Raw genomic sequence first — 115,343 nt, 5'->3', positions numbered from 1 at the left:
ATGGCCTTTCGTATTCGGAGGGCCTACGCGCCTCTCCCGTTTCGTCTGCGCATAAAAGCCAGAACACGGCGAGGTCTCGACTCGCAAGCCCCAGCGGTTGGATCATGGTGCTCTACTCCCATGTTCCGCTTGCGGAATGGGATTCTCAATGGCGCTGCGTGGGATTCTTCACCACCGAGATTGCCGCCCAGGAGCATGACTCGCTCACTGCGGACATGTTTCTGGACGATATGACCGCCCATCTCACCGAGGCGGAGCCGGACAGTGTGAGAGGCACCGTCACCTTGACTCAGAATCGGTCATTCGGCGCCATCGAGCAGGACAACGGCTGTGGTTGTGAGATACGGGTATCATGGACGCCTGCAGGGGTGACATCGCACGGTCTCGACGCAGGTCGACAAGTGCAGATGTGGGCCCGCTTCATCAGAGAGATGGCGTCCTAGACGCCGTACGGCAACGGATGGGCTGATGCCACTATGGCGATGCCCGTCCGAATGCAAGGAGTCAGACGTATTGCTGAGTGAGTATCAGGAGCCCCGACTATTGGCCGAACCTCGTTCCGGGGTTCCTGAGGTCATTGACACGCCTACGGCTTATCGGGAGATGTGTCTGCGGTTCTCACAGGCGCAGGGTTCCGTAGCCGCAGACGCCGAACGGGCTTCGGGCTTCCGTTACGGTCATGAGGACTGGCTCGTGCAGTTCAAACGAGAGGGTGCGGGCATCGCGCTGATTGACCCCGTGGCCTTGCAGGGCACAGGTGCATCCTGGGATATGTTCAACGATGCCGTAGGCTCCGCCACATGGATTATTCACGACTCGTTGCAGGATCTTCCCGGCTACGCGGATCTCGGCATGAAGCCGCAGGCCTTGTTCGACACTGAGCTGGCCGCCAGAATGCTGGGCGCACACCATTTCGGGTTGGCGGCGGTCACCGAGCACTACCTCGGCCTGGTGTTGGCCAAGGAACACTCGGCAGCAGACTGGTCCTACCGACCGTTGCCACGCGATTGGCGCAACTACGCGGCTCTGGATGTCGAACTGCTGATTGATCTGGAAACGTGTATGCGCGCCGAACTCAAGGCGCAGGGCAAGGATTCTTGGGCAGAGGAGGAATTCGCCTGGCTGCTCGAACGAGGTACGGCGCCGAAAGCCCCGAGGCAGGACCCTTGGCTCCGTGTGTCGCACATCACCGACCTGCACCATGACCGCCGTGGTCTGGCGGTGGTGAAGGAACTCTGGACCACACGTGATGCGTTGGCGCGTGAACACGACATATCTCCGAGCCTGCTGCTCTCCGACGCGGCCATCATGGAAGCCGCCAGGATCAAACCCCGCAATCTGCGCACCTTCCGATCCATACGTTCGCTCAATCAACGGGTCCGCGTGCATACCGGCAGCGAGCAGGATCACATGTTCGAGCGATACGCTCCGATTCAGCGCATGGTCAAGCCTTCGGTATGGAAGACGGCCATCGTCAAGGCTCTGAGCATTCCGGATGATGAGCTGCCGGTGCTTCCGGCACGCAAGAAGAGCAATGTGCATGGAGAGGACGGCAACGCGCCGCGTTCGATGAGACTGTGGCAGCAGCGTCATCCGGAGCGATTCGAGCGGCTTGCCAAGGTCCGCCAGGTGGTGAACCAAATCGCCCAGGATACCCGCACTCCGGCGGAGATCATCATCAAACCGCAATACTTGCGGAATCTGTGCTGGGTCGAGGACCCCGAGGGTCTTGACGTGGCAGGCTTCCTCAGCGAGCAGGGTGCCAGGAATTGGCAGATTGGGCTGCTTGCAGAGTCCGTAAGTCGAGCTATCATGTAACGGTTGCCTTGAGGCAGAATACAGAATGTGATGAATTGGAGCGCAGCGTGAAAATCAGCGTCAGGAATCTTGAGCCCACCAAGGTGAGGCTTACAATCACCGCCGATCAAGAGGAGCTCGATCCTTATCTGGATGCGGCCCGCAAGGAGATCGCGAAGCAGGTAAACATCCCGGGTTTCCGCAAGGGTCATGTCCCGGGAAAGATCATCGACCAGCGTGTCGGCTTCGGCTCCGTTATCGGCGAAGCAGTGAACAGCGGTGTTCCGGAGCTTTACTCCAAGGCGCTCGCCGAGAAGGAAATCCACCCGATGGCTCAGCCGAAGCTGGACGTCAAGGAAGTCCCGGAGACCGCCACCGACGACACCAAGCTGAAGTTCACGGCAGAGGTCGAGGTTCGTCCGAAGTTCGACCTGCCCGCAGTCGACAGCTTGGAGATTGAAGTAGCCAAGCCCGAGGTGAGCGATGAGGATGTCAACGCTCGTCTCGAAGCCCTCCGTCAGCGTTTCGGCACTTTGGTGAGTGTCGACCGTCCGGCCGCCAAGGGCGATTACGCCAACATCGATCTGGATGCCAAAATCGGTGACGAGTCCGTCGATTCTCAGGAAGGCGTCAGCTATCAGTTGGGTTCGGCCACCATGCTCGATGGTTTGGACGAGGCTCTCGATGGTCTCTCCGCCGGTGAGGAAACCACGTTTGAAGGCACTCTCGAGGCCGGTGAGCACGAGGGTGAAAAGGCTCAGGTCTCGGTCAAGGTGAATTCGGTCAAGTCCGAAGAACTGCCGGAGCTGGATGATGATTTCGCTCAGGAGGCTTCCGAGTTCGATACTCTTGATGAACTCAAGGCCGATGTGCGCAAGCAAAGCGAAGCCGATGCCGAAGGCCGTCAGGCCACCGTGGCGCGTGACGCATTCATCGCTCGTCTGCAGGAAGGCGTCGACATTCCCGTCCCGAAGGGTGTGAAGGAAGAGATGCTCGCTGACCGCGAGAAGAATGCGCAGAACAACCCGCAGGCTCCTGAAGAGGACAAGGCCGCGGCAGAGGAAGCCGTCGAGAAGGAATTGCGCGATCAGATCGTGCTCGACGCACTTTCCGAGCAGCTCAAGATCACCGTTACACAGGCCGACGTAACGAACTTCCTGGCCTCCATCGCCCAGCAGTACGGCATGGACCCCAGCAACTTCATCAACGCCATCGTCAACAACGGACAGCTCGGCTCCGCAGTGCAGGAAGTCGGACGTTCCAAGGGTCTGCTCGCAGGTATGCGTGCGGTGACCTTCAAGGATACCGAGGGCAACGTGCTCGACCTGAGCAAGTTCCTAGGAGACGAAGCCGAGGAAGAGGAGAAGGAAAGCGTCGAAGCTGCGTCAGCGGCAGCGGCGGTCGCCGATCAGCTCTCCGACAAGGACGAGGCTTCGGCGGAGTAGTAGTTTTCTCAGCGCAGAAACGCAGGCCCCGAAAACCCATGATTCCGTGGGTCTTTGGGGCCTTAGCATAGCCGAGAGCGCAAAGCCGCATGCAGCGTCGATTATGGGCTGTACGCTCGAAACATAACCACACATAGAAGGAGACACGGTGAGCAATTCTCTTGCAACTTCACCGGTTCTGGCTGAGGGTGAATCGTTCTCGCCGACCGATCCGATTTTCAACCGTCTGCTCAAGGACCGCATTATCTGGCTCGGTGATGAGGTCAAGGACTCCAATGCCAACGTCATATGCGCTCAGATGCTGATGCTTGCGGCCGAAGACCCCAGCAAAGACATCTGGCTGTATATCAATTCGCCCGGTGGTTCGATTACCGCCGGCATGGCCATCTACGACACCATGCAGCTTATCGAACCGGATGTGGCGACCGTTGCCGTGGGCATGGCCGCCTCCATGGGTCAGTTCCTGCTGTCCAGTGGCACCAAAGGCAAGCGTTTCATCACTTCGCACGCCCGTGTGCTGATGCATCAGCCTTCGGGCGGTGTCGGAGGAACCCAGACCGACGTCCGTATCAATGCGGAACTCATCATGGACATGAAAAGGACGCTGTCCCAGCTTACCGCTGAGCAGACCGGTCACACGGTCGAGGAAATATACCGAGACAACGAGTACGATCATTGGTTCACTGCCGAAGCCGCTCTGGAGTATGGTTTCGTGGACAAGATCGTGACCACGCCGGGCACGATGAACGCCCAGAAGGGAGAGTGACGAATGGCATCGCAAGAAGCACAGTTCGTCGCACGTGCCGAAAGGCTCGCCGGGGCACGCGGTGTATCCGGGATTCGCGCTGAGAGTCGTTACGTTCTTCCGCAGTTCGAAGAGAAGACGCCATACGGATTCAAACGTCAGGACCCATACACCAAGCTGTTCGACGACCGCATCATCTTCATGGGTGTGCAGGTCGACGATGCGTCGGCCGACGACATCATGGCGCAGCTGCTGGTTCTGGAAAGTCAGGACCCGAACCGGGACGTGATGATCTACATCAATTCTCCCGGCGGCTCGATGACCGCCATGACCGCCATCTATGACACCATGCAGTACATCAAGCCGGATGTGCAGACCGTATGCCTGGGGCAGGCCGCATCGGCTGCGGCGATACTGCTGGCTGCAGGAGCCGCAGGCAAACGCCTGATGCTGCCGAACGCCCGCGTGCTGATTCATCAGCCCGCAATGCAGCAGGACTTCGGCAAAGCCACGGAAATCGAGATTCAGGCGAAGGAAATGCTCCGCCTGCGTGAATGGCTGGAAAGCACGCTTGCCAAGCACACCGGACAGCCGGTCGAGAAGATTCGCAAGGACATCGAAACCGACACGATTCTCACCGCCGCGCAGGCCAAGGAGTACGGCATCGTCGACGAGGTGCTGGAAAGCAGGAAGTAAGACATCCTCCGAATGCAGATGATGCTCATCTGTTGGCGGAGGTACTGTGCAGACGCCCGGCGTCAATACGCAGATCACCCGTTACCCGGTGCACAATAGTGTGCAGGGTGACGGGTTTTTCATCGAATGGCTTCTGGAGGATACATGGGGCGTGTAGTCAGCTACAACGAGGATATTCCACGCTGCGAGTTCTGTGGAAAAACCGAACACCAGGTCCGCAAACTGGTCACCGGCCCGAATTCGGCGATCTGTGATGAATGCATCGAGCTGTGTGTGGACATTATTTCGGAAGAGCGCACCCATGACGTTGAAGTCAACGCCTTGAAGCTGCCGATTCCCAGTGAAATCTTCGCCTACCTCAACCGTTTCGTCATCGGTCAGCAGGATGCCAAGCGCACGCTTGCCGTGGCCGTGTACAACCATTACAAACGGGTCAACATGGAATTGCGCCAGTCCGCGCGACAGATTGACAAGGGCGGTGCGCACCCACAGCAGGATGATGACTTTGACGGCGCGGAAGTCGCCAAATCGAATATCCTCCTTCTCGGACCCACAGGTGTGGGAAAGACCTATCTGGCACAGACTTTGGCGAAGGTGATGAACGTACCGTTCGTGATTACCGATGCCACCACGCTCACCGAAGCCGGGTATGTCGGTGATGACGTCGAAACGGTGCTGCAACGTCTGCTTCAGGCTGCGGACGGCGATGTGGACAGAGCTCAGCATGGCATCATCTATATTGACGAAATCGACAAAATCGCCCGTAAATCAGGTGAGAACACGTCAATCACCCGTGATGTCAGCGGTGAAGGCGTCCAGCAGGCCCTGCTGAAAATCCTCGAAGGCACCATCGCCAGCGTCCCGCTCGAGGGGACGCGCAAACATCGCGACCAGGAAACCGCGCGGATAGACACCCGTGGCATCCTGTTCATCTGCGGGGGAGCTTTCGTTGGGCTGGACCAGATTGTGGAGCGGCGTCTGGGAAAACACGAAAGCGGTTTCGGCGCCTCGTGGCATACCGTTCAACGTGACCCGGAGACGATGCTGAACGAAGTCAGTGCAGACGACCTCTCCGAATTCGGATTGCTGCCGGAGTTCATCGGGCGTCTTCCTGTGGTGAGTGTATTGCATGAACTGAGCGAGCAAGAGCTCGAACACGTGCTCACCGACCCCGCAAACGCTCTGGTCAAGCAATACAAGAAGCTCTTCGCCAGTGACGGCGTGGAGTTGCGCTTCACTGACGATGCTGTCGAGCGTATTGCTCAAACCGCCATGGAACGAGGTGTGGGGGCCAGAGGCCTGCGGTCGATTATCGAGAAGACCTTGGAATCGACGATGTTCGAGCTTCCCGAATTGCAGGATGTCGAAGCGATTGTGGTCGATGGCGAGGCCATCGACGGCAAGACTGAGCCACAGCGTGTGGTGGCGGAGCGCCGGCATCGCAGAGCCGCCTAACCGAATACCGTCGCTTCCGCCCCGAACAGGAGCGGCAAAGCCGGGTGCTAGATGATGGCATCGAGGCCATGAGAGCTGACGGTGATGTTCGCGCCTTGCCCAAGCAGCCAGAGGTGGAAATCGCAGATGGGAACCGCGCCGAGCGTTCCGGCCGGCGCACTGACGGAGTGCAATGTGTCCCATGCTCTGGTGGCTTCCCTTTCGCACAGTGGGATGCTGCATCGTAGACGAGTGTTCAAGAAGACCCTCCTGTCGGATAACGCGACATAATGGTAAGAGTATTGCCCATGCACGTTACCTTTTCCTGAAGAGTTCCTGTGCTGTGCATTAATGTTCCAACCCTCGCAGCGTCATACGAGTGATGCATGTCATCGATGGGATATCCCCGATATTCCAACGCGATTGAGACTATGAGATCCGTTGCCTCTGCGCATTTTGAGATGTGTCAGAAACGCCGATCCGGAAATTTGCTATCCTGAACACTGACGTATCAGGGGAAGCATTCTTAGACATATCACCATCTGGAGTGCAGTGGTATATGGGGGTTCTGAAATGCTCATCTCATCCGAGGGGAATCGAAGCGAGCGAGGTTGTAAGGAAATCGCTGGCTGCGTACACGGGTCTGTTTACAGAACATAATGCTCTGTACCCAAACACACGAACCAAATCGGCGGTGACCTGCTAGGGAAAATCCCATTCACGATGAAGGTTCGTGTGCATCAACATGTGTTCTTGCGCTGAATCGACTATATTGAGCAGCGCCTTGCTGAATGGAAACAATCATGAACAATCAACGAAATACTGTTTTACGCCATCGAAGGCTGACGATGGGTCTGGGAGCCCTAATCGCAGCAGGTGCAACGGTAGGCGCATTGATTCCACAGATGTCCGCATCGGCAGATCAGGAGCATTTCCTGATGCAGGACTATATGCAGTGGAATGTCGTTACCTTAGGTGATGCGCATCTCTCCGCTGAGTCGGAAGGAGCGGTTGCTGTCGGAGGGACATTGAGCTTCCATAATTCAAACACAGCTACCCAGCAGAGCGCCAGGAGTGGCGGTTCCGGCGTTGGGTTGCTCGCCAACAACGTCGATTTTTCGAATTCCGCTGCACAATTGAAAGTGCTCAGCGGTTCCATACGAATAGGGGATGCTGCTCAGTCGGATGTGCTGAACAGAGACGGCAACAATGCTCAGATGCACACTCGTGTGGTCAGCAAGGGTGCCGGTCCGTCAGGCGACCCGAGCATTGTGGCCAACAACTCGATGGAGGGGAGCGAACAGGTAACCAGCCCTACGCTGTTCTCCAGCCTGTTTTCCAAGAGTTCTGCGGAACGGCTGGCGCAACAGATTGCCGTGTATCCACAGACGGATACGCATGGGGTACAGGCCTCGGTCAGCATATCCGGAACGAAGGCGGTAATTGCTCTTACCGAGGGGAAAACGAATTATTGGCCCGTCGATGCGGGCACGCTCGCCGGAATCACGGAACTCTCCTTCAGTGGCGCTTCGCCGAACGTGGATGCAGGAACCTTCCTCGTCGTCCCCATATCGGGCTCAGCAGTGACCTTCAATCTGACGCTGGCGGGTGCGCGAGATCCCGGCGCCATGCTGTGGGTGGCGCCGGAAGCGAACAGCATCGTGCAATCCGGAGATTCGCTGGATGGTTCCATACTGGCGCCGAAAGCCCATCTGGACAAGCGTGCGGCGAATATTCAGGGAACCATCGTAGTGAATAGCGGTACCTTCATGGGGTCCGAACAGCATTACTTCCCGTACAAAGGGAAGGTGCCGCCGGTCGTGCCAACCGATCCGGTGACACCAGTGATTACGACCACTCCCGCAACGCCAACCGAAACGCCGAGCACACCAACCGAAACGCCGAGCACGCCAACATCACCTGCGACCACGCCAACGGATAGCAATACACCGACACATTCAGAAACTACGACAACGACGACTCCCGCAACAGCTCTGACAACCACAACCACAACTCCGGCGGCCTCGGCAAGCAGCAACAAGAGCAAGGCCGGAACCTTGGCCCAAACAGGAGGCAGTGGGGCAGTGCTAGGTGCCGGTGCGGTCATGATGGTCTTCGTCGCATTGGGAATGGGCGTCATAGCTTTCAACCGTTCCCGTGGGCATAGCAGCGACAGGTAGCACCCGTGATGTGCCACGCCGCGGCATGCATTCAGGTCAAACGGACCACAAGGGGTTTGACCTGAATGCGGTGAATCGGTTGATTTGGATGGTTCACACAGTCCTGTTTCGCATCGGATTGCCGTGCGCCATCAATCTTCTCCGTGTAGGGCAATATCGCCTTCAGGCGGCATCTTCACCAATGTCGACCTTGGGCAATCCTGGAGATGTACCGTATCGTTCCGAAGTAGTCATCCCCTCTGAGTCCGTCGACGCTGGGGACATTGTCGTGCGTGACGCCGTCGATGCTTCCCTCGGCAACTAGTGCAGACAATACCTCGTGATGCCAGGAGTCTTCGAGCAGATGTTCGACCTGTTTGTGCCCCAGAACGCGAAGAGCACCCACCAGTGCATGGGCTGCCCAGTTCGAGGTGCCGCCTATGATGAGCTCGTCAGTGGAGACCGAGCAGCCTATTTCATCTCCGTACCGTACGAGTCGTTGCATGTCCTCGGCCAGAATTTTGCCCATCCCGATTTCGTTGCCGCCGTCGCCGATGCCGATGCTGTGCAATCCCAGACCCGCCAGACGAGACAGCGGTGCCGTCCACTCCTTGATGCATGCCGCTCTCATATTCCGCGGAAGTCCACCATATGAAGGACCCACTCGTTCGACGAAAATCACCGTGTCGATATGCTCGATGCGTATCAGTTCCATGATGTCCTGCAGCCAGGTTTCGAAGGTTTCGTCCACGGGGGCAATCAACACATGATTGTCGGGCAACACTGTCGTCGCAGAAGGTCTGAGGACTCCTTCACAGGGTGTGTCACTGACTAGCCATGCATCGCCGCCTATGGCGCGAAGAGCCGCGCACAATTCCAAAGCACCCACAGGACCGTCCGTCTCAGCGGCGGGCCGCACTGCGGAGGGCACATAGAATCCTGTGACCACGAAGGCTTTCGTCTGTGGATTGGATGCCAGAAACCGTGCGGCTGTGAAGAGTTCACCATAGGTCAGTACCGCCAACGATTCGCTTCCGCGGCCGACATCGTGGGCGGCCTCAGCCTCTATTCTCGATATGGCGCGTCGTTGGAGAGCGGTGTGGATACGAGAGGTCAACCACTGTTTGGGCGACAGGCGTTGTCTAGGGACCGGGCGCTGTGTTGAAGGCAAGCGCTGTGTTGAAGGCAAGCACGGTGTTGTGATGGAGCGCTGTGTTGAGGTCAAGCGCTGCGGCGAGGGCTTTGCCGAGGATGATGTGCGGTTATATTGCTGTGACATGGTCACCCTTCCTGCGCAAGGCGTAGCGCTTGCGATGTGCTTTCCGGCTGAGACGAGCGAGTGAAGGCGCTTGTCATGAGACGATTCGGCCTATTTCGTCGTCGAAGGAGATGCTGTCGCCGGGGTGTCGGGATTGTTGCAAAACGCCGGATTCCAAAGCCGTGATTTGTGTCTCCATTTTCATGGCTTCGACAACCGCCACCGGGTCTCCGGCTCTCAAGATGTCACCATCCTCAACAAGCCAGCGGACCAGAGTGCCGGTGATGGTGGAACGGATGCTGCCGGGGTCCGGTTCGACGGTTGCCGGCTGTGCATGCGCAGTGCCGGGTTGCTGAAGAAGCAGGGAATCGGGGAGCCCGATTCTGAGTTGTCTGCCGTCGATTTCAATCCAGCTTCGCAGAATATTCGGTGAGGCGGCACGGTCCGCAAATTCCTGTGGGTCGGCGTCTTTGAGAAACGATTCCTCTATCCATCGGGTATAGACCCCGAGATGATCGTTCGAGACGAAGTCGGCGCTTTCGAGAATTTTCCGGTCGAAACCGATAACCGTAGGAACCCCGCCTATCCGCAATTCACTCAAAGCCTTTCTGGCTCTCCTGATGCATTGCTCGCGATTCGGAGCGTAGACGATGAGTTTGGCAAGCATGGAATCGAACTGCGACGATACGGTGGAATGTCGGCGCGCTCCGGCGTCAAAACGCACTCCCGGACCACCTGGTACATCGAGTTCGGTGATGGTTCCGGGGAACGGTATGAACCCATGGGCAGGGTCTTCGGCGTTGATTCTGAATTCCATCGCGTGACCATGTTCTAAGACTTCGAGCCCTTCAATGGACTCGCCCTCGGCGATGCGGAACTGTTCGATGACCAGGTCGATGCCGCTGGTTGCCTCGGTCACGGGATGCTCCACCTGCAATCGGGTATTGACCTCCATGAATGAGGCCAGACCGTCAGCGGATAGCAGGAACTCAACGGTTCCGGCACTTACATATCCGGCCTGCCGACAAATCGCTATCGCCGACTGTTTCAGGTGATCGCTAATCTCCTGACTCAGAAAGGGGGCCGGGGCTTCTTCGACGAGCTTCTGATTGCGGCGCTGGAGCGAACAGTCGCGAGTCCCCACGGCGATGGTGTGACCAAGTGCATCTGCGAGTATCTGGACTTCGACGTGCCGTGGTTTATCGAGAAACCGTTCGACAAAACTCGAGCCGTTACCGAAAGCCAATTCAGCCTCGTGTGTGGCGGATGCGAAGGCTTCGTTGATGTCCTCGAGGCGGCGGACCACTTTCAGACCTCGCCCGCCGCCGCCATACACGGCTTTGATGGCCAGCGGCAGCCCGTGGGTTTTGGCGAAGTCCACCACCTCTTCCGCATCCGCTACGGGGGATGTGGTGCCCGGAGCCATCGGCGCCCCGACTTCCGCCGCGATACGACGGGCCTGAACCTTATCGCCCAGCAGTCGTATCACTTCCGGCGGCGGCCCTATCCAGACCAGACCGGCATCGATTACAGCCTGGGCGAAATCCGCGTTTTCCGACAGAAAACCGTACCCGGGATGGATGGCATCAGCATTGGCTCGCACCGCCAGTTGGATGATGTTGCCTATATGCAGATAACTGTCCTGCGGTGTGCGGCCTTCCAAGGGATAAGCCTCGTCGGCAAGCTGCACGAAAAGCGCGTCGACATCATCATCGGCATATACGGCTATGGAGGTGCGGCCGGTATCGGCGCAGGCGCGAATGATTCTTACGGCAATCTCGCCACGGTTGGCTATGAGCACTCTGTTCACTGCACGTTTCATTGCACTGTTCATTGTGTAGACTCCTTGGTGTTGTTGACCGAGTGATTCACGAATCGAATCAAGGCCCCCGCAGGCATCTGAGCGGCCGTGTCCACAGCTTCCGGGTCAAGAACCGCGATTACCGGGTACCCGCCGGTCACTGGGTGGTCGCGCATGAATATCACGGGCTGGCCGCTGCTGGGTACCTGAATCGCGCCGGGGACGGTGCCTTCGCTGGGCAGCTCGTCATCGGTGTTGCGTTCCAGAGTCTCGGCGCCTTGCAAACGCAGTCCTACGCGGTTGGATTGAGGGCTGACCTTCCATACCTGTCGGAACAGAGCGTCAAGACCGTGCCTGGTGAACCATTCGTCCCGAGGGCCCAAGCTCACGGCTAGTTCGGTAATCTGACCTGCGCGTGGCATCTTCGGCCATGGAAGACCGGGGGATACGGTGCCGAGACTCCGAGTGCCGATTTCGAGTCTTGCGCCATCGCGCAGAACCGCCGGGCCGAGTTGCGACATGGTGTCCGTCGAGGCGCTGCCCATCACCTGACTGACGGCGATGCCTCCTTGCACGGCCAGGTAGTTGCGTAGGCCCGAGCTTGGACTTGATACGGTCAATGTCTCACCGTCGCGCAGTACCACGGCCTCTTGCCGAAGGACGTCAACAATCGCTGTGTCGGGAGTATCGCCGGAATGTATGTTCACCCTCACCGGTGCGCCGGTGACGGCGACCACCAAGTCGCCTTCCGCGATGAAGATGAAGTTTCCGCCCGTGATTTCGATTACGGGCGTGGTTTCAGGATTACCCACCAACTCATTTGCCAGGTGGAATGAGAAACGGTCCATGGCACCCGATTCGGATACGCCCATATTCGCAGCGTTCCTGCCTTCATCCTGAACGGTGCTGAACAATCCGGCGTGAATCACCCGAAGGTGGCGGCGCTCGCGTTTCCTTCCATGCGGCATCGTCGTGGAGAGCTTTCCATCCTCGGTCGAAGGTGTCTGGTGGTCAGGGCCGGGCGTCTGCGAGACGGAAGTCGGCCGGAGTGGAGCCGCCTCTGTCGACACGAGGCGCTCGCGCGAAGGCACGAAGCATACGGTGTCTCCTGGTCGCAGCAAGGCTGGAGGGTCGCGTCTCTCGTCCCACAGATGTTGAGCGGTGGTGCCGATAAGTTGCCACCCACCGGAACTTGCTCTGGGATAGATGCCGCTGAAGGTTCCGGCGAGACCGACCGCTCCTGAAGGCACACTGACGCGGGGAGTGCTTTTCCTCGGAACATCGAATAGTGGGTCGCCGTCGGCAAGATAGCAGAATCCGGGTGCGAATCCGCTGAATGCCGCAGTCCATGGATGCCCCGCATGGCGTTGTATCAGTGAATCGCTTGATATTCCCATGATTGCGGCGACCTCTTGCAAGTCATCCCCGTCATATACGACCGGTATGACGACGGTTTTGCCCTTGGGAGGCACTGTATCGTCCATGGGAATATCCGAAAGTGCGGCCTTGAGTTCCGTCTCGTTGGTTATCGCAGGCTCGTAGGTGATTAGCAGCGTTTGTGCGGCTGGCAGGATTTGAACGATTCCGGGCAGGGCGGCGCTGGTCACGGCAGTGAAGGCGGATAGGGTGGATGCCAAATCGGGGAGTTCAAGCAGAAGCGCTGATGTGCCGACGGTGAGGAGTCGCATGATTCTTCACCGCTGCGTGAATGAGGCCAGGCGGATGCCATCTGCTGACAGTCGACGATGAATGGACTCCGCCATCGTCACGGCTCCGGGAGAGTCACCATGAACGCAGACGGAATCCGCCGAGACCCGTATCCTTGAGCCGTCGATTGCCTCGATATCGCCGGTGCTCACCAATCGTGACACTCTTTCGGCAACTCTATCCGGGTCGGTTATCACAGCATCGGCCTGTGTACGTGGAACAAGATGGCCTTCGGGCGTGTAGGCCCTGTCGGCGAAGGCCTCATGGAATACTTGCAAACCCGACCGGTCTGCCAGGGTGCCCACGATCGAATCGGGAAGCGTCAGCAGGGCGAGCTCAGGGTCTATGGCCAGAATGCCTTGGATGACGGCCGATGCCTGTTTCTCATCGTCGACGATGCGGTTGTATAGGGCACCGTGGGGTTTGACATAGCGGACCTCGACTCCCGTGGCCCGCGCCAGCCCCTGTATCGCCGCGATTTGGTACTCCACATCGGCTTGAAGAACATCCATGGGCACGTCGATGGAACGTCTGCCGAATCCGGCCAGATCACGATACGAGACATGAGCGCCAATGCTGACATGGTGCGCATGGGCCCCCTTCAATGTGTACAGCATCACCGAGGGGTCTCCTGCATGGAAGCCGCATGCGATGTTGGCACTGGAGATGAGACGAAGCATCGAATCGTCGTCGCCCAGCCGCCATCTGCCGAAGCTCTCACCCATGTCGCTGTTGATATCAATGCTTGTCATACGGTATCGGGCTCCTTTGTTCTGGATTGAGCTGTGCTGCGAGGATGAGAATGCTGGGATGCGGAATTGGTGGGTCTAGTGAAGGATATCGGGGATGCGGGTGGACCAGGGGAGTGCGAAGCTGCCGCGAAGAGGGTTGTCGTCTTTTGCCGGTCGTCTCCAGCGCGTCGTTTTCTACATGACCTCCTCTACACCATGTACCGCTGGTCTGGAACATCGGTGATGAACATATGACCGGGTGCATGGGTGATGGCGAAGGATGGTTTGGAGGCCATCACGGCCGCCTGCGGTGTGACGCCGCACGCCCAGAACACGGGGATATCTCCGTCTTCTAGAACAGGGGCATCGCCATACTGCGGTGATTGCAGATTCTCGATACCGATGCTTCTGGCATCGCCGACATGTACAGGGGAGCCGTGCACGCTGGGATAGTAACCCGAGATTCTGACGGCATCCGCGATGCGATTCGGTTGAATGCCACGCATGGAGACCACCATGGATGAGGAGAAGACCCCGGCACTGCTGCATGGAATCGAGGTGTCGTACATCGGCACATTGCGACCGGCATCGATATGATGCATCGCTATGCCTGCCTCCATCAAAGGAAATTCAAAGGTGAAGCTGCATCCAATCAGAAAGGTCACCAAATCGTCACGAGTCTGCCATATGTCGGATATGTCCGTGACCTCGTCAACAAGCTCTCCGTCTTGCCAAATACGGTATTTCGGTATGTCCGTGCGAATGTCGGCGTGCTCCGCGATGCGAGGTCGGGTCTCTCCTGTATCCAGCACTTCAAGAAGAGGGCACGGCTTGGGGTTGCGCTGTGCGAAGAGCAGAAAGTCGTAGGCATAGGCTTTGGGAAGCACAATCATATTGGCCTGCGCGAATCCTCGTGAGATGCCGGCGGTGGGTTGAACGTCACCTTCGCGGAATCTTGCTCTCGCCACGGCGGGGCTGCTCGTCTCGTTCAGTGTGCGCTGTTTATCGCCGCTCATGTTCCGCCTTCTCTCGCATCCCGTATCACCATCCACGAAGTAGGCTCCACACTAGAAGTGTCATGCTCATGAAACATTTCGGACTGACAACGGGGATGTTACCGAGCGCAGACAAGCGCTCCTGTGACGGCACTTCGTCGGCGAACTCGCGTTACATTGCCTGATGGCAACGTGGAAAACGCCAAGGGGTGGTCAAGGTCTTGTCAGAAGACACCGGGAACCCATCTGGCCAGGTATCACACCAGCTTCATGGGTGATTTACAGCGTGATGCGGGTGAAGTATTCCAGTTCGTCCTCATGGTCGATGCGGGCACCGTTCTTCAATTGGACGGCCAGGCTGGCACGATTTGTTTTGAGCACGCTCATATACACCTCGTTCTCGTCTATGAGCGTTTTCGCCTTCAGCAGGCACAGGTGCAGTCCTTTCGAAGCGTAGCCACGTCCTCGATATGCGCGCGCAATGCCATAGCCGATGTGGCCCGCACCACTTCGCAGGTGCGCATTCAGGCGATGTCTGAGGTTGAAGATGCCGACAGCGTTGTCGTCATCATCGAGGAGCACGAATTTCGTGGCAGGCACCCACCCTTTATGCAGCACTTTTCCATGTGCGATATCTTCCAGAGTGTGAAGATAGCGGGGGATGTCCTCTCGTTGCATATTCCATGCATCATTTTCAAAACCGTTCTCATCCTGCGGAAAGGATGACACCAGGTCAAATACCTTGTCGGCGTCAAGACGCCACATCTCTATCAGCTGCATACGATAGAGACTACAACGGCATGGCAGAGTCCTGGCCTCTATTGGCTACATTCACATGCTGCATGTATCAAGGTACGCCATGTGTGGTGGAGTGCTGCCAGTTTGTTGGCCTGCAGCGAACAAACTATACGACATGTATGATTAACGACATCATGTTTCTGGCATGTTCCCTCCGCGTGGGGTGCGCTGTGCTGTGTCACGGAAGTCCTGACATATAGCAACAACAATTTGGCGGTTTTGGCGGGGCGGTTTTCCGGTCGCGGGGGGGGGTGCTGTTTTTGACATCCCTAGGGTGGTGCTGAGTATGCGTTGGTTAGATTCTTGTGATGTTGCTGGTGGCTCACAGGTGAAGAACAGAATTTCCGTTCTTCTTTGTGTTCATCTTGTAGCGTTCATGTTCTTGGCTGGTGTGTTGGTGATGGTGCGGACGGAGCGAGCGGTGGGTGGGGAGGTGGAGCTGGGGCCTGATGGGTATTTCAGCACAATGTCAGCTGGTGAGATGCCGATGCGGTCAATTACTAGCGAGGCTAATGCTCGTAAAGTGCTGTTCGGCAGGTCGGGGTCGTTGGCGAATGCGGCGTACATCGCTGGTGTCAGCACCGAGACAGCGGCCCAGGTTGATGGCAAGTATCTGGTGTTGGGTAAAGGCCCCGCGGACCCTAAGAATCGTAATCCACAGCCGCCCACATATGCTAATTGGGCGACTTCGTCGACGACTCGATTGGCTGCGAATGAGGTGTTGTTGTGGGCTGATGATGTGATGACCAGTCCGTTCACGTTTGCCGGTGGTACGTCGTGCGCCTGGGGGCCGTGTAACACGTTTGATGCAGGTACTGCTAATGATGGCGTGGCGTCGTATGAGTCGTATGTGGCTAGGGTGTCTCGTCACTTGGGTTCGAATACGTATTATTCAGATGTCGAGTTGGAACAGGTGGGTGCTGCCTCGCCGTTGAATGCGGTGTGTACAAATGCTGTTGGTTGCACGGGTAGATACGACGCCGCGGGCCCTAACGGTCAGCAAACCTCAGTTGGGTTGTATCGTGCGTTTCCGTTGTCGACCGGTGATATGGCTGAGTATTTCAATGTCAGCGATGGCCTTGTTTCCGATGACAGAGCGAAGCGCCGGTGCTCTGCCGGTTCTTGTAACAATGGGGCATTGGGCTCTTGGTTGCGCTCTGCTCGGTGGGATATCACGAATATAGCGTTCCATGTGGATAGCACCGGTTCCGTGCCCCGTGACTATACGTACTGGGCTGATGACGGGTTGCGGCCCGCTCTTCGTCTGAATTTTGAAAACCTGTTGCTGTCGGCGCATAGTGGGGACCAGTCTCAGGTGTTGAATGCTCCGAATAGCGCTTCTCCTGATTCGTTGCGGTTGACGTTTGTGGATGCTGGGACGAGTGTGGTGTTGACGGGGAAGCCGACTATCGTGCAGGTGTCCGGTGGCAAGTGGGAGTTGAAGAATCTTGCAGGGGCGTCGGACTTGACGGATGCTGAGGGTATTAACGTGCAGTCTGGGTTGGGGTGGAAGCTGGTTGACCCTACTGATGATTCGGGCAAGGTGGTGGCTTCGGGTCGGACAAATCGTGATGCGGCGGCGAAGTCGGATGGCAATATGGTGGTGCCGTGCGAGACGTTGACGCCTGATAAGGCTTACATCTTGTCGGTGTGGGGTCAGGAGGATGGTTCGGATACGGTGGGTTGGTCGAATCGTGCGACCAAGCCGGTGACGGGGACCGTGACGGCGGATGGTGATGGTGTGTGCGCGTTGGATATCAGGAACCCGGTTTCCTATGGTATCGAGCTGACGGGCACCACGGCGGGCACGTTGACGGCGTACAGGATTGGTGATTACCAGGACGAGGTGTTTGACCAGACTGGTGCGTTGAAGAGTGTGCGTTTGGATACTTCTGAGGGTTTGGGCACGGTGTTGAAGGATGCCGCTGAGATTGCTGGTGGTTCGAATGTGGATGCGGATAATCCTATTGGTTGGGTGGCGGCGAAATGGCTTGGGTATCCGACTGACCCGTTGAGTGATGATGTGACTTCGGCGTTTAGTCCGTATGCGGGGAGTTTGCAGTTGTTTGCCCAACAGTTGGCTGGTAAGAGTGATGCGGAGCTGGGTGGGGTCAAGAGTATGCCGCTTGCTGGTGTTTCTGGCTCTGCAACGCTTAAGGTGTCTGGTCCGGGCTTGTATCTGATCGTGGATTCCACGCAGTCGTCTGGTGGTTCTTTGCCGATTATCGTGGGTACGAAGGTCTTCAACGAGGCTCTCGGTGATGAAGGTCGTTTCGTGGATTTCGTGGACGCCGGGGTTAAGGGCAAGCCTCGCCTTGGCCAGGCGGCGTTGAAGACCACGGTGACGGATATTGCGAAGCGGATAGTGAACGATGCGGGTATGGATGGCTTCGATGTGGGCTCCGAGGTGGAGTTTGAGATAGCGTTGCGGGTGCCTGACTTGAGTGGGTTCTCGTCGGTGTCGTATGACTCGTATGTGTTCGATGTGGCTGATGTGGCGGCGTCGGGGTTGACGTTGCCTGCTGATGGGTCGGGGGTTGAGGTGTTCGTGGATGCGCTCTCGCCCACCCAGCCGCAGACTTTGCCGCCCTCGTCGATTGTGGTGTCTGGTGATAAGTTGTCGGTGGACGGGTTGAAGGTCTTGTTCGCGGAGTCGGACGGCATTAGTGGTGTGCGGAATAAGAACACGGTGCCTGCGGGTTCGTTGATGCGACTCCGGTACAAGGCGGTGTTGAGTGCGTCGGCTGTGGTGTCGTCTCCTGTTGAGGGGGAGTCGTTGAAGCCGAATGTGAATACCGCGACCCTGACCCGCTCCCGTATCGGCGAGGTATCCAACGGTTGGACGGATGCGGGTGCTGGTTTGGAGTCGAAGGCCGCGACGGCGAACGCCTACACGTTCAAGCTGGACGTGGTGAAGCTGGACAAGGATGACCCGTCCAAGAGGCTTGGTGGCGTGGAGTTCGAGGTGTCCCGTGACGGGCAGCCGTTGAAGTTCGTGGGCTCTGATGGTGTGTATCGTCTGGCGGTCGATGGTGAGACGGGCAGTGCCACTACGGTGACCACCAAAGCTGACGGCACGCTGTCGTTGCTGGGCGTGGAGGCTCGTGAGCTCTCGTTCAAGGAGACCACGGCTCCTTCCGGTTATTTCGCGGTGTCGGATTTCGGGGTGGATATCCTTCCTGAGTGGGATGCGGATGCGACGCTGGTGACGAAGGTCACGTATGCCACGTCGGGCACGAACCTGGCCTACGTGTCCCAGGATGGTAAGCATGTCATGGTCCTTGACCCGGCGTGGAGTCTGGCGAACCTGCCCTACACGGGCGGTGTCGGCATTCTCGTCCTGCTCGTCGTCGGCGGCCTGATGCTCGCGTTCGCTATCCGCCCGTACTACCTGTCGAAGCGTGCCGAACGAGACGCGAATCTGGTCTGACTCTTTCCTCGGAACTGTGTGCATTAGCACGCGAAGCCAGTAAATTATCTGGCTTCGCGTGCCGATACACGCAGTCGCATTCCATGTTCCAGCTGTGTGGTGCTGCAGTGATTCGAGTGGGTTGCAGACGTGATACTGACGCTTGGGTGAGGGGTGCGTCAATTCACAAAAGGAAGTCGGAGAAAAGTAAAAGCCTTGGAATCTCAAGGATTCCAAGGCTTCTGGTGCGCCAGACAGGATTCGAACCTGCAACCTGCTGATCCGTAGTCAGCTGCTCTAATCCATTGGGCTACTGGCGCATGTTGTCCGCATGCCGAAGCTTTTAGGCAACTCGAATACAATAGCTCGGTCGACCGTGTTTTGCAAACCGGTGTGTCACGAATCTCCGTCAAGTGTGTGCGCAATACCGTTACCGAGTGTTCCGACCAGAGCTGTAGCATGAACCGAGTGTTGCAATACCGCCAGATGGCAGGAATACCTGAGCAATACGGGGCATAGCGTTGGAGAGGGATAGCATGTACGATTTTGACACCATCATCGACCATCATGGTTGGGCTTCCGAGAAGTGGGCCGAAGTGCGTGAGGTCATGGGGCCGGAAAGTGATGATGTGATTGCGCTTTCGGTTGCGGATATGGAGTTCAAAACTGCCCCGGAAATTCAGGAGGCCCTCCATCGGGCGGTGGATACCGGCATCTACGGTTACGAGTACTGCACCGATGCCTATTACGCGGCGGTGCAATCCTGGATGCTTCGGCACCATCATTGGGATATCAAGCGTGAGTGGATTTCCGTAAGCGACGGGGTAATGACCGGCGTATTTACGGCCTTAAGAGCCGTGACCCACCCGGGGGATGCCGTCATCATCCAAAGACCCGTGTATTACCCCTTCACCAATGCGGCGGTGCGCAACGGTCTGAGCATTCTCGACAACGAACTGGTGCTCGGCGACGATGGACGCTATGTGATGGATTATGCCGATTTGGAGTGCAAAGCCTCCGACCCCCGATGCACGGCGATGTTGCTGTGCAACCCCCACAATCCTGTGGGACGTGTATGGAGCCGAGACGAACTGTCTACGGTGGCACAGATATGTCTGCGTCACGATGTCACGATGCTGGTCGATGAGATTCACGCCGATTTCGCTTATGACGGGCATGAAGTGACCATGTTCTCCACCCTTGGCGGGGACGTGGCCGCCAACTGCATCGAGTTCACGGCACCTAGCAAGACCTTCAACCTCGCGGGATTGATAACCTCCAATGTCGTCATCTCCAATCCTGAGTTGAAACGGCGATTCGACATCGCCGCCGACAACGTCGCAGGTCTCAGCGTGAATCACTTCGGTCTTGTGGCGTGTCAGGCCGCGTATGAGCATGGAGAGGCATGGCTGAATGAGCTGCGCGGATATCTCGACGGCAACCTTGATGTGTTGAGAAGCTTCGCTGAGGCACAGGAGGGTGTGACGCTCGTGGAACCCGAGGGAACCTATCTCGCATGGCTCGATTGCCGGGGACTGGGTATGGGCAGCGACGAACTGCGCGACTTCATGCGCAATCGTGCGCGGGTGTTCTTCGACGAAGGAGCGCTGTTCGGCGACTCCGGCAAGGGTTTCGAGCGCGTGAATCTGGCATGCCCGAGAACGATGCTGGAACAGGCGTGTTCGGGAATCGCCCGTGCGCTTGGCGAACGAGGATAGACGAGGAGTGGCAGTCAATCGAATTCTTGCAGACTTCAAAGGTAAGCTCCTAAGGCTGGCGGAATCGGAACGGGGGAGCGGAATCCTGACGCTGCTGTGCGCCGTCATCGCTCTGGCTCTGGCCAATATGCCCTTCACCGCCGAAACCATGAGACGTGTTGCCGAGTATCCCATCGGCATACCCTTCAGCAATATCGACCTCACGGTGAGCCACTGGATTCAGGATGGCGTGCTCACAATCTTCTTCCTGGTGGTGGGATTGGAGCTGAAGCAGGAGCTGCGCAACGGGTCGCTGAGCAATCCGAAGCATGCGGCGGTGCCGATGATCTGTGCGGTCGGTGGAATGATTGTGCCACCGGTGCTCTTCATCTCGACGCTCTCGCTGTGGCCGCGCGGAGCGGACGGTCTGCTCGTTGGCAGCGCTTCGGGAGCCACTGGCACGTTCTCCGCCCTGGCGCAAGGCTGGGCCATACCCACCGCGACCGACATAGCCTTCTCTCTTGCGGTGCTGGCGATTTTTGCAAAAGCTCTGCCGCGAGCCATCAGAACATTTCTGATGACTTTGGCGACCGTCGACGATTTGCTCGCCATCATCATCATCGCCGTGTTCTTCTCACACGTGAATGCATGGTATTGGTTCGTGGGTATAGCCGTATGTGCGGCGCTATGGCGCTGGCTGATTCGTTTCAAGCGTGTGCCGTGGCTGCCAATTGCCCTAATCGGGGTACTGACATGGGTAATGATGTTCGAAGCCGGTATACACCCCACACTTGCAGGGGTGTTGGCCGGGCTGCTCACCCCGGCTAGAGCGGTGCATAGGGAAAAGCGCTCCAGGGCTGAACACTACGCGAAACGCATGCTGCCCTACTCGTCATTGATAGCGCTTCCGGCATTCGCCTTGTTCACCACGGGAGTGGAATTGGGTTCCGCGGGCTTCGGACAGCTGTTTTCACCGGTGGTGTGTGGTGTGGTGATTGCACTGTGCGTGGGCAAACCCTTGGGAATCATATGCACCGCATGGCTCTCGACAAGAGTGCTGAAGCTCTCGCTTCCACAACATCTGCGTGTGGTCGACCTTATCCCGATGGCGGTCGCCTGCGGTATCGGTTTCACCGTCTCGATGCTGCTGACATCCCTGTCATACCAGGATGCTCTGCTCATCACGGAAAGCAGGATAGGGGTGTTGCTGGCCTCGGTGATTGCGGCGGTCGTATCGGCATTCATGCTGCATGCCCAGGCTAAGCGATATGACGAGCTTGGTGCTGTGTCATAGATACAGCGGTATGAAAGGACGCCTGACCGATTCGCCCTTAGCCAGCAGCCATGTTGAGTGAGATAACTGCATCAACAGGACAGCATTGTGCTACGAATTCACGGAAATGCCGTCCTTTGATGCAGTTATCGTACCGGGCCTTACGAGCGCCGGATGAATTCCAGCTGAATTGTCTGTGTGGGTTGTCCACCCGAGCATCGCAACAGGCTGAACAAAAGGAATCATTGATACCCTAGTGGTGGGAAAATCTCAAGGGAGCGCGAATGGCGAAAAAGTCTCATAACAAGACCATGACTACGAAGAAAGCCGCTTCGGCGAAGAGCGGCAAGCACGGCAACAAACCCGCGAATGCAAAGAAGCATGGGGACAATGACATGAGTGACATCTCCGTTGAAGGAGAGATGTCACAGACGGACGCATCAGTGCAGCATCAGGCAGATGAAGGCTTGAACGACAACCAGCGCACGGATGCACCCGAGCAGCAGGAATCACAGTCACCACTTGGCGATACCTATCATCGGGGCCCGGTCATCATGCGCGGGCACATGATTCCGAAAGACAACACCACAGGGAACCTTCTCGCACCGGTCAGCAGCACGGACTGGCTGCACATGGACCCCTGGCGGGTGATGCGCATCCAATCGGAGTTCGTCGACGGATTCGGCGCCTTGGCTGAACTAGGACCGGCGGTGTCGATATTCGGCTCCGCACGGACGCCACGTATCGACCCGGTGTATAAGGCGGCACGGCATATGGGCAAGAAAGTCGCACAACGCGGCATCGCCGTCATCACCGGGGGAGGCCCCGGAGTGATGGAGGCTGCCAACCGAGGTGCCGCGCTCGCAGGCGGCAAGTCCGTCGGTCTCGGCATCGAACTCCCTCACGAGCAGGGTGTGAACAGCTGGGTGAATCTGGGCATTAGCTTCAGGTATTTCTTTGTGCGAAAGACCATGTTCGTCAAGTATTCCTCGGGCGTCATCATCTGCCCCGGAGGTTTCGGGACTCTGGACGAAATGTTCGAACTGCTGACGCTCGTCCAGACCAGCAAAGTGTCAAGCATCCCCGTGGTGTTGTATGACAAGCAATACTGGCAGGGGCTGTTCGACTGGTTGAACACCACGGTTATGGAAAGCGGCATGATTTCTGCGCTCGACCCGGAGCGGGTGCTTGTGACTGACGATGCGGACGAGGCTGTGGATGTGGCCACCAGCGGTATCGGAGAGCACTGAGTCCACACGCGATTTGGATCATCGGTTCGTAGGCTGATGAACGTTCCGGTCTGGGAACAGAACATCAGGCTGCGACCGCCAGGCATCACATCATTGAGAGTACATGACGGTCGATGGGTCAGTGATGCGTGGCGATGAGCATTCCTGTGCCGACCGGTATGAGGGTGCTGTCTGTGGTCTCGTCATCGTCGACCATGCTCAGCAGTTTGCGCAGCTCCAGGGTTTTCGCATCACGATCGACCGGGTTGAGCAGCCCTCCCTGTGAATCGGATGCCTGGAATCCCAACATATCGGTGAATACGGTCGCTCCGCCTTGTTTCAGCAGGCGTGATGACTGTTGATAGCTGGCAAGGTAATTCGAGGCGTCGCCGGTTACGATGATGAGGTCGTAATCCTCCGCGTTCAACCTAGGCAGGAACACTCCTGCAGAGGCGTTGACCGCGCGCATGCGTGTGTCGCTCTCATCGTCGAGGTCGTTGAAGATGGCCCGGATGACTGCTGCACCGTCAGAGCTGGAGTCGACGACCGTGAGTTGTCCGCCTCCTTGAAGGGCATCAATGATTTCAACGGTTTCCACAGCTGCAGCCGTGCCGACGAGAATAATCGACCGGGCCCCGGTGAGCCTTATCAGTGTATTGAGGAACGAGGCTTGTGCCGCGGAACCCTGTTCATGTCCCTGCGACTCGACCTTGCTGCGGATTTCCTGCAAATAGCTGCGCTGCTTGTCAACCGCACGCGACTCGATGAATTCCCAAGCCTTGGAGAGGTTGGTGTAAGAGGTTTTGTTCATAATGTCATACTCTAGTGGTGTTGGTGCTGGATGTCTTGTCGCGGCAGAGCCGGTTCTGTGAGCTTTGAATGAGATAACTGCACTAAAAGGACAGCTTTTCCGAGAAATCATTGCCCAAAAGCTGTCCTTTTAGTGCAGTTATCTCCCAGAGGGCCGGAGTTCGACCAGCTTCCACATCTCTTCTCCTACGTCTATGCCTTTCGGGCAGTGACGGGAGCATGCCCGCACGGATTGGCAGGCGGCGATGCCGTCAGCATCGCTGATATCGTCGAGGCGTTCCTTGGTGGCATCGTCACGAGAATCGTTGATGAACCGGGAGTTGATGACAAGGGCCGCCGGTCCGATGAATGCCTCTCCACCCGCATAAACCGGGCAGCTTCCCTCGCACACGCCACAGGCAATGCAATTGCTGAGCAGCTCGAATCGCTGCAGCTCCTCAGGACTCTGCAGATATTCGAACATGTTCACCGCGCCATCCTGCGTGGTGTGAAGCTGCCCGCTGGCCTGGAGGTAGGGTTTGAGCCTTTTGATCTGCTCCATCATCTGGTCGATATCGGCAATCAGGTCGCGCTGAACCGGAAACCCGGGGAGTGGAGCAAGGTCGACCGTCATGGCTTCGGCACCGTTATGTTGGGTGCCGTCTTGTTCGTTGCTCGTACCGAGACCGTCGAAGCCTGCGGACGGGGCTGTATGCTCTTGGATTTCGCACTGTTCGTCATTCTTTGCGCTCGGTCCTGCGGAAGTCTTCAAAGACACACCGGTCTGGCGGAATCCGCTCGAGTCGGTGGCGTGAAGAGGCGTATCCTTCTTCGCCCAAGCCGCCACGGTCGCCGTACACAGCAAAGTCGGTGTGCCGTTGATGCTTACGGCATCCGACCCGCACATCCCGTGACCACATGAATAGCGGAAGGCCAGGGTCGGGTCGATATCGCGCTTGACTGCCAGCAGACAATCCAGAATCGTGTCCTGCGGATATACGTTCAGCTGATATTCCTGAACCCACTGCTTACCCCGTTGCCGTTTGCGCTGTGCGAAAGGAGAAGAAGCGCTTTGAGCGGCGAAAGGATTGCGTTGCTTCCTTGCTCGTTCCTGGCGAGGGGTGAATCTCGTAACGCGAAGGGTCAGAGCGATAGAGCCGTTGGACCGCTGTGCTGGTGTTGTCGTCATCGTTCCCTTCCTCTCTGTATACGGTCATCGAGTGCCGGAGACATATCAGTACTCACGCCGGGCGGCCGGCACGTCGAGGATATGCACCGGCTGCCAACATAGCTTACCCTCCGTGTCGATCATCGAATGCGCCAGGAATCTCGTATCGTCACGTTCCGGGTAGTCGCGACGTTTCAACGAGCCTCGTGACTCCAAGCGAGCCGCCATCGCATTCAGGACGGCCTTGGCCAGGGTGAACAGGTGCTCGGCTTCGAAAATCGCAATGAGCTCCTGATTGTATGCGGCGGACTCGCTGTGCGCCTTCAACCGCCGGACCCTCGAGCTGAACTCCTGCTCCAGAAGGTGTCTGGCACTGTCGATGCTCTGTTGATCGCATGACACGGCGACGTGCTCTTCCATCAATGCGCCGAGGTCGGCCATCACGCGGTAGGCGTTGTCGGCATCGGCACCGGCAAAACCGTCGGCTTTGCTGTTGTGCGTGGATGCTCGCAGTCCCTTTTCCTGCTCATCCATCGCCGTTGCTTGGTCGTGGTTGCCGTCTGCGGCAGGATGCAGCAGCGTATCCAGACGTTCCTGCCATGCGGTGATGTCGGTTGGGGGAATCATACTGCTGTGACCGCTGTCTGGCCCATTCGAGTCGCCGTCAACGTCGTGGAGAAGGTCGCGGGCTATGCTCTCCCCGGCATGCGTGCCGAAGAGGCAGGCGTCGAGCAGGGAATTACCACCCAGACGGTTGGCGCCATGTACGCCGACGCATGAGCATTCACCGGCGGCGTAGAGGCCGCCGACGACATGCCGTTCTCCGTTCTCCCACGTATAGACGCGGCCACTGGTGTCAATCGGTATGCCGCCCATGGTGTAGTGGGCCGTCGGCTTGACGGGTATCAGGTCCTTGCTCGGGTCGAGACCGGCGACATCGCGGATGGTTTCGCACACCTGGGGGAGGGTCGCTTCCATATGGGCAGGGTCGAGGGCACGGAGATCGAGCCACACGCAGTCTTTCGGACCATTGGTCTGGCGCGGATCTGGAACGCCCCGTCCGGCGAGCACTTCCTCGCGAATCGCACGGCATACGACATCTCTGGCGGCGAGGTCGGCGTGTTCCGGTGCATATCGTGCCATGAAAGCCTCGCCATCGGCATTGCGCAGAACCCCGCCTTCCGCTCTGGCTGCTTCCGAGAGCAGAATACCGGTATGAGCCAGACCAGTGGGATGGAATTGGATGAATTCGGCATCCTCAATCTGCAGTCCGGCGTTCAAGGCAAGGGATAGGCCGTCACCGGTCAGGTCCCAGGAGTTGGAGGTGGTGGTGAACAGCCGGCCTGCACCGCCCGTTGCCAAGACCACATGAGTGCCGTTGATGCCACGCACCGTGCCTGTCCGAGTGTCGACGGCGATGACGCCATTGACACGATTGACGCGATTGACGTTTGCAGCGCCGTCCGTTTCGCTGACGTCACGTGTATCCAATGACAAATCGCATACATACCAATCCTCGGCGAAGTGCACGCCCAAGGCCACGCACTGCTGCCAGAGGCTGTGCAGTATCTGATGTCCGATTCGGTCTGCGGCGAATGCGGCACGTCGAACTGGGGTGCCGCCGAAATCGGATGTGTGGCCTCCGAAACGCCTTTGCGCGATATGGCCGTCCGGCGTTCGAGAGAAGGCGACCCCATCATGTTCCAGACGGATGACCGTCGAGGGCGCCTCCTCGGCCAGAAGACGAGCCGCATCCTGGTCGACCAGCCAATCGCCGCCCTTGATGGTGTCGAAATAATGCCAATGCCAGTCATCCTTGTCGACATTGCCCAGACTTGCGGCGATGCCGCCTTCCGCCGATCCGGTGTGCGCGCGCAACGCCTGAAGTTTGGAGATGACCAGGACTTTGGGAAGTGTGCCGGACGTCGAGGGTGAGCCCTGCCATGTGCGCAGCAATGCGAGGGTTGCGGACAATCCGGCGGCCCCCGAGCCTACGATGACGGCGTCATAATATTCTTCAAGCTCACTCGAATCCATGACACCGATTGTTGCACAACAGGCGGAGAGGGCATCAGCATTTCTTGTCAGCGTCCGGAGCGTCGCCCTGCCGAATGACTGTCGAGCACCTGTCGAGCGCCACGTTGAAGATGGTGCTATGGCAGAACTCAATTTTTCCCAACGTGTGTATGAGGTTGTGCGCAGGATTCCGGAAGGAACAGTAGCGACCTACGGACAGGTCGCGGCTTTGGCGGGGAATCCGCGTAATGCGAGAATCGTCGGATATGCTCTGCATGTGAATCCGGAACCCGGGGTGATTCCCTGTCATCGCGTGGTGTTTCGGGATGGTTCCCTGGCACCGGGTTTTGCCTTCGGAGGACCGGAGCGACAGCGCGAATTGCTTGAAGCCGAGCATGTGCGATTCATCCCTAAAGGGGGTGCGGAAGCGGCGGGTGCTCAAGGGTGGCGTGTGGACCTCGAGCGGTGCCAATGGGATGCCTGACGGTCTTCTGCTGCGCAGGGTGATGACGTATGCCGAATCTGCACGAATGAAGCGGCACTGAACAACGATGGCGTATGCGTCACAGTCATGGCGATTGCCGATTCCCGGGCGTGACCGTCTTGAGCAGGCCTCTGTTGTCGTAGGCGATGAATCCTGCGATTTCCAAGGTCCCGAGTGCCGTCAATACCTGCTCGATGGTCGGCGGCGTCTGTGGTGGTGAAGAGGTATTGCCGTACAGGTTCCCCTCGGTGTGGCGCCGATTGAACATGGTCAGTAATGTTTCGACTCGCAACGGCCGATTCGAGGATGCTGTGCGAATGATGGACAGCAGGCTGTGCTGAAGGGGCGTGAATGTCGTATCCGTACTGCCCGTTTCGCTGCCGTTGCCTGTATGGTTATCGGCTACCGGTGTTGATGTCGCCTGTTGAGGAAACAGACCTCCGATAGGCAAACTTGTGGTGCCCGCCCTCTTCTTTGATGAGCGTCGCATGGGTTCGTGCCGATGGGGGACGAGGTTCGCCACTTCTTCGGGTTTGAGTATGGATTCGGCCTTATGATCTCGAATCAGGGCATTGCAGCCCGCATTGTTCGGAGTGGTTATCATGCCCGGGACGGCATAGACCTCACGGCACAGCATATCCGCCCAATGAGCGGTATTCAACGCCCCCGAACGTACTCTGGCCTGTGTCACGACCACCGAGCCTGCCAAGGCGGCGATGATGCGGTTTCGGAAGAGAAATCTCGGTGCCGCAGGTATGGTGTCGGGGCTCAGCTCACTGAGCAGCGTGCCGCCGGATGAGAGTATGGCTTCGAAGAGTTCGAGATTTCGGGCAGGTCCCATGTGGTCGAGCCCTCCTGCGAAGACGGCGACGGTCATCCCCGATGAGTCAGCATCGTCCGGCCTTCTCTTTCTGGATGTTCCGCTGCGACAACTGATTGCAGCGTGATGCGCGCAGGCATCCGCACCGATGGCACCCCCGGAAATCACGACATGGCCTGCGTTGCCCACTGCGCAGGCTATGGCCTGTGTCACCTGCCGTCCGTAATCGTCCAGTTCGCGTGAACCGACAATCGCAACGGGTTGTTGACACAGCGCCAGCGTTGAGGACTGGCCTTGCCCCCATAGGCACAGAGGAACAGGCACATAGGCACGCAGGTGCAGATCATTCAGAAGCTTCGGCCAGTGCGGATGTTCCGGGGTAAGTATCCAATACTTTCCACCTGCGGTGATCCATGCATGGAGGTCCTCATCGCGAAGGTCGGGTATCTGGGCATATCGAACGAGCCAGCGGTCCATCCTCGTGGTGAATGACCTGCGCCCTGTGTCAATATGTGAGGGTTCGACTTCAGTCAGGTATTCCATGAAGGCATGTTGCAAACGTTGCGCATACCGTCCGGTTCCGGGAGTCTTGCAGGAGTATTCCCGCCTGAGGCAATCGAGGATGGCGGCAGGTCCTTCCATCTTGCCTTTCATGCTGGCCAGGACCAAGTTGTGCATGATGGGGTCAGGACCATCGGCGCAGTAGCTCAACAATGCCCTGGCAAGTGTGTCTTCCATGTCGGGAATCGCGTGGTCGTGCTGTTGCAGGGCAGGCTTCGCGGATTCACTTACTGTCGTGTCAGCTGTCGTAGCCGCTGTTGAGGTCATTGTCACGGCTATTGTCGAGGTCGAGCACGGTGAGTCGTGTTGCGATGCCTGGTGTGGATGTTCCTTGGCATCCGTCGCTTCTCGTGCCGTGTTCCCCTCGCGGGGGTCGTCATTCATGTCCTTGATTCCCTTTCGTGGTGAGGTGATAGTGCGGTGATGGTGGGTTATGTCGGGGTGATGGTGAGAAGGAGTGGTTGTCGTCCGGATGGGCGCTGGTGACCGGTCCATTCAGGACAGTCTGGTGCGCAGATGTATGCCCAGGTCAATGTCTTCAGTTTCGGGGCCGTCATGTCCATGCAGGTCGGCAAGAGTCCACGCCAAGCGCAATGCCCTGTCCGCGCCGCGCATGCTGAGCAGTGATGTACGAAGGGCCTGGTCTACTCGTGCCAGCACCGCCGGTGAGCTATGCTCGCGCAGCCATCCGCCTGTCGCCTCCGCATTGCATCGCCAGCCATGTTCCTGGTATCGGAGCCGTGCTTGTTCTCGCGCGGCAATGACTGTCGCTCGAATGCTCTCGCTGCTGTCCTTCTCGGAACCGGAGTCGGCAGGAAGGCATGGAACGTCAAGAACCTCCGTCTGAATATCTATGCGGTCGAGTATCGGTCCGGAGAGCCGATTCCAATATCGACGGCGTTCCCGCGACGCGCAGGTGCAACGTTCCCCTGTCCCGTACGCAAAGCCGCATGGGCATGGATTCGCAGCCATCAACAGTTGGAATCGTGCCGGATAGACGGTGGTTCCTTGCGATCTGGCAAGAGCGACGAGACCGGTTTCCAATGGTTCGCGTAAGGACTGCAACACCCTGGGTGAGAATTCAGGCGCTTCGTCCATGAACAGCACGCCGTGGTGGGCTCTGGTGATGGCTCCGGGTTGAGCCAGCCCTCCGCCACCACCGACAAGCGATGCATTCGAGGCGGTATGATGTGGAGCCTCGAAAGGCGGGATATCGGTGACCCCGTACTGCTGCAGAGTGCCACATAATGAGCGTATCGAAGCTACCTCAAGCTGTTCCACCTCGCCAAGCGGCGGCAGGATAGTCGGCAATCGTTCCGCCAGCATCGTTTTTCCTGAGCCCGGCGGTCCGGTCATAATCAGATGATGCCCGCCCGCTGCGGCTACGGTCAACGCCCACTTCGCCGATTCCTGACCGGAAACCTGACTCATGTCCACTCCGCCTGACCCTGGTCGATGCGCAGGGGATGTCGTTGCAGGGTCACGGTTTCCAAGAGTTGCGGGACCGGTGACCGAAACATTCGACAGGGGAGAAGACGAGGACTCGGCGTAGGTATTCGCGCTCGACGTCTTCAATTCGCAGGTGCCGCCTAATTGCAGAATCAGTTCAGTGAGATGGTGAAGACCGACGATGTCGATTCCCGGTATCAGTTCCGCCTCGTCCATATTGGCGGCCGGCACGAAAGCCTTCCGCACTCCACGCCGGGCGCCGTGCATAAGCATGGGGAGGATGCCGTTGATGGGCAGCACGCTGCCGTCGAGATTCAATTCTCCCAGAGCTATCATGCCGTCGAAATCTTTGGTCGGAATCATTCGTCCTGCGGCCAGCACACTGACCGCAATGGCCAGATCATGCGCTGCACCGCGCTTGGGCAGTGAGGCCGGTGACAGATTGACGGTAACGCGGGTTTCCGGCCATCGGAATCCCGACGCGGAACAGGCGGACCTGACCCGTTCCCGGGCTTCGTTGACCGAGGTATCCGGCAGGCCAATGATGGAGAAGTGGGGCAAGCCGGGGGATATGAAGGCCTGCATCTGCACGATGAAGCCCCGTAGCCCCACCATGCCGACGGACTGTGCGGTTCCGATGGCCATCAGAACGCCTTCATGATATGGCGTATCCGCAATGACGCACCGGACGCGTCCAAGGCGACGACATCGAAGCGTAGGCCATTGCGTCGGCAGCGGTGTTCGGGGGCCAGGAGCCACTGTGACGCAGCTGACCGCAGATTCATGCGTTTTCTGTAGGTAACGGCCTCTTGCCCGGTGCCCTGCCGGTTGCTTCTGCGCGTTTTGACTTCTACGAACACCAGTGTCCGCTCATCGTCGAAAGCCACGATATCGAGCTCCCCGTACCTGCTGCTCCAGTTGCGGTCGATAATGTCCCATCCTCTGGATTTCAACCAGGATGAGACGAACTCCTCGCCCAAACGACCGAGTGCCTGTGCATCGATGTTGGGATTCAGCAGTTCGCTGCCTAAGGTGTCGTGATTGCCGGAAGATTGTATCTGAGATGATTGTGCTGTCATGAGCACAGTCCATCATGCCGATGCGGAATCATCGAGGCCTGCACGGACGTGTGGTCGAATGTGCAGGCCTCGATGATGTATGTGGACCGTGTCCAATGCGTGGAGGCGGCTCTTGGTGTGCCGCCGCCTACCCGAGTCGCCACCCTGCGTGCCTTGCTGCATGTCTGTTTGCTGCAAAATTCGGTACGAGGCGAGAATGCCGAATAAGCTATGCGGCGACAAGGCCGGTGAGCTCTCCGAGATTGAGTTCGAAGCTTACCCCGCGCTGCTCGAAGTGCGGTTGCCTGCGGGTGCTGACCATGGCCGAACGAACGAATTCACCGGCGATTCTGGCGGATTCCGCCAGACCTTTTCCGGCGAGCACGGCACCGCACAGAGCCGAGGCGAAGGCGTCGCCTGTGCCGTGAATCATGTAGGGATGTTTGTCGTGCGTCAGTTCCACCGTGCCGGCGACGCCCGTCGATGCGGATGCGACGAAGTTGCGAATCTTGCCGTCCTGCCTGTCGATGCCTTTGAGCACGACGTTCTTCGCGCCGAGTCCAAGCAGCGTATCCATCCAGTCGTCGACCTCGTGGTCATCGAGATTTTGGCCGGGGTACTCTCTGTTCGCAAGAATGCTCGCCTCGGTGAGATTCGGCATCAGCACATCGGCGCCGTCGGCTAGCCTGCCCATCGCGTCGCAAAGTTCCTGGGTATACGTGGGATACATCTTCCCGCCGTCTCCCATCACGGGGTCCACCAGTCGAAGTGCACCCGGGTACTCGTTGTAAAGCCGCTGAATGATGTCGACCTGTGCGGCGCTCCCCAGGAAACCGCTGTATATGCCGTCTAGCTCGACGTCTTCCTTCTGCCAGGCGTCAAGATAGCCACCCAGCATATCGGTGGTGTCGTGGAAGGTGTAGTCCTTGTACATGGTGTGGGCGCTGAACAGTGCAGTGGGGACGGGGCAAACGTCGCAGCCCGCGGCCGAAAGGATGGGAATGGCCGCCGTCAGCGAGCACTTGCCGTATCCGCACATATCATGCACGGCGGCCACTCTGGGAATGTATTGCGGATCGCGCTCGTACAGCGTCACATCACTGGTCATGGAAACCCCTTATCTTCGCTTGGCAGACGGATGCATCAGGCAACGACTGTACCTTATGCGCCCATTTGCCTATGTTACCGACCATGTCAACGGTCTTTGCCCTTTTTCACAGGAGGGGCGGCGTGTTGAAACAGGCTTTTCGTCGTGCCCGAAATCGAAAGCCATTGCGAAATATGATGCCTGCAAAGCGTTATAAATACTTGCGATAACCGGAGGAGCTTCACAGCTTGTCAAAAGGAGCGTATCTGAACTACCTTCAAGACACAGGACAGTGACGGGATGTGGAAGTGCCACAGCCGTCACGCAGCAGTTCGCACATACGCCAACATCGTTAAGGAGTTACCGTGACCGAGAATCACTACAGGTTTGAAACCCAGCAGTTGCACGTCGGGCAGGAAGAAGCCGACCCGGCCACTGATGCCAGAGCCGTCCCCATCTACGCCACCACGAGCTATGTGTTCCATGACTTCGACCATGCAGAAGCACGATTCGGCTTGCAGGACCCGGGCAATATCTACGGCCGTCTGACCAACTCCACACAGGGTGTGTTCGAGAACCGCATCGCCGCGCTCGAAGGCGGCACCGCAGGCCTTGCCGTGGCATCAGGTGCCGCTGCGGTCGAATATGCCGTACGCAACATCACGCAAACCGGAGACCACATCGTCTCCGCGAAGAACATCTACGGTGGTACCTACAACCTGCTCCGCCACACGCTGCCCCGCGACGGCATCACCACGACCTTCATCGATCCGGAGGAGCCGCAGAACTTCGAGGATGCCATCCAGGACAACACCAAGCTCGTATTCTTCGAGACCTTCGGCAATCCCAACGCCGACCTCGTGGATTTTGAGGCGATTTCGCAGATTGCCCATAAGCATCATCTTCCGGTGATTGTCGACAACACCTTCGCCACCCCGTATCTCTTCCGTCCTTTGGAGCATGGAGCGGATGTGGTGGTCGAATCCGCCACCAAATTCATCGGAGGGCACGGCTCCACGCTTGGCGGCGTGGTGGTCGAAGGCGGCAACTTCGACTGGGCCGAGGTGCCGGGCAAGTTCCCGACACTCACCGAACCGGACCCGAGCTATCACGGCCTGAATTTCTTCGAGGCCCTGGGGCCGGCCGCCTTCGTTACACGCATTCGCGCGATTCTGCTGCGTGACACCGGTGCGACCCTGTCGCCCTTCGCCGCCTTCCTGCTGCTGCAGGGCACCGAGACACTGAGCCTGCGCGTCGAACGGCATGTGGAAAACGCCCTGAAGGTGGTCGATTACCTGCAGACCGTGCCCGAGGTCGAGCATGTCAGCCATCCCGCTGTTCCAGGCCGTCGCGACCACGAGCTGTATGAACGGTACTTCCCCAACGGCGCTGGTTCGATTTTCACCTTCGACATCAAGGGCGGCAAGGATGCGGCTCGCGTGTTCATCAACAACCTGCATCTGTTCTCGTTGCTTGCCAACGTGGCGGATGTGAAGTCTCTGGTGATTCACCCCGCATCGACCACCCATTCGCAGGAGACCCTTGAGGAACTTGAGGACCAGGGGATTCACCAGGGAACCATCCGACTCTCCATCGGCACCGAAAACATCGAGGATATCCTCGACGATCTCAAAGCTGGTTTTGCCGCAGTGAAAGCCTCCGGACTGGCCCAGTAACTCTAAACTCACAGAACGTGGCAACGCCCCATCGGCTCATTTCCCGATGGGGCGTTGCCGTATGCCGTTCAAAGGGCCACCTAATACGATAACTGCACTAAAAGTACAGCTTTTTCCGAGAAATTGTTGCTCAAAGCTATCCTTTTAGTGCAGTTATCTAATTCACCACGTCTGCAGTGAGCCAAGGCCGATATTTGATATGCACGCCTTGGGATTTATACCTGATATTTCTCAGACTTTTGGTCCAATGGACAATGCGTCGTCATGAGTGCGTCCGGTGTGGATGGCATCGTTCATTGCCGCCACGAATTCGGCGTCGACGGAGTAGTGGTTGCCATCCAACTCGCCTACGGGAATCACCCAACCACCGTGCGTCATGTAGAGGCTGTCCGCCTCGAGCAACTGCTCGAAGGGGAGTTTCCTGTATTCGAAGCTGCCGCCTTCTTGCTGCGCGAAGGCGAACAACTCACGTTGGCTGGTGCCGTGCAGAATACCGATGGAGGGGTCCGGAGTGACGTAATGGTTGCCGAAACCTGCGACTATCGAGGAATTCGGGCATTCCAACACGAATCCATCCTCGGTCGTCAGAATCGCGTCTCCGACGGAGTGCCGGTCGCATTCCCTGTGTATGGCCTGATTGACGGCATAGCTGAGGGTTTTCGCCCCGTTCAGCAGCCAGGGAGCTTTGGCTGTGATGTCGGACGAATACCCTCTGGTCAACGACATCATGGAAATGGGATCGGTTTCATGCAGATTGCCCATGGAGTCAATGAACATCCACACACTCGGCAGGCCATCGCTGCCCTTGCCGACGCCGGTAGCGTCATCCATGCCTCGCGAGATGAGTATTCGCAGCAAAGGACCGGGCTCGTCGCCGTCATAATGGGCTATGAGATCCTCCACCGCCTGCGTAAACGCCGCCATATTCGGCTCGGGCATATCCATGAGCCTGGCGGAATAGGCGAGTCTGAGCAGATGGTTCTCCAGCGATACCGGATACCCCTTCCATACGGTGGTCGCTTCGAAGATGCCGTCACCTCTGGTAACCGCCAGGTCGAATGGGGAGACAATCAGAGCCTCCGGTTCAACGAATTCCAGCAGCTTGCCGCTTCGTCCCGCGGATGGAGCCTTCGCAGAGAACAGGGCAGAGGCATTGCCTTTGCCAAGAACGATATTTGCCATACGTATTCCTTTCGACCTTTGTGCAGGAAGGGTTCCGTCCAGGAGGTGTGTACCGGCCCGGCAACGTGTTGTGCATATGGTTCAAGGCTATATGCGCCACGCGGTTGCGTACAGCATACGCATGGCAAGATTACGTTCAGGTATTCGACGTTAAGCGCCTATTCACGCTCAGTTGCAAGTTGTCGCCGCTTTCCTCATTCTCTGGGATGATTCGCGCGATTCCTCATGTTCCCGAAGTCACCCTCACGCACGATGACGGCCCGGACCACGCCCGGATAGTTTGGTGACAGTACATCGGAGAGTCTCCGGTTCGCTGTTCAGAGAGAGGAAGCCATGAGCCATACGAGTGAATCACCAACAGTGGAAAACGGCAATATATGGGACGACACCCGCAATCAGACCACGGCGGGCTCCGCAAACCCCGGCGGTACCGCGGAGGGGAGCGCAGCCGCAGCCATCAGCGGTGTGCATGCTTATGTGACCAAGCGTCCCGGAGTGGCGATCGAGGCAGTGGATCTGGTCAAGGACTATGGCGAGGACGAGAACGTCGTCCATGCGCTGCGTGGGGTGAACGTGAGTTTCGAGCAGGGCAGGTTCACTACCATTATGGGGCCGTCCGGTTCGGGCAAATCGACGTTGATGCATACACTGGCCGGTCTTGATACGCCGACCAGCGGCAACATCGTCTTTTCCGGTTCGGATATCACGACGATGAACGACAAGCAGCTGACCTTGATGAGAAGGAACAACGTCGGATTCATCTTCCAGAGCTTCAACCTACTGCCGATGTTCACGGCGGAACAGAACATCGTCATGCCGCTGACACTCGCCGGAGCGAAGCCTGACAAGCAGTGGATGCGCACTCTGGTCGAGACGCTCGGTCTCGAAGGTCGTCTCGACCATCGTCCTCATGAGCTTTCCGGCGGACAGCAGCAGCGCGTGGCCATTGCCCGAGCGCTGATCAGCAAGCCGTCCATCGTGTTCGCCGATGAGCCCACGGGCAATCTCGATTCGGTGTCGAGCGCCGAAGTGCTTGAATTCCTCAAGCGTTCCGTTCGTGAATTCGCACAGACCATCATCATGGTGACGCATGACGCTGTCGCCGCCTCCTATGCCGATCGGGCCATCGTCTTCGCGGATGGTCGGATCGTGGCGGATGTACAGCATCCCACGGCTGACCAGATGAACGCCCTGCTGTTGGAGGAACGGCGCAAGACCTCCGCAGCCGCGTTCAATGGTAGCCGCAGCAGGGATGCCGTCGATGCCGGAGCGAAGCTTCGGTGAATGCTCATACTCGGCGCTCATGGTGGTTGAACCGGTCGGGCGGCGGTGTGTTGGAAAGTCTGAGATAAGGAATTCACGTATATGTGGTCAATAACGTTCAAACTCATGAAACGCAGTATGCGAATGCTCGTTCCCGCGGGTATCGCCATCATCATCGGCACGATGTTCGTATCAAGTACCTTCCTGTTCGGGAATGCGCTCGATCATTCATTGAGGCAGCAGGTGTCCGCCAGTTTCGGAGACGCGCAGTATGCGGTGAGCAATACCGGCAGCTCTGATGCGGAAGACGGCAGAAGTACATCCGAAACCGTTGCGAGCATGAATCTGGATCGCATTCGCGAGATACAGGGTGTTTCCGGTGTGCGTCCCGACACGGTCAGCCAGATCGAGATTTCGGGAGGCAGCCGCAACGAACATTCCTCCACGGCCGTGATAGGCATGGCCAATTCGAGCGGCGTCATGCCTGTCAGCCTTGCATCAGGGCTGTGGCCTGCGCATTCGGGTGAAATCGCTGTTCCCGAGTCGATGGCGAATTTGCTGTCGCTGCATGTCGGCGACACGGTCAAAAGCACGGCCCCGTCAGGTGGTGACGAAGCAGGACAGAACGATTCCCGGACGATGACGGTCGTCGGTATCAGCAAGGACACGGCAGGCGCCTATGCGTATTACGGCGGTGCCGCAATCGTGGTGGAGCAGGATTTTGCCGGCTTGGCCGGTTTTGGCTCCACAACAAACTTTGAGAATCTGCCCATCTCCACGATGTTCATCGAACTCGCACCTGCGACGGCGGAACAGCAGACGCTGACCTTGCGTAAAATAGATGCGGCGCTTCCACACGGTTTCCAGGTCAAAGAGCGTAAAGCCCTTGAGGACAGCATGATGAAAAGCCTCGGAGGCGGACAGGTGAATATCACCACGACCTTCATTCTTGCATTCGGCGTGCTCGCGATGTTCGTCGCCGCCATAGTCATCGCGAACACCTTCCAGGTGATGATCGCGCAGCGACGCAGGACGTTGGCCCTGCTCAGAACGATAGGCGCTCGCAAATCCCAGCTCTACGCTTCGGTGCTCGTCGAGGCGAGCATCCTCGGACTCGTGTGCTCGGTGGTGGGTGTAGGGTGCGCCTTGCTGCTGATGACCTTGCTTGGCGTCAGTGGTGTCAATCTTGCCGGAGCGCAGTTCAGTGTGGTGCTGTCATGGCCCGTGTTCGTCGTGCCGATACTGTTCGGCATTGTCATCACCATCCTGGCATCATCCGGCTCCGCACGCGCAGCGACTGGGGTTACGCCACTTGAGGCCTTGCAACCAATGGAAGCCTCTGTGAAAAGGCGTCACGGGTGGCTTTCGACGATGACGAGTCTGCTCCTGATGGTTCTCGGAGTGGTGGCCGTCATACTGCCCATAGTGCTGACCAGAAGGTCGCTCACCGGTGAATCCGCTGCGTTGACCGCTGATCAGTCCACGCAGATACTGGGTGTGGGAATACTCGGCGTGATGATGTTCTTCGTCGGGGTGCTGTTGTGTTCGAGCCGATGGATGCCATGGCTGCTCAAGGGCGTAGGTGCACTGCTGTCGCACATCGGACCGGCCACGCGGATCGCTTCCGCCAACATCCAGAAGAATCCTAGGCGTGTGGCTTCGACGGGTGCCGCGCTGCTCATAGGAGTCACTCTGGTGTCATGCCTGGGAACGGGTGCGGCCAGTGCGAAGCAGACGATGAGCAATGCCTTGGATGCTCGATACAGTGTCGATATTCAGGTGACTGGAAATCATCTCACTGCCGCGGATGTGAACAAAGTCAAGAAGGTTGGCGGTGTGCATGCGGCAGGCTTGGTGCCGACCGTACCTGCCATGCTGTCAGTGGACGGACACCAGCAGGGGATGAGTGTGTACGAGCTTTCAGCGTCCGGTGTGAGCGAACTGATGCATGCATCGGTTTCCGCTGTTCAGGATGGTGACATCCTGGTGCCGAAGGCGCTGGCCACCGGCAAGAACGGTCTGGTACAGGGGAGCAAGGTGACCCTGGGGCTGAATGCATCGGGCTCTGATAACGGTCAGGACGGTACATCCTCCACTGGGACGGCACAGAACGGGGTGTCCAGGGAGTTCCGAGTCGTTGGCGCCAACTACAGGGGCGTCGAGAGCGACAACGAATTGTATGGCATCGTCAAACCGGGGACGCTCGGCGCGGCGGGCATCCGTGCCGAGGGCAACGAGATATGGATTAGTTCGGACGGGCAGCAGAATGCCGGAACGTTGGTCACCAACATCAAGGACACATTGAGCGATGTGGATGGCGTCAACGTCGGCGGATCCATAGCCGTCAGGTCGCAATGGGAACAGATCGTCAACGTGCTGCTGATGATACTGGTCGCCTTGCTGGCCGTCGCCGTGGTGATTGCGTTGATAGGCGTGGCGAATACGCTGAGTCTTTCGGTGATCGAACGCTTGCGGGAATCGGCGACTCTGCGAGCCATCGGTATGACCAGAGGACAACTGCGAGCCTCGCTGGCGATCGAAGCTCTGCTCATCTCCGGCTGCAGCGTTGTCGTGGGACTGGTTCTCGGCACCGTTTTCGGATGGATCGGGTCCTACCTGGTATTCGCACAATTCGGCGCGGTCGCCTATCCGCTTGATTGGGGGATGGATGCGGCCATCGTTGGGGTGGCGGTGGTCGCAGCGCTGCTTGCCAGCGTCCTTCCGGCCAAACATGCGGTGAGCACATCGCCCGTCGAGGCGCTCGCTGAAGCCTAAATGCGAGTGTGTGCATCGTTGTGGGAGCTCATCTGCAGATGTTGAGATGATAACTGCACTAAAAGGACAGCTTTTCCCGAGAAATTGTTGCGAAAAGCTGTCCTTTTAGTGCAGTTATCGTATTCGGTGGCCCTTTTGCACGCCAATATGCGACGGACGGTTTAGACGAGGTGATTCTCGTACGCGAATACCACCGCCTGCACCCGGTCCCGGGCGTTGATTTTTTGCAGGATATGGGCGACGTGCGTTTTGACGGTCGGCAGGCTGATGAACAGCAGGTCGGCGATTTCCTGATTGCTCAGACCGTGGGCTATCTCGATGAGCACCTCGCGTTCACGCTGGGTGAGCTCGGCCAATTCCGGGTCGATGTATTCCCCGGAATTCCTGTCGGTCTCATGCGACGGGCCGGATGGGCCGCTTTCCTGTGCGGTGTTGCGGTCGGCAGCCAGCTGCGCTTCCTCCTGAAGCATGTTTTCTATCAGTCGACGCGTGGCGGACGGAGCGATGATGGCGTTGCCCTGTTTGACTGTTCGTATGGATGCCAACAGCGTCTCGGGTTCGGTGTCCTTGAGCAGAAATCCCGAAGCTCCGGCATTGATGGCGGCCATCACGTATTCATCGAGGTCAAAAGTGGTCAGTATCACCACTCTGGTAATCTCCGGAGCGCCGTCTTGGGATGTGGCGGAACCCGACTCGGTGATGCGACGGGTCGCCTCGATGCCATCCATAAGCGGCATGCGGACATCCATCAGCACCACGTCGGGATGAAGACTTTCCGCCAAGGACAGAGCTTCCCGGCCGTCGGCAGCCTGTCCTACAACGCGCATATCGTGCTGCGAACCGATGACCAGGGAGAAACCCGCACGGACCAATTCCTGGTCATCGGCGATAACCACGGTGATGACCTGGTCTTCGTGCTCCATCATGTTCCCTCTTCTCCTGCTGCGCACGGTCGCCACCGTCAAGCTGATACCACCGTACGGTCATGTGCGAGCATGCTCATTCTACTGAATATTCGTCCTGGGAAATCATCGTTCTACGCAATCCGCGCGTACACGACACAGGATTACCTGGTGCCGGAATCCGATGAAGTCACTCGGGCAAGGTGTTTAAGCTGTTCTTCCAGAGTGGGTGCGGGTGCGAGATCCATGCCGTCCTGAGGAGTCCCGGAGGTTGTCTCGCCGCCGGCATCGCTTTTCGACTCCCGCAATATGCGCAGCAGACGGCGCATATGGGCCAGAGCGAGTCTGCCTTCCTTGCCAATTGCCGCGAAAGAGTCCTGCACGTTTTGCGCGACTTCCTTCTGACTCGTGTCGGTAATCGTATCGAGATTGTCGAGTCCGTCAATCGCCTTTCGTCTGACTGCCTGCAGCGTGCTGGTGACTTCGTGTTGGATGGCATTGCCGATGCGGTCCCGTTCTACGCTGGCCGCCAGACGGCGTTGCTGCTCCTCTTCGTCGCGGAGGGCCTCTTCGCGTTCTCTCAGTACCAGGGCGTTGTTGCCCTTGGTCCTCGTCCACAAGGCTGATGCGGTTGTGGCGCTGCACAGAGCCAAGGTGCCCAGACCGATGACCACGGACGCTGTGAGTGACGTGGAGAGGGAATCCGTGCTGGAGCTGTTCACCAGCGGAGATTTGAACATTGCCAGGAGCAGTGTCGGATAGCCCCAGAACTCGGCGACGAAGAGCTTTACCCCAAGAAGGACGCACATCGCGAAGGTCGTGATGATGGTCCAGCGGATACGTGAGGACGGACCCAGCAGAATCACCGCATGAAGGTACAGGAGGGCCAGAATGTTGACCAGGTAGACATCAGGAACGCACAGCAGTTGCAGGACGCACGCCACGACCACGATGCCTGCGGTCGTCTGGGGGAAACGGCGGCGAAAACACAGCGGCGCGACCAAGGCGAAGATGACGAAGGCCGCACCGACCGGAGCCGTCTTTTCGGTAATCGGCAATATATCCGAAAAGGTCACGAGTCCGCTCCATAACGCCTGGCTCCAAATGCCCAGAACGATGATGACCGCCATGATCAGGGTGTCTATCAGCGTGTAGTGGCGTTCGCTCCATTGCGACAGACGTTCTATCAGGTTGAAGCGCTTGCCTGATGCGGAGGATGCCTGCTCGAAGGGTTTGGAACGCAGATGATGAAAGAATTCGGTGATGCGTTCCTTCAGCCCTGGATTATGAGAGTCCTCCGCGCCGGATGTTTCCTGGTGACTGGCATGGCTCAGCGGCAGCTCGGCCTCCACGAGGAATCCGCCCTGCGGCATGGGTCCCGCCTGGACGCGGCCACCCAGGGCCTCCACACGTTCCTTCATTCCCAGCAGGCCGAAACCAGGTTGGTGCCCGTCCTGTGTGGAACCCATGCCCAGACCATTGTCCTGGATGCTGATGTGCAACCCGGAATTCGACCAGCGTTCCCGAAGGAGCACCTGAACATCGTCTCCGGCATATTTGTTGATGTTGCTGAATGATTCCTGGACCATGCGATATGCGGCCGTGGACGCTGCCGGACTCAAGGCATCGATTCGGGGAGTGCCGTCTATGCGATGAACAATCCTGTGGTTTCCGGGCAGTGAATCATGTTCGCGAATCAGCTCGTCAATCGTCTCGAAGCCCAGCTCGGCAGTCTCACCACTCTGAACCACGATGGCGGAAGCGGCGCTGCCGATGTGCTTGCGTGGCGTCGAATCGTCAGTACCCTGCGGGAATGCACCGCGATTCGACCTGAGCGGTGTCGCTTCGGGAAGTGGCGTCGTCGCATGCCCGCCGGTCATTCGCGGAATATCGGCCGGAGAATCCTCGAAGATGCCCAGCAGCTGGCGCATGTTCCGCAGGGCGGCATCGCTTTCACGGTCGATTGTCTGCATCGTCGAACGGGCTATGCCGAGGTCATGGGAACCCGCGTATCGCCCTGCATCGGATTGCACGATAATCGTGGATAAGGTGTGCGCCACGACATCGTGCATGTCTCTGGCAATGCGCCGTCGCTCCGCGAGGGCTGCAATGCGTGCCTCCTCGCGTTGTCTCGCTTCGAGAGAGGCGTTTCGTTCCTGCATCATCCGGATGGTGTACAGGCGTGCCCTCTGCCAGAAAGCCATGATGATGACCGCGACCAGGCATATGAGGAAGAGAAGCAATACGGCTGTCGCATTTGTGGAGACGTCCCTGATGCAGGGCCATGGCACAAGGTCGGGGCTGTTGCTCGGGCAGGAGTCATATCCCAGCCATCCGGTGGTGTTCGCGGCATCAGAGAACAACGGTCCGATGGTGTAGCTCGATGTGATGACGGCCGTGGCAATCAGCGACATCATGAAGGACAATGCGATGAAGGCCCGGGTGTTGCGGGGGTCGCCGTACACAATGACCGAATACAGCATCACCAGAGCAACCACGTCGGTGAGCATGATGGAAGGGCCGAATATCATGTGCAGCATGCACAGCCCCACGAAGGTCAGGGCGGCGATCTGCGGGTATCGACGTCTCATGGCGAGGGGAAGGATATATATCTGCGACCATATGACCTGACCGATGTCGGAAACGCTGAACAGCAGGCCTTGCGCGTTTTCGGTGCTGACGATCACCATTCCCGTCAGAACGCACAGCGGAAGAAACAGCAGCAGGTCCACGATGACGGTATGCCTGTCCATCCATCCCACGACGCGTTCCATAAGACCCATGATTCGAGGGTAACGCCTGCCGGTGGCGTGGCGCGTGCTTCCCAAGGATGATTCCGAGAATTCCTTGTGCATCGGCATACACTGGATTCGGATGATGAATGATGTTCGGCGCTGATTCGACTCGTTGGCAGTGGTATGCCGAATCGCCGTCGTGCGCAGACGCTGCGCAGAAAGGTTGATGGATGACGAAACTGGCCAGCTACTATATTCCCGGCATGTATGTCGAGGACCACTCGTGCAAGGTGCCGCTTGACTGGAACGGGAACACACCGGGACAAGGTTTCGAAGGCAAGGCCATCAGTCTGTTCTACAGAGTGCTGTGTGCGCCCGAGCGTGTGAACCAGGACCTTCCGGTCCTGCTGTTTCTTCAGGGCGGTCCCGGCGGTGCGGGGCCGAGGCCTTTGGATACGCATAGCGACGGTTGGATTGACGAAGCACTCAGGCACTTTCGCATTGTGCTTCCGGACCAGCGTGGCACGGGCCGCTCGGAGCATCTCGACGCGAGCACGATGACGGCTTTCGGCGACCCAAGGCAGGCCGCGGCATTTCTCAAGCATTTCCTGGCAGATTCGATTGTCAGAGACTTCGAGCATCTGCGCAGAACCTCATTCGGCAACCGCGCCTGGGTGACGCTCGGGCAGAGCTACGGCGGGTTCCTCACGATGAGTTACCTGTCGATGTTCCCCGAAGGCGTCGCCACGGCATTCACCACAGGCGGCATTCCTCATATCCCGGCAGATGCCGTTGAGGTGTATCGGCATACCTTCCCAAGGATGCAGGCCAAAACACGGCAATATTATGCGCGATACCCGCAGGACGTCGAACGGGTGTCAACGGTGGTCGAACTGCTGAACACGCAGAAAGTGTCATTGGAGAACGGCGATGCCCTAACCCCGGAGCGTCTGCAGACATTGGGAAGCGACTTCGGCATGAAGCCGAGTTTCGAGCGCATGCATTGGCTGTTCGACACCGCGTTCAGCAACGGGGATGGTTCGCTTTACGGAGCTTCAGACCCTGCTGCTTCACACCCTGCTGCTTCACACAGTGCTGTTTCGCACAGTGCCGCTTCACACAGTGGAAGCGGCATACGTCTGAGCGATGATTTTCTCAACGCCGTCATGACTCGCACGTCAACCAAGTCCCTCTACTGGCCGTTGCAGGAGTTTATCTATGCGGATGGCGACATCGAACCCCTGCGATGGGCCGCACAGCGCGTTCGTGACGAACTGCCCGAATTCGGCAGTGACCGTCGTCCTCTGCTCTTCACCGGAGAGGCCATCTTCCCGTGGATGTTCGAGCAGGAACGCCAGTTGCGGCCGTTCAAGGCGGCCGTCGACGTGCTGATGGAAGAGTCTCATTGGAACAGCATCTACGATGCAAAGCGTTTGGCAGCGAACGACGTGCCCTTGCAATCCGCGGTGTACTACGACGACATGTATGTGGATTCTGGCATGCAACTGGATACGCTGTCGCGCGTCGGCAATGCACATGCGTGGGTCACCAACAGCTACGAACACGATGGTGTGCACGGTGACGTGGTATTTCGGACGCTATTCGACCAGGCCAGGGACAGGGGAGACCTGGAGGCCGTATTCGCGCAGGCCAAAGGATAGTACGTGTACGCTGCGGGAGAACCCGGCGCACGGCCGGGTTGCGCATATATGCACAGTGTGGCTGGATAGAGTCAGCGGGGTCGGCGCGGTTCACGGGGTGTTGGCATGGCATTGCACCACCCTGCAAACGTGGCAAGATTGATGCGGATGAAAGGACATGATATGGAATTGAGCAGTCTGACAGTCGGATTTATCGGATACGGCAATATGGCGCAGGCCATCGCGCAAGGTCTGGTCGATGCCGGGGTGGTGAGAGGCAATCAGATAGTCGCATGTGCCGGCCATTTCGAGAAATTGCAGGAATCCACGAAGTCCATCGGCGCGAGAGCATTGCATTCCGCGGCCGAGGTGGCCGCCGCGGCCGATGTGGTGATCGTCGCCGTGAAACCCTATCTTGTCGAAAAACTCTGCAAGCCGATCGCAAGCGAACTTGCGAATGATTCCACTTTCGTCGTTTCCATCGCGGCAGGGTTCACGCTGGAACGATTCGCCGCCTTCCTGCCCGAACAGGCCCACGTGGTGTGCACCATCCCGAACACTCCGATTGCCGTCGGCCAGGGTGTGCTGGTCACCGAATCCTCGGACACTCTTACGGACGAGCAGCGTGAGCTCTTCCACGACTTGTTCCATGACATCGCGCTGATCGAAACCGTGGAATCCTCGCAGCTCTCTATCGGCGGCACCATAGCCGGATGCGGCCCTGCCTATGCGGCGATGTTCATCGAGGCGCTCGCCGATGCCGGTGTGAAGCATGGCTTGCCACGAGCCTCGGCCTACCGGCTTGCGGCGAAGATGGTCCAGGGGACCGGTGCTTTGAACATCGCAAGCGGCACGATTCCCGCCGCCATGAAGGATGCCGTCTGCTCGCCCGGCGGCACCACAATCAAAGGTGTCGCGGAGCTTGAGCGGCACGCTTTCAGAGGTGCCGTCATCGACGCCATCGACGCCGTGGAAGCATAATTCATGCATTTACGGAGATGACTGCATCACCAGGACAGCTTTCGAGCGTTTTTTCGCAACGTTGCTATTCTTTTGAAGCAGTTATCTTCCTTCGACAATAGACTGGACACCATGTCACTAACCATAGGAATCGTCGGTTTGCCCAATGTCGGCAAATCCACCATGTTCAACGCATTGACCCGAAACAATGTTCTTGCAGAGAACTACCCCTTCGCCACCATCGAACCGAATACGGGTATCGTGCCTTTGCCGGACAAGCGTCTGGCCCCGCTGGCCGAGCTGGTGCACACTCAGAAAATCATCCCGGCCACGGTGACCTTCGTCGACATCGCGGGCATCGTCAAGGGAGCTTCCGAGGGGGAGGGTCTGGGCAACAAGTTCCTTGCCAACATTCGCGAGGCGGATGCCATCTGCGAAGTGGTGAGGGCCTTCGAGGACGACGACATCGTGCACGTCAACGGCAAGGTCGATCCTTCGGACGACATCGACACCATCGACACCGAGCTGATTTTGGCGGACCTGCAGACCATCGAGACGGCTTTGCCCCGTCTGGAGAAGGATCTGCGCGGTCGGAAGATCACACCGGCGTATCTGGATGCGGTGAAGAAGGCCCAGGAGATTCTCGAGGCTGGGGAGACCATAGACCATGCCGCAAATGCCAAGAGGATTGACAAAGACGACATCTATGACCTGCATCTGCTGACCGCCAAGCCCTTCATCTATGTCTTCAACGTCGATGACGACGAGTTGCAGAACGACGAGCTGAAACAGCGCCTGTCCGCTTCTGTGGCGCCTGCGCCGTCGATTTTCCTCAACGCCCAGTTCGAAGCCGATCTGACCGAACTCGATGAGGACGATGCCAAGGAGATGCTCTCGGATGCAGGGCTGAAGGAATCCGGCCTCGACCAGCTGGCCCGCGTCGGATTCGACATCCTCGGGCTTCAGACCTTCCTCACGGCAGGAGAGAAGGAGGTCCGCGCCTGGCAGATTCATCAGGGTTGGACCGCACCGCAGGCCGCCGGCGTGATTCACACCGATTTCGAAAAAGGCTTCATCAAAGCCGAAATCGTCTCCTATGACGACCTCATCACCGCAGGTTCCTATGCCAAGGTCAAAGAAGAGGGCAAGCTTCGCCTTGAAGGCAAGGAATACGTCATGCAGGACGGCGACATCGTCGAGTTCCGTTTCAACGTATGAGTTTGTCAATGTGACGACCGGTTCAGCCTACGAAGGTAGGTCCAGGGCCGGTCGTCATTTTCAAACGGTGCTTGTGGACGAAGACGTCAAAGCATACCAAAGCCACGAGCGGCGGCCAGATCTCTTGGCCGGCTATAGGTTGGAAATTGACCATGAGGAGCCTACAGCCGAGGCTCCTCGCAAACCGGACCACTATCGGTTGAGTGGCTCCGGAAATATCAGGATGCTGCCGACGCTATTGAAAACGTATCCTTCTGTGCGAGCTGTCCCGATTTCACACATGGGGTCCCAGACGGTTTGCGGACAACCGGTCGATTGTGGTCCTTGAATACCTGTTTCCAGTTCGGTGGCTTCGATTGGCCCGGCTCGCCCTTCCTCGAAGTGGGCTCAACCGGGCCAATCTGCAGATAATATGCGAGTCGAATGGCCTGCCTCAGAACGCGTCGTCGATGTCGGGTTCGGCGATGACCTTGATGTTCACGAATTCGTGGATGCCGAGGTCGATGAGTTCATGACCATACCCGGAACGGTTCACGCCGCCGAAGGGGATGTCGGCTTTGACGCCGGTCGGATGGTTGATGAACACCATGCCTGTGTTGATGCGACCCGCGGCTTTCCAGGCGCGTGCCGAGTCGGAGCTGAACACCGAGCCCCCCAGTCCGAAGGGTGTGCCGTTGGCCACTTTCAGGGCCTCCTCCTCATCGGCCACACGGTACAACTGGGTCACAGGGCCGAACATCTCAGTCGTATACGCCGGATTGTCCACGGTGATGTCGGTGAGGATAGTCGGCTGATAGAACGCACCGTGTTCCGGAACCGCTTCGCCCAGGGTCTCCGCATGTGCACCGGCCTTGACGGCTTCATCGACCTGTGCGCGCAGAATGTTGACGGCAGACTTGCTCGACAGCGGAGCAAGGGTGGTTTCAGGGTCGGTGGGATCTCCGGCTTTGAGGGCGGCGACGCCCGAGCGGTATGCTTCGAGGAATTCGTCGTAGACCGCATCCACCACTATCAGACGCTTGGACGATACGCAGACCTGGCCGCCGTTCCAGTGGCGGCCGGTCACCGCCCACTGGGCTGCTTTCCTGACATCGGCGTCCTCAAGCACGATGAAGGGGTCCGAGCCGCCGAGTTCAAGCGTGCTTTTCTTGAGATACTTGCCCGCCAGCGAGGCCACGGCCGACCCGGCGCCTTCGCTGCCGGTGAGTGCGACGCCTTTGACCCGTGGATCGGAGAGAATCAGTTCGTTCTGGTCGTGCGAGGCGAAGAGATTGGTGAACACGCCTTCAGGCAGTCCGGCCTCCTTGAAGAGCTTCTCGAATGCCAAGGCGGATTGCGGCACATTCGAGGCGTGCTTGAGCAGCAGGGTGTTGCCTGCCATCAGCTGGGGAGCTCCGACACGGACGATTTGGTAATACGGGAAGTTCCAAGGTTCGACCAGGTACAGCACGCCGAGAGGTTCATAGACCAGTTTGGCATGCCCCTCCTCGTAGTCGGCGCTCGGCAGTGTTCGTGGTTGAAGCTGCTGTTCGGCATGTTCGACGTAGTAGTCGATGATCTGAGCGCTGAGTTCCACTTCGGCTTCGGCTTCGGTGAGCAGTTTGCCCATTTCCAGGGTGAGAATCTTGGCGAATTCGGTGTGTCGCTCCCGAAGAATCTCCGCAACCCTGGCGAGGATGCCTGCTCGTTGTTCGAAGCTGGTGTCCTTCCAGGAGGTGAATGCTTCATCGGCTTTGGCTATGGCCGCTCGGACGTCTTCATCGCTTGCGGTGGGGAAACTGGCGACGCGTTCCTCGGTGTATGGATTGGTGGTGGCATATGCCATGATCTGCCTCTTCCTTGAGTCTGAACGAAGGTTTGGGCATGGTCGTTCATGCAACCGTAGACAACACGAATCCCCGTAACCCAACTTGCATTCATTATCTATCGTCGTCGAGTCTGCGCAAGACTTGGCGACGTTATGGAAGGCGGAATTCGCGACAGGCGGATTTTCGAGATGGGCAGTGGTTGACGCCGAAGGCTTCGACATGTCCGATTGCACCGGTCGGTGTGAGGAGGTATTCAGGTTGCATGGTGAGGATAGGCTTGAAGTTGCTAAGTCGGAGTCGAAAGACATGGTCGATGTATCGGTGATACACGGATGCTTCGTGAAGGTATGGCACGCTTCGGCGCGGTTGGAAAGGGGACGGGAATGCAGAATTTGAATCCGCAGATGTTGGTCACCTTATGGAATATCGAGCGATACGGCTCGCTTTCCGCCGCTGCGCGGGCGACAGGATGGTCCCAGGCCGCCATCAGCCAACAGTTGAAACGTCTGGAACAGCAATGCGGTTGCATGTTGGTCGAACGCAACGCCCACGGTGTCAGCCTCACCGCTCCTGGACTGACATTGGCCCGTCATGGTGAGTTGATTGCCAACCGCGTGACGCAGGCCGAAGGCGACTTGGAGGAATACCGTCTGCATGGTTCTTCCCATCTGCGGATATTGGCTCCTCCTTCCATATGCTCGACCCTGCTGGCACGGACCTTGGTGAATCTCAGTCAGCAAACCGATATCGACGTCAGTCTGGTGCAGATGGAACCTCCCGAAGCCATACGGCTGATGGAACGCGGGCAGGCGGATGCGGCCATCATCTTCAGATACGGCAGCATCCCTAATTTCCTGCATATCGGCGAGGACCTGCGCGTGGAGTACTTCGGGGAGGACCCTCTGCGTCTGCTCGTCCCTAAATCCGGTGAAGTCGCGGAACGCTACGAGCAGGACGGCATGCCGGTTGACCTGGCATTGCTGCATGACGAATCATGGATCGCGGGTTGCGAAACATGCCAGGCGAATCTGGTGAGCATCGCTCATAAGGCGGATTTCGAACCGAATATCACTCATTCCACCGATGATTACGTGGTCACGCAAAACCTCGTGGAGATGGGTCTGGGTATTTCCATCGTGCCGGAACTTTCCACGCTGTCGTTCCTGCGTGATGACGTCATCGCCTGTCCCATCAAGGACGCACATGCCGTCAGAAGCGTGGGGATGCTGACCCGCGCCGGCGATACACGTGAATCCATCGGCGAGCTCAGCGATGCCATCAAGAAGGTCGCCGGGCGCTATCTGCGTCCCGTGCAGGATGCCTAGGCGTGTGCGCTCCCGTATTCCTCAGCGAGCGCCCCACCGTCATAAGCAAAACGACCAACGCTCTCACCAAACGGGGGAGCGTCGAGGGTGCACTCCGGGGAGTCATCGGAAACAATGAACGTATGCATGGATTACTGGACAGCACAGCGACTGAAACCGAAAGCACCCGCACACTGCAGGATGATGCATCCACGGAATGTCTCGGGAAACATCTTTTCGATGCCACCGCCATCGACGGTGAAACGCCGAACGACCTGGCGAAGATAGGCAGTGATAAATGGACCAGGTACCCGAATTGCATCGGAGCGTTCATCGCCGAAATGGATTTCGGCCTGGCGCCATGCATCCAGGAGGCCATGATCGGTGCGGTGCAGCGCTGTTCGCTCGGCTATATTCCGGACCCGTTGAAACGACAGGTGGCTGAGGCTTGCGCACATTGGCAGCAGCGGCGTTTCGGATGGAATGTCGACCCGGATTGCATCAGGCCGGTGCCCGATGTGATGGAGGCCTATGAGATTTTCCTCCGCGAATTCGTGGGAGCGGGAAACGCCATTATCGTTCCCACCCCCGCGTACATGCCTTTCCTGAGTGTTCCCCGGCTGTACGGAGTGGAGGTTATCGAAATTCCCATGCTGCAACGCAAGGGAGGCTGGGAATTCGATTTCACTGCCATCGAAGACGCATTCCGCCAGGGATGCAAGGCCTTCGTGCTCTGCAATCCCCACAACCCTATCGGTAAGGTGCTCACCCGCGAAGAGATGCTCACGCTTTCTGCACTGGCCGAACGCTTCGACGTCCGCGTGTTCTCCGACGAGATTCACGCATCCTTCGTTTTTGATGACGCCGTGCACACGCCTTTCGCCTCGATCAACGAGACCACGGCAAGGCAGGCCGTCACGGCGACATCCGTGTCCAAGGCCTTCAACGTCCCGGGAACCAAATGTGCCCAGGTGATTCTGACGAATCCTGACGATTACGCCCTGTGGATGCGCAAGGCTGAATGGTCGGAACACCAGACGGCAACCATTGGTGCGGTGGCCACCATCGCGGCATATGAGCACGGCGGAGAATGGTTTGACGAGATGTTTCCATACGTGTTGCGCAATAGGGATTATGTCGATGAGCAGATGCGCACCAGATTCGCGACTGTGGGTTATGTGCGGCCTCAGGGCACCTATATCGCGTGGCTCGATTTTCTTCCTCTGGGCCTGCACGATCCTGCGGCCTTCTTCCTCGATAAGGCGAAGGTCGCCTTGACTGACGGGGAGGCCTGCGGGCGAATCGGACAGGGGTGTGTGCGCATGAATTTCGCCATGCCCTACCCGCTGTTGCAGGAATGCTTCGACCGGATGCACCGTGCTTTGCTTTCGGCCGGCATCGTCTGAATAGCTGACGGCGGAGGCTCACTTTTCTGATGAGAGACCGTGAGCTGCGCCCGTGATTACGTTCATGGTGAATCGCCGTGGCCGAAGGCGCGATGCTCTGTAGCCTGATTCTCAGGAAGCGGTACACCACCAAGGATGCGAAGGCGCGATTATGAGCGAATCAGTTACCGATGCGAAGACGGACGACGCGGTTGCAGGCACGCCGAGGGAAGGTACTCGGCCAAGGGATGACTCCGCGTTGTACGGCTTCAGCGTGAAAACCATCAAGGGCGAGCAGCAGAGCCTTGCCGATTACCGAGGACAGGTGCTGCTTATCGTGAACACCGCCACGGAGTGCGGCTTTACGCCGCAATACGATGGCTTGGAAGCGCTGTACGGCAAATTCCATGACCGTGGCTTCGAGATTCTGGACTTCCCATGCAATCAGTTCGCCGGTCAGGCACCTGGAAGCGACGAGGAGCTGGGAAGCTTCTGCAAGCTGCGTTTCGGCACCACTTTCACGACATTCGCGCGCATCGACGTCAACGGTGAGCACGCCGACCCCCTGTATAACTGGCTCAAAGAGCAGAAATCAGGTATCGCTGGTGGACGCATCAAATGGAATTTCACCAAATTCCTCATCGACCGCGAGGGCCGTGTGGTGAAACGCTATGCACCGTCGACCACTCCGGAGGCGATAGAAGGGGATATCGCCGCGCTGGTCTGAGTCATTCACCTCCTCGGTTCTGCCATTGCTGTGCCGCGTAACCGGAGATTCCGGCGCAGCGTTGTCCTATGGCCAGTGCAGGATGCGGCATCTCGACATTGCCTGCCGATGCTCACATAGTGGTCTGAGCTACCCGACACCTCTTCCATGCCCGCTACATTGCGGGATTGGAAGGGGATGGGATAAATGTCTCGTATCGTGCAGTTCGGCACATGGCTTACTCGTTGGTTTACGGTTGTTGTGGTGGTCTGGGCCATTATTAACTTCTTTCTGCCGCAGACCAGCATGTGGGCGAAAAGCTATACCAATTATTTTCTGAGCATCATTCTCTTCGGCATGGGCATGACTCTGAGCATCGACGATTTCAAGCGCATCGTGAAGATGCCGCTCATGGTCATCGTCGGGACCATCGCCCACTATGTCATCATGCCGCTGCTGGCAGTGGCGCTGTGCAAGATTTTCCAGCTTGACGGCATGATAGCCGTCGGTGTCATCCTCGTGGGATGCTGCCCTTCGGGGACCTCGTCCAATGTCATGTCCTTCCTGTCGCGAGGCGACGTGGCTCTGGACGTGTCGATAGGTCTGCTCTCGACCTTGTGTGCGCCTATCATGGTGCCTCTGCTGATGAGTGGACTGGCCAGCCAGTATGTGCAGATTCCCGTCACCAAGCTGTTCCTGACTGCTCTCGAAGTGGTGCTGATTCCTGTGGCCCTGGGTGTGGCGGTTCATGCGATATTCGGCAAGAAGGTCCAGAAGGTCACGGTCGCTCTTCCTGCGATATCGCAGATAGCGATACTCGTCATCATCGGAGTGGTGGTCTCCGTCAACAATGCCAAACTCTTCACCGTCGAGACGGCCATGGTGCTTCCTGTGGTGATGCTGCATAACCTTTGCGGTTACGGACTCGGCTATCTGTTCAGCCGCCTGATGTTCAAGGTGTACCCCCAGGGTTTCAAATACGCCCAGCAGAAGGCCATCACCTTCGAGGTCGGCATGCAGGATTCGGCGCTCGGAGCCACTCTGGCGCTCCAGGCCTTCGCCGCGAACCCCGTGGTGGCGATTCCTTCGACCTTCTTCAGTGTGTGGCACAACATCTCAGGGTCGGTGCTGTCGTCCTGGTGGCGTCGGCATGACGATGCCTACGATATCGCCGCCGATTCTCAGCACGGCGAGCACCGCAGTGCCAATCGCGAGGGCCTCAAGGAAGCCGCGCAGGTCTAGATTCCGCACCGAGCCGTATCCACCGCTCGCATCGGATGATGCATCCGATGGTGTAGGGATTATTGCCATGCCATGGAGTGCTGCCGCATCAAGGCCTTGCCGTTCCAGCCCTGATACGGCGACTGGAATGGCAAGGCTATGAAATCCCTACACAACGCCGTATTCGTGCCTCATCGTGCGATGAAATATCCCAAAGAGACCGTCGCCACCGGTGCAATCATGGTCGCGAAGGCATAGAAGGACGCGGCCGCGATTTTTTTCTGTCTGGACAATGACACCATTTCGTTGATTGCCGTCGAGAAGGTGGAAAAACCGCCGAGCAGACCCGTCGCCAGCAGCAGATGCACAGGTGACGAGACGGTCTGCGAGGCATAGAGTGCTGCGACAATGCCCGTTGCCAGGCCTGCAGTGATGTTGATGCTGAAGGTCGCGACCGGGAATACGGTCATCCACCGTGATTTGATGACACCGTCGACGAGATAGCGAAATACCGAACCGATGCCGCCGCAGGCGCAGACGGCTAAGGCGAGCGCGATATCGTTCATCGTTGCGCCCCCTGCGGTTCGTCGGATGTCGAAGATGCCGAAAGTTCGGGATTGTTCCGGTGATCCACAAGCCAGTTGCCCATCCTGACACCGAGTAGTGCGACGATGAAACCACCTGCGAATGTCAGTATGAGATACACCATGCCGCCGAGCACATTGTTGCCCTGCGATGAGGTGAAGACCTCCAGAGCAAGCGCGGAGAGCGTGGAGAGCCCACCGCAGACTCCCATGCCGAAGCCTCTGCTGATGAGTTCGCGGCGTTTGGCATGAATCCAAGGTGCCTGTGCAAGATAGGTCACCAGCCCCGCATAGCAGCAGGAGGCAATCATATTGACGAGGAATGTGCCGAGGTGAAAACTGCCCACCCCGTGTGCGTCCTGACTGCCGATAACAGGCAGGAATGACATCGCATACCGCAATCCGGTGCCGAGCGCACCGCCGACGAAGACCACCACGCAGACCGTGGCATTCGCAAAGGGATAGGGTTTGGCGGTATCCGTTGATTGGGACATGACAATCCTTTCGTATGGACGAGCAGCGATGCGAAGAACCATATGACCTGTGGGTCGATACGGCGCATCCATCCAGGCATGCCCGTCGGTGCAGGGAACAGGCCCTTGCATCCAGACGAATAGGAACTATCAGCAGTACGCGGTTCGGAGGGAAGCTCCAGGCGAGTTCCATCGCCACGAATGATGGTACACCTTGTGTGGGGCGAGAGACGGTATCGTTTTACAACTCCGACGTACCCGGAGTTCAGGCGGATGAGCTCAGTGCACGAAGACCCGTATCAGCTCCACAGCCACCGAAAGAAGCCAGAATCCTGCTATGACCAGATACGGCCACTTGTGGGCCACAGAGATTGCGATGAATTCCCTGATGAAAGCCGTTGGCCAGTAGTAACCCTTGGTATGGCTTCCCACGCCGTCCGCGGATACCCCAACCTTGTGGGCATACTCCGCCGCGCGGAACACATGGTAGTCACTGGTGACCAGAGCGCAACGGTAGCGTGCGCCCCCCGAATGCGCGTCCATAATCTGTTTGGAAAATCTGAGATTCTCAAGGGTCGTGGTGGATTTGTCCTCGTTGAGCACCGACGATTCGGGAACCTGCCGTTCGTTCACCAGATATGCTTTCATCGCCGCTGCTTCCGAAACCTCCTCATCCGCGCCTTGCCCTCCCGAGACGATGAGCAGCGGACGTCTGCCTTGTCTGTTCCACAACCGCAACGCCGTTTCCAGCCTGCCACGCAGCAGAGGCGTCGGCTTGGTGCCGTCCAGTCCGGCGCCGTGAACGATGATGTAGTCGTAGTGCCTTTTCCGGGGCAGCAGACGGTAGAACCAGGAATAGACCAACAGCGCCACGAAAGAGAAGAAGAACCAGAGGCCTTCGAACACGATCAACGATGCGATGCCGTTCAGCCAGGCCGGGGCGTGCAGGAGTGACAACAGGGGGACCATGGCCAGATACATCACGATGACTACGGCAAGAACCGCCGGAAGTGCTGTCGACATCGACAGCCCCTCATGCCGTATGACCAATACCGAATTCCATATCAGGAACAGCACCACCACAACAGGGCATGCCACAACGGCCAGCAAAACCGGAAGCACCATCCATTCCTGCCCGAAACCGAACAGCAGGCATGTGGCCAGCAGAATCAGAAATATCGTCAGGTATATTGCATTGCGAAACTGTCGGGGCTCTCTCAGATAGGAGAAGAGAAACAGTAGACCGAAGAACGCCACCGGTCCGTAGATGAGTATCTGCCCAAACAAGATTTCCATGCAACTCCGCTTTCTCTCCGCGCTCGCGGCCATGAACCGAAGCACACTAGAGATTCTACATAACAAGTCCTGTCGGCAATGGACTGGATACTGGTTCCAACGCTTGCTGTGGAGGTTGATTCCGGTGCCTTCCATCAGGCAGCGTGATATGTGTGCCAGTGCGACATGTCGGAAGGATTATCATGAAGGTTCTTGTCATTACCAGCAATCCGGAGGTCGACAGCCTCACCAATGCAGTGGCCGAGTCATTCATGGCGGGCGCGATTGCAGGCGGTGTCGAAACCGAGTTGCTCGATCTGTACGCCGAGGGCTTCAACCCTGTGTATTCATCTGAGGACCGCGCTCATTATCTTGGTCAGGCGCCGGTTCCTCGGGATGTGTCGGTATTGCAGGATCGTCTTGTCTCCGCTGATGTGATAGCTCTGGTGTTTCCCATCTACTGGTATACGATGCCCGCGATGATGAAGGGATTCTTCGATCGCGTGATATGCCGAGGATTCGCCTACGGGAAAGACGGTTTACCGGGTGCGCTGGCGGGCAAGAAAGTCAGGATATTCGCACTGAGCGGAGGTACGGAGGACTGGTATAAGACCAGCGGCATGGACAAGGCGCTGCAACTGCAGATCTGCGACCGGACCTTCAGGCATTACTGCGGCGTTGATGACGTGGTCATGGAGTATGTCGACGGGCTGACCATGGGGGACGACGGTCCAGAGGCGCGTAACGAAGCCGCCGCGAAGCTCATGCGTGTCGCGCGGATGGGTGAGGCGATGGCGGCAAATCAGGACCGCTAACCTCGTCGAAACATGGCTCGCTTAACCTGTCCGCAAGTCTTTCGCCGATATGCATGGCAACGCCCATCTCGGCGAAAGGCACCACAGACACGGCAGAGTCATAGAGACCGACGACCGGTACATACGACCGGTACATACAATCAGGGCGGTGCGTCTTGGAGCCACAACCAGCGACATCACAACACGCTTCTGAATCGAACCATGTCACAGACAAGGCTTGCAGCATACGGTGGCGTGAATGAGCTGAATAAACGCTGAATTCGTCATGTAGGCTTGATGCATGTCCTTTTTTGATAGCTTCGCAGGTATGTTCGGTCCAGGAAAGAACCCCAATCGGCAGCGTGACGACGATGATCCCATCATCCTCGACGTTCGGACGGATGGTGAGGCTCCCGACGACGAACCACGTGCCGACAAGGGCTCCTCAGGCCGGCAACCGCCATCGAAACGCCTCAAGGGTGCTGCTGGACGGCACTTTTCATGGGGCCGGGCGCTGGGCCTGCTGGTCGTGGTGCTCATTGTCATAGCGACGCTATTCGTGCTGCTCGCACGATTCGCCACCGATGTCATGTGGTACTCGCAGCTTGGATTCGCGAGTGTGATCTGGACGCAGCTCGGCGTCAAGGTCGGCTTGTGGATTGCATACGCTCTGATGATGGCCGCGGTAACGTACGTGTCGGCGACCTTGGCGATACGCGCGCGGCCCGATGCCTCGGACGGTTCCAAGATTCGTGTGCGGGGTGATGTCATAGAGATCGGCAAAGGCGTCAGCTCGCGCTTTGCAAGGCGCATCGCCGTCGTGGTGTCGCTGATTGTCGGACTGCTGTTTGGGTCCCAGTTCAATACCGAGTGGTCACAGATTCTTCTGATGTTCAACGGACAGTCATTCGGCGTCAAGGACCCGCAATTCGGCATCGACAACGGCTTCTACGTCTTCGTTCTCCCCGGTCTGCAGCTGCTCGTCCGCGCTCTGCTCGTACTGTTGTTGGCGGCATTGGTGTTCTCGTTGGTGACGCATGTGCTGATGGGAGCCGTACGTCTGACGATGCCTGTGCAAGGACGCGGCATCGTCAACATGACGAAGCGTTCGCGCAGACAGCTCGGCATATGGCTGATGCTGACCATGATGGTCTGGGCCGTCAGCAGGCTCCTGGGTGTTTTCGACCTGCTCTTCGAGCAGGGTGACCGTATCACCGGAGCCTCATATACTTCGGTTCACGCCACTGTACCCGTGTCCATCGTGTTGGCGGTGCTGATCGCCGTGCTCGGCATCGTGCTCGGCATATGGATTATGAAGGCGAAGGGGCTCGGGGAATCTTCTCAGCCCGCCTCATCGGCGATGGCCGCATTCAGACAGTGGCGGACGCCGGTGGTCGCGATTTCCGTCGTACTCGTCGTGGCCATCGCGTTGAGCGGCGTCTGGCCGATGCTGCTTCAGCGTTTCAAGGTCAACCCGAATGCACAGGAACTCGAATCCACGTATATTCAACGTAATATCGATGCGACTAAGTCGGCCTACGGCCTGAGCGCTTTGAAAAGCGACTCCTATCAGGCGACCACCACAGGTGAATCCGGAGCGTTGGCCCAGGATGCGGAGACGACGGCGCAGATTCGTCTGCTCGACCCTCAGGTGGTTTCCCCCACATTCCGTCAGCTGCAGCAGTCGAAGCAGTACTACAACTTCGAAGATACGCTTGCCGTGGATAAATACGACATCGACGGCACCAGCCAGGACACGGTGATCGGAGCGCGCGAGCTGAACCTCGCAGGAAACGACAACCGCAACTGGGTGAACGACCATACGGTGTATACGCATGGCTACGGCGTCGTCGCCGCATACGGCAATAAGGTCACGGCCGACGGCCAGCCCGAGTTCTTTGAACAGGGAATACCCACGCAAGGCAAACTCACGGATTCGGAACATTACGAACCGCGTATCTACTTCTCACCGAACGCGCCCGAGTACTCCATCGTGGGCGCCTCGAAGGGCACGAAGGCATGGGAGTTCGATTATCCCACCGGGTCGGAGGGCGCGACCAATACCTTCAGCGGCAACGGTGGACCGAGTGTGGGCAATCTAGCCTCACGCTTGATGTATGCGATTCGTTTCAATTCCGACCAGATTCTCTTCTCGGACCGAGTGACCGCCGATTCTCAGATTCTCTATGACAGGAGCCCGAAGGAGCGCGTGGCGAAGGTTGCGCCGTATCTGACCCTCGATGGTCGCGTATATCCTGCTGTGGTGAACGGTCGGGTGAAATGGATAGTCGACGGGTATACGACCTCCTCGAACTACCCATACTCGCAGACGGTTGACCTTGGTTCCTCCACACAGGATTCCACGACCAAAACCTCTAACACGATTCAGAGCCTGGGTTCGCAGAATGTGAACTACATGCGGAACTCCGTCAAGGCCACCGTTGATGCCTACGACGGCTCGGTCGACCTGTATGCATGGGACCCGAGTGACCCCGTGCTCAAGGCGTGGCAGCAGGTGTTCCCTCAGCAGTACAAGCCGGTATCGCAGATTTCGGGTGATCTCATGAGCCATCTGCGCTATCCGGAAAGCATGTTCAAGGTGCAGAGGCAGCTGCTGGCGAAATACCATGTGTCGTCGGCCAGTCAGTTCTTCTCAGGTGAGGACTTCTGGCAAACGCCGATAGACCCGGTCGAGTCCAAGGAGAATCAGGCGGAAGGCGTGTTGCAGCCTCCCTACTATCTGACCATGCAGAACCAGGGAGCGGCCGAGCCTACGTTCTCCTTGACATCCAGCTATATCCCCGCAGGCAGCGTCACACGCGAGATTCTCACCGGTTTCCTTTCGGTGGACTCCGATGCCGGCAATACGACCGGCAAGATAGGGCCGAATTACGGCACCTTGAGATTGATGGAACTGCCCAAGAATTCGAATGTTCCGGGTCCCGGGCAGGCGCAGAACAATTTCAACGCCAACGCCGATGTATCCAAGGAACTCAATCTATTGGAATCCGGCAGCACGAACGTCAAAAGAGGTAATCTGCTCACGCTCCCCATAGGCGGGGGATTGGTCTACATCGAACCCGTGTATGTCGAATCCAGTGGGAAGACCAGTTTCCCCCTGTTGAAGAAGGTTTTGGTGGCGTTCGGCGATCAGGTCGGATTCGCGGATACGCTGGATCAGGCCTTGGATCAGGTCTTCGGGGGAGATTCGGGAGCCTCTGCCGGTGACGCCGCAAACTCGAGCGGAACGTCGACCACCCCTGGCACCTCATCGCAGGCAGATGCTTCGGCGAAGGATGGCGATTCCGGCAAGTCGAATGCTGCAGGCACGCAGCGCAGTGCGGAATTGCAGAAGGCCCTGGACGATGCGAATCAGGCGATCAAGGACTCCGATGCCGCGTTGCAGAAGGGCGATTTCAGCGCTTACGGCGAAGCTCAGCAGAGATTGAAGGAAGCGGTGAACAAAGCAGTGGAGGCACAGCAAGGTGAGTAATCACATGGGGATGCACAAGTGGAATGTGGCGGTTCTGGGGATGACCGCCCACTCAGTGCTCGTCACCCGAGTGTTCGTCCGGTGGGTGAAGGCTTGAAGAACTCGGAGGCGGGAACGTCGCACGAGCAGGCCCTGGGGTTGCCCGAGGAATACGGTGTCCGTCCGGCGATGGACGAGGATCTGCAGGCGATCACCGATATCTACAATCAGGCCGTGTCCTCCGGTGGCGCAAGCGCGGATACCGCGGTGCAGACAGTGGAGGAGCGGGCCGTATGGCTGCATTCGCATACTCCACGTAATCGATACCCTGTGATTGTCGTGCAGCAAGCCGGAACGGTCGCCGCCTTTGCTTCGATATCGCGCTTTCATCCGAGGCCGGGATACGATGCCAATGTCGAATTGAGTTATTACGTCGAGCTCGGGCACCGAGGTCACGGTCTCGGCACCTCCCTGGTGAAATGGGGCCTGCAGACCGCACGCGAATTGGGATACGCGTCGCTGAACACCGTGATATTCGCTGATAATGCGGGTTCGATGGCCTTGATGCGGCGTTTCGATTTCATCCAGTATGGCTTGCTGCCCCATGCAGCCGAGGATTCGCAGGGTGTCAGGCATGATGTCGCCTACTGGTATCATTCATTGTCCTGATTTCCCCGTGAAGAAGCAGATAACTGCACTAAAAGGACAGCAATACGGTAATAATTTCTCCGAAAAGCTGTCCTTTTAGCGCAGTTATCGTATCCGGCCCTTGATGTTCGTCGTCGACCCCATTGGTAGAATCTGTACGGCTTGGTGTTTACCCTTTCCCGGTTCCGCCATCGGATGGCGTTCCGGTAGAGAGACTGCATGACCATCGATAAGAGGGTGCGGCGGGGTGATCTTCAAACCGCACGAAAGGCTCGGCGTTGATAGAAGGCAAGGAAATGGCATCAGATTGTTGGCTCATCGTTGGATTGGGCAACCCCGGCAAACAGTACGAGGGAACCAGGCACAACATGGGGTTCATGTGCGCCGACGTGATTGCCCAGCGGTGGTCGGTATCCATGTCCGATCACAAAGGTCTGGCGAAACTCGGCAAAGGCTTGTTGGACCTTGATGGCAAACACCTTCGTTTCTTCCTCGCAAAGCCCTTGACCTTCATGAACGAATCGGGGAATGCCGTCGCCTCCATTACGGCCTATTACGATATCGACCCCCGTCACGTGGTGGTCATCCACGATGACATGGATCTCGAATACGGCAGAATCAAAGTGAAATCCGGTGGTTCCGCCGGCGGGCATAACGGCATCAAATCCATCGATAAATCCTTGGGCAGCAATGCCTATGGGCGCGTTCGCCTCGGAGTAGGCCACTCGGCCCGCCAAGGCGATGCTCATCGCAATACGGTGAACTGGGTGCTGGGGGGATTTTCGCGTGAACAGCAGGTCAAGCTGCCCGAGTTTCTGGCGGACGGGGCGGATGCCGCAGAAACCTTGATCGTCAGGGGTCTGGCGGCGGCACAGGAGAGCTTCAATGGCAGATAGCGCAACCGCAATCAGAGGCATCGGCCCGGAGGGGCATCATTCGATAGCTAAGCGTGGGGCTGACGCGAAGAACACGGTGACCTCACGCACGTCCGCATCCGATAAGGACGCGGGTACCCGCAACATCGCCTTGAACTCCTTGCATGATTATCTTTCGGTGCTCGACGGCGATCAGAGCTTCCATGAGCTGCATCTCGGGAAAGTGGAGGTGCCCGATTCGGACACCGACCCCAGCCTGACCATAGCCGCCGCACAAGGCGTTCGGCCCGCTCTCGTCGCCGCGGTCTCGGAGCGTCAGACGGTTGTTCTGGTGGTGCCTTCCGGGCGCGAAGCCCTGGATATGGCGGATGCATTGCGTTCATGGTACGGCGGCGATCCTGATGACATCGCAGTTATGGAGGCGTGGGAAACCCTTCCGCATGAACGGCTTTCCCCCCGTGCAGATACCGTCGCCTCCCGCATGGCCGTATTCCGACGCCTGGCGCATCCCGAAGCAGGGGAAGGCATGTTCCGCCCGATCCGCATCCTCGTGATGCCGGTGCGTTCCCTCATTCAGCCGGTGGTCTCGGGACTTGGCGATGTGGAGCCGTTGGTGTTCCGCATGGGTGCGGACCTGGGTCTTGACTCGGCGGTGGATCGTCTGGTGCAGAACGCCTACAATCGTGTTGATTTGGTAATGGATCGTGGAGAGTTCGCCGTTCGTGGCGGCATCCTGGATGTATTCCCTCCCACGGCCCCTCACCCGCTTCGCATCGAATTCTTCGGCGACGAGGTAGACGGCATCAAAGAGTTCAACGCCGCGGACCAGCGTACTTACGGCGACGACCTGCCGAGCGTATGGGCCACGGCGTGCAGGGAGATGCAGCTGAACGATCGGGTGCGCGCCCGCGCCAAGGAACTCATCGGGCAGATTCCCAATGCGGACGATATGCTTGAATCCATATCCCAGGCCATACCGGTGGAAGGAATGGAGTCCTTGCTGCCTGCCTTGGTCGATCAGCTCGACTCAGTCCCTGACCTGCTGCCCAAACACTCAGTGGTGATGCTCTGCGACCCCGAGCGTCTGCGAAGGGCTGCCGAGGACCTGTCGAAAACGGCGAATGAATTTCTGGCGGCCAGCTGGCATGTGGCCGCGTCCGGTCATGGCTCCGGTGCTCCGATAACCTTCGATCAGGCAAGTTTCCTCGATTTCGATGAGGTCCTGAGCTCCATAACCTTCTCGGAACGGGAACTGTGGAAGCTCACGGATTTCAGCGTGGACACCTCGCGTCCCGGGCATATTCGCATAGACGCCGAGCAACCCGATGAATTCCGTGGCGTAGAGTCACGTGCGAATGCGGGTATCAGAGCCTTGATCGATGCGGGACTCCAGGTGACCGTGACCTCGCCTGCGCAAGGAACATTGAACAGGCTGACACGTGTGATTCATGAGACCGGAATCACCGAGTTCCGTGCTGTCCGTTCATTCGCCCGTGACGGGTTCATCGACGCCAAGGCCGGACTCGCATTGCTGACGGAACGTGACCTCACCGGTCACACCAGTGCCTCGCAGCAGACGAAAACGCCGAAACGCCGCCGTAAGGCCATTGACCTGATGGAGCTCAAACCAGGTGACTACGTGGTGCATGAGCAGCATGGCATCGGACGCTTCGTGCAGATGCGGCAGCGCACCGTAGGGCAGGGCGCCAACAAGGCGCAGCGCGAATATCTGGTCATCGAATACGCTCCCAGCAAGCGCGGGGCCCCAGCCGACAAGCTCTTCATCCCCACCGACCAGTTGGATTTGGTCAGTAAATACATCGGTGCGGCGGTTCCCAAACTCAACAAGCTGGGCGGCGGCGACTGGGCGGCGACAAAGGCCAAGGCCCGCAAGCATGTACGTCAGATAGCCGAGGACCTGGTCAAGCTCTATTCGGCGAGACAGCGCACGGAGGGCTTTGCATTCAGTCCGGACACGCCTTGGCAGAAGGAACTGGAGGATGCCTTCCCCTACCAGGAGACGCCGGACCAGTTGACCACCATCGACGAGGTCAAGCACGACATGGAACGTGCCATGCCGATGGATCGGCTGATATGCGGTGATGTGGGGTTCGGCAAAACCGAGATAGCCCTGAGGGCCGCCTTCAAAGCGGTTCAGGACTCCAAGCAGGTGGTGATTCTGGTACCTACCACGCTGCTGGTGCAGCAGCATTTCGAGACCTTCACCGAACGCTTCGAAGGTTTTCCGGTGCGCATCGCGGCCATGAGCCGCTTCCAGACGGCTAAGGAAATATCGGCTACAACCGAGGCTCTGGCCGACGGCGGCATCGACATCGTGATAGGCACGCACAAGCTGCTGAATCCTAAAATCAAGTTCAAGGACCTTGGCCTAGTCATCATCGACGAGGAGCAGCGATTCGGCGTTGAACACAAGGAGACCTTGAAAGCGCTGCGCACCAATGTCGATGTGCTCAGTCTTTCTGCCACGCCAATTCCGAGAACCTTGGAGATGGCGGTCACTGGAATCAGGGAGATGTCCACGCTGGCGACGCCACCCGAGGACCGTCTGCCGGTGCTGACCTATGTGGGTGCCTATGAGGACGCGCAGGTAACCGCTGCGGTGCGGAGGGAACTGCTCAGAGGCGGCCAGGTCTTCTACGTGCACAACAGGGTCGAGGACATCGCCAGAACCGCCGCGAAGATCACCGAGCTCGTACCCGAGGCGAAGGTGGGAATAGCCAACGGCAAGATGGGGGAGAAGCAGCTCGACGCCGTCATACGTGACTTTTGGCGCAGAGACATCAATGTCCTGGTGTGTACGACGATTATCGAGACCGGTCTCGATATCTCCAATGCCAATACCCTGATCGTCGACCACGCCGATCGTTTCGGACTCAGCCAGTTGCATCAGCTCCGTGGCCGAGTGGGTCGCGGACGCGAGCGCGCCTATGCGTACTTCCTCTATGACCCGGCCAAAACCATGACCCAGACCGCTCATGACCGTCTGGCAACCATCGCGCAGAACAGTGCCCTGGGTTCAGGTTTCGACGTCGCCATGAAGGACCTCGAGCTCAGGGGGACCGGTAATCTGCTGGGTGACGAGCAGTCGGGCCATATTGAGGGCGTCGGATTCGACCTCTACATTCGCATGGTCTCCCAGGCCGTGGCGCATGTCAAGGAACCGGACAAGCAGGAAGATGAATCGGTCAGCATCGACCTTCCGATCGAAGCGTCCATCCCCGTGTATTACATCGATTCCGACAAACTCAGGCTTGAGGCGTATCAGAAACTTGCGGCCGCGCACAGCGAACAGGATCTGGACGATTTGCGCGAGGAACTTGCCGATCGCTACGGGAATCCGCCGCAGGAGCTGGAAGTGCTGTTCGACATCGCCAGACTCCGGGAGAAGGCCAAGAAACTCGGCATCGGGGAAATCATCGCTCAAGGCCGCAACGTGCGTGTCGCGCGCATTGACCCGCCTGAATCGGTGATGATGAGACTGCAGCGAATCTATTCGGGATGCCAGTATCGTCCGGTCACGCATACCCTGCTCATTCCCGCGCCCTTCGCTGGTTCTCTTGGCTCGTCGGCGATGGATTCTCCGGCAGTCATGACATGGGTGAACCAGTTGCTGGACGATTTGGCCTGGACTCCCAGAAAAAACTCCTGAGGCATGTGTTTGTGTAGGGATTGTCGCCGTGTTTCGTGATGTGCCCATTGGAAATGGCGGCATTCAGGCATGCATGTTGCCGGTCCTCTGCCAAATCCCTACACAAACGGCACAAGCGGCCATGCGAGTGAGCTTGCCGACTGCGAGCTGCACCTGCTGTGAGCGCTCACACGAATATTCCTCCCGTGCGTGGTCATCGTCCAACAAACGCACTACGCTGGATACCGACAGCACAACACACATGTCTTAAGGAGAAGTTGTGGCAGCAATTGAAAGCGTTTATGCACGCGAAATTCTTGACTCCCGTGGCAACCCGACCGTAGAGGTAGTTCTTGAGACGGAGGACGGGGCACAAGGCCTCGGACTCGTTCCCTCAGGTGCTTCAACCGGTGAGGCCGAAGCTTGGGAGCGTCGTGACGGCGACAAGTCACGCTATCAGGGCAAGGGCGTCCTTGATGCGGTCAAGGCCGTGAACGAGATCATCGCACCGGCCGTCATCGGTCTGGATGCCACCGACCAGCGTGCGCTTGACGAGACGATGATCGAGCTCGACGGCACCGCGAACAAGGGCAAGCTGGGAGCAAACGCCATCCTCGGTGTTTCCCTCGCAGCCATCTATGCGTCCGCAGAGTCCGCCGATCTCCCTCTCTACCGTTACCTCGGCGGCACCAACGGACACATCCTGCCCGTGCCGAACATGAACATCATGAACGGTGGAGCACATGCCGATTCCAACGTCGACATCCAGGAGTTCATGGTGTCCCCGTACGGTTTCGACAGCTACAAGGAAGCCCTTCGCGCAGGCGTCGAGGTCTACCACACCCTCAAGGGAGTGGTGAAGGAACGCGGCCTGAGCACCGGACTCGGTGACGAGGGCGGCTTCGCGCCGAACCTGGATTCCAACGCCGAGGCACTTGACCTCATCGTCGAATCCATCGAGAAGGCCGGCTACAAGCCAGGCGAGCAGATTGGCCTGTCCCTGGATGTCGCTTCCTCCGAGTTCTACGACAAGGAGACCGGCAAGTACCTCTTCGAGGGCGAGCTGCGCGACGACGATTGGCTGCTGGAATACTACAAGGGTCTTGTCGAGAAGTACCCGCTGGTCTCCATCGAGGATCCTTTCCAGGAAGAGGACTGGACCGCATGGCAGAAGATCACCGCAGAACTCGGTGACCGCCTGCAATTCGTCGGTGATGATCTGCTCGTCACCAACCCGAAGCGCCTGCAGAAGGGCATCGACCTCAAGGCCGCCAACTCCCTGCTGGTCAAGCTCAACCAGATCGGCACCGTGACCGAGACCCTCGACGCCATCGAGCTGGCAACCGCCAATGGCTTCACCTCCATGGTCTCCCACCGTTCCGGTGAGACCCCGGACACCACGATCTCCGATCTCGCCGTCGCCAAGAACACCGGCCAGATCAAGACCGGCGCTCCTGCACGTGGTGAGCGCATCGCCAAGTACAACCGTCTGCTGGAGATCGAGGAAGAGCTCGGTTCCGTCGCACAGTACGCTGGCTACAATGCGTTCAAGGCCTGCAAGAAGTACATCAAGTAGCTTCGGCTATTCATGGTGATACCGGATTGATTCCGGTGCCGCTGTGAGCATACCCGCCACACTCCGAGTCGAGTGCGGCGGGTATTTTCATGAACATGGCATCTTCAACGGCAGCAGGGAATCGCAACGAGCATACTCCGGATGCGCGGCCTCCGCGCTCGTCGAAGGAGAGGGGAACTGCCGGGCCGATTTCCTTCTTCATCGCCATGATCATCGTGATTCTCGCTTCTATCGAATTGGTATCGACCTTCCACACCTATGCCATTAATCTTTCCCAACTCAACAGTCTGCGCAAGCAGGAGGCTTCCCTGATCGCACAGAAGCAGGAATTGGAAAACAACATCAACCGTTGGAACGACGACGCCTACGTCACGGCCCAGGCTAGAGACCGTTTGGGATTCGTGTTCGCGGGGGAGCAGGCCATCAGGGTGCTGCACCCCGAAGCGGTCACAGGTACCGCAGCTGCTAACAACAGCGGCAATTCCGGCAAGGATAGCAAAGAAGACAAGCCCTGGTATCAGGAGATGGCATCGGCGTTTGAAAAAGCCGATAAGGGCAGCGGCACGAAGAACTCTGCGAAAAACGATAAGAGCACCGCGGACAGTGACGGAAACGACGGCCAACAGTAGACGGTTATCAGGTACTGAGGGATTTGCACGCAGTTACGGAATGGGGTTTTGATGAAGGTCGAGGAGCTTGTGGATTCGGCGTTGGAGAATCCGGCAACACCCGAAGATGTGGATACTGTGACACGGCAGTTGGGCAGATACCCCCGAGGAATGGTTGCTGTCGGCGCACGCTGCGTCTGCGGCAACCCACTTGCCGTGATTACCAGACCCCTGTTGGAGGGTTCTGTGCCCTTTCCTACCACGTGCTACCTCACCAGTCCGGAGGCGGTCAAGGCGGTATCTCACGTGGAAGCCGAAGGGGATATGCGTGGATACAACGATATGCTCGCCGACGATGCCGAGATTGCTCAGGAATATGTCAAAGCGCATGGGGCGTATCTGGCTTTCAGACATGCCTTGGCTTTGCGGCTGGGCGATGACGAAAGCCATATTCAGGGAACCAGTGCCGGAGGTATGCCGGTCAGAGTGAAGTGTCTCCACGCCCTGGTTGCGCAGAGCCTGGTGATGGGCGAGGGAGTCAACCCGATTGGGGACCGGGTACTGTCCCAAATCGAGGACGAGTTTTCACCCACGGTGTGCCGTTGCGGGCTCTAGACAATGGGCTCCGGCCATTGGATACTCGACAGTGAATTTTAGACATTGGGTTCTAGACATTGGGTTCTAGGCAGTGAGCTATAGAATGTCCTCAGAGGTGACCTGCAGTCGGTCAAGCATCATGATGCGAGTTCACGGTGATGCGGCGGAAGAGCACAGCTTGGCTTGGTGAGCGGCTGCTGGCGGAATCGGCTGTGTGGCTGCTGATGCAGATAGATGAAGGACGTATCAAAACAGTGGTCCATCGCCGGACGCGGTGGCGAGCGGCGTCGTAATGGTAAGGGAGTTGGCTGTATGAGTTCAGTGACTGTGGCGGGAATCGATTGCGGAACCAATTCGATTCGTCTTATGGTGGCCGAAGTCGACGAGCAGGGGTTGCATCCGGTCGTACCAAGAATGCTCAGGGTCATTCGATTGGGGCAGGATGTTGACAAGACGCACCGTTTTTCCGCCGATGCATTGGACAGAGCATATGAGGCGGCTCAGGAATTCGCGGAGGTCCTGGGACGGCACCGCGTCGATGCACTGCGCTTTGTAGCCACCTCGGCCACCCGCGATGCTGCCAATCGCGAGGAATTCGAGGACCGTATCGAAAGCATTCTGGGAGTGCGTCCTGAGGTCATTCCCGGTTCTCAGGAGGCCGAGTTGAGTTTTCTGGGAGCCACAAGCATGCTGTCGTCCACACATGACCCCAAACCTCCGTATCTGGTGGTTGACCTTGGCGGGGGGTCGACGGAACTCGTTATCGGGGGAGACGGAGTCACATCGTCCGAGAACAAGGTTCGAGACGCTTTCTCGATGAATATCGGATCGGTGAGAATGACCGAACGCCATTTGCTCGACGATCCTCCGAGCGAAGCGCAGATAGAAGCCGCGAAACAGGACATCAACACGCATATCGACGAGGCTTTTACCCATGTCGATGCCGCATCGACAGGAACCATCATCGGGGTGTCTGGTACGGTGACCACGATGAGCGCGTTGGCGATGGGTCTGGACAGCTATGACCGTGCTCGCGTGGATGGAGCGCGCATCGCTTTCGACCGGGTCATGGATGTCGACAATCGGGTATTGCGGATGAGCCGGGCGGAACGCGGCGAGCTGCACGCAATCCATCCGGGAAGAATCGATGTGGTCGGTGGTGGAGCTCTGGTCTGGAATGAGGTGCTACGTCGCGTCAGCGAGGCCGCGGCTGCCAAGGGCACGATTATGGACTCGTATATAGCCAGTGAGCACGGCCTGCTGGACGGAATCGTGCTCGATTGCGGTCGTCGTCTGCTCGAAGGCGATGCGGACGTGGCATAATACTCAAGGTGACCGTTGTCGGTCGCACTGCCCCCGTGGCGAAATGGTAGACGCTGCGGACTTAAAATCCGCCGCCGCAAGGCATGTGGGTTCGATTCCCACCGGGGGCACCAGCTTTACTGCCCATTGATATATGAGCACGTGGATGAGCATGTGCCCGAAGTGTCGGAGGTCCTGCGCTTCATGGTTGAGCAGCAGAAAATGGGCATGAAGGAAGCCTGCGACACCTTGAATATGGGTATCGGATATGTCGCCATCGTCAAACCTCACGATGTCGACCAGGTCTTTGAGACTGCTCGTGTGGCGGGATTCGAAGCATTCGATGCAGGTGTTGTCGAGCGTGGAGAACAAGAGGTCATCGTCCCCGAACTCGGTATCTCATACCACCATGATGAGTAGGGTTTTTAGGAAGATGCGTTCCATGTTAGGTAAACATGTGATTGGTGGTTCTTGGGCATCCTGATGCCGAGAGTTCCAATCATGCGATTAGGTGACGCCATGGCTCGGAAGTCTTGGGATTGCGAAGTGTGCACGCTCATGCTTGGAGAACTGTATTGTGACCCGGTACTGCGTTTTGGTTAGTGCCGATATGACTCCTGACCCAGTTATCACGCAATAGCTCCAGTCCGGGCAAATACATGGCGAGAATGTCCACCGAGCCGGACACCAACTCATCCGTGGCACGACCCAGAATCCGTACCACCTGACCAATCTGATCCAAGCGTTGCTGATTGACTGCATAGCCTTTGACGAGATAATCGCGCAGCCGATCGGTTGCCCAGATGCGAAAACGAGTGGCAGTCGCAGACTTCACACGGTATCCCACGGATAAAATGGCATCAAGGTTATAGAGCATGACATGTCTGTTGACTCGTCTGCTTCCCTCATTGCGAACTTGTAAGAAATCCTTACTGGTTGCCTCTTCATCGAGTTCGCCCTCGTTGAAGATATTGCGAAGATGCATGGTGATATTTTCACGAGTTGTTCCGAACAACTCCGCGATTTGTTGTTGGCTCAGCCAAACAGTCTCATCTTCGAGGCGTACTGTAATCTCTGTCGTTCCATCATCCTGGTGATACAGAATGATTTCACCTGTTGGTTCGCTGCTCATCAATCACCTCCTGGGGCTTCTGTCATTGCTTATGGTATTTCGCATGAACGATACGGGGCTAAAAGACCGCAGGTCTCATTTCCATGCTTCCCGTGGGTGGCATGGCATGGCCTGTTACTCAGAGAAAAACAGCTCAGAGAAAACCCCTGAACGATTGCATTGGGGACTTTCAGAATGAGGGTCGGTTGGTGGTGTTGCCCTCGACCAGGATGCCCCATTGCGGCAGCTCGGGTATGTAGCGCATGCCGGCCAGGATTATAGGGGATGACTTTGGCAACAACGACGCGTCACCGTATCCTTCGCACTGGATAGGTGTCGTGTCACAAGCATTGAAGCACCGGAACCTCTTGATTGGGATGTGCAACCCTTTCGACTGGTCGCCAGGGCGGTGCCGACATATGCGGTGTGTAGTATTTGACTGTGGTTCGCTGATGCCGGCCGCCGAGCGCCCAGGTATCCGACGAATGAAACCTGACGAATATGCGTGTCTTCTGCGCGTATTCCTGCCAAGTTTACGGAATCAACGGAAAGAGGTGCCGCATGGCGCAGACATCAGCTCACAATCGTGTGGGGGAGCGGGAATCACGGCAATGGCCGGATATGCCGACGCAGGCGGTTATCGCCGCCGGAATCATGTGCGTGCTCGAGATTATATGCGCCCCGCTCTATCTGGCGATGGCTCCGCAACACAGCATCGCGCTGATTCCCTGGGCGGCCGTGGCGTGTCTGCTGGCGGTCGGTTTCACCTATACCGTGGGGTTTGCGCTGCTGTGGATTGCCGATGTGCTGGCAGGACGTGTTCGGGAGCGGCTTGGTCCTCTGGTGTTCGGTGTTGTAGGTCTGGTGGGTTTCCTGATCTGGGGATACTTCGTCGTTCCCTCGGTTTTTGACTCGTTGGTGACGCCTCTGGGAGGTTCGGCCCTTGCCGGGTCACAGCTCTGGGCGGTGGCGTTCAATTGCGCGGTTATCGGTTTTGTCGCTTTCGCCCTGGGGCGTTTTCTCAGCCCGCGTGCCTCATATCGTGTGGTCCCGTTGATTGTCGTCACGGCTGTTACCGTGTTGCTTGCGGCACTGGGAATTTTCTATCTCAGCGCAATGTACTCACAGCTGTATTAAGGTGACCCGCAGGAAAACCGATTACGCCTTGGAAATTGTATTGTGCGGCGAAAAACGCTAACGTATACACTCATATGCGACCAAGAAGGAGAAATAATGGCAGATCAGAGCATGCCGACAGTAAATGCCGAGTTCGGTGCACAGCCGACCATCGAGTTTGACGGAGAGGCTCCGAGCGGACTCAAGGTCGTGGAGCTCGTCGAAGGCAATGGTCCCGTGGTGCGCAAGGGAGACACGGTGACGGTGAACTATCACGGCGTCACCTGGGGTTCGCAGGAGGTCTTCGATTCGAGCTTCCAGAGGCATCAACCGGCAAGCTTCGGCATCGGCGTGGGACAGGTCATCAAAGGTTGGGATCAGACGGTACCGGGCCATAATGTCGGCTCTCGTCTGGTGGTATCCATTCCACCGGAGTACGGCTACGGCTCCCAGGGTGTCCCGCAAGCAGGCATCGGCGGCGACGATACTCTGGTCTTCGTGATCGACATCATTTCGACGCGCTGAACGCAACTTTCAACCGAACGCTGGGCGCCGGTGAATCCGGCGCTTTTTTCTATATGCTGTTCGGGTCGACAAAAGGTATAGACTATCACCTCAATGGATAGTTCAAGGAGGAATCATGGCAGAGGAAAAGACCATTCTGCTGACGCAGGATGCATACGACAAGCTCAAGCAGGAACTTGCCCGTCGCGAGGGTGAGATTCGTCAGGAGATCACCGAGCGCATCGCAGCTGCCAGAGCCGAGGGAGATCTGAGCGAGAACGGTGGCTATCAGGCTGCACGTGAGGAGCAGAGCAAGAACGAGGGACGTATCAACGAGCTCATCGTGAAGCTGCGCAACACGAAGATTCTCAAGGCTCCGGAGGCTGGAACCGTGGGTAACGGCTCGGTCGTCGACCTTGAGCTTGCAGGGAATAAAATGACCTATGTGCTTGGTTCGCGGGATATCGCCGTTGCCACGCATTACGATGTCATCAGCCCCGAATCGCCCATCGGAGCGGCCATCAATGGCGGCAAGTCAGGGGATGAGGTTTCCTACAAGGCTCCGAACGGCAAGGAGATATCCGTCCGCATCCTTGATGCAAAACCATTGGAGTGAGGTGGCGGACCGCAGAGCTCTAAGGCATCTGCGTCATACGCTTAGATAACTGCACTACAAGGACAGCAATACGCTAAGAATTCTTGGCGAAAGCTGTCCTTGTAGTGCAGTTATCGTATTATGCGGGTGCTTTACCGAATGTTGCACACCACGAGGAATATCGCCACCACGTGGCAGGCGTACCCGGCAACCGTGCCGCAGTGGAATATCTCATGGAATCCGAATACCCTGGGCCATGGATTCGGCCAGCGTAGGGCGTATACGACTGCTCCTGCGATATAGCAGATGCCGCCTGCGACGATAAGCCAGACAACTGCAGGTCCGGCGCTGGGGGATTGCCAGAACAATCCCAGGAAGCCTACTCCGGAAACGCCGAAGATGATGTAGACCACGGTGTACAGCCATCGTGGTGCGCTGATCCATATGACATGGACCAGCATGGCGACCGCGGTGCAGGACCACAGTCCGATGATGATGACCCGTTGCCAAGCGAGCGAGAGTGCGAATGCGGCGGGAGTATACGTGCCTGCGATAAGCAGGAAGATGTTGACATGGTCGATTCGTCTGAGCAGGTCGGTTGTTTTCGGCGACCAATCGCCCAGATGGTATAAAGCCGAATTGCCGAACAGAATGAGCGAGCAGGCCATGAACACGGCGCACGCCCACTTGAGCGAGGTGGTGGGGCTCAGGCAGATGAGCACGATGCCGGAGGCGAGTGCCAGTGGGGTGGTTACCGCGTGAATCCATCCGCGAAGCAAGGGCTTCGGGCGGCCATGGACGTCAAGGCGTACTCGTGTCTGACGTGGTGGGTCTGAAGGCGTCCCTTCAGAGGTGGTGTCGCTGCCTGCGGTCTCTTCGAGACTGGACGCTTTGGCGTCGGCCTTGTCGATGATGCGCTGTGCTCTGATTCTCGCCCGTTCGCGAATGGTTGTTGCGCGCTGCAGCGCCACCGCATCGTGGGTGTGTGCGGACTTCTGGATGCCGGAGTTCGTGGACGTCTGGGATGACATGCGCTCTGCCAAGTCCTCACTGCCGGTTTGAGGCTCTGGACGTCTTGCGCTCATGTGTGCCGCCTTTCATATCTAAGCTACGGTAACGTAACCTACGTTACCGTAGCTTACAGGATGATAAGTGCTTTTTCCTGTGAGTGTCGCGCAAGCTCGAAAATTGGTCCCCGGTCTTATGATGGAGAGCATGGCCGATTTCACTCACATCCTTGCCACCCGCCCTGATTTCAATAACGAAGATCGCGAGTGGCTGCATCATCTGGTTGCCGACTGGCAGGTCATCGCCGATCTGAGCTTTGCCGACCTGCTGCTGGTCCTGCAGACGGGAGACGGGCATTATGTCGTTGCCGAACAGTGCAGACCTTCGACCGTGATGTCACTACGCTCGGAGGATGTCGTCGGTACGAGAATCACGCCTTCTCTTACCGCGGAGCTCGATGCGGCCATGGAATCAGAATCCATCTACCGTTCGAACACGCTGCGCACTCGAGGCAGGGCCGTGGTCTGTGATGTCTATGCTCCTGTCAAGCATCAGGGCAAGACCCTGGGACTTGTGGTGCGCGAGACCAATATGGCCACACGGGAGTCGAATGGTCGATACGAATCGGAAAGCATCGACGCGGGCAAGGAATTATTCGAAATGATACCCCGTGGGCAGTTCCCGTACATCGATTCGGTGCTGAACCAAAGGCATAACGCCAGGGTGTCGGATGGATTCATCATTCTCAGCGCCGAAGGCATCGTGAGGTATGCCTCGCCAAACGCCATCAGCTGCTTCAGAAGACTGGGGTCAATCGACACCATGCAAGGCCGGTATCTCAGCGAGATAGGCACCTCGCTGATTCGTGAGAACGACCCGGTTCCCGAATCCCTGCCACTGGTGCTGAGCGGCAAGGCCGCAATCGATTCCGAACTTGACGCGAGCCGTTCGGCCGTATCCATACGCTCACTGCCGCTGATCAACGATTCAGGACGCATCGGAGCGGTTATTCTCTGCAGGGATGTGACCGAGCTGCATAGACGTGAGCAGGAGTTGAAGACCAAGGACGCCACGATTTCCGAGATTCATCATCGGGTCAAGAACAATCTGCAGGCCGTTTCCGCATTACTGAGACTTCAGGCAAGACGCACCAAGCTGCCGGAGGTGCGCAAGGAGCTGGAAGAGGCTCAACGCAGGGTGCAGACCATAGCCGTGGTCCATGAGGGTCTGAGCCAGACCGCCGATGAGGTCGTTGACTTCGACAAGGTCATTTCGAGTCTGCTGAAGATGAGCGTGGACCTGGCGACCACGCAGGAACAGCATATCCGCATCTCCTTCATGGGCAAGTTCGGTATGATGCCTGCACAGGATGCCACACCGTTGTCACTGGTGCTTACGGAGCTGGTGACCAATGCCGTGGAGCACGGCTTCGAAGGTAGGGACGAGGGCAACATCACCATATCCGTAGGCCGTGGAGGAAACAATCTCAGCGTGGTCGTCGAGGATGACGGGAATGGATACAGTTCGGAGTCGGCGGGTGGCCTGGCTCGCAGCAGTGGTTCGGGCCTGGGTACGCAGATCATCAACACCTTCGTCACCAACGATTTCGGAGGCTCGGTGCGATGGGAGCCAAGGCGTGAAGGCGGCACCAGGGTGGTGCTGAACATGAAACTGCGCGCAGCGCAGGAGTCTGCGGTGTAGTCCGTTTTCAGTGTCGGAGAGGTCTTCTGGAAGATAACTGCACTAAAAGGACAGTAATTCGGTAACAATCCACCCGAATTACTGTCCTTTTAGTGCAGTTATCTCATTCGCCGCTTATATGATTAGGGCCGTGAACCGCCATCGGCGGCCCACGGCCCTAATCGGCATTGCTCTGCTGTGCGTATCAGGCTTGCATCTGCATCGCCTGTGAGCGACGAGCACGCATGGCCCGACGTTTGAGCGCACGACGTTCATCCTCGCTCAGGCCACCCCACACGCCGTAATCCTGGTTCGTGTCAAGGGCGCATTTCAAACACGCGTCAATGACCTTGCAGGTACGGCATACGGCCTTCGCCTCTTCGATCTGCTGATACGCAGCTCCGGTGTTTCCGACCGGGAAGAAGAGCTCGGGATCCTTATCGCGGCATGCTGCCTTGGCGCGCCAATCAAAAGCACTACTCATTGTCGCCTTCTTTCGCTTTCATTACCCGGCAAATCCGAGTCCTTACATAGGAAAGCACGAAAATGGCGACTTTTCAAGACCTAAGGCGGGCTGTGCGTGCTCGGCGAAGGATTCCGCCGGCCTCGGAGACACTTCATTCAAGCTCCAATGCAACGGCTGATGACGGCCGTTCACCCGGCCGGGCAAAGCCCACACACTGCAAGGCAACGGCGTTGCCGTTCCTCATGATGAAGCCGCGGCCAGGCAGTCCGAACTCATCTTTGCGCATCACGGACAACAGGCATCGAGGGATACCGGACATCACGTCCCTGTCGTGTTCGCCGGTGGGGAAGACGATGCGCCATGGAAAACTCTCGCTTCTGGGTAGCTGTGACATGCTCTCGCACGTGAATACCACGCTGACATCATCCGATTGCAGGACACGCTGAACACCTGCCGATGCCAGCGGATGGTCGAAACGATGAGAGACGTCACTCGCCGTATCTATCAGTATGACGGTGAATCTTCTGCGCGAGGTCGAATGCTGAGTGGATGCGTGGAATTCGCCGATGATGACTTCGTCTGGTCGTTGCAAGCACGTCGGCGATTGCGGCTTGGGAACGCCGTCTGAAGCGATTGCGTCGTTGGTGTGAGTGGGTATGGCACGGATTGTTCCGGCAATGGCGTCATAGTCCTCGATGTTGGTGACGTCGACGCCTTCCTGCTTGCGCAACTCTGCGGCGATGACCGCAAGCAGAGAGCTTTTGCCGCTGCCGGGCGGTCCGATGACCGCGACGTTGAGACCGTCGAAGCGTAAGGTGCAAAGTCTCGTCCTCATACCGTCGTCCTGCAGACCGATTCTGGCGGTGGGTACCTTGGCCTGCGTGCTGCCGTCGGTCGTCGACGAATCGACATCTAGGAGCATATCGGCGTGGAGCAGATGCGGGAGCGGGGGAGTGAACAGCTCCTGCGGACGGTTATGGCGGAGGAAACGGCACGCCGTGTTCATGGCGAGTATCAGGCGTTCGGGCTGGCGAACAGTCAATCCTCTGAACACATGAAGACCGTTCGCGTCACGGCAGTAGGCGTAGCCCGCTGCTGTTCCGGGAAGTTCCGTTGCAATGGCGTCACCGAGAACATCTATGGATTGCATGGCATCCTGCATACGCAGGCAGATACGCAGCGCGATATTCGCCTTGATCTGGGAGCTTATCTGTCCGAGAGGATGCTGGGTGCTCAGGATGATATGCATACCCAGCGAACGGCCCAGGGATGCGATGCGTCCAAGCCGCTCCTCGGCATCGGGCAGTTGCTGGTGGAGGGCGTGAAACTCGTCCACGACGATTACCACCCGAGCAGGAGGGTTCTTGAGTTCCTCATAGGATGAAACCTGAAGACGGTGCAACAGCAGTTCACGGCGTCTCAGTTCCGCTTCGATGCCGTTCAGGGCCCGAAGCGCGTGCGACAGATCCAGGTCGGAAACGCATCCTACCGTGTGTGGCAGATGGGAGAGCGTGCGGAAGGTCGCACCTCCTTTGAAATCGAGTAGCACCAGATTCAGAGCGCGCGGCGAGTGACGAGCCGCCAGGGCGAGACACCAATGATGCAGCAGCACCGATTTCCCAGAGCCCGTTGTTCCTGCCACCATGGCGTGCGGACCATGCTTTGGCAGACTGATGTCAAGGCTCCCGCAGGAGGTCATGCCGAGTGGCACCGCATGGTCGGTTTCGATGGGAACAGGTGTTGCGGAGAGTCCAGCAGCGCCGACATCGCAGGAGCCCATCCATAAGCCCACAAGTCGACGCCAGAGTTGCGAGTCTGTGGTAAACGGGCTCAAACCAAGTTCCTCGTAGAAACTGCCGAGAGGGATGTCAGTGACGCGCGCCTCGTTCTGCGTGCTCTGGTCCGATTCCGCACCAGGGGAATCCGAGACGCCCACGACCGTGGTTTCGGAGTCGGAGGCAGAATGCTTTGCACCTCCCGTGGAGTGAGCGGAGGGAATCAGCTGTGCAAGATATCCGCATATCACCGGTAAGCCGGTGACCGCCATAATCCAATGTCCCTGGTGCACCGCATACATCAGAATCAGCAGCTGACTGAGAAGCGGCAGCGCCCCGTATAGTACTGATGTACCTGTCGAAGGATGAACAGGACGGCTCTCAGCGGCGGCGTTGGCCGTGGTCGTGTTCGAAGCCGGTGAGTCATCGGTACCCCCGAGAGGGGCTTTTCTGCGTCGGTATGAGGAGGTCATGCATTGCATTGTCACCTAACCGAGGTGCGACAGGCAGCCAGCTGTACCGACTGTGCGCCGATGTGCCCGCCACAGTCTCGATGTGCATGCGTGTGGCCGTAGACAGCGAACGAAGACGGAGGCCAGGCAGGATCTGGTGCGGTTAGTCCTGACCGCCTACGGTGCCCGCTGCGTGGGCTCCGTTCGCGAGTTGGGCGAACAAGGTGAGATTGCGGTTCTTGTCGAGCTTCACTGTGGAGCCGACTCCGCCGCCTGGATAGTAATCCGGGTCGGTCCAATACACGCTTCCGGTGACCCCTTCGCCACCCGATGCCGCCTTGAACGCGAGGGCCATCTGCAGCAGAGTCCATGGATTCGTCTTGTCGTCGACGACGATGGCCGACAGCGCGGCGGTGGCTAGCTTCTTCGTGCCCGAAATGTTCATCAGCGTCGAGGGTTTGCTGGCCTTCGACACAATGGCGGCTATGACCTGCCGCTGGCGTTTCGCTCGTCCGAAATCACCCTGGGGGTCCGAATACCTCATACGTGAGAAGGCCAGGGCCGTGGCACCGTCCGCGATATGGCATCCAGCGGTCCAGTCCAGTCCGGAATACGCGTCCTTCACCGTGCTGTCGTAGCAGAGTTCAACCCCGCCAAGTGCGTCGACGACCTTTTCCAGCCCGCCGAACTTGATCATCGTGACATGGTCGATTTTCTGGCCGCTGATGGTCTCCACCTGCTCCACAAGTGCTTTGTAGCCGAAGAGTTCCGCGACCGCATTGATTTTCACATTGGTGTTATGCGTGGTGACGAAGGAGTCTCGTGGTATCGAAATCAGCGAGCTGGGGCCGCTTTTCGGCTTCGTGAGCACCAGGATGGTGTCGGTGCGGAATCCTGGAGCGTCTGCCGTCGTGCCTGTTCCTGAGGTGCCGTCGCGCTCGTCCGACCCAAGAATCAGCCAGGTTGATGCCGGAGTATCGGCGGCGTCGGTGAGCATGTCCTTTTTGTTAAGCTGCCCGTTCACCCAGCTCCACAAGCCGATGCCCAGCAGGGCGAAGAGGATGATGAGCACCACCAGAATGCGGCTGATGATTCTGCCTGCGCCGTGCTTCTTGGGATGCGACTTGTTTGAGGATTTGAGGGCCGAGGGTTTTGCCGACGCCGTTCGGCCATGGGCATCATGACTGCGGGTATTGGAGGTTTTGGCATAGGTGCCGTTGCCTCTGCCGCTGAGATTCGTGGAGTTCGCACGTGCCCTGCTCGAGGATGGGGTATTCCCTGTACCGATGACACGGGATGAGCCGCTTGTGCGTTGCGGACGTCGTGCGGGGGATGGCGAGCTTCCCTGCGTGCTCGATCTGTGGCGCGGAGAAAAGCTCGGTGGTTCGGATGCCGAGCCGTCCGTGGCAGGCCTGTGCATCGCCGGATGCCCTGTGCCACGTGAAGGCATGAAACTGGGAGGGTTGTCCCATGTTTCGTTATCACCGGATTCCTGCACCATGTAACCTCCGTCGTAAAGACTCTGCAGAAACAAATAACACAGTGCAGTGTGTGGGTGGTGTTGGGGGTGCTATTCCTGCGCAGGAACGCCACATACCGTGGTCTGCAGATACCTGTCGGCGATGCCGATGTACTGGCCGGTGTTCGCATCGCGTATCGTTCCGGTCTCTGGGTCGACGATGCCGCCGGTCGCCGGGTCTATCAACTGGCCGGATGCATCGGTGATCAGTCCGGTCTTGGCGTTGACGCTCGATGAGGCGCTTGCCGAGCTGCTCGACGATGCTTCGGTGCTCGCCGAGGCGCTGCTTGATGCTGAGCTGTCTGCCGAGGCTGACGAGGAGGCCGATGCCGAAGCGCTCGGAGTGCTTGTGCCTGCCGTGCTCTGCGTCAATGGGATGGCCTGCTGGAACTTGGCCCAGACCTCTTTTGCGGAACTCGACCAGACCACACGGTTGGGGTCCGAAGGCGCAGCTTTGATGGGGATGGTCTGCGCATAGATGTGAGAGGAGTTGATTTTGGACAGGCTCATGGCCAGACCGGCGAGACCGGTGGTGCTTGCCAGTCCCTCGCTGAGCTGCAGGGACGAGATTGCCGCTTTCGAAAGCTGGTAGAGCTGTGACGAGTTCGTCAGCAGATTCTTCGACAAGGCCTCATTGAGCAGTGCTTTAACCAGATACTGCTGTCGTGTGGTGCGCATGATGTCAGACCCGTCGGTGCCGGTTCCGTGCCGCATCCTGGCGTATTGCGTGGCCTGAAGTCCCGAAAGATGCTGGTAGCCCTTCGACAGGGTGAGATTGGTGTATTTGTCGGAAACGTCCTGGGCAATGCACACGTCTACTCCGCCTATGGCATCGATCATGCTTTTCAGCCCGCTGAAATCGACGACGATGAAGTTGCTGATATCCAGTCCGGTCAGCGCGTTGACCGCCGTCAGCGTGCAGCTCGCAGCCGAGGCGATGTCTCCTCCTGTGGAGTATCCGGTGGCGAAGATGGAGTTGAACATGACGTTGTACCGTGCAGGTACCGTCCCCTTGGTCGTCTGGCAGCTGGGGGCGTTCACGAGCGAGTCTCTGGGAATCGAGACCAGATTGATATATGACCGGTCGGCAGAAATCTGCATGACCATTGCTGTGTCTGACTGGTGGTTCTCGACGGTGGATGAATCGGCCCCGCCGATGGAGGCGTTTTCCGCACCAGATCGTGAATCCTGTCCCAATATCAGAATGTTCAGTGTTTTGCCCGCATACTCATCGACTGTGGTTGGGGATTCCTTGTCTCCGTTTTTTGAGAGGACGGGAATGGATTTTTCATGGATGAGTCCGTCAATATCCAGATACGTCGCCGCCGCGAAGGTGCCGCCGAAGGCCAATACGGCAAGGAGGACGGAGACCACGACGCTCAGTGCACGGTGCTGTGAGATGTAGCCGTGGCTGTGCTTGGGTTTGGAGGAACTGCCTCCACTGACATTAGGCAGTTTCGCATTCCGGGTGGTCCGTGACGTCACTCTTGCGCCTCCTGACATAACACAGACGTGGCATTCATCCATGCAAACGAAGTCTCTCGACTATATAAACCCTTAGATTGTATGTTATGTACCATTCGGGAGTCTGAATAGATGCTGATAGAGGGCGAAGTTGCCCATAATGCGCACATTTGCCATATAACACGAAATCTCGCAAATGTGAGTATTGACACAGCTGAGAATTTGACTTTATCTAGTCACACATGTGTAATTTAACAAGTACAGTGGGCGTTTGTCCTCTGCGATTGAGGGGGGTTCGACATGTGGAGAGTCGTTGATGACGCGGCGCATGATTCCGCTGACGAATCTGCAGATGCACTGTCGTCCGAGAATGCACTGACGTCCGAAAAGGGACTGTGGGGCCTCTTCGCTCCCGATACCGATCTGTCCTGGCAGCACGAAGCCCTGTGCGCCCAGACCGATCCCGAAGCCTTCTTCCCCGAGAAGGGCGGGTCCACCCGTGAGGCCAAGAAGGTCTGTGCACGATGTGAGGTCCGTGAGCAATGCCTGCAATGGGCAATCGACCATGACGAGCGTTTCGGCATATGGGGCGGTATGAGCGAGCGTGAGCGCAGGCGCTACAAGAAAGCGCGTTCCCAAGAACAGATCTGAGCTCGGCAGGGTGCTTCCGGCATGACGGCATCGGTCATGCGTACACTGGGACTATGAGTTTTGTTGCATCCGCACCTTCGGACGTCCAGAGAACGCTGACGTCAATCCTTGCACAAGAGCCCAGCATGCATCGGCAGGATGTTGAGGAAAGCGTGGCTGCCGTAATCGCTGTCGGCGAGGATATGCAGTATTTCGACCGGACCGTCCAGGCTGTGCTCAAACAGCGGGTGCTGCCCTCGGTCCTGGTTATCGCCGACTGTTCCGGTCAGACCACCGAACCCTTGTATTCGGCAATTGAGGTGCTGACACCTTCCACCACTCATAAAGGCGGTTTCCCGCACGTCAGGACACTGCAGATTCAGGTCGTCAGAGCCAAGGGCGCTACCTCCTTCGGTGCCGCGATAGAGAAGGCTCTCGCCTATGCCAACCTGCCGGAACAGGTCAAGGCCCTGTGGCTGTTGCACGACGATTCCAGGCCCCGCGATCCCGAATGCCTGGATACGCTGGTGCAAGCCTGGCGCAATGCCCCTGGCGCCTCGATTCTTGGCGCCAAACAGGTCGGCTGGGACGGTGAAGGGCTCCATGGCGTCGGCAAATACTCCGGAAGGCATCAGACCGTCAGCCTGGTCGTCGATGGAGAGCCGGATCAGGAACAATACGATGCCCGACAGGATGTCTTCGCGGTATCTCTCGCGGGCGCCCTGCTCCCTTTGAGCACGCTCAAAAAAGCTCTCCGGTATAGATTCATGGTTCGGAAGCTTCGGGGAGGGCACCGACTTCTGCAGACGTGTCTGTCTTAGCGGAGGCCGTGTGCTCGTGGTTCCCGGTGCGGTCATAGCGCATCGGCGTGCAAGATTCGAAGGCGTCAGAGACCGTGCGGGCGAGAGCGTTGACGAGCGATATCCGATCAGCAGTGCCATGCTCGTGGCCGATGCCAGAACCAAGTACCGCTATACGGACAACCGTATCGTGCTGTGGCCCCTGATGTGGATAGCCAGTGTCTTCGTGGCTTTCGGGATGTTCTTCACTCTGATGTTTCGCAAGGCGCCGTATGAGGCATGGTGTGAATTCTGGCAGCCCTGGCGTATGCTGGCGCGATTCCCGCAGGCCGCGCAGGCCAGACGCAAGCTGGTGGGGCATACCGTCGTGTCTGCCGGCAAGCTGCACATGCTGCAAGCCAGTCGACAGCAAATCGCCAGATGGCGTGAACGTACCCGAGCTTTCGAGCAACAGGGGACTGTCCCGCTGCTGAGCCCCTTGGCCAAAGCGCATCTCCGGCTTCAGCTCAGACGGAGGGGTCTGTGGGCGCTGGGCATGATTGTCATCGCTGCGGTAGTCGAGGTCGCTGTGCTATGGGATGTGCTCACCGGCGTGTTTCTCGGCGGGTCGGTGAGATCCGACGCTTTGCTCCCGACGGCTGCCACATGGCTTCAGACCGCCAAGGCCTCGACCGTCTCATGGTCGTATGCCCTGGGAACCGGCCTTTCCGTCCCGCCTGCGCCGTATCTGCTGGCGCTGATGGTCGGCGGAATTCTGACGGGAGGAAGCATGGCTGCGGTTGTGGCCTTGCTGCTCTTCGCATCCGCTCCCGTGATGGCCTTGTCCTTCTGGGCTTTGGCGGGAACCGTAACGCGTTCCAATCCCGTACGTGCCGTGGCGGGTCTGCTGTGGTGCTCGGTCGCCTGGGCACTGGGCCTGTACGCGAACGGCAATATCGCCATGCTGCTCGTCATGATGTTTCTGCCGGCAAGCATCGCCTTCACCCTCAGAGCCGTCGGCATGTACCGCACGGAGGAACCCAACACTCCACACTCCTCTATCCAGTGTGCGGCGCTCGCAGCCTTGTGCTTCATACCGGTGGTTCTTGCCGAGCCTCAGCTGGTGCTCGCTTTGGTGGTCATCTTCATGTTCTTCCTGGTCGCCGTCAGACAGCATCGTATGATGCTGCTGCTGATTCCTCTGCCGTCCGCCTTCGCCATCGCACCCACTCTCGTCAATGTGGTGCATTATTTCGGTGCGGGAGCGTGGCGTCAGCTGTTCGGGGACATGTTGGTTCCCAGCACCACGCTCAACGGAACGCCGCAGGTGTCCAGTCTGCAGGACGTGCTGCATCGCACGCTGTTCGCCGGTCGTCTTACAGATGTCATGGGTGTCAATGCCGATTGGATGAAGGTGCTGTTGCTGTCTTCCTTGGCATTGATGGCTGTTCTCGCCGCATGCTCCCTGATGTTGCCCTTCGCTCTGCGTATCACGCGGATGTTCTGGGCGATGAGCCTGTGCGGAGTGATGCTGAGCCTGATATCGACCCGTGTGATGATCGCGGTTGATGGGCAGGGTGCCGTCGCCGGATCCGCGTTGCCGGGTCTGTGCCTGGCATTGCTGGGGATTCTGGCCAGTACATGCGTGATGTCAGGTGGTGCGGTGCGTCCCTTTATTCTGTTGAAGGGCGGGTCGGCGGCACATGCCCCTCAACTGACGTCGGGGTCACGCGCCTCCGCGCTGATGATGCGGATCGGGCGTGCCTTGCTGACGCTGTGCATGGCCGCTTGCGTGTTGTTCTGGGGTGCGTTCGGCATCATGCACACGCGGGCGGAAGGCAGCCTGACTGTTCAACAAGGCGGATTGCCGATGGTGGGCATCGATTATCTGGAGCAGAAGCCCGGTCACAGAATCCTCGCTTTGCAGGCGCAATCGGAGAATCACGTGAATTTCTCCGTCATGCGTACGGCGAAAGGAGATCTGATCGACAATGATCCTGCCGCCTGGGCGGCGACCGCCTCCGGATACCGTGATCCCGATTCGCAGACACTTGCGGCGGCTTCCGCGCGGCTGCTCTCGAACGCCGATGCGGATGCCGTCACGTCTTTGGAAAAGCTCGGTTTCGGGGGCATCTTCGTAGTCGCCGATAGTGGCGGAGATGGTTCGAACTCATCGGGAACGAGCAGTGAAACGTTGGTATCCAACATCACCGCAAGCGATGGCACCCAATCCGTGGTCAGCAACGTGAACGGGACCTATTTCAGACTGACGTCGGACGATACCGCCGATCAGGGGATTGACCTCGTCGGTGAGCGCAATGCCGCCGCGAACCCCTGGCGATATGCATGGCTGTGCTGCTTCGCCTTCATCTCCATCACCTATTGCCTGGTGGCAGTTCCACGAGCACAACGAACAAGAAGGGAGCAATCATGAGCGTCACGACTTCAGACCGTACGCGTATCGGCGCTCGAATCGGCAAGCTTGCACTTGGCGCGCTGACGGCGGTCATCATCGTCTTGCTGGCAGTGCTGCTGCTCGTTGTGCATCCTCCGCAGACTCTTCTCGACGGTGTCGGAAGCGGTGCTTCCGAGGTGCAGCATCGAGTAAGCCAGAACATCATTCAGTCCTACTGCCCGGCACAGATGAAACTGGCCGATTCGGGTACGTACGGTGATTCGGCATACCAGGCTTCCGAAGGAAATGTCGCATCCTCGGCCAGACAGGCGGCTTTCGGATCGGTATTCGACTCTTCCGTGACGGCAATTGACAATGCGGACAGCACCACCCGCCTTCAGGACTCCGATCCTTTGGATGAGGCAAGCGTGCTCATGTCATCGGCATCCGTCGAGAAATCATCGTTGCTGCAGACCACACAACTGTTGAAGGCGTCGGCGGGTGAGGGTTCGGCCTCATCCGTCGCCTCGTGGGCGAGTGAAGGGGACCTCAGAGGCGTTGCTGCATCGAACTGCGTCAGCCCGAGTCTGAATCAGTCCTTCCTGTTGCCTGGCACCAAAACGGGCAGCACCCAGCAGCTGGTGGTGGCCAATCCCTCATCCAAGTCGACATCAGTGAACATTCGCATCTGGGGGAGCAAGAACAGCGGCAGCATCGCATTGTCGACAGGGAGCACCATCACGGTTGGGGCGGGCAAGGAAAGCGTCTTTGACGTATCCGCCGCTGCCTCGGATCAGGATGCCGCATATATGACCGTCAGCAGCAAGGAAACTCCCGTCGCATCCGTCGTGCGCATCGCCGAGATGGACGGATTGAATCCTCATGGAATCGAATACGCCGTTCCGACGGACGATGCCTCGCAGAATCTCGTGCTGCCTGGGTCGATACATGACGACGCCGTAAGCCTGAACATCTTCGCCAAAGCGGATACGACGGCGCAGGTGTCATGGATGACTGAAAAAGGTCTGAGTGAGACGCACAGCTACCCGATAACCGCACAGCAGGTCAAAGTGGTGGACCTTGGGCAGGCCCCTGACGATGCGCTTGGCGTGTCGATTACCTCGGACGAGGCTCTGCAGGCGAATGCGGTCAGCACGGTCAAGGGAGACGGCGCACAGCAGGATTTCGGTCTGATCGCATCGAATACGGCCGTGAAGTCCAGTGCCATCACCATACCCGACCACGTCAAGGCTGCATTGGTGTTGGCGAATACCACAAACAAGCAGGCCGAAGCGACACTTTCAGGCTATGATGCGTCGGGAAAGGCGCTGGCGGTTCAGAAGGTCACACTCGGAGGAAATGCGGCGAAAAGTCTCGACGCATCCTCGTTCGGCGACGGCATCGCCTCGATTACGCTTGATGATGCCAGCCAGACGATGGTCTGGGCTGCGCGGGTGACGCAGTCGGACGTTGATGCCGCGAAGGTCGCGGGACTGGGATTCATCATGCAGACCCCGCTGATGCCTCGGACCGCGTTGATTCATGCCGACCAGACCCCTGGAATAGTGCGGTAACTCTCACAGCCCCCAAGAAGGGTCTATTTCCTCGGGTCTGCGTCCATAGAGCTGCGCAAGCCGCATGACCAGCTCATCTCTGATCATCAGCTGCATTTCCATTCTGTCCTTGGTCTGCATCTGCAGAGGCATGCGATACAGCACTATGCGTGCGGGAATGCCGTGATTGGACGGGAAACCTTGAGAGAAGGTGCGATCTTCGTCATCCCAAGGTGTGGGCATAGACGGCGGGACGTCCTCGACCGCGAATTCCACGGGCTTCATCAGGTCGGGCCACGCCGTGCCCAGGCGTTTGAGCTGGCCGGCCACCATGTCGTCGAACATGCCCGAGGCCGTACGGTAATGCGGCAGGCGGGTGCCGAACATCGGTCGCCGCATACCCCGTCCGTGTCTGTTGCGGTTGGTGCTGCGAAGCCAGGGTGCGCGATACGTCATATGGCAACCATAGAGCCTTGCGCCACCGGGTGGCAATTCCGTTCCTCACTTGCTATGTACTACGATGACTGATGTTGTTGTTCGACGTTTCAGGAGCGTACATCATGAGCACTCAGGCAGCCATCACCATCGCCCAATCATGGCAGGACGTTGATATCGAGTCGATGTGCGCCAAAGTGCGCGTTATCGCTTTCGATCTTGATACCACGCTCGCGCGTTCCAAGATGCGCATGACCGAGGAGATGGGCCGTCGACTCGCCGCCCTGACGCATCTGAGCACCGTGGCAATCGTATCCGGTGGGCGATTCGAACAGTTCAGGACTCAGGTTCTTGACGTGCTGGATGGTCTGGATACGCCTCCGGACAGATCCAGACTGCATCTTATGCCTACGAGTGGTACCAGGTATTTTCGTTGGCAGGAGGGCGAATGGGTGTGCGTCTATGCGCACGATCTCGCGGAACAGGATCGTGTGCAGGCCATCGCTTCACTGGAGCGGCATGCGCGGGAGCTCGGCATATGGGAAGAACGCCATTGGGGGCACCGCATCGAGGACAGAGGAAGTCAGATCACCTTCTCGGCCATGGGGCAGCAGGCCCCTGTAGAGGTCAAAGAATCCTGGGATCCGACGAATGAGAAGAAGAATGCCCTGGCCATGGCAGTCGCCGCTGATCTGCCTCATCTTCAGGTTCGTTCCGGCGGTTCCACCAGCGTGGATATTTCTGAGCGCGGTATCGACAAGGCGTATGCGGTTCGTGAACTTGCCTCGATTCTGGGTGTCAGCGTGCACGACATGATGTTCATCGGCGACCGCATGGACCCCGAAGGCAATGATTATCCTGCCGCTCTGGCCGGTACGATGCCGATTCGTGTGCATAACCCCGACGAGACCATAGCCGTTTCGGACCGCATCATCGCATTGTTGTCGGATCGCTCGAGCTGAGTGCCGGATAACTGCACTAAAAGGACAGCTTTTCAGAGAAAATATTTGCCAAAAACTGTCCTTTTAGTGCAGTTATCGTATTGGGTGGGTCCTTACACGCCAAAATGCGAAGAGTCGGATAATCCCAATCGAGGCTCTTGCCCGGTCGTGCACGGCTCTGTCGTGCACATTCGCGACTGGGATTCATCGTCGGCGCACATGGCCGTCTCGACGTGTCGATGCCCATGTTCGGACCGTAGAGTCGTCCACTATGCATATGACCGATGACACGCACCGTTGCTCCAAGCGGCTGTCTCTAATGCTCCACACGAGCAAATCGCTGCTTCATGCCTGCGGGCTCGTGCTGTTTCCCAGAGGCTGTGCCGGATGCGAGGCGCCCGATGAGATACTCTGCGCAGCGTGTCGCGGCGATTTCTCCGTGATTGTGGGCAGAACGCTTCCTGGGACGCTGATGGGACGCTGCTATGCCGCCGGAATCTATAGGAATGCAGTGAGAGCCGCCATTCTCTCCTGGAAGGATCACGGTGACCGAGAAGTGTCCCGTGCACTCGGCGACCAACTGGCACGACTTGCCACGCGGACCGTTATACCGTATCTGCACGAACACCCCGAGCTGCGTCGGGATGCTCCGATTCATGTCTTGCCGGTACCGTCCTCTCGGAAGTCGCTGAATAACCGCGGTCGTCTGCAGACTCTGCATCTGGCTGGGGCCGTCGCCGCGCGGCTCAACGACGCCGGCATCCCCGCGCTTGTGGACCACTGCATGCGTGTGCGCGGCGACGTCAGAAAATCGGTGCAGACCGGAGGTCTTCGTGACCGAGCCAGCAGAGCCAGCGGTCTGATTCATCTGCGTCACCGCGAATCGCTGCGTGACGTACAGGTCATTGTGGTGGATGACATCGTCACCACTGCGTCGACGCTGCGCCAGTGCATTCGCGTGTTGGCCGATGCGGGTGCTCGGCCGCTGACAGCCCTGCTCCTGGCGAGCACCCTGGATGGCCGTGAGCCAGCACGCTTCGCAGGGTGTGATAGGGCGTCAACGGGCATGGACCACCGCCATCTCATCCCAACGCGTGGTGCACCGGCCTGACAGCATGTTGCGGTTCATGGACCAGCTCGCACCGGTGTCGGCGTCGCTGCGCCCGGAACCCCTCAAACCTCCATAGCCTATGCCTACGCGTCGCGAACCGAAGCGTCGTGAGATTTCCTCGATGGTTGAACCGAGCTCATACGTGTCTCTGGCAGCTTCGAAACCTTCGAAGGTCTGGTAATGCTCCGCCTGAGAAAGACCCATCAGCAGCACTCCGGCCCTGATGTACGCCGCATGCTGGTCGACATGAGGTCGGAGCGCTTCACAGGCTGCTTTGGTGATGATCATGGGGTTGTCGCTCGGGTCGTCGAGCACCTTCATATCCGAGATTCTTGCGTAGTTCTGCTGGTATGGGCTCGTGGAGCTGAAAGCAGCGACCCGTGAGCACAGACTGTGCTGCCGTCGCAGCCGATGGCAGGCCTGTTGGGCATAGACGCTGAGCGCCTGGGCCAGCGTGTCGTAGCCGGTCACGGGAGAGGAGAACATGCGCGAACAGATGATCTGGGATTTGCGCACGCCGCCGTTGGCATCCGACTCTTCTTCGATGCAGGGGATGCCGCGCAATTCGAGTACGGTACGTTCCAACGTCACCGAGAAACGGTGACGAATCATTACCGGGTCGCTGTCTCTGAGTGCCAGGGCATTGGTGATGCCCATGCCCATGAGCTTGCGCGTCAGTCGTCTGCCGACTCCCCAGATATCGTCGATAGGCACGCTCGCCAGTGCTTCGTCGCCGTGATGTTCGTCGATGTGGTTCCATAGGGTGATGCCGTTCGTGCCGCTGTGCTGCTTGGCCCAGTGATTGGATATCTTGGCCAGTGTCTTGCTCGGTGCGATGCCTATGCTGACCGGTATGCCCACGCCGTTGAGAACGGCATTGCGCATCTCGGTGCATATATCGGTCAGGGTCTCATCGTCGGCTGAGCTCTTCAGAAAACACTCGTCGATAGAATAGACCTCCTGGCCGGGAAGGAACTCCTTCATCACATGCATCATCCGGTGAGAGAGGCTGGCGTAGAGTTCGTAGTTCGAGCTGCGCGCTATGACATGGTCGTGCATGGCCTGCTCCCTGATTTTGAACCAGGGAGTGCCGTTGACGATGCCGAGTCGTTTCGCCTCGGCACTGCGTGCCACCACGCACCCGTCATTGTTCGAGAGCACAACCACGGCCTGTCCCGCCAGGGAAGGGTCGAACACCGTTTCGCATGAGGCGAAGAAGCTGTTGGCATCGGCAAGGATGAGACGTGGTGCTGCATTTCGCGTACGTGGAGCCGAGGACTCTGCGGAAGCAGAGGGTGCAGCCGAATGATGCGGGATGTCGGGAATATTCCTTGCCATGTGCTCAGCCCCAGCCTTTCGAGGCATAGGCGCTGTTCTCACGCGGTTGGCTCTGTGACGGATGTCGAAGCGGCGGAGTGTGGCCTCCGGTCGGTTTCGGCCGGATAATCGGCGGTGTCGCGGGAGCGTCCTTCGATTGGGCGTGATGGCGAATCACGTCCATACGCTTCTGACTGTGATAGTTTCCCGTGACCACGCCCCAGATTTCAAGGCTCTGACCGTCGAGTGGAGCGAAGTCCGGATACAGGGGGTTTTCAGGATGGAGAATCGGCGTGCGCCCGTGCATTACGAGGCGTTTGACGGTCAGTTCACCGTCCAGGATGGCCACCACCACATCGTCGTCCTCGGGATTCAGGGAACGGTCGACGACCAGAAGGTCTCCATCGAAAATGCCTGCACCCTCCATCGAGTCGCCTGCAACGGTAAGGATGAAGGTGGTGTCGGGATGGAGGATGACGTTTTCGTCGAAACTGAAATCACCGGCGAAATAGTCCTGTGCTACCGACGGGAAACCGGCCCGAACGGACTCCATGGCCGCGGGAACTGGCCGAGGGTCGATCAGCGGGCGGAATATCAGTGTCTTTCGCTCAGGGGAGATGGTATTCGCGACGTCGTTCTGTCGCGACGAACCGGCGCGTGTGCCTGATGGGCGGTGGTTCTGTGCAGACCCCGTGGCTTGCACGTCCTCCGTCATTTCCTCAGAGGATAGTTGAGACATAGACCCTCCTGCTGCCACCAGGATTCGTCCGCAACGATATATATTCGAACATATGTTCGAATATATCACGTCAACAAAAGAATGTGCCGGATAACTGCATCGCCAGGACGGCAATGTGCCAAGAATTCTCGGGAAAAGCTGTCCTTGTGATGCGGTTATCGTATTGCGTGGCCTCTTGCACGCCCAAATGCGAAGAGCCGCATATGCATGTGCCGGGTGTTCCACGATACGGACGGACGCGGCATCCACGCGCGGCCGCACGTCATCGGCAGGACGGCACAAAGACGACGGCACAAAGACGACGGCAGAGACGACGGCAGAGACGATGCGTTATGTCTGCACCTGCAGGGGGGGGTAAGCGAATCTACGGGCGGTGCTCGATTGAACCGCGATACTGTGTTACATGGTATTTGGGGAGTGTGATCTCGAAATCGGCCCCGCGCGGGTCGTCGACGACCACGATGGTACCTCCGTGGAGCTGTGCGGCCCATCGGGCTATGGACAGCCCGAGACCGGTGCCTCCTGATTCGGTTCCCGGCCCGGCCTTTCCCTTGACGAAACGACGGAAGATGTCTGAACGGGCCTCTTGAGGAATCTGCGAGCCGTAGTTCACGACATTGGTCACGATGTTGCCGTGCTCTTCGTCTTCGTGAGCCTCGACCAGCACGGTGGTGCCGTCGGCGGAATGTTTCAGAGCGTTGGCGATGATATTGGTGAATAGCTGACGTAGACGATCCTGATCGCCCTCCATGCTGATGCCGGAGGGTACATCCATGCGAATATCGTGTGCATGCCCGGAATCGGCTATTTCCAACGGTTCCACGGTTTCGTCGATGAAGTCTGCGAAGTCGAAGGCGTCGATTTCAAGGCTGGCGGCACCAGCCTCCATACGAGAGAGGTCGAGCAGAAAGGCGATCAGATCGGAAAGCCTGTGCGTTTGATCCAGAATGCTGTCAAGATTCGCGGCGGTCGGTTCGATTACGCCATCGGCCATATTCTCCACCATGGCCTGCAGCGCCGACACCGGTGTGCGCAATTCGTGACTCACATTCGCCACCATATCGAGCCGCATCTGGTCGGCGTGCTGCAGTTCTTCGGCCATCTCGTTGAAGGATCTTGCGAGTTGCCCCACCTCGTCATGGCTGAGGGTCGCCGCCTGCACGCGCACGCTGTAATCTCCGGCAGACATCGACGTGGCGGCATCACGCATCTGCCTCAACGGGGAAGTCAGTCCTCGTGAAAACACATAGGTGATGCCAAGCGCCACGATGAGCGTGAGCGGCATGGCGATCCATCCGCTCCATCCCACTTTCAACAGGAACCAGGCCATGACGAAGGCGATGGCGGTGGATATGGTGATCAGCATGCTCAGCTCGCCCTTCAGGGAGGAGAGAAAGCCAATCGGTCGTTCCGGATCGACATGTGGCGCTGAGTTGTGTTTCGGAGATTTCTGCATGGTGTCCTATGAAACTCGATCCCTGCTCTATGCGAGGAGTGCTGTCTGAATCAGTTCGCGGTATCGGCCTCCGGCGGCTCGAAAGCATAGCCGACGCCGTGCACCGTTCTGATCATTTCCGATCCGAGCTTGTGACGCAGGGCCTTGACATGCGAATCCACGGTTCGGGTGCCGGAGGCATCGACCCAGTCCCAGACCTCTTCCAGAAGCTTTTCTCGGGTGAGCACGGATTTCGGTTTACGCGCCAGCGTGGCGAGCAGATCGAACTCGGTCGGAGTGAGATGAACCTGCTCTCCGTCCATGGTGACGATGCGCTGTGCAGGGTCGATGATCAGTGAACCGAAGTCGAGCAGCTTCTCGTTTTCGGAGTTCTTGGCGATGACTTTGGCACGTTCCACTCTTCGCAGCAGGGCCTTGCATCTTGCGATCAGCTCACGCATGGAGAAGGGTTTGGTCATATAGTCATCGGCACCGGCTCCGAGACCGATGACCTTGTCCGCCTCGTCGTCGCGTGCGGTAAGGATCAGCACGGGAACAGGGCGTTCCGCCACGATGCGCTTCGTCGCCTCGAGACCGTCCATCACCGGAAGCATGATATCCATAATCACCAATTGCGGACGGAGCTGTGCTGCTGCCTGAACCGCGCTGGCCCCATCGGATGCCACCCTCGCCGTCCATCCCTCTGCCGTCAATCGCTGTGCGATGGCCGTGGCCAGTGTCGGTTCATCCTCGACGACCAGAATCGTGTGCGGTTTTGCGGGAGACATTGAATTATTGATCATACTCACGTTTGCCTTACTTTGTGGATGCGTGACAGACGCATCGTGTCAGTCCTCAGGTACCAAGAATAGTGCTCCCAGCGCAGGAATCGTGAGTTTCACGGACCATTCACGAGAATGGTACGGTTCTTCGTCGGCAACGAAGCTGTCGTTGTGGATGTTCGAACCACCGTATCGCGAGTCGTCAGTAGTGAGGACCTCTTTCCACGAACCGCCTTGGGGCAGCGCCACCTGATAATCCGACCACGCGTTTCCCGAGAAGTTCACCACCACCACAACCGCTTCCCCGTTGTTGCCGAAGCGCGCGAAGCTGAGCACATTGTGATCGGAGTCGTCGCTGGTCAGCCACTGGAACCCTGCGGGGTCGAAATCCTGGCTCCAGAGGGCCGGCGTCCGCTTGTACAGGGCATTGAGATCCGCGACGAGCCGTTGGACTCCGCGATGGTCCTCCCAGTTCAGGCAATCCCAGTCGATGCTGTGGTTGTTGTTCCATTCCTCGAATTGGGCCAGTTCGTTGCCCATGAAGGTCAGTTTTTTCCCGGGATGGGCCCACTGGTATGCGAACAGGGCACGCACGCCGGCAAAACGCTGCCAGTCGTCACCGGGCATGCGTTCCATCAGCGAACCCTTGCCGTGGACGACCTCGTCATGGGAGATGGGCAGCACATAATGCTCGGAGTACGCATAGACCATCGAGAAGGTGATTTCATCGTGGTGGTATTTGCGGTTGATAGGGGATTCCTGCATGTATTCAAGGGTGTCGTGCATCCAACCCATATTCCATTTCAGGCCGAAGCCGAGCCCGCCCGCGTCTGTGGGCGCGGTGACGCCCTGCCAGGAGGTTGATTCCTCGGCGATCATCATGATGCCCGGATTGTCACGGTACGCCGTTGCCGTCGCTTCCTGCAGGAAGGATATGGCTTCGAGGTTCTCGCGCCCTCCGTAGATGTTCGGGTGCCACTCGCCGTCCTTGCGGCTGTAATCGAGATACAGCATTGAGGAGACGGTATCCACGCGCAATGCGTCGATGTGGAATTCCGAAAGCCAGTACAGCGCGTTGGCCACCAGGAAGTTTCGCACCTCGTTGCGTCCGAAGTTGAACACGTATGTGCCCCAGTCCGGGTGTTCGCCGCGTTGAGGGTCGGGGTCCTCATACAGCGGCGTGCCGTCGAAGCGGCCGAGCGCGAAATCGTCCTTGGGGAAGTGGGCGGGAACCCAATCCATCACCACGCCGATGCCTGCCTGGTGGAGCGTGTCGATAAGATATTTCAAATCGTCGTACGAGCCGTGTCGTGAATCCGGGGCGTAATATCCGGTGACCTGATAGCCCCAGGAGCCGGTGAAGGGGTGCTGTGTCAGCGGCATGAACTCCACATGGGTGAATCCGAGGTCTTTGACGTATTTCACCAGCTGATCGGCCAGTTCGCGATAGTTCAGGCCCTCTCTCCAGCTGCCGGCGTGCAGCTCGTAGATGCTGATCGGCCCGGAGTGCGGGTCTGTCTGAGCTCGGCGGGTCATCCATGAATCGTCGTGCCAGGTATGATGCGAATCCACCACCTTGGATGCGGTGGCAGGGGGAATCTGGTGGCCGCGCTCCATCGGGTCGGCCTTCATCTTCCATTCGCCGTTGGAGTTGAGGATCTCGTATTTGTACAGCGCCCCGGCTTCCAGCCCGGGGATGAACAGCTCCCAGATGCCGGAGGAGCCGATCTCGCGCATGGCGAATCTGCGGCCGTCCCAGTAGTTGAAATCGCCGACGACCCTGACCGCATGGGCGTTGGGAGCCCAGACGGCGAAGGATACGCCATCGACCGTCTTGCCCGGCTCGCCGTTGGCGGAACCCATGGGATCGTCGAAATGCATGATGTGGGCGCCGAGGACCTCCCATAGGCGCTCGTGCCGTCCCTCGCCGAAGAGGTAGACGTCCACGTCGCCGACCGTGGGCAGATATCGGTAGGGGTCGTCCTCGACCAAAGTCGTGCCGTCAGCATAGGTCGTCCGAATACGGTAGTCGGGCACCGACCACTGCGCTCCGTTGCGCTGCGCGGGTATCACGACGGTGAAGATGCCGTTGAATTCGTGCTGGGCGTCGTATTCGCCATGCTGCGTGACGATCGTGACGTGCTTCGCCAGCGGACGCAGCGTTCGTACCGTTACGTGGCCTTCGCCCTCGCCGTCGTTGAGATGCCCTCCGAGGATGGCATGCGGATTGTAGAATTTTGCATTGCTGACCGAATCGAGGACGCCATAGTCCACGTGCGACGCCGTTGTGCGGTGGTCATCTGTTGTAAGAGTGTCCATATATGCAGTGTATATGCTCTCAGCGCATCATGGTTGGCGTGTCCCTTGGGGCAGGGCCGGGGCGCAGTTCCGCGTGGTTGCCGGGGCGGATTTTCGCATCAACCGCGCCTGTAGTCCCATCGAGCGCTGTGCATGAATATATAGGTGCAAGTCCTGACCGTATGGCAGAATAACACGAGTTTTGCATTTATCATGGAGGGTTCATGGCATATAACGTCGGCGATATGGTCGTCTATCCGCGTCACGGCGCAGCAAAGGTCGAGGCCATCACCGAACGGACAGTCAAAGGGATAACACGCGAATATATTCAGCTTTCGGTGTTGTCGTCGGACGGTCTGGTGATCAACGTCCCTGTGGATAACGCGAAGAAGGTCGGTGTCAGGGACATCGTGGGTGCCCGCGAGGTTGCCAAGGTCTTTGAGATTCTGCGCACGCCCATCATCGAAAAAGAGATGAACTGGTCACGCAGGTACAAGCTCAACGTCGAAAAGATCGCAACCGGTGACGTCAACAAGATAGCCGAGGTCGTGCGTGATCTGGCTCAGCGTGACGTCGATGAGCACGGGCTGTCGGCAGGCGAGAAACGCATGCTGACCAAGGCCCGCAGCATTCTGACATCGGAGATCGCACTCTCCGAAGGTCTGGGGGAAGAAGAAGCCCAGCATCTTCTGGATGTCAATCTCGGCTATGTGGACCCCGAACCGGGGGATGAGAAACATCATTCGAAGACTCCCAAGGAGCCCGCTACCGAGACTTTGGCGCGCTTGGACGCGGAGAGCAAGAAGTCGAAGAAGTAGGATTGCGGCACGATATGGACTGGATGAATCATCCAGTCCATTTGCATATCCGGACCCAGTGCCAGGCATCGGGCATGGCAGAGCGCGGAGGACAATCATGGTGGAGAACAGTGGTGCGGGTATCAGCGCCTTGCGAGTGGGCATGGGGTTCGACGCCCATCGCTTTGCGACGCCGGATGAACAGCGAGAGCTGTGGCTCGCCTGCATGCGTTGGGAGGATGCCGAAGGCGAAGGAGTATCCGGGCTGTCGGGAGATTCGGACGGCGATGTCGTGGCTCATGCCGTCATCGATGCCCTGCTTTCAGCGTCGAATCAGGGCGATATCGGGTCGTTTTTCGGCGTCGGTCCGACATCGAAGGGTTCCGGCATGCACGGACGTGACATGATTCGGGAAATTGCCATCATGCTCGCGGGACGAGGCTGGTCAATCAACGGCGCAAGCGTTGTCGTTGTGACGCAGCAGCCGAATATCTCCACCCGCAGGCAGGAAGCCGAGATGTCCATGAGTCAGGCACTTGGAGCCCCTGTCACATTGACGGCATCAACGACGGATGGCATGGGATTTACCGGGCATGGTGAGGGCATGGCGGCCATGGCGACGGCAACGCTGATTCGGCAGACCGCGCTCTAATGCGCACGAATCTCATTTGTGTAGGGATTTTAATGATTGCCGAAGCTGCATGACATCGAGAATGTCGAGATTTCAAGCGTGCTGATTGGTGGCAGAGCTTCGTCTATCAAAGAATCCCTACACAAACGGCGGTGCACAGGTGATGCAGCTCGATTGTGCGGGGATTCGGTCAGTGAACGGCTGTGAATGCGCCTGCATGCGGTGAGTTATGACCTTCGCGAGGCCACAAATTTGGTAACCGCCCAAAGAACGGTCGAAATAGTCACGATCATGAAGCTCGGGGGTGTGGGGAACATCGCCGCCAGGACCAGTCCGCCCCAGATGGACAGCAGGCAGATGCCGCCGGCAAGCAGCATCGCATGGAAGGGCGAGGCCGCGAGAATGTTCGCGGTGGCAGCTGGGGTGATGACCAGGGCGAAGATCAGCAGCGTACCGACGGCGGGAACCGCGATGGTGATGACTCCCGCCATCATGGCCATGAAAATCACGTTCATCACACCGATGTTCACTCCCTTGGCCTGAGCCACCTGCTCATCGAGTGAGCTGAAGAGCAAGGGCCTGTAGACGATGGTCACCACCAGCAGCAGAACGATGTCGAATAGCAGGAAACCGACAATCTGCCCTGTGGTGATCGTGAGAATGGAGCCGAAGAGGATTGATTGCATCTGTTGGGATGCCGAGGTGGAAAGCCGGGCGAAGAACAGTCCCAGACCGGTGGCGAAGGCGAGCACGGTTCCGGTCGCGATCTCGCGCTGGGTGGCCCGTTTGCCCAGGGCGCCGATGACCAGCGCCCCGCCAAGGGCGAAGACGCCGAGGCCCACGGAAACCGGCAGACCGAGCAGTACCGCTCCGGTGGCACCAGGCAGACCGATGTGGGCGAGTGCGTGGGCGGCGAATGTCGAATGCCTGGCTATGGTGAAATATCCCATCATGCCTGCGGCGATGGAGATGCACAGTCCGGCGAGGGCCGCATTCACCATGAAGGGTGCCTGAAGCGTGGTCATCCACGCAGGGTCGAACGAAAAATCTACGGAACTCATGCGCGTTCTCCTCCTGTGGTGTGAGCGGCGGTGTGGTGATGGAAGTTGGCTACATCCGATGCATCGTGTGTGTCCGGCACCACGTCATCCGGTTCGTCGGCGCTTGGGGTGACGAACATGTCGCCCTGGGGTGTGGTCACCACCTGCACGGTGGTGCCGTACAGGTGCGTAAGCAGATGTGAGTCGAGGACGGTGTTCATCTCGGCGTAATGCGGGTGCCCGTCGAGCAGATACACCGCGCCGGTGAGTATGGGCAGCAGCATGTTGAGATCGTGCGCCACGACCTGTATGGTCATGCCGAGTTCCCGGTTGAGACGCGAGAGGACGTGAACGGTGGCGCGTTGGCTGGCCAGGTCGAGATTGGCCAGCGGCTCGTCGAGCATCAGCAGCTCGGGGTCGGCCACCAGGGCCTGAGCGATGGCCACCCTCTGTCGCAGACCTCCGGACAGCTGGGACAGTCTCATGTGAGCCTTGTCTGCGATCCCGGTGAAGGCCATGGCCTCAAGGGCTTTGCTCCGTTCCTTCTCCGTGGTGATGTGCAGACCGAATTTGGTCCCGGTCAGGCCCAGCAGGACCGACTGTTCGGCGGTCAGATTGGAATCAATATCTGAGGTGTAGCTCTGCGGAACGTATCCGATGCCTTCGTTCGCCTGCCCTGCGGGCTTGCCCAGGATGGTCGCCGTGCCGCTTTTCAGGGGGAGGAGCCCCAGTTCGGCGTTCATCATCGTCGTTTTACCTGTGCCGTTGGTGCCTACGATCGCCGTTACCGTGCCGCTTGGAATGCTGAAATTTCCATGCGACCATATCAGGCGGCCACCTCGTTCTATGGATGCATCCGAAAATACGATGCACTCCTGCGCTGCATGTTCTTGCATGAATGGCTTTCTGCTCTTGTATACCCTGTTCTTGTGTGCTCAATAGTTGCGTGTCCCCGGCCCGAATATGACTGCCTCTGAGCCGGCCGCCGCATCTCTTACTGCGATTGAGAACCGCTTTCATTAGGAACTGTACTCGCTGCCGGCGATGGAGGTGCGGCGACATCGCTCTTGGCCGTGTTGTCGCTGATGTTTCCGATCAGGTCCTCGACCCATTGCGTAAGCGTCGAGCTGGCATCGGGCATCTGCGCGGTGATGCCGATAACCGGAATCCCGGCATGCTGCGTCTGGGAGACCAAAGTGGACTCGGCATTGTTGTCCTCGGTGTTCTCGGCACTCCCGGACTGCGAGGCACCTGGCGTGGTAATCAGCAAGTCGATGCGCTGCTTCTCCAGCAGGGCGGTGAACTCCTTGATATCGCTCGTCGTCGCCTCTCCGCCTGACTGCGTGGAACGCTGATAGCTTTCAGGTGTGGCGTCCTTGAATCCCAGATCGGCCATCAGATAGTAGGCGGTGGCGTCGGTGGCGGCGTAGCTGAGATTGCGATGCGTTTTGGCGAAAGCGGTGATGGTGCTTTCCACGCTTGTCTCGCTTTTCTGCCATGTGGCGAGCTGCCGGTGGAAGTACGATTTTTCCGAAGGGCGTACCCTGCTCAAGGATTCAGCTATCTCCGTGGCTACGCTCTTACGCGCTTCCTTGGAGAACCATAGATAGGGGTTGTCGCCCTCGGAGGCGCCGACGGTGTCTGCGGCGCTGATGAGCACAGTGCTCTTGCCTATCAACTTGGATGCCCAGGAGTCGTATCCGGCACCATTGACCACCAGCATTCCGGCATTCGAAATCGATTCCGCGTTAGAGCCGCTCGGCTCGAAGGTCCTTGCGTCCGTCGAGACATCAGTGAGGATGGACGTGACTTTGACCTGATCGCCTCCGATTTGCTGGACCAATGACCCCCACTGACCGAGGGATGAGACCACGATAATCGGGCCTGAGGGCGCGGGAGCCGAGGTCTTGCTTGTCGAATCGCGCATTGAGCATGCGCTCACGCCGATCGCCAAGATCGCGACGAGCAGTGCAGCCGTTGCACGGGCCAGATAACGCAGCGTGCGCTTCATGCCTTGCCTTCTTCTCGGTTCATCGTCCGGTTCGTACGAGTTTGGTTTCATAGTGGGAAAACAGTGGCGAGCACTGCTCATCCTGCTTTCACGATAGCCTAAGTTGCGAAGCAATGTGAGCAGAACAGGAGTCAATCTTATGGTATTGAGACTCGATGGTATCGCGGTCGCTGCGTCCATCAAGGCGGACCTGAAATCAAGGGTCGCGAAGCTTGCGGAACGAGGTGTGCATCCGGGGCTCGGAACACTGCTGGTAGGCGATGACCCCGCCTCCTCGCGCTATGTTGCCGGAAAACACAGGGACTGCGAGGAAGTGGGTATCCGGTCGCTGCGACGCAATCTGCCCGCGGACGCGGATGCGGACCGGATCAAGGCCGAGGTCCTGGCATTCAACGAAGACCCCGCATGCACCGGCTTCATCGTGCAGTTGCCCTTGCCGGACGGAGTGGATGCGAATGCGATTATCGATTGCATCGATCCCGCCAAGGACGCCGACGGCATGCACCCGTATAACCTTGGTGAGCTGGTGCTCCATCCGAAAGGCGAGCTGCGGACCCCGATGCCGTGCACTCCCCGAGGTGTCATCGAGTTGCTGCGAAGCTACGACATCGATCTTGCGGGCCGACGCGTCTGCGTGCTGGGAAGAGGAATCACGATAGGACGTACCGTCGGGCTTATGCTGACCAGGAACGACGTCAACGCCACCGTGACCTTGTGTCATACGGGGACCGCGGATATGCAACGGCACCTGCGTGAGGCCGAAGTCATCATCGCTGCCACCGGGCGTGCCGGAATCGTGACCGCAGACGATGTGGCACCGGACGCGGTGCTTGTGGATGTCGGTGTTTCCAGGGTGAAGGACCCTGTCAGCGGCAAGTGGCGCATCGTAGGCGATGTAGACCCGGCGGCACGCGCGAAGGCTTTCGCATACACCCCCAATCCCGGAGGAGTGGGGCCCATGACCCGTGCGATGCTGCTGAAGAACGTCGTGGAAATCGCTGAGCGTTCGAATACATGACAATCGGCGTGTTTTCGCCTAGTATTGACACTGAATGTGTCGAAAAGGCAGATTCCCATAACTTAAGATGAACATCAACATAACTGAATACAGATTTTATCCAACACAATCTACAGAAAACAATCAATTAATGGCAGAGAATAACACAGAAGCCCAGAAGGTAGCGATTAACGATATCGGCACCGAGGAGGACTTCATCAAGGCAGTCGATTCCACCATCAAGAACTTCGATGATGGCGATTTGGTTGAGGGCACGGTAGTCAAGGTCGATCATGACGAAGTGCTGCTCGACATCGGCTACAAGACCGAGGGTGTCATCCCCTCCCGCGAGCTTTCCATCAAGAAAGACGTCGATCCTGACGAAGTGGTGCAGGTCGGCGACTCCATCGAGGCACTTGTCGTCACCAAGGAAGACAAGGAAGGCCGTCTCATCCTCTCCAAGAAGCGTGCTCAGTACGAGCGTGCATGGGGAGACATCGAGAAGATCAAGGACGCCGACGGCGTTGTTGAGGGTACCGTCATCGAAGCGGTCAAGGGTGGACTCATCGTGGACATCGGTCTGCGTGGATTCCTGCCTGCATCGCTTGTTGAAATGCGTCGCGTCCGCGATCTGAGCCCATACATCGGGCAGAAGATCAAGGCCAAGATCCTCGAGCTGGACAAGAACCGCAACAACGTGGTTCTCTCACGTCGTCAGTACCTCGAAGAGACGCAGTCCGAAGTGCGCGAGACCTTCCTCTCGCAGCTCAAGAAGGGCCAGATTCGTGAAGGTGTGGTCAGCTCCATCGTCAACTTCGGCGCATTCGTCGATCTCGGCGGCGTTGACGGCCTGATCCACGTTTCCGAGCTTTCCTGGAAGCACATCGATCATCCGAGCGAGGTTGTCAAGGTTGGGGACAAGGTCACCGTCGAGGTGCTCGATGTCGATATGGATCGCGAACGTATCTCCCTGAGCCTCAAGGCCACACAGGAAGATCCGTGGCAGCGTTTCGCTCGCACCCACGTTCCCGGACAGATCGTCAAGGGCAAGGTCACCAAGATCGTGCAGTTCGGTGTGTTCATTTCCGTCGAAGACGGCATCGAAGGTCTGGTGCACATCTCCGAGCTGGCCAACCGCCACGTCGAGAACCCCGAGACCGTCGTCAAGCCGAACGAAGAGGTCTTCGTCAAGGTCATCGATGTCGATCTCGATCGTCGTCGTATCTCACTGTCTCTCAAGCAGGCCAATGATTCGGTCGATCCTTCTTCCGAAGATTTCGATCCGGCACTCTACGGCATGCCGGCAGAGTACGACGAGAGCGGCAACTACAAGTATCCGGAAGGTTTCGATCCAGAGACCAACGAATGGATCGCCGGATACGAGAAGCAGCGCGAAGAGTGGGAAGCCCAGTATGCGGCTGCTCACGACCTTTGGGAAGAGCACAAGGCCTTCGTCGCCAAGGAGATCGAGAACGCAGCGAACTCCGCGGCCGAAGACGGGCAAGAGTCCGCTGCCAAGGAGAAGAAGGCTGAGGAAAGCTCAACCTATTCTTCCGAAAACAGCAATGAGGGCACCCTTGCCGCTGACGATCAGCTTGCAGCACTGCGTGAGCAGCTGCTGAGCGAAAAGAACTGATCACTTCCGCTAATTACAGCCACCAGTCACATGAGAAGCTCGGTTTCGGCCGGGCTCCTCGTGTTTGTGGCGGGTATGCGACGCACATGAGGACGCACGACGATGCGCGCAGAACGCCATGTAGTGTTTGGTAGTTGACCACAGCTCCGATGCCGTCAGCGAGGGTGGGAATGCGCTCATCTGCAGACGGGTATGAAGATGTCAGGAAAGAAGTCCGGCATAGCCGCGCAAGACTGTATCCAGACGACCAGTGGACAATCCGAAACGAAGGGAATATCGATGCGCATCGCTTTGACTGGTGGAATCGCGGCGGGGAAAAGCACGGTATCGAGCCGACTTGAGGAATTGGGTGCCGGAATCGTAGATTACGATATGCTCTCGCGTCAGGTGGTTCGGCCGGGCTCCCCGGCTTTGCAGCATATCGTTGTCGCATTCGGTCCCAAGTCCCTGAATGCCGAGGGTGAGCTTAACCGTTCATGGATGGCCTCGACGGTGTTCGCCCCTGGGCGGGATGCGGAACGACGCAGACTCGAAAGCATCATTCATCCGATGGTGTATGAGGAGGCTGCAAAGAAGGAGGCGATCCTGCGCCGTAAGCTCGGCCATGATGGCGAGCCCTGCATCATTGTGCACGAGATTCCTCTGTTCGCCGAGGTGTCGCAGAGCATTCCGTTTTCCTTCGAGCATGTGATCAGTGTCGAGGCGCCCGTGGATGAACGTGTGTCCAGAATGCTCAACAGCCGCCACATGTCGCAGAGAGAGGCGGAGAATCGAGTCCGCAGCCAGTCCTCCAGTTTCGACAGGGAGCAAGTCGCGGACATCATCATAGATTCCTCTCAGGGACTAGAACAGATGTTCGACTATGTTGGTAGGATATACAAGCGGTTGATGGCTGAGGACGCCGAGCGTGCCAAGCAGGGCGTAGCCGACTAAGGCAGTGGGAAGGTATGAGATATGGGATTCGAGATTCAACGAAGCAACAAGCCCTTTGTGGTGAAGTCCCCATATCAGCCTTCAGGTGACCAGCCTGCGGCCATCGAGCAGCTCACCGAACGCATCGAGAACGGTGAGAACGATGTGGTGCTGATGGGCGCCACCGGTACCGGCAAGACCGCGACCACCGCCTGGATGATCGAAAAACTCCAACGGCCGACGCTGATTATCGAGCCGAACAAAACACTGGCCGCGCAGTTGTGCGCCGAATTCCGAGAACTGATGCCCGACAATGCGGTCAGTTACTTCGTGTCGTACTACGACTACTACCAGCCCGAGGCGTACATACCTCAGACCGATACCTACATCGAAAAGGATTCCAACATCAATGATGATGTGGAACGCCTGCGTCATGCCGCGACGGCAAATCTGCTGACACGACGTGACTGCGTGGTGGTGGCCACGGTGTCCTGCATATACGGCCTGGGCACGCCGGAGGAGTATGCGGGAAGGATGCTGTTCCTCAAAGAGGGGCAGGAGCTCAACCGTGACGACCTGTTGCGGACCTTCGTCCAGATGCAGTACAAACGCAATGACATAGCTTTCACCCGAGGCACCTTCCGAGTGCGCGGAGACACGGTGGAGATCATTCCCGTGTATGAGGAACTGGCGATTCGCATCGAATTCTTCGGCGATGAGGTGGAGCGCATCTCGACTCTGCATCCCCTGACGGGCGACGAGATCGGTCATGAATCCGAAGTGCATATATTCCCGGCCACGCATTATGTGGCTGGACCCGACCGTATGGAACGAGCGTTGAAAACCATCAAAAGCGAACTCGACGAGCGCGTCGCCGAGCTTCGCAAACAGGGCAAGGAACTCGAAGCCCAACGTCTGACGATGCGTACCACGTATGACCTGGAGATGCTGACGCAGATAGGCGTATGCTCCGGGGTGGAGAATTATTCTCGGCATTTCGACGACCGTGCGCCGGGCACTCCGCCGCACACCCTTCTCGATTTCTTCCCCGATGATTTTCTGCTGGTCATAGACGAATCGCATGTCACCGTCCCTCAGATAGGCGCGATGTTCGAAGGCGACGCGAGCAGGAAAAGGACTCTGGTCGAGCACGGCTTCCGTCTTCCCAGCGCAATGGACAATCGCCCTTTGAAGTGGCCTGAGTTCCTGGACCGCGTCGGTCAGACCGTCTATTTGTCGGCGACACCGGGAGACTATGAGATGGGATTGTCCGACGGTGTGGTCGAACAGATCATCCGTCCGACAGGGCTGGTCGACCCACGCATCGAGGTGCGTCCCACCAAAGGTCAGGTCGATGATCTGCTGGCGGAGATCAAGGACCGCATTGCGAAACACGAACGTGTGCTGGTCACCACCCTGACCAAGAAGATGGCCGAAGATCTTACCGATTACCTTCTTGAACGCGGAATCAAGGTCGAATATCTGCATTCCGATGTCGATACGCTGCGACGAGTGGAACTGCTGCGCGAATTGAGACAGGGAAGCATAGACGTCATCGTAGGCATCAATCTTCTGCGTGAAGGTCTGGATTTGCCGGAAGTCTCTCTGGTGGCCATTCTGGATGCCGACAAGGAAGGCTTCCTCCGATCGTATCGTTCGTTGATTCAGACCGTGGGACGTGCCGCCCGAAATGTTTCGGGCACGGTGCTGATGTACGCCGACAAGCGTACGGATGCCATGACGAAGGCCATCGATGAGACGAACCGTCGTCGTGAGCGGCAGATCGCATACAACACCGAACACGGCATCGATCCTCAGCCACTCATCAAGAAGATCAGCGATGTCAGCGATATGCTCGCCAGCGAGGATGTGGATACGAAGACCTTGCTCGAAGGCGGATACCGCAACGCCAACAAGGCCGGGAATTCGCATCTGGGCATTCCGTCGATGGATAAGGACGAGGCGCAGAAACGCCATCAGGAGATTCTGCAGGCAGGCTTGCCGGCTCAGGATCTGTCCGATCTGATACGTCAACTGAGCGAGCAGATGCATACGGCTGCAGAACAGCTTCAATTCGAACTCGCGGGGCGGCTGCGCGACGAGATTCGCGATCTCAAGAAGGAACTGCGGCAGATGCTCAACACCCAGTCCTGAACATCGCCGGTGTCTGACGACATCGTCATCATCAGACGAGATATCGTGGTCATTGTGGTCACGTATAGTGGTGGATTATGGCTGAAACCCCTCTGGCGTTTATGATTTGCACCTTTGTCGTCCTCGCGGCTTTCTTCGTCGTCGACTTGTTCGTTCTCGGACGCAGGCCGCATGTGCCCTCCACGAAGGAGTGCGTGCAGCATATCGTCTTCTTCGTGGTGATGGCACTGATTTTCGGAGGATTGCTCTGGTGGGTCGCCGGCCCGCGTCCAGCCGTCGAGTTCTATTCCGGTTGGTTGACCGAGTATTCCCTCAGCGTCGACAATCTCTTCGTGTTCGTCATCATCATGTCGAATTTTGCGGTGCCTAAGAAATACCAGAAATTCGTGCTCAGCGTGGGCATCACCATCGCGCTGCTGCTCAGGGGACTGTTCATTCTTGCGGGGTCGGCGCTTATCGAGAGGTTCACCTGGGTGTTCTTCCTCTTCGGCGCGTTCCTGCTGTTTACCGCATTCAAGTTGATTTCTGGAGGTGACGAGGAAGAGGAATACCACGAGAACGGCGTAATACGCGTCCTGCGCAAGGTCATGAAGGTTTCGGATCAATACGACGGCAAGCATCTGCGAACCACCATCAACGGCGTGAAGTACTTCACTCCCATGCTGATCGTGTTCCTCGCCATCGGCACCACGGATGTGATGTTCGCCTTCGATTCGATCCCTGCGATATTCGGTCTCACCAAGGACCCCTTCATCGTCTTCACGGCGAATATCTTCGCGCTGCTTGGTCTGCAGCAGCTCTATTTCCTGCTTGGCGCACTGTTGGACAAACTGGTGTATCTGCCCATCGGTCTTTCGGTGGTGCTTGCCTTCATCGGCGTCAAACTCATTCTCGAGGCCCTGCATGGCAACTCGCTGCCCTTCATCAACGGAGGCAGGCCGATACTCGCGGTTCCCGAAATACCGACCTGGCTTTCCCTGGTGGTCATCGTGTTCTCCATCGGGGCGGCATCAATCGCCAGCGTATTCAAGATGAAGCAACTGGAACGTGCGGATGAACATATGGCAAAGTAGTCCAGATGCTTGCCATTCAAGGCTTCGGCGAATATGTGAACGCTCACATTATTTGCTCGTTCAGGCAGTGTGCCGTCGTCGACAGCTAGTAGACTCGGTAGAGGAAGATAGGGGTCGTCAACTGACTCCCAACCATCAAAAAAGGAAATAGGCAGGCATTCATGCGCAAAGCCAAGATTGTAGACACCATCGGACCAGCCACAGAATCGTTGGAAAATCTTACCAAGCTCGTTGAAGCGGGTATGGATGTTGCGAGACTCAACCGCTCGCACGGAACTCCTGAAGATCATCTCAAGGTGTACAGCAACCTTCGCGAAGCCAGCAAAACGACGGGCCGTAACGTTGCAGCCCTCGTTGATTTGCAGGGACCGAAGATTCGTTGCGGTTGGTTCAAGAAGAACGCCGAAGGTGAAGACAAGGTCATCCTCAAGGCAGGCCAGGAATTCACCATCACCACGGACGATGTCGAGGGTGATGAGAACATCACGTCGACGACCTTCAAGGGACTGCCGGGGGATTGCCATCCCGGAGACCCGATTCTCATCGATGACGGCAAGGTTCGTCTTGAGGTCACCAATGTCGAAGGCAACAACGTCCATACCAAGGTCATCGTCGCCGGACCCGTCTCGTCTCACAAGGGCATCAACCTTCCTGGCGTTGCGGTAAGTCTTCCTGCACTGACCGAAAAGGATCAGGCCGATCTTCGCTGGGCAATCCAGACCGGTGCGGACATCATCGCCATGTCCTTCGTGCGTTTCGCGACCGACATCGACCGTGCACACGAGATCATGGACGAAGAGGGACGCCGTATCCCGATCGTCGCCAAGATCGAAAAGCCTCAGGCCGTCGAGAACCTGGAAGAGATCGTCAAGGCATTCGATGGCATCATGGTCGCCCGTGGCGATATGGCCGTTGAGATGCCGTTCGAAGAGGTTCCTCTGGTCACCAAGCGCTGCATCGAGCTTGCTCGTCAGTATGCCAAGCCCGTTATCGTCGCGACCGAGGTTCTCGGTTCCATGGTGCATTCCCCGGTCCCGAGCCGTGCAGAGGCTTCCGACTGCGCCAACGCCGTGCTTGACGGCGCCGACGCGACCATGACCTCCAACGAAACCGCTGTAGGCGATTACCCGACCGAGACCGTGAGCACCATGTCCCGCATTTCGGGATATGCCACGGAGCACGGTTTCGACCGCATTCCTGAGTTGAAGAACCTCGATATGTCCAACGCGGGCGCAGTGTCGTCCGCCGCCGTGGACCTCGCCGAGAAGCTCAACGCCAAGGCAATCGTCGCCTTCACTCAGACCGGCAACACCGTTCACCGCATCTCCCGTGAACGTCCTGCTGCTCCGATCTACGGTCTGACCACCAACGCTCACACCTACCGCTGGTTGGCGCTGAGCTGGGGTACCGAGTCCTTCCTGCTGGATTCCGATTACCATGACCTGACGCGCAACGAGCTGATGGCAGTCGCCGACAACACCTTGAAGAACGCCGGTGCCGTCTCCGACGGAGACAGAATCGTTCTGCTCAGCAGTGCCCAGGGCGAGCATGAGCCAGGACGTACCGACTCCATCTATGTGCACATCGTCGGTTCAGCCGAGTGATAGCAGCCGTGACATGCATATGCATGTCACGTGACTGAATGCATGTCACGTGACTGAATGCATGACCCCCATGCGACTCACCGTCGCATGGGGGTCATGTCAAGAACACACTGAATAACTGCATCACCAGGACGGCTTTTCGAGAAACCATCACAAAAACAGCCGTCCTGGTGATGCAGTTGTCTTTTCGGACGGATGAGGTTATTGCTGCTGAACGTCCTGCAGGCCGCAATGGGCACGCAATACCGCGATAACCGACTTGGCATCTACTATCACGCCGTTCAGCACCATCTGATAGGCTTCCTCGACGTCATAGAGCCGCACGTTCGAGCGCGGGGACTCCGGTCCTATCGAGCTTCGGTCCGTCGCGGTCAGACCGGTTGCCAGGAACATCGCCGTGTGCTGCGTGGAGAAGCTGGGCGTGTTGATGAAGCGACCGAACTGCGTGTAGTGCTCCGCCTCGTATCCGGCTTCCTGCCGAAGCTTGCGTATGGCGATGTCAAGGGGGCGCTCACTGGGATTCATCGCGTGTCCTGCGGGAATCTCCAGGGTCCACCGGTGTGTCGGAATCCGATACTGCTCGACGAAGGGAATCTTGTTGTCCCTCGTCATGGCCAGAACGGCAACGGTGTCGCCATTGTTCTCATGAAGGATATAGCGCTCGAAATGCCCTACCTGTGCGGATTCGAAGGCCACGCGGTCCACATTGAAATAGTGACTTTCCACGATTTGGCTGCGGGATTCCTCTCTAACCGGTGATGGTCGCCAAGGATCGAAATGACGGTATGTCACAGTTCCCATGATGTCTCCTTTTTCCTGCTCAGAACTAGCGTTTATACACTTGTATTGTAGTTCCCACATACCGGTCAGCTTGCGCAGTCTGGAGAATGTGGTAAATTCCCATGAGGTACCAAAAGCCCCTGTATCCCAATTGGTAGAGGAAACGGCCTCAAAATCCGTGCAGTGTGAGTTCGAGTCTCACCAGGGGCACTGTCCAAGATCTGTCCGAAATATGCGTCCCGAGGAAGCATGGAAGCTGAACTCGGATGGGAAGTTACGAAATGAGGATGGCTATGGTTGCAGATAGCGCGGGGATTGAAGAAATTTCGGAAGGCCGCACGGTAGTTGTGGCCGAGGACGAAGCCCTTATTCGTCTGGACATTGTCGAAGCCCTGAAAGATGCGGGTTATGACGTAGTCGGGCAGGCTGCAAGCGGTCAGGAAGCCGTCGACCTCACCAAGGAACTCAAGCCGGATGTCGTTGTCATGGATGTGAAGATGCCCGGACGTGACGGTATCTCCGCAGCAACGGAAATCGGCAAGGACAACATAGCTCCGGTGGTTATGCTGACAGCGTTCTCGCAGCGCAATCTTGTCGAAAAAGCCGCGGACGCAGGAGCCATGGCGTACGTGGTAAAGCCCTTTGTGCCTGAAAAGCTCCTTCCCGCCCTTGAAGTGGCTATTTCCAGATACGATCAGATCAACGCTCTTCGTGTGGAAGTGACCGATATGAAAGCACGTTTCGAAGCGCGCAAACGTGTCGACCGCGCCAAGGGCCTGCTTATGGAGAACATGGGCCTGAGCGAGTCCGAGGCCTTCCGTTGGATTCAGAAGACATCGATGGACAGGCGACTGACGATGCAGGAAGTCGCGGATGCGGTTATTGCTCAGGTAGACGGCGAAGATTAGATATCGGCAGTAGGGAAGGCTCCAGGGGATGACATCGCAAACGACGCAAGATGACAACACGCTCCTGGTGGTGGATGGGCACTCCCTGGCGTTCAGGGCGTTCTTCGCCCTCCCTGCAGAAAGTTTCACCACGGCTTCGGGACAGAACACCAACGCCGTGTGGGGATTCTCCACGATGCTCGCTCAGGTCATCGAATCCGAGCACCCCACGCATCTGGCTGTGGCCTTCGATGTCAAGGGCGGTACCTTCCGCAATGACATGCTTCCTCAATACAAAGGAACACGAGAGGCGGCGCCTGAAGAGCTGTTGAGCCAGCTGCCGTTGATTCAGGATCTGCTGCGATCGCTCGGTGTCACTTACATCGAGAAGCCCGGATACGAAGGCGACGATATCATCGGTACGCTGGCCACCATGGGCGGCCAGGCAGGCTATCGAACCTTGGTGCTGTCAGGCGACAGGGATGCCTTCCAGTTGGTCGACGACCACATCACCGTGCTGTACCCCGGGCACCACTTCAAAGAGCTCAAGCATATGACTCCCGACGCCATCGTCGAGAAGTACCATGTCACTCCGTCGCAATACCCCGATTTGGCTGCGATGCGTGGCGAAACCGCCGACAACATCCCCGGCGTTCCAGGCGTGGGGGATGGGTATGCCGCAAAGTGGATCAACCAGTTCGGAGGTCTCGAAGGCATCATCGAACATGCGAAGGACATCGGAGGCAAGAAGGGCGAATCGCTACGTGAGAACATCGAACAGGTCCGCTTGAATCGACGTGTGAACGCCCTCGTTCGTGACCTTGACCTCGGTGTTCAGCTGGACGATCTGACCTTCGGCGAGGTGAATGCCGAAGGTGCGGAGACAGTGTTCTCGAAGCTCGAATTCGGCGAGCGCACACGCAACAGGGTATTGAAGGCCTTCAACTGCACGGCGCCAACGGCGGATGCATCGCCTCAGGAAGACAAGACCGCTCGGGAGGAGCTCGATATCGTCCTCGATGTCATTGAATCCGGAGAGCAGCTGAGCGCGTGGGCTCTTGAGCATATGCCGGAGGATGACGGGAAGAACCGACCGGATGCCGTCTCCGCCTCCGTCCGAGATTCTGGTGATACGAAGACGGACGACGCCGAGTCCGAGCACAAGGTTTCCGGGCAGACATCGCCCCTGCTGAAATCCCTTGAGTCCTCGTGGTCTTTGCTGGCGCAGGGCGACGCGAGACCTGGCAGGTCGACCTGCACTTCGGTCACGGTGCTGGCCGGTGACGGGCACGCCGTCATCCTCGACGCCCAGCATTTGAAATCGGCGCAGGAACTTCGTACGGCCTTCCAGAATCTGCTGGACGGCCATCTCGGCCACGCCTCTGTGCATGGGTACAAAGAGCAGCACCACATACTCTCCTCATTGGATGTCACCCTGGGGGAGCCCTGCTTCGACACCAAACTTGCGGGGTATCTGGTGCATCCTGACTTTCACGCTGATTCGCTCGCCCATGCAGCCCAGCATTTTCTCGATATAGCCGACCTGTCGGATGCGCAGCAGACCAGCTCTCAAGGGGCCTTCGTCTTTGAGGACGGCGATGATTCGAATGCAGCCGAGGACCAGGCGCAACGGCTCCACGAACAGGCGCTGCTGCGACAGGCCGGTCTGGTGAATGAGCTCAGCCGTTTTCTGGCACCGATCATAGAGGAACGGGAACAGCTTCGTCTGCTGAGAGACATTGAAATGCCGGTATCGACGACCCTGGGCAATATGGAGTCGACCGGAGCCGCGGTGAATACGGAGCGATTGGTCGGCATGCGGGACGCATTCGCGGCCGAGGCGAGGCAGGCGCAGGAGCTTGCGTGGGACAAGGCCGGGAACAGGGTCAATCTTCAGAGCCCGAAGCAATTGCAGAAAGTGCTTTTTGAAGATATGGGTCTGAAGCACTCCCGTAAGACGAAAAGCGGTTCGTACACCACCAACGCCGCCGCCTTGCAGAACATGTACCTCAAGTCAGCTGACAACGAGCGGGCCAACACCTTCCTGGGCGCATTGCTCAGACACCGTGAGACCAACAAGCTCAAACAGATTGTGCAGACCTTGTTGGATTCGGTCAACCCGCAGGACGGGCGCATCCACACGACCTTCGAGCAGACGGTAGCCGCTACTGGGCGTTTGAGCTCGGTCGATCCGAATCTGCAGAACATCCCCAACAGGAATGCCCAAGGTCGGGAGATCAGATCGGCGTTCGTTCCCGGAGAAGGGTACGTGTCCCTGCTCAGTTCCGATTATTCTCAGGTCGAACTGCGCATCATGGCCGATCTTTCCGGGGATGACGCACTTATCGACGCCTTCCGCTCAGGCACCGATTTCCATAAGTATGTGGCGAGTCTGGTGTATCAGGAGGATGTCGCCGACATCACCAGCGATCAACGTTCGCATGTGAAAGCCATGAGCTACGGCTTGGCATACGGGCTCAGCACCTATGGACTGGCTCAGCAGCTGCATATCAGCCCTGCGGCGGCCGACGTGCTCAAAGAGCAGTATTTCGCCACCTTCGGCAAGGTACGCGAATATCTCGAGTCTCTGGTTCAGACCGCTAGAAGCAAGGGTTATACCGAAACCATCTATGGTCGGCGTCGATATTTCCCGGGCCTGGCCTCATCGAACAGACAGGTCAGGGACGCCGCCGAGCGTGGCGCTCTGAACGCGCCGATTCAAGGTTCCGCCGCCGACATCATGAAGCTGGCGATGGTGAAGGCCGAACATGACCTCTCAGCAGCTGGTTTGCAGAGTCGAATCATTCTGCAGATTCACGACGAATTGGTGGTCGAGATAGCGCCCGGCGAACAGGAGCAGGCCACGGCTTTGGTCAAGGATGCCATGGAGCATGCAGTGTCCTTGGCAGTTCCGCTCGACGTGTCGACCGGACTTGGGGACGACTGGCAGCTTGCGGCTCACTGAAAGGCTGGGAATACGATGACCGAGGCACCGAATCTATCGCAGGCGGTTCACGCTCTGCAGGATTTGTATCCGCTGCGCTATGCGGAGGATTGGGATGCGCCTGGTCTCGTCGTCGGCGATTTGCGAGCCCCCGTTCGAGTCATTCACTGTGCTGTCGATCCCACTCTGGATGTGGTCGACGAGGCCATTTCCATGGGGGCCGATTTGTTGATCACCCACCATCCATTGTTCTTCCGGGCCGTCCATGAGGTCTCGGGATTGGGTTTTCGCGGTGAAATCGTTCGCAGGCTGATTGAACATCACTGCGCCCTGTGGGTCGGACATACGAACGCCGACGCCGCATACCGAGGTGTGGCGGACAGTGCGGCCACTGCCTTCGGTCTTGAGGAGCTGCGTCCTCTGGTGCCCATCGAGGATGCGAACTCCTCTCATCAGGTGGGACTCGGCAGAGTGGGCGTGATGCCAGGCTCCAAGACCTTGGGGGATGTGGCGCGTCGTGTGGCAGATGTGCTTCCCGCAACTCAACTGGGAATCCAGGTCAGCGGCGATCTCGACGCGGTCGTACATACGGTGGCGGTGCTGCCGGGTTCGGGCGACTCACTTTTCGAAGAGGTGAGAAACAGCTCGGCTGACGTGTACATCACCAGTGATCTCAGACATCACCCCGCTACGGATGCCAGGCAGCAGGCGCTCTACGAGATTGAGATGCGGCAGGCGGGCATCCCTCTTGGCGGCGGCGCATCCTCGAGTCCGGCATTGATTAATACGCCGCATTCGGCGATTGAAGGCCTGTGGTTCAACAACGCTCCTCAGGATGTTGCGAATCGCATCGAGGCGTCGTCGGGTTTTCGTCCCAGAATCAGCGTGTCCTCGCTGAATACTGATCCGTGGACCATGTGCATTCCCGGCGCTGCCGAAGAGCGGCATTCCGAGTTGTCGTGACGCCAGACATGCCGCTTCGCAGCGAGCGATGATGCGCTGAGCCAACCGCGGTGTGTGATTGTTCACATAGCCGCGGAGATGGATTGGCGGTCCGGCGAACCGCCAGTAGCAGTATGGCTGCGAAGCCGTGGGGAGGTTGAGAACAGCGCTTCGCTCAGAACGACCAGATGCGTCGAATCTTCACGGAATAATGAGATACTTGAATTATGCAAATTAGACCAGGTTCCATGTATCCGCTTGGTGCCAGCTATGACGGTGCTGGTGTCAATTTCGCGGTGTTCTCACAGGCAGCTGAAAAGGTTGAGCTGTGTCTGTTCGATGATGAGGATAACGAGACACGCATTGAGATGAGTGAACAGAATTCATTCATCTGGCACAATTACCTTCCGGGAATCCAACCAGGGCAGCGCTATGGCTTTCGCGTGTACGGCCCGTACGACCCACAGCACGGGCTGCGCTGCAATCCCAGCAAGCTGCTGCTCGACCCATATGCCAAGGCGATAGAAGGCAATATCGACGGCGATGAGAGCCTGTTCTCCTACTGGTTCGATGACCAGCACGAAGCGGATACGATTAATGACCTCGACTCAGCGGCGCATACCATGAAGTCCGCGGTCGTGAACCCCTATTTCGACTGGGGCAACGACCAGCACCCTTATATTCCCTATCATGATTCGGTGATTTATGAGGCGCATGTCAGAGGCATGACCAGTCTGAACGAAACCGTGCCGCCGGAAATCAGGGGCACGTATGCGGGTCTGGCGTATCCGACGGTTATCGACTATCTCAAGAAACTGGGCATCACCGCAATCGAGCTTATGCCCGCGCACCAGTTCGTCAACGATGTGTTCCTGCAGGAGAAGGGTCTGACGAATTACTGGGGGTACAACACCATCGGATTCTTCGCGCCGCATAATGCCTATTCCAGTTCCGGGGCACGGGGCGAGCAGGTGAACGAATTCAAGTCCATGGTGAAGTCCTTCCACAGTGCAGGCATCGAAGTCATTATGGACGTGGTATACAACCACACCGCCGAGGGCAATGATCAGGGGCCGACGCTCAGCTTCCGCGGCATAGACAACAAATCCTATTACCGCCTGGTGGATGGCGACGAAGCGCACTACTTCGATACCACCGGTACCGGAAATTCGCTGCTGATGAGGTCTCCGCATGCCCTGCAGCTGATCACCGACTCACTGAGATACTGGGTGACGGAAATGCATGTGGATGGATTCAGATTCGACCTGGCGGCCACTCTGGCGCGACAGTTCCAGGAGGTCGACAAGCTTTCGGCATTCTTCGACATCGTCGAACAGGACCCGGTGATTTCCCGGGTGAAGCTGATAGCCGAACCCTGGGATCTGGGCTCAGGCGGTTACCAGGTCGGAGGCTTCCCATCCTCATGGAGCGAGTGGAACGGCCGATACAGGGATTGCGTCAGGGATTTCTGGCGCTCGCAGCCCTCGACATTGCCGGAGTTCGCCAGCAGATTGATGGGCAGTTCGGACCTGTATCAGGATGATGGCCGACGTCCGGTTGCCTCGGTCAATTTCGTGACGGCGCACGACGGGTTCA

At 58.0% G+C, this 115,343-nt stretch carries 91 protein-coding genes, 3 tRNA genes, 2 pseudogenes and 1 riboswitch (2 of these 97 running past the window's edge); of the genes and pseudogenes, 56 read left to right on the top strand and 40 right to left on the bottom strand.

Going from position 1 to position 115,343, the window contains the following annotated elements; all coding sequences use genetic code 11:
* The 6 genes from DB51_RS06580 to clpX all read left to right on the top strand — a co-directional run.
* On the top strand, positions 1 to 443 hold the 3' portion of the coding sequence (locus tag DB51_RS06580) for a DUF3000 family protein (RefSeq protein WP_051867344.1). The gene continues 262 nt to the left of window position 1, outside the view; the window shows 443 of its 705 coding nt (coding positions 263–705); its start codon lies off the left edge, out of view; it ends in the stop codon at positions 441 to 443.
* A 70-nt stretch (positions 444 to 513) separates the two neighbouring features.
* Entirely contained in the window at positions 514 to 1,818 is a 1,305-nt protein-coding gene (locus DB51_RS06575; RefSeq protein ID WP_432762349.1) for an HRDC domain-containing protein, read from the top strand.
* Positions 1,819 to 1,865: 47 nt separating this feature from the next.
* The gene (gene tig / locus DB51_RS06570) at positions 1,866 to 3,242 is read left to right on the top strand and encodes a trigger factor (RefSeq protein ID WP_034254070.1); all 1,377 of its coding nucleotides are present in this window, start codon (positions 1,866 to 1,868) and stop codon (positions 3,240 to 3,242) included.
* A gap of 148 nt (positions 3,243 to 3,390) precedes the next feature.
* Entirely contained in the window at positions 3,391 to 4,008 is a 618-nt protein-coding gene (locus DB51_RS06565) for an ATP-dependent Clp protease proteolytic subunit (RefSeq protein ID WP_034252704.1), read from the top strand.
* Positions 4,009 to 4,011: 3 nt separating this feature from the next.
* Positions 4,012 to 4,683 carry an ATP-dependent Clp protease proteolytic subunit gene (locus DB51_RS06560; RefSeq protein ID WP_034252702.1) on the top strand — a complete coding sequence of 224 codons (672 nt, stop codon included), beginning with the start codon at positions 4,012 to 4,014 and terminating at the stop codon, positions 4,681 to 4,683.
* 144 nt (positions 4,684 to 4,827) lie between these two features.
* Positions 4,828 to 6,138: an ATP-dependent Clp protease ATP-binding subunit ClpX gene (gene clpX, locus DB51_RS06555; RefSeq protein WP_034252701.1), complete on the top strand. Its 1,311-nt coding sequence runs from the start codon at positions 4,828 to 4,830 to the stop codon at positions 6,136 to 6,138.
* A 47-nt stretch (positions 6,139 to 6,185) separates the two neighbouring features.
* On the opposite strand, the gene DB51_RS10210 is transcribed toward clpX, so the two are convergent.
* The gene (locus DB51_RS10210) at positions 6,186 to 6,377 is read right to left on the bottom strand and encodes a hypothetical protein (RefSeq protein WP_156958263.1); all 192 of its coding nucleotides are present in this window, start codon (positions 6,375 to 6,377) and stop codon (positions 6,186 to 6,188) included.
* Between the two features lie 543 nt (positions 6,378 to 6,920).
* Between DB51_RS10210 and DB51_RS06550 the strand changes: the two genes are divergently transcribed.
* On the top strand, positions 6,921 to 8,297 hold the full coding sequence (locus tag DB51_RS06550) for a collagen-binding domain-containing protein (RefSeq protein ID WP_162174629.1): 1,377 nt from the start codon (positions 6,921 to 6,923) through the stop codon (positions 8,295 to 8,297).
* 175 nt (positions 8,298 to 8,472) lie between these two features.
* Here the strand turns inward: DB51_RS06550 and DB51_RS06545 are convergent, their stop codons facing one another.
* The 7 genes from DB51_RS06545 to DB51_RS10205 form a co-directional block, all read right to left on the bottom strand.
* On the bottom strand, positions 8,473 to 9,447 hold the full coding sequence (locus DB51_RS06545) for a glutamate cyclase domain-containing protein (protein WP_238548320.1): 975 nt from the start codon (positions 9,445 to 9,447) through the stop codon (positions 8,473 to 8,475).
* A gap of 181 nt (positions 9,448 to 9,628) precedes the next feature.
* Positions 9,629 to 11,368, bottom strand: coding sequence for an acetyl/propionyl/methylcrotonyl-CoA carboxylase subunit alpha (locus DB51_RS06540; RefSeq protein ID WP_423773423.1), 1,740 nt, complete (start codon positions 11,366 to 11,368; stop codon positions 9,629 to 9,631).
* Positions 11,365 to 13,023: a 5-oxoprolinase subunit B/C family protein gene (locus DB51_RS06535; RefSeq protein ID WP_034252695.1), complete on the bottom strand. Its 1,659-nt coding sequence runs from the start codon at positions 13,021 to 13,023 to the stop codon at positions 11,365 to 11,367. The genes DB51_RS06540 and DB51_RS06535 overlap by 4 nt, the downstream gene beginning before the upstream one ends.
* A gap of 6 nt (positions 13,024 to 13,029) precedes the next feature.
* Positions 13,030 to 13,794: a LamB/YcsF family protein gene (locus tag DB51_RS06530; RefSeq protein WP_034252693.1), complete on the bottom strand. Its 765-nt coding sequence runs from the start codon at positions 13,792 to 13,794 to the stop codon at positions 13,030 to 13,032.
* A 188-nt stretch (positions 13,795 to 13,982) separates the two neighbouring features.
* Complete coding sequence (locus tag DB51_RS06525) at positions 13,983 to 14,789, bottom strand: putative hydro-lyase (protein ID WP_051867343.1); 807 nt, start codon at positions 14,787 to 14,789, stop codon at positions 13,983 to 13,985.
* Positions 14,790 to 15,047: 258 nt separating this feature from the next.
* Complete coding sequence (locus tag DB51_RS06520; protein WP_034252691.1) at positions 15,048 to 15,548, bottom strand: GNAT family N-acetyltransferase; 501 nt, start codon at positions 15,546 to 15,548, stop codon at positions 15,048 to 15,050.
* 378 nt (positions 15,549 to 15,926) lie between these two features.
* On the bottom strand, positions 15,927 to 16,175 hold the full coding sequence (locus DB51_RS10205) for a hypothetical protein (protein WP_156958262.1): 249 nt from the start codon (positions 16,173 to 16,175) through the stop codon (positions 15,927 to 15,929).
* A gap of 583 nt (positions 16,176 to 16,758) precedes the next feature.
* Here DB51_RS10205 and DB51_RS06515 point away from each other — a divergent pair.
* Positions 16,759 to 18,996, top strand: coding sequence for a SpaA isopeptide-forming pilin-related protein (locus tag DB51_RS06515; RefSeq protein WP_156958261.1), 2,238 nt, complete (start codon positions 16,759 to 16,761; stop codon positions 18,994 to 18,996).
* 222 nt (positions 18,997 to 19,218) lie between these two features.
* On the opposite strand, the gene DB51_RS06510 is transcribed toward DB51_RS06515, so the two are convergent.
* A tRNA-Arg gene (locus DB51_RS06510) sits at positions 19,219 to 19,295 on the bottom strand.
* Positions 19,296 to 19,511: 216 nt separating this feature from the next.
* On the opposite strand from DB51_RS06510, the gene DB51_RS06505 reads away from it, so the two are divergent.
* From DB51_RS06505 to DB51_RS06495, 3 genes are all read left to right on the top strand, one after another.
* Positions 19,512 to 20,693, top strand: coding sequence for a MalY/PatB family protein (locus tag DB51_RS06505; RefSeq protein ID WP_034252686.1), 1,182 nt, complete (start codon positions 19,512 to 19,514; stop codon positions 20,691 to 20,693).
* A 7-nt stretch (positions 20,694 to 20,700) separates the two neighbouring features.
* The gene (gene nhaA / locus DB51_RS06500) at positions 20,701 to 21,966 is read left to right on the top strand and encodes a Na+/H+ antiporter NhaA (RefSeq protein WP_238548319.1); all 1,266 of its coding nucleotides are present in this window, start codon (positions 20,701 to 20,703) and stop codon (positions 21,964 to 21,966) included.
* 422 nt (positions 21,967 to 22,388) lie between these two features.
* A complete protein-coding gene (locus tag DB51_RS06495; protein ID WP_423773422.1) occupies positions 22,389 to 23,195 on the top strand; it encodes an LOG family protein in 807 nt (268 codons plus the stop codon).
* Between the two features lie 118 nt (positions 23,196 to 23,313).
* Here DB51_RS06495 and DB51_RS06490 read toward each other — a convergent pair whose 3' ends face one another.
* The 3 genes from DB51_RS06490 to DB51_RS06480 form a co-directional block, all read right to left on the bottom strand.
* Positions 23,314 to 23,985, bottom strand: a complete 672-nt coding sequence (locus DB51_RS06490; protein WP_034252683.1) for an O-methyltransferase — start codon at positions 23,983 to 23,985, stop codon at positions 23,314 to 23,316.
* Between the two features lie 138 nt (positions 23,986 to 24,123).
* Entirely contained in the window at positions 24,124 to 25,152 is a 1,029-nt protein-coding gene (locus DB51_RS06485) for a succinate dehydrogenase/fumarate reductase iron-sulfur subunit (protein WP_051867342.1), read from the bottom strand.
* Between the two features lie 45 nt (positions 25,153 to 25,197).
* The gene (locus DB51_RS06480; RefSeq protein WP_034252680.1) at positions 25,198 to 27,168 is read right to left on the bottom strand and encodes an FAD-binding protein; all 1,971 of its coding nucleotides are present in this window, start codon (positions 27,166 to 27,168) and stop codon (positions 25,198 to 25,200) included.
* A 118-nt stretch (positions 27,169 to 27,286) separates the two neighbouring features.
* Here DB51_RS06480 and DB51_RS06475 point away from each other — a divergent pair, with 118 nt between their 5' ends.
* On the top strand, positions 27,287 to 27,631 hold the full coding sequence (locus tag DB51_RS06475; protein ID WP_034252677.1) for an MGMT family protein: 345 nt from the start codon (positions 27,287 to 27,289) through the stop codon (positions 27,629 to 27,631).
* 85 nt (positions 27,632 to 27,716) lie between these two features.
* On the opposite strand, the gene DB51_RS09820 is transcribed toward DB51_RS06475, so the two are convergent.
* From DB51_RS09820 to DB51_RS06455, 4 genes are all read right to left on the bottom strand, one after another.
* Positions 27,717 to 29,396 (bottom strand): DNA-processing protein DprA, encoded by a 1,680-nt coding sequence (locus tag DB51_RS09820; RefSeq protein ID WP_051867341.1) that lies wholly within the window; start codon positions 29,394 to 29,396, stop codon positions 27,717 to 27,719.
* Positions 29,397 to 29,507: 111 nt separating this feature from the next.
* Entirely contained in the window at positions 29,508 to 31,106 is a 1,599-nt protein-coding gene (locus tag DB51_RS06465) for a YifB family Mg chelatase-like AAA ATPase (RefSeq protein ID WP_034252674.1), read from the bottom strand.
* Positions 31,106 to 31,540 carry a YraN family protein gene (locus tag DB51_RS06460; RefSeq protein ID WP_034252671.1) on the bottom strand — a complete coding sequence of 145 codons (435 nt, stop codon included), beginning with the start codon at positions 31,538 to 31,540 and terminating at the stop codon, positions 31,106 to 31,108. Before DB51_RS06460 ends, DB51_RS06465 begins: the two co-directional genes overlap by 1 nt.
* Before the next feature lie 208 nt (positions 31,541 to 31,748).
* Positions 31,749 to 32,627, bottom strand: a complete 879-nt coding sequence (locus DB51_RS06455; RefSeq protein ID WP_034252668.1) for a pyridoxamine kinase — start codon at positions 32,625 to 32,627, stop codon at positions 31,749 to 31,751.
* A gap of 344 nt (positions 32,628 to 32,971) precedes the next feature.
* Between DB51_RS06455 and DB51_RS06450 the strand changes: the two genes are divergently transcribed.
* On the top strand, positions 32,972 to 34,282 hold the full coding sequence (locus DB51_RS06450) for an O-acetylhomoserine aminocarboxypropyltransferase/cysteine synthase family protein (RefSeq protein WP_034252665.1): 1,311 nt from the start codon (positions 32,972 to 32,974) through the stop codon (positions 34,280 to 34,282).
* Between the two features lie 231 nt (positions 34,283 to 34,513).
* On the opposite strand, the gene DB51_RS06445 is transcribed toward DB51_RS06450, so the two are convergent.
* Positions 34,514 to 35,464, bottom strand: coding sequence for an aminodeoxychorismate lyase (locus DB51_RS06445; RefSeq protein WP_034252662.1), 951 nt, complete (start codon positions 35,462 to 35,464; stop codon positions 34,514 to 34,516).
* Positions 35,465 to 35,797: 333 nt separating this feature from the next.
* Here DB51_RS06445 and DB51_RS06440 point away from each other — a divergent pair, with 333 nt between their 5' ends.
* Together DB51_RS06440 and DB51_RS06435 are read left to right on the top strand one after the other, a co-directional pair.
* The gene (locus DB51_RS06440; protein ID WP_084674604.1) at positions 35,798 to 36,748 is read left to right on the top strand and encodes an ABC transporter ATP-binding protein; all 951 of its coding nucleotides are present in this window, start codon (positions 35,798 to 35,800) and stop codon (positions 36,746 to 36,748) included.
* An 81-nt stretch (positions 36,749 to 36,829) separates the two neighbouring features.
* Positions 36,830 to 39,502, top strand: a complete 2,673-nt coding sequence (locus DB51_RS06435) for an ABC transporter permease (RefSeq protein WP_034252659.1) — start codon at positions 36,830 to 36,832, stop codon at positions 39,500 to 39,502.
* Positions 39,503 to 39,663: 161 nt separating this feature from the next.
* Here DB51_RS06435 and DB51_RS10625 read toward each other — a convergent pair.
* From DB51_RS10625 to DB51_RS06425, 3 genes and pseudogenes are all read right to left on the bottom strand, one after another.
* A pseudogene (locus tag DB51_RS10625) lies at positions 39,664 to 39,873 on the bottom strand (response regulator transcription factor); the annotation flags it as partial.
* A 95-nt stretch (positions 39,874 to 39,968) separates the two neighbouring features.
* Positions 39,969 to 40,425, bottom strand: a pseudogene (locus DB51_RS10620) (response regulator); the annotation flags it as partial.
* Positions 40,426 to 40,568: 143 nt separating this feature from the next.
* Positions 40,569 to 43,265, bottom strand: a complete 2,697-nt coding sequence (locus tag DB51_RS06425; protein ID WP_034252656.1) for a sensor histidine kinase — start codon at positions 43,263 to 43,265, stop codon at positions 40,569 to 40,571.
* Positions 43,266 to 43,369: 104 nt separating this feature from the next.
* On the opposite strand from DB51_RS06425, the gene DB51_RS06420 reads away from it, so the two are divergent.
* The 3 genes from DB51_RS06420 (at position 43,370) to ychF (ending at position 46,957) form a co-directional block, all read left to right on the top strand.
* Positions 43,370 to 44,800: an alpha/beta fold hydrolase gene (locus DB51_RS06420; protein ID WP_034252653.1), complete on the top strand. Its 1,431-nt coding sequence runs from the start codon at positions 43,370 to 43,372 to the stop codon at positions 44,798 to 44,800.
* Positions 44,801 to 44,968: 168 nt separating this feature from the next.
* Positions 44,969 to 45,760 carry a pyrroline-5-carboxylate reductase gene (gene proC, locus DB51_RS06415; RefSeq protein ID WP_034254046.1) on the top strand — a complete coding sequence of 264 codons (792 nt, stop codon included), beginning with the start codon at positions 44,969 to 44,971 and terminating at the stop codon, positions 45,758 to 45,760.
* Positions 45,761 to 45,871: 111 nt separating this feature from the next.
* On the top strand, positions 45,872 to 46,957 hold the full coding sequence (ychF, locus tag DB51_RS06410) for a redox-regulated ATPase YchF (protein ID WP_034252649.1): 1,086 nt from the start codon (positions 45,872 to 45,874) through the stop codon (positions 46,955 to 46,957).
* Between the two features lie 433 nt (positions 46,958 to 47,390).
* Here the strand turns inward: ychF and DB51_RS06405 are convergent, their stop codons facing one another.
* Positions 47,391 to 48,782 carry an NAD-dependent succinate-semialdehyde dehydrogenase gene (locus DB51_RS06405; protein WP_034252647.1) on the bottom strand — a complete coding sequence of 464 codons (1,392 nt, stop codon included), beginning with the start codon at positions 48,780 to 48,782 and terminating at the stop codon, positions 47,391 to 47,393.
* A gap of 366 nt (positions 48,783 to 49,148) precedes the next feature.
* Between DB51_RS06405 and DB51_RS06400 the strand changes: the two genes are divergently transcribed.
* The 4 genes from DB51_RS06400 (at position 49,149) to DB51_RS06385 (ending at position 53,402) form a co-directional block, all read left to right on the top strand.
* Positions 49,149 to 50,090 (top strand): LysR family transcriptional regulator, encoded by a 942-nt coding sequence (locus DB51_RS06400; protein ID WP_034254043.1) that lies wholly within the window; start codon positions 49,149 to 49,151, stop codon positions 50,088 to 50,090.
* A gap of 122 nt (positions 50,091 to 50,212) precedes the next feature.
* Positions 50,213 to 51,475 (top strand): MalY/PatB family protein, encoded by a 1,263-nt coding sequence (locus DB51_RS06395; protein WP_084674715.1) that lies wholly within the window; start codon positions 50,213 to 50,215, stop codon positions 51,473 to 51,475.
* Between the two features lie 151 nt (positions 51,476 to 51,626).
* Entirely contained in the window at positions 51,627 to 52,181 is a 555-nt protein-coding gene (locus DB51_RS06390; RefSeq protein WP_084674603.1) for a glutathione peroxidase, read from the top strand.
* A gap of 186 nt (positions 52,182 to 52,367) precedes the next feature.
* Complete coding sequence (locus DB51_RS06385) at positions 52,368 to 53,402, top strand: bile acid:sodium symporter family protein (protein WP_034252645.1); 1,035 nt, start codon at positions 52,368 to 52,370, stop codon at positions 53,400 to 53,402.
* A 170-nt stretch (positions 53,403 to 53,572) separates the two neighbouring features.
* Here DB51_RS06385 and DB51_RS06380 read toward each other — a convergent pair whose 3' ends face one another.
* The 3 genes from DB51_RS06380 to DB51_RS06370 all read right to left on the bottom strand — a co-directional run bounded on the left by DB51_RS06380 (position 53,573) and on the right by DB51_RS06370 (position 55,734).
* The gene (locus DB51_RS06380; protein WP_034252643.1) at positions 53,573 to 53,947 is read right to left on the bottom strand and encodes a fluoride efflux transporter FluC; all 375 of its coding nucleotides are present in this window, start codon (positions 53,945 to 53,947) and stop codon (positions 53,573 to 53,575) included.
* Positions 53,944 to 54,459, bottom strand: a complete 516-nt coding sequence (locus DB51_RS06375; protein WP_162174628.1) for a FluC/FEX family fluoride channel — start codon at positions 54,457 to 54,459, stop codon at positions 53,944 to 53,946. The genes DB51_RS06380 and DB51_RS06375 overlap by 4 nt, the downstream gene beginning before the upstream one ends.
* A gap of 113 nt (positions 54,460 to 54,572) precedes the next feature.
* Positions 54,573 to 54,644: riboswitch (Fluoride riboswitch) on the bottom strand.
* A 73-nt stretch (positions 54,645 to 54,717) separates the two neighbouring features.
* Entirely contained in the window at positions 54,718 to 55,734 is a 1,017-nt protein-coding gene (locus DB51_RS06370; protein WP_202961996.1) for a YdcF family protein, read from the bottom strand.
* A 182-nt stretch (positions 55,735 to 55,916) separates the two neighbouring features.
* On the opposite strand from DB51_RS06370, the gene DB51_RS06365 reads away from it, so the two are divergent.
* The 11 genes from DB51_RS06365 to DB51_RS10050 all read left to right on the top strand — a co-directional run bounded on the left by DB51_RS06365 (position 55,917) and on the right by DB51_RS10050 (position 69,654).
* Complete coding sequence (locus tag DB51_RS06365; protein ID WP_034252641.1) at positions 55,917 to 56,528, top strand: NAD(P)H-dependent oxidoreductase; 612 nt, start codon at positions 55,917 to 55,919, stop codon at positions 56,526 to 56,528.
* A 280-nt stretch (positions 56,529 to 56,808) separates the two neighbouring features.
* A complete protein-coding gene (locus DB51_RS06360) occupies positions 56,809 to 60,000 on the top strand; it encodes a UPF0182 family membrane protein (RefSeq protein ID WP_034252639.1) in 3,192 nt (1,063 codons plus the stop codon).
* A gap of 93 nt (positions 60,001 to 60,093) precedes the next feature.
* The gene (locus tag DB51_RS06355; RefSeq protein ID WP_238548318.1) at positions 60,094 to 60,648 is read left to right on the top strand and encodes a GNAT family N-acetyltransferase; all 555 of its coding nucleotides are present in this window, start codon (positions 60,094 to 60,096) and stop codon (positions 60,646 to 60,648) included.
* A gap of 275 nt (positions 60,649 to 60,923) precedes the next feature.
* Positions 60,924 to 61,523 (top strand): aminoacyl-tRNA hydrolase, encoded by a 600-nt coding sequence (gene pth, locus DB51_RS06350; protein WP_034254026.1) that lies wholly within the window; start codon positions 60,924 to 60,926, stop codon positions 61,521 to 61,523.
* A gap of 76 nt (positions 61,524 to 61,599) precedes the next feature.
* Positions 61,600 to 65,172, top strand: a complete 3,573-nt coding sequence (gene mfd, locus DB51_RS06345) for a transcription-repair coupling factor (RefSeq protein ID WP_432762353.1) — start codon at positions 61,600 to 61,602, stop codon at positions 65,170 to 65,172.
* A 259-nt stretch (positions 65,173 to 65,431) separates the two neighbouring features.
* A complete protein-coding gene (gene eno, locus DB51_RS06340) occupies positions 65,432 to 66,727 on the top strand; it encodes a phosphopyruvate hydratase (RefSeq protein ID WP_034252637.1) in 1,296 nt (431 codons plus the stop codon).
* A 95-nt stretch (positions 66,728 to 66,822) separates the two neighbouring features.
* The gene (locus tag DB51_RS06335) at positions 66,823 to 67,356 is read left to right on the top strand and encodes an FtsB family cell division protein (protein ID WP_084674600.1); all 534 of its coding nucleotides are present in this window, start codon (positions 66,823 to 66,825) and stop codon (positions 67,354 to 67,356) included.
* A gap of 51 nt (positions 67,357 to 67,407) precedes the next feature.
* Complete coding sequence (locus DB51_RS06330; RefSeq protein WP_034252635.1) at positions 67,408 to 67,950, top strand: DUF501 domain-containing protein; 543 nt, start codon at positions 67,408 to 67,410, stop codon at positions 67,948 to 67,950.
* A gap of 294 nt (positions 67,951 to 68,244) precedes the next feature.
* Positions 68,245 to 69,255 (top strand): Ppx/GppA phosphatase family protein, encoded by a 1,011-nt coding sequence (locus tag DB51_RS06325; RefSeq protein WP_034252633.1) that lies wholly within the window; start codon positions 68,245 to 68,247, stop codon positions 69,253 to 69,255.
* 29 nt (positions 69,256 to 69,284) lie between these two features.
* Positions 69,285 to 69,368, top strand: a tRNA-Leu gene (locus tag DB51_RS06320).
* Positions 69,369 to 69,396: 28 nt separating this feature from the next.
* Complete coding sequence (locus DB51_RS10050) at positions 69,397 to 69,654, top strand: AIR synthase family protein (protein ID WP_084674599.1); 258 nt, start codon at positions 69,397 to 69,399, stop codon at positions 69,652 to 69,654.
* Between the two features lie 136 nt (positions 69,655 to 69,790).
* Here the strand turns inward: DB51_RS10050 and DB51_RS06310 are convergent, their stop codons facing one another.
* The gene (locus DB51_RS06310; protein WP_051867339.1) at positions 69,791 to 70,366 is read right to left on the bottom strand and encodes a virulence RhuM family protein; all 576 of its coding nucleotides are present in this window, start codon (positions 70,364 to 70,366) and stop codon (positions 69,791 to 69,793) included.
* 540 nt (positions 70,367 to 70,906) lie between these two features.
* Here DB51_RS06310 and DB51_RS06305 point away from each other — a divergent pair.
* The 3 genes from DB51_RS06305 to DB51_RS06295 all read left to right on the top strand — a co-directional run bounded on the left by DB51_RS06305 (position 70,907) and on the right by DB51_RS06295 (position 72,581).
* On the top strand, positions 70,907 to 71,482 hold the full coding sequence (locus DB51_RS06305) for a hypothetical protein (protein WP_051867338.1): 576 nt from the start codon (positions 70,907 to 70,909) through the stop codon (positions 71,480 to 71,482).
* Between the two features lie 96 nt (positions 71,483 to 71,578).
* Positions 71,579 to 71,986 carry an FKBP-type peptidyl-prolyl cis-trans isomerase gene (locus DB51_RS06300; RefSeq protein WP_034252627.1) on the top strand — a complete coding sequence of 136 codons (408 nt, stop codon included), beginning with the start codon at positions 71,579 to 71,581 and terminating at the stop codon, positions 71,984 to 71,986.
* Between the two features lie 115 nt (positions 71,987 to 72,101).
* The gene (locus DB51_RS06295; RefSeq protein ID WP_034252625.1) at positions 72,102 to 72,581 is read left to right on the top strand and encodes a GreA/GreB family elongation factor; all 480 of its coding nucleotides are present in this window, start codon (positions 72,102 to 72,104) and stop codon (positions 72,579 to 72,581) included.
* A 131-nt stretch (positions 72,582 to 72,712) separates the two neighbouring features.
* Here DB51_RS06295 and trhA read toward each other — a convergent pair whose 3' ends face one another.
* Positions 72,713 to 73,591: a PAQR family membrane homeostasis protein TrhA gene (gene trhA / locus DB51_RS06290; protein ID WP_034254017.1), complete on the bottom strand. Its 879-nt coding sequence runs from the start codon at positions 73,589 to 73,591 to the stop codon at positions 72,713 to 72,715.
* A 184-nt stretch (positions 73,592 to 73,775) separates the two neighbouring features.
* On the opposite strand from trhA, the gene DB51_RS06285 reads away from it, so the two are divergent.
* Complete coding sequence (locus tag DB51_RS06285; protein WP_034252624.1) at positions 73,776 to 75,269, top strand: sensor histidine kinase; 1,494 nt, start codon at positions 73,776 to 73,778, stop codon at positions 75,267 to 75,269.
* 184 nt (positions 75,270 to 75,453) lie between these two features.
* Here the strand turns inward: DB51_RS06285 and DB51_RS06280 are convergent, their stop codons facing one another.
* From DB51_RS06280 to DB51_RS06265, 4 genes are all read right to left on the bottom strand, one after another.
* Positions 75,454 to 75,732, bottom strand: a complete 279-nt coding sequence (locus DB51_RS06280) for a WhiB family transcriptional regulator (RefSeq protein WP_033495370.1) — start codon at positions 75,730 to 75,732, stop codon at positions 75,454 to 75,456.
* A gap of 133 nt (positions 75,733 to 75,865) precedes the next feature.
* Positions 75,866 to 77,962: an FtsK/SpoIIIE domain-containing protein gene (locus DB51_RS06275; protein WP_051867337.1), complete on the bottom strand. Its 2,097-nt coding sequence runs from the start codon at positions 77,960 to 77,962 to the stop codon at positions 75,866 to 75,868.
* Positions 77,963 to 78,104: 142 nt separating this feature from the next.
* Complete coding sequence (locus DB51_RS06270; RefSeq protein ID WP_034252622.1) at positions 78,105 to 79,442, bottom strand: LCP family protein; 1,338 nt, start codon at positions 79,440 to 79,442, stop codon at positions 78,105 to 78,107.
* Between the two features lie 69 nt (positions 79,443 to 79,511).
* On the bottom strand, positions 79,512 to 80,945 hold the full coding sequence (locus DB51_RS06265) for an LCP family protein (protein ID WP_434735141.1): 1,434 nt from the start codon (positions 80,943 to 80,945) through the stop codon (positions 79,512 to 79,514).
* A gap of 279 nt (positions 80,946 to 81,224) precedes the next feature.
* On the opposite strand from DB51_RS06265, the gene DB51_RS06260 reads away from it, so the two are divergent.
* The 4 genes from DB51_RS06260 to DB51_RS06250 are packed head-to-tail and all read left to right on the top strand — an operon-like array spanning position 81,225 to position 86,302.
* Positions 81,225 to 81,575 (top strand): WhiB family transcriptional regulator, encoded by a 351-nt coding sequence (locus DB51_RS06260; protein ID WP_084674596.1) that lies wholly within the window; start codon positions 81,225 to 81,227, stop codon positions 81,573 to 81,575.
* Between the two features lie 53 nt (positions 81,576 to 81,628).
* Positions 81,629 to 82,375 (top strand): glycosyltransferase family 2 protein, encoded by a 747-nt coding sequence (locus DB51_RS10440; protein WP_051867335.1) that lies wholly within the window; start codon positions 81,629 to 81,631, stop codon positions 82,373 to 82,375.
* 10 nt (positions 82,376 to 82,385) lie between these two features.
* Complete coding sequence (locus tag DB51_RS06255) at positions 82,386 to 84,767, top strand: glycosyltransferase family protein (RefSeq protein ID WP_051867334.1); 2,382 nt, start codon at positions 82,386 to 82,388, stop codon at positions 84,765 to 84,767.
* Positions 84,764 to 86,302 carry a DUF5719 family protein gene (locus DB51_RS06250; protein ID WP_034252620.1) on the top strand — a complete coding sequence of 513 codons (1,539 nt, stop codon included), beginning with the start codon at positions 84,764 to 84,766 and terminating at the stop codon, positions 86,300 to 86,302. Before DB51_RS06255 ends, DB51_RS06250 begins: the two co-directional genes overlap by 4 nt.
* Before the next feature lie 3 nt (positions 86,303 to 86,305).
* Here the strand turns inward: DB51_RS06250 and DB51_RS06245 are convergent, their stop codons facing one another.
* On the bottom strand, positions 86,306 to 86,737 hold the full coding sequence (locus tag DB51_RS06245; RefSeq protein WP_084674595.1) for a metallopeptidase family protein: 432 nt from the start codon (positions 86,735 to 86,737) through the stop codon (positions 86,306 to 86,308).
* Positions 86,738 to 86,841: 104 nt separating this feature from the next.
* On the opposite strand from DB51_RS06245, the gene DB51_RS06240 reads away from it, so the two are divergent.
* Together DB51_RS06240 and DB51_RS06235 are read left to right on the top strand one after the other, a co-directional pair.
* Positions 86,842 to 87,678 (top strand): HAD-IIB family hydrolase, encoded by an 837-nt coding sequence (locus tag DB51_RS06240; protein ID WP_051867467.1) that lies wholly within the window; start codon positions 86,842 to 86,844, stop codon positions 87,676 to 87,678.
* A gap of 256 nt (positions 87,679 to 87,934) precedes the next feature.
* Complete coding sequence (locus DB51_RS06235) at positions 87,935 to 88,768, top strand: ComF family protein (RefSeq protein ID WP_162174627.1); 834 nt, start codon at positions 87,935 to 87,937, stop codon at positions 88,766 to 88,768.
* On the opposite strand, the gene DB51_RS06230 is transcribed toward DB51_RS06235, so the two are convergent.
* The 5 genes from DB51_RS06230 to glgB all read right to left on the bottom strand — a co-directional run bounded on the left by DB51_RS06230 (position 88,715) and on the right by glgB (position 95,360).
* Positions 88,715 to 90,106, bottom strand: a complete 1,392-nt coding sequence (locus DB51_RS06230) for a Y-family DNA polymerase (protein WP_084674594.1) — start codon at positions 90,104 to 90,106, stop codon at positions 88,715 to 88,717. The genes DB51_RS06235 and DB51_RS06230 overlap by 54 nt on opposite strands.
* Before the next feature lie 4 nt (positions 90,107 to 90,110).
* A complete protein-coding gene (locus tag DB51_RS06225) occupies positions 90,111 to 90,824 on the bottom strand; it encodes a LexA family protein (RefSeq protein WP_238548317.1) in 714 nt (237 codons plus the stop codon).
* Positions 90,825 to 91,188: 364 nt separating this feature from the next.
* On the bottom strand, positions 91,189 to 92,280 hold the full coding sequence (locus tag DB51_RS06220; protein WP_051867332.1) for a sensor histidine kinase: 1,092 nt from the start codon (positions 92,278 to 92,280) through the stop codon (positions 91,189 to 91,191).
* A gap of 50 nt (positions 92,281 to 92,330) precedes the next feature.
* Positions 92,331 to 93,062, bottom strand: a complete 732-nt coding sequence (locus DB51_RS06215) for a response regulator transcription factor (protein WP_034252619.1) — start codon at positions 93,060 to 93,062, stop codon at positions 92,331 to 92,333.
* Between the two features lie 45 nt (positions 93,063 to 93,107).
* Positions 93,108 to 95,360 carry a 1,4-alpha-glucan branching protein GlgB gene (gene glgB, locus DB51_RS06210; protein ID WP_051867331.1) on the bottom strand — a complete coding sequence of 751 codons (2,253 nt, stop codon included), beginning with the start codon at positions 95,358 to 95,360 and terminating at the stop codon, positions 93,108 to 93,110.
* A gap of 203 nt (positions 95,361 to 95,563) precedes the next feature.
* Here glgB and DB51_RS06205 point away from each other — a divergent pair, with 203 nt between their 5' ends.
* Both DB51_RS06205 and DB51_RS06200 read left to right on the top strand, forming a co-directional pair.
* Entirely contained in the window at positions 95,564 to 96,157 is a 594-nt protein-coding gene (locus DB51_RS06205; RefSeq protein WP_034252618.1) for a CarD family transcriptional regulator, read from the top strand.
* Between the two features lie 97 nt (positions 96,158 to 96,254).
* Positions 96,255 to 96,788, top strand: a complete 534-nt coding sequence (locus DB51_RS06200; RefSeq protein WP_193786471.1) for a 2-C-methyl-D-erythritol 2,4-cyclodiphosphate synthase — start codon at positions 96,255 to 96,257, stop codon at positions 96,786 to 96,788.
* Positions 96,789 to 96,994: 206 nt separating this feature from the next.
* Here DB51_RS06200 and DB51_RS06195 read toward each other — a convergent pair whose 3' ends face one another.
* From DB51_RS06195 to DB51_RS06185, 3 genes are all read right to left on the bottom strand, one after another.
* On the bottom strand, positions 96,995 to 97,828 hold the full coding sequence (locus tag DB51_RS06195; RefSeq protein WP_034252617.1) for a metal ABC transporter permease: 834 nt from the start codon (positions 97,826 to 97,828) through the stop codon (positions 96,995 to 96,997).
* Entirely contained in the window at positions 97,825 to 98,703 is an 879-nt protein-coding gene (locus DB51_RS06190; protein WP_034252616.1) for an ABC transporter ATP-binding protein, read from the bottom strand. The genes DB51_RS06195 and DB51_RS06190 overlap by 4 nt, the downstream gene beginning before the upstream one ends.
* Positions 98,704 to 98,801: 98 nt before the next feature.
* Positions 98,802 to 99,818, bottom strand: coding sequence for a metal ABC transporter solute-binding protein, Zn/Mn family (locus DB51_RS06185; protein ID WP_162174626.1), 1,017 nt, complete (start codon positions 99,816 to 99,818; stop codon positions 98,802 to 98,804).
* A gap of 139 nt (positions 99,819 to 99,957) precedes the next feature.
* On the opposite strand from DB51_RS06185, the gene DB51_RS06180 reads away from it, so the two are divergent.
* From DB51_RS06180 to pyk, 6 genes are all read left to right on the top strand, one after another.
* Entirely contained in the window at positions 99,958 to 100,836 is an 879-nt protein-coding gene (locus tag DB51_RS06180; RefSeq protein WP_034252615.1) for a bifunctional methylenetetrahydrofolate dehydrogenase/methenyltetrahydrofolate cyclohydrolase, read from the top strand.
* A 130-nt stretch (positions 100,837 to 100,966) separates the two neighbouring features.
* A complete protein-coding gene (gene rpsA / locus DB51_RS06175) occupies positions 100,967 to 102,451 on the top strand; it encodes a 30S ribosomal protein S1 (RefSeq protein WP_034252613.1) in 1,485 nt (494 codons plus the stop codon).
* A gap of 279 nt (positions 102,452 to 102,730) precedes the next feature.
* Positions 102,731 to 103,384 carry a dephospho-CoA kinase gene (coaE, locus tag DB51_RS06170; protein ID WP_051867466.1) on the top strand — a complete coding sequence of 218 codons (654 nt, stop codon included), beginning with the start codon at positions 102,731 to 102,733 and terminating at the stop codon, positions 103,382 to 103,384.
* A gap of 21 nt (positions 103,385 to 103,405) precedes the next feature.
* Complete coding sequence (uvrB, locus tag DB51_RS06165) at positions 103,406 to 105,517, top strand: excinuclease ABC subunit UvrB (RefSeq protein ID WP_034252612.1); 2,112 nt, start codon at positions 103,406 to 103,408, stop codon at positions 105,515 to 105,517.
* A gap of 77 nt (positions 105,518 to 105,594) precedes the next feature.
* Positions 105,595 to 106,590, top strand: coding sequence for a TerC family protein (locus DB51_RS06160; RefSeq protein WP_034252610.1), 996 nt, complete (start codon positions 105,595 to 105,597; stop codon positions 106,588 to 106,590).
* A 161-nt stretch (positions 106,591 to 106,751) separates the two neighbouring features.
* The gene (pyk, locus tag DB51_RS06155; RefSeq protein ID WP_034252607.1) at positions 106,752 to 108,194 is read left to right on the top strand and encodes a pyruvate kinase; all 1,443 of its coding nucleotides are present in this window, start codon (positions 106,752 to 106,754) and stop codon (positions 108,192 to 108,194) included.
* 201 nt (positions 108,195 to 108,395) lie between these two features.
* Here the strand turns inward: pyk and DB51_RS06150 are convergent, their stop codons facing one another.
* Complete coding sequence (locus tag DB51_RS06150) at positions 108,396 to 108,995, bottom strand: NUDIX domain-containing protein (protein WP_034252604.1); 600 nt, start codon at positions 108,993 to 108,995, stop codon at positions 108,396 to 108,398.
* Between the two features lie 115 nt (positions 108,996 to 109,110).
* Here DB51_RS06150 and DB51_RS06145 point away from each other — a divergent pair.
* The 5 genes from DB51_RS06145 to glgX form a co-directional block, all read left to right on the top strand.
* A tRNA-Leu gene (locus tag DB51_RS06145) sits at positions 109,111 to 109,184 on the top strand.
* Positions 109,185 to 109,267: 83 nt separating this feature from the next.
* On the top strand, positions 109,268 to 109,882 hold the full coding sequence (locus tag DB51_RS06140; protein ID WP_202961995.1) for an ANTAR domain-containing response regulator: 615 nt from the start codon (positions 109,268 to 109,270) through the stop codon (positions 109,880 to 109,882).
* Between the two features lie 28 nt (positions 109,883 to 109,910).
* The gene (polA, locus tag DB51_RS06135) at positions 109,911 to 112,826 is read left to right on the top strand and encodes a DNA polymerase I (RefSeq protein WP_034252600.1); all 2,916 of its coding nucleotides are present in this window, start codon (positions 109,911 to 109,913) and stop codon (positions 112,824 to 112,826) included.
* Positions 112,827 to 112,841: 15 nt separating this feature from the next.
* Complete coding sequence (locus DB51_RS06130) at positions 112,842 to 113,768, top strand: Nif3-like dinuclear metal center hexameric protein (protein ID WP_034252598.1); 927 nt, start codon at positions 112,842 to 112,844, stop codon at positions 113,766 to 113,768.
* Positions 113,769 to 113,995: 227 nt separating this feature from the next.
* On the top strand, positions 113,996 to 115,343 hold the 5' portion of the coding sequence (gene glgX / locus DB51_RS06125) for a glycogen debranching protein GlgX (protein WP_034252596.1). It continues 767 nt past the right edge of the window; the window shows 1,348 of its 2,115 coding nt (coding positions 1–1,348); its start codon is at positions 113,996 to 113,998; the stop codon falls past the right edge of the window.

This window comes from Bifidobacterium crudilactis (assembly GCF_000738005.1).
GTDB lineage: Bacteria > Actinomycetota > Actinomycetes > Actinomycetales > Bifidobacteriaceae > Bombiscardovia > Bombiscardovia crudilactis.
The sequence above is the reverse complement of the archived record's forward strand: the minus strand, read 5'-3'. Positions and strand labels throughout refer to the sequence as shown.

Coding starts and splice junctions, on each gene's coding strand:
- DB51_RS06560 (WP_034252702.1), top strand. CDS start 4,012: ATGGCATCGCAAGAAGCACAGTTCGTCGCACGTGCCGAAAGGCTCGCC.
- clpX (WP_034252701.1), top strand. CDS start 4,828: ATGGGGCGTGTAGTCAGCTACAACGAGGATATTCCACGCTGCGAGTTC.
- DB51_RS06550 (WP_162174629.1), top strand. CDS start 6,921: ATGAACAATCAACGAAATACTGTTTTACGCCATCGAAGGCTGACGATG.
- DB51_RS06540 (WP_423773423.1), bottom strand. CDS start 11,368: ATGAACAGTGCAATGAAACGTGCAGTGAACAGAGTGCTCATAGCCAAC.
- DB51_RS06535 (WP_034252695.1), bottom strand. CDS start 13,023: ATGCGACTCCTCACCGTCGGCACATCAGCGCTTCTGCTTGAACTCCCC.
- DB51_RS06530 (WP_034252693.1), bottom strand. CDS start 13,794: ATGACAAGCATTGATATCAACAGCGACATGGGTGAGAGCTTCGGCAGA.
- DB51_RS06525 (WP_051867343.1), bottom strand. CDS start 14,789: ATGAGCGGCGATAAACAGCGCACACTGAACGAGACGAGCAGCCCCGCC.
- DB51_RS06520 (WP_034252691.1), bottom strand. CDS start 15,548: ATGCAGCTGATAGAGATGTGGCGTCTTGACGCCGACAAGGTATTTGAC.
- DB51_RS06505 (WP_034252686.1), top strand. CDS start 19,512: ATGTACGATTTTGACACCATCATCGACCATCATGGTTGGGCTTCCGAG.
- DB51_RS06490 (WP_034252683.1), bottom strand. CDS start 23,985: ATGAACAAAACCTCTTACACCAACCTCTCCAAGGCTTGGGAATTCATC.
- DB51_RS06485 (WP_051867342.1), bottom strand. CDS start 25,152: ATGACGACAACACCAGCACAGCGGTCCAACGGCTCTATCGCTCTGACC.
- DB51_RS06480 (WP_034252680.1), bottom strand. CDS start 27,168: ATGGATTCGAGTGAGCTTGAAGAATATTATGACGCCGTCATCGTAGGC.
- DB51_RS06475 (WP_034252677.1), top strand. CDS start 27,287: ATGGCAGAACTCAATTTTTCCCAACGTGTGTATGAGGTTGTGCGCAGG.
- DB51_RS09820 (WP_051867341.1), bottom strand. CDS start 29,396: ATGAATGACGACCCCCGCGAGGGGAACACGGCACGAGAAGCGACGGAT.
- DB51_RS06465 (WP_034252674.1), bottom strand. CDS start 31,106: ATGGCCATCGGAACCGCACAGTCCGTCGGCATGGTGGGGCTACGGGGC.
- DB51_RS06460 (WP_034252671.1), bottom strand. CDS start 31,540: ATGACAGCACAATCATCTCAGATACAATCTTCCGGCAATCACGACACC.
- DB51_RS06455 (WP_034252668.1), bottom strand. CDS start 32,627: ATGACCAGTGATGTGACGCTGTACGAGCGCGATCCGCAATACATTCCC.
- DB51_RS06445 (WP_034252662.1), bottom strand. CDS start 35,464: ATGGCAAATATCGTTCTTGGCAAAGGCAATGCCTCTGCCCTGTTCTCT.
- DB51_RS06440 (WP_084674604.1), top strand. CDS start 35,798: ATGAGCCATACGAGTGAATCACCAACAGTGGAAAACGGCAATATATGG.
- DB51_RS06435 (WP_034252659.1), top strand. CDS start 36,830: ATGTGGTCAATAACGTTCAAACTCATGAAACGCAGTATGCGAATGCTC.
- DB51_RS06425 (WP_034252656.1), bottom strand. CDS start 43,265: ATGCCGATGCACAAGGAATTCTCGGAATCATCCTTGGGAAGCACGCGC.
- DB51_RS06420 (WP_034252653.1), top strand. CDS start 43,370: ATGACGAAACTGGCCAGCTACTATATTCCCGGCATGTATGTCGAGGAC.
- ychF (WP_034252649.1), top strand. CDS start 45,872: ATGTCACTAACCATAGGAATCGTCGGTTTGCCCAATGTCGGCAAATCC.
- DB51_RS06405 (WP_034252647.1), bottom strand. CDS start 48,782: ATGGCATATGCCACCACCAATCCATACACCGAGGAACGCGTCGCCAGT.
- DB51_RS06400 (WP_034254043.1), top strand. CDS start 49,149: ATGCAGAATTTGAATCCGCAGATGTTGGTCACCTTATGGAATATCGAG.
- DB51_RS06395 (WP_084674715.1), top strand. CDS start 50,213: ATGCATGGATTACTGGACAGCACAGCGACTGAAACCGAAAGCACCCGC.
- DB51_RS06390 (WP_084674603.1), top strand. CDS start 51,627: ATGAGCGAATCAGTTACCGATGCGAAGACGGACGACGCGGTTGCAGGC.
- DB51_RS06385 (WP_034252645.1), top strand. CDS start 52,368: ATGTCTCGTATCGTGCAGTTCGGCACATGGCTTACTCGTTGGTTTACG.
- DB51_RS06380 (WP_034252643.1), bottom strand. CDS start 53,947: ATGAACGATATCGCGCTCGCCTTAGCCGTCTGCGCCTGCGGCGGCATC.
- DB51_RS06375 (WP_162174628.1), bottom strand. CDS start 54,459: ATGTCCCAATCAACGGATACCGCCAAACCCTATCCCTTTGCGAATGCC.
- DB51_RS06370 (WP_202961996.1), bottom strand. CDS start 55,734: ATGGAAATCTTGTTTGGGCAGATACTCATCTACGGACCGGTGGCGTTC.
- DB51_RS06365 (WP_034252641.1), top strand. CDS start 55,917: ATGAAGGTTCTTGTCATTACCAGCAATCCGGAGGTCGACAGCCTCACC.
- DB51_RS06360 (WP_034252639.1), top strand. CDS start 56,809: ATGTCCTTTTTTGATAGCTTCGCAGGTATGTTCGGTCCAGGAAAGAAC.
- pth (WP_034254026.1), top strand. CDS start 60,924: ATGGCATCAGATTGTTGGCTCATCGTTGGATTGGGCAACCCCGGCAAA.
- DB51_RS06335 (WP_084674600.1), top strand. CDS start 66,823: ATGGCATCTTCAACGGCAGCAGGGAATCGCAACGAGCATACTCCGGAT.
- DB51_RS06330 (WP_034252635.1), top strand. CDS start 67,408: ATGAAGGTCGAGGAGCTTGTGGATTCGGCGTTGGAGAATCCGGCAACA.
- DB51_RS06325 (WP_034252633.1), top strand. CDS start 68,245: ATGAGTTCAGTGACTGTGGCGGGAATCGATTGCGGAACCAATTCGATT.
- DB51_RS06310 (WP_051867339.1), bottom strand. CDS start 70,366: ATGAGCAGCGAACCAACAGGTGAAATCATTCTGTATCACCAGGATGAT.
- DB51_RS06305 (WP_051867338.1), top strand. CDS start 70,907: ATGGCGCAGACATCAGCTCACAATCGTGTGGGGGAGCGGGAATCACGG.
- DB51_RS06300 (WP_034252627.1), top strand. CDS start 71,579: ATGGCAGATCAGAGCATGCCGACAGTAAATGCCGAGTTCGGTGCACAG.
- DB51_RS06295 (WP_034252625.1), top strand. CDS start 72,102: ATGGCAGAGGAAAAGACCATTCTGCTGACGCAGGATGCATACGACAAG.
- trhA (WP_034254017.1), bottom strand. CDS start 73,591: ATGTCATCCCAGACGTCCACGAACTCCGGCATCCAGAAGTCCGCACAC.
- DB51_RS06285 (WP_034252624.1), top strand. CDS start 73,776: ATGGCCGATTTCACTCACATCCTTGCCACCCGCCCTGATTTCAATAAC.
- DB51_RS06280 (WP_033495370.1), bottom strand. CDS start 75,732: ATGAGTAGTGCTTTTGATTGGCGCGCCAAGGCAGCATGCCGCGATAAG.
- DB51_RS06275 (WP_051867337.1), bottom strand. CDS start 77,962: ATGACCTCCTCATACCGACGCAGAAAAGCCCCTCTCGGGGGTACCGAT.
- DB51_RS06270 (WP_034252622.1), bottom strand. CDS start 79,442: ATGGTGCAGGAATCCGGTGATAACGAAACATGGGACAACCCTCCCAGT.
- DB51_RS06260 (WP_084674596.1), top strand. CDS start 81,225: ATGTGGAGAGTCGTTGATGACGCGGCGCATGATTCCGCTGACGAATCT.
- DB51_RS10440 (WP_051867335.1), top strand. CDS start 81,629: ATGAGTTTTGTTGCATCCGCACCTTCGGACGTCCAGAGAACGCTGACG.
- DB51_RS06250 (WP_034252620.1), top strand. CDS start 84,764: ATGAGCGTCACGACTTCAGACCGTACGCGTATCGGCGCTCGAATCGGC.
- DB51_RS06245 (WP_084674595.1), bottom strand. CDS start 86,737: ATGACGTATCGCGCACCCTGGCTTCGCAGCACCAACCGCAACAGACAC.
- DB51_RS06240 (WP_051867467.1), top strand. CDS start 86,842: ATGAGCACTCAGGCAGCCATCACCATCGCCCAATCATGGCAGGACGTT.
- DB51_RS06235 (WP_162174627.1), top strand. CDS start 87,935: ATGACCGATGACACGCACCGTTGCTCCAAGCGGCTGTCTCTAATGCTC.
- DB51_RS06230 (WP_084674594.1), bottom strand. CDS start 90,106: ATGGCAAGGAATATTCCCGACATCCCGCATCATTCGGCTGCACCCTCT.
- DB51_RS06225 (WP_238548317.1), bottom strand. CDS start 90,824: ATGTCTCAACTATCCTCTGAGGAAATGACGGAGGACGTGCAAGCCACG.
- DB51_RS06220 (WP_051867332.1), bottom strand. CDS start 92,280: ATGCAGAAATCTCCGAAACACAACTCAGCGCCACATGTCGATCCGGAA.
- DB51_RS06215 (WP_034252619.1), bottom strand. CDS start 93,062: ATGATCAATAATTCAATGTCTCCCGCAAAACCGCACACGATTCTGGTC.
- glgB (WP_051867331.1), bottom strand. CDS start 95,360: ATGGACACTCTTACAACAGATGACCACCGCACAACGGCGTCGCACGTG.
- DB51_RS06205 (WP_034252618.1), top strand. CDS start 95,564: ATGGCATATAACGTCGGCGATATGGTCGTCTATCCGCGTCACGGCGCA.
- DB51_RS06200 (WP_193786471.1), top strand. CDS start 96,255: ATGGTGGAGAACAGTGGTGCGGGTATCAGCGCCTTGCGAGTGGGCATG.
- DB51_RS06195 (WP_034252617.1), bottom strand. CDS start 97,828: ATGAGTTCCGTAGATTTTTCGTTCGACCCTGCGTGGATGACCACGCTT.
- DB51_RS06190 (WP_034252616.1), bottom strand. CDS start 98,703: ATGCAAGAACATGCAGCGCAGGAGTGCATCGTATTTTCGGATGCATCC.
- DB51_RS06185 (WP_162174626.1), bottom strand. CDS start 99,818: ATGAAGCGCACGCTGCGTTATCTGGCCCGTGCAACGGCTGCACTGCTC.
- DB51_RS06180 (WP_034252615.1), top strand. CDS start 99,958: ATGGTATTGAGACTCGATGGTATCGCGGTCGCTGCGTCCATCAAGGCG.
- rpsA (WP_034252613.1), top strand. CDS start 100,967: ATGGCAGAGAATAACACAGAAGCCCAGAAGGTAGCGATTAACGATATC.
- coaE (WP_051867466.1), top strand. CDS start 102,731: ATGCGCATCGCTTTGACTGGTGGAATCGCGGCGGGGAAAAGCACGGTA.
- uvrB (WP_034252612.1), top strand. CDS start 103,406: ATGGGATTCGAGATTCAACGAAGCAACAAGCCCTTTGTGGTGAAGTCC.
- DB51_RS06160 (WP_034252610.1), top strand. CDS start 105,595: ATGGCTGAAACCCCTCTGGCGTTTATGATTTGCACCTTTGTCGTCCTC.
- pyk (WP_034252607.1), top strand. CDS start 106,752: ATGCGCAAAGCCAAGATTGTAGACACCATCGGACCAGCCACAGAATCG.
- DB51_RS06150 (WP_034252604.1), bottom strand. CDS start 108,995: ATGGGAACTGTGACATACCGTCATTTCGATCCTTGGCGACCATCACCG.
- DB51_RS06140 (WP_202961995.1), top strand. CDS start 109,268: ATGGTTGCAGATAGCGCGGGGATTGAAGAAATTTCGGAAGGCCGCACG.
- polA (WP_034252600.1), top strand. CDS start 109,911: ATGACATCGCAAACGACGCAAGATGACAACACGCTCCTGGTGGTGGAT.
- DB51_RS06130 (WP_034252598.1), top strand. CDS start 112,842: ATGACCGAGGCACCGAATCTATCGCAGGCGGTTCACGCTCTGCAGGAT.